The organism is Paenibacillus cineris, from assembly GCF_018333335.1.
GTDB classification, from domain to species: domain Bacteria; phylum Bacillota; class Bacilli; order Paenibacillales; family Paenibacillaceae; genus Paenibacillus_AQ; species Paenibacillus_AQ favisporus.
Window position 1 is genome coordinate 57,672 of the sequence record NZ_BORU01000003.1, and the last position, 115,343, is coordinate 173,014.

The window sequence follows — 115,343 nt, forward strand, 5'->3', positions numbered from 1 at the left end:
GTCGAGTTGACCGGACCGCCCTGCGTCATGATTGCGATCGTCTCGAACACCTGGAACGACCCGATCAAATTGATGATGACGAGGAAAAAGATCGTCGGCGACAGCATCGGCAGAATCAGCCGCGTGAACGTCGTCCACGGCCTGGAGCGGTCCAGGGAAGCCGCTTCGTATATATCCTGCGGGATGCTCTGCAGCCCCGCGATAAACACGAGCGTGTTATAGCCGAGCCCTTTCCACACGGCCACGATCACCAGGGAGATCAGCGAGGTGCTCGGATGGGACAGCCATTCCAGCTTGCCGAAGCCGAACAGGCCGATCACCCAGTTCAAGAGCCCGTATTCGGGGTCCATCAGCCAGCTCCACAAGAGCGAAATCGATACGAGCGAGATGATATGGGGGCTGAAGATCGCCCCCTGTACCAGGCCGTAGAAGAAGCCGCTGCGGTTCAGCCAGATCGCCATGAACAGGGAGAGTCCGGTCGTCAGCGTAACCGTCAGCACCGTATACAGGGTCGTGTTCGACAGCACCTGGCGGAAATCCGGCTCCGACAGCAGATCTACGAAGTTCTGGATGCCGACGAACGTTTTTGTCGGGCTGACGAAGTTCCAGTCGAACAGGCTTAAGTACATCATGTAAAAAATCGGGTAGATAAAAAACATGGCAAAGACGATAATTGCCGGCGCGACCATGCTGTACGGGCGCAGCCGTTCCCAGACGGTCATGCTACACCCCTCCTGCTATCAGCTGCCGTGAGGAGGTCTTCTCATTTGCCGCTCCCGCTGTCTGCACCCGGCTGCCGTTGAGGCTGAAATAATAGAGATGCCCGTGCGGTACGGCGATGTGTACACGCTCCGCCGTCACCAGCGGCTTCAGAAACGTTTTGACAAAGAACGCTCCCGCCTTGGAACGGATCTGATAGATATGCTCCGCTCCCAGGCTCTCCCGCGTCAAGATGTCTCCTTCGAGCACAAGCCCTTCCACCGGGGAGTCCGGATTGATCTGTGCATGCTCCGGCCGGAAACCAACATGGTAGGCTCCGGACACGGGCTGGACGCGCAGCCCCTTGATGTCGCCGACCTTCATGATGTTCATCGCCGGCGTGCCGATAAACTGGGCGGTGAACAGGTTGGCAGGCTGCTCGTACAGCTTCATCGGCGAGTCCGCCTGCTGGACCGCCCCTTCGTTCATGACGACGATCTCGTCGCCCATGGACATGGCTTCGACCTGATCATGCGTCACGTAGACGAAGGTCGTGCCAAGGCGTTCGTGCAGCTGGATCAGCTCCGTCCGCATCTGGTTCCGCAGCTTCGCGTCCAGGTTGGACAGCGGTTCGTCAAGGATAAACACCTTCGGCTGCTTCACCATCGCCCGGGCGAGCGCCACGCGCTGGCGCTGGCCGCCGGAGAGATTCTGCGGCTTCTTGTCGAGGTATGGCCCAAGTCCGACGATTTCCGAAATGTCGGAGACCAGGCGCTCCCGCTCCTTGCGGGAGACGCCGCGGTTCTTGAGACCGAACTCGATATTGCCCCGGACCGTCATGGTCGGGTACAGCGCGTAATTCTGGAACACCATCGCCACGTCCCGCAGACCAGGCGGCGTGTCGTTCACGCGCTGGCCGTCGATGAGAATATCTCCTGCTGTCTGTCTTTCCAGACCGGCCACCATGCGCAGCGTCGTCGATTTACCGCAGCCGGACGGCCCGACCAGGACGGTAAACGAACCGTCCCGGATCGTCAGGTTAAGGTCCTGAATTACGGTTTCTTCCTTGTATTTCTTGCAAATGCCGATCAGCTCGATTTGGGCCATGCCGAATGCCTCCTTGTTTGGCGGGTCTGTTTCATTGCCTGACAGGCGCTAAACTTACTTGCCAAGCAGCTTATCCGACTTGGCCGCGGCTTCGTCCAGCGCCTGCTGCGGCGTCGTCTTCGGATCGATAATCGCCTTCTGGATCGCATCGCGGACGATCTTGGCGACTTCCGGATATCCGTTCTCCATCGGGCGCGGTCTCGCGTATTTCAGCTGGTCGACGGCGACTTTATACTGCGGATACTGGGTAAAATGCTCCTTGAGCTCTTCGCTTTCCACCGCCGACGTACGGGTCGGCAGGTATCCGACATGCTTATGCTGGTAGATCGTGTTTTCCTGGGAGGTCATCCATTTCATGAATTCCCATGCCGCCGCCTTCTCCTCGGCGCTGCTCTTCGACGTCATGACAAGCTGGCATCCGCCTGTCGGCACGCCGTAATCCTTGTTGGCCGGCATGAAGGCCGTCTCCAGCTCAAAGCCGTTCCCCTTGGCGATTTCCAGGCTTTGCGATACGCCGGCGGTTGAGGCGAACTTAAACGCGGAAATTTGGTTCGCCCAATCCTTGTCCGCCGTATCCCCGGCTTCGTCGCCGACCGGCATTTTGATCAGGCCTTCGTTCACCAGCCGCTTCCAGAAGTCCACCGGTGCCACGCCGGCCGCGTTGTTGAAGGTTGCCTTTTTGCCGTCCTCGCTCAGCATCGTGCCGCCGCTTTGGGCCACCAGCGCCTCGTAGAACCAAATATCGACCGGCACGGTCATGCCGAGCTTGCCTTTCCCCTTGAGCACTTTGGAGTACTGCTCGAACTCATCCCACGTTTTGGGCCCGGACGGATCCAGCCCGGCATCCTTCAGCATCGTCACGTTCTTGTACATAATCGGAGTACTGCGCATAAAAGGCAGCCCGTACAGCTTGTCGTCCACGTAGGCGTTCCCCATCAGTCCGGGGATAAAATCGTCCAGCTTCAGCTGATCCTTGTCCTTCTCGGCGTATGAGGTCAGGTCTTCGAGCATGCCGGAATGGGCGAACACGCCCGTGGAGGCAATTTCCAGATCCGTGACCGCCGGGGCGTCCCCAGCCGCAAAAGCCGCCTGGACCTTCGCATGAAGATCATCGTAATTCCCCTGATGCTCGGCGACCACCTCGATCTTGTCCTGGGACTCATTGAACGTTTGGACCATATGCTGCTTGGCTTCCTCGATCTTGTCGCCGAAGGCGTACCAGTACTTGATGACGATTTTTTTATCCGGCTTGGCCGCTGCCGCCTCCGCTGTCTCGCTGCCGGCCGCCTTCTCGGCTCCGCCGCCGCATCCGGCCAGCATGCCCGTCATTACCGCGGACAGTGTAAGCAGTGCGATCTTTTTCTTGAACATCGATTGATTCCTCCACCCTTGAATTTGGTTTATGTCTGCTGTACAACGACGGCTGCAGCCAAAAAAATAAAGAAACCCGAATACCGCCGAGCAGGAACGCTGGCTTAGCGCTCTCTCGACAGATCAGGTTTCTCCATAACTCCAACCGTTCTATTTACTTGTCGATTTCATCATAAGGGACAACTATTAACGCGGTTTATGCGGAATATTAACGGGACATCAAATGATCTTTCTTCTCCACAGCTCGGGACGGGAAGCGGAAATGGCCGTCGCTCCCTGATCCAGGCACTCCTGTGCGTGGCTGTGCTCATACAGCAGGCCGCCGGTGATGATCGGGAGTTCCGTAAAACTCTTCACCCTGCGGATCATGTCCGGAATGCGGGCAGGCATCAGCTCGATGATGTCCGGCTCGGCCTGGGACAGGCTCTTCGCGATGTTCTCCAGCCCTTCGCTGTCGACGAGAAAGAAACGCTGCACCGTGAGCAGCCCCATTTTTTTGGCGGTTTTGATGACGCTGGTTTTGGTCGAAATGATGCCGACCGGGCGGATGCTCTTGGCCAAATAGTCCAGGCCGTAATGGTCCGTGCTGAGCCCGCCGATTTTTTCCAAATGCATAAACACCGGCAGACCGTGCTCCCGGAATACGTTCACATAGCCTTTGGCGACACCGATATGGCCCATCAAGAGAAAGACGCCGCTCAGCTCATCCCGGTGCTTCAAGGCGATTTCAATATGGCGGGGGTCTTTGATGGAGGCAATCCGTTTATGCTTGGCGAGACCTTTGAAAAAATGCTCCCGGGTCATAACGTCATTCATGCGTGTACAGCCTCCCTTTCACGAAGGTCGTGATTACTCTATATTCAGATTTGCGGCGCAATCGGCAGCGGAACGAGGAGAGCCCGGTCGTCCTCCATCCCTCTGGCATCCGGATTCGGGCTGAAATGCTTCATATGCTGGTGAAGGAGCGCCATGTGATCCGGCAGCGTCGGGTCCATCACTTCGACCGGTGTGATGCGGATCGCGTCCTCCGCGATATCGACGATCCGGAAGCCCGGCTGATCCAGGCAGGCCGACAGCTGCACGAACGACCAGTCCTGCCGGTGCGCGATCGAGTCCATATGCGTATGGCCGTTGAAATAGATGCCAATGCCCTGCTTTTGGTTCAAAATGCTCCACATGTCGATGATGGGATGAATCGAACCCTTATCCTTCTCCGAACCCGCCGTCGTATTGTACACGGGGTGATGGCCGAAGACGAGGAGCGGCTTGTCGCCTGACAGTCCTACCTGCTCCTCAAGCCAGCCCAACTGTTCGGGATCGAGCCAGCCGCCCCAGTCCTTAAAATCCATTTCCTTGGCCGTGTCGAGAAACACGAGCATCGCTTGATCCGTGTCGATGGCATGGTACCTCTCCTGGCCCGTCATCTCCAGCACCTCGGCTCTGCGCTGCGCATACAAGTCATGATTGCCCAGCACGTGTATAAACGTCTTGTCCTGGCGGCGAAGCAGGTCGTACACTTCGCGAAGCTCGGAGGCCGTGCCGAAGTTGGTGAGATCCCCCAGCGAAATATACAGGTCCGCTTCCTGCTCCAAAAACTGCTCCAGCACCGTTTGATAGAATGCACGCCGTGCTTCCTTCAGCCCCGGTACCGACTCGTCGATTTCGTGGTAATGCAAATCACCCAACAGCGCCAATCTCATTATTTCTCTCCTCCCGGCTTGTTCGAATTGGATTTTTCCTCCTTCATCTTATCGATGGATTGTTTCCGATCCGTTAATTGGGAAGGCTGATTATGTAAAATTACGGTTAATCGATTCGTGTCGTCCCCGTGTTGTTGGGGTTAGCCTCGTCCTGAGTCACCTGCTGGATGATGTTTCCGCTCTGGTCGTAGCCCGTAATTTCGAACTTCGTACCCTGTGACGCATCCAAAAACACGTAAAACAATTTGAAGTTTTGCTCGATGGGAATGATTTGCGCCTGCTTCTCATAGCCGGTAGGGTCCTTGACCACGATGCGGCTGATGTCGGGATGCAGAGCGATGCCATAATACATGGGAAAGGGAGAGCTGCCGAATTCCGTACCCTCCGTCCCGGGTAAGTACACGGCATAGAAGCCCTCCTTCCGAGCTTCGGCGTCGGAAAGTCCGGGGTGATAGTTGGAGGCTCCGAAGCTTCCCCCATAGCCCCACTTCCAGCCTTTTTCGAATTTCCTTACATATTCTGCAGCGATGGTGTACCCACCGCTGGGTGTCTTCCGCAGGAAAAATGCCACCTCCCCGTCAGCAACCGGACGCTCATCGATCATATAGGACACGTACTCCTCGCCCCGGATCTTCTCAATCGCCTCCACAACCGTCGGGCTCCCTTCCGCTTTCCTGTCTTGAAGGCCGAACAACTTTCCCTCGAAAGCGTAAATAACGACCAGGATGACCGCAGCCAGCACCAGCAGCATAATCAGCCTGTTAGCCCATTGTCTGACCATGAATTCCCTCCTTTCAAGCGTCCGTCTGCGTACACAGCGGCGCCCAGCATCCCGGCCCTGTCCCCAAGCTCGGCCTGTACGATGCGGCAGACCCCGGCGGACAGCTGCAGCGCATGGCGGGCTACCGTCTCGCGCACCGGGCGCAAGAGCCGCTCCCCGGCCGCGGCCATGCCGCCGCCTACAATGATCAGCTCGGGATTCAACAGATTGATGGCGTTCGCTAGTCCATACCCGAGCAGTTCTCCCGTCTCGTGCATGACTTCAATAGCGAGCGCGTCCTGCAGATCATAGGCGTCCGAAATGAGCTGTGCCGTCATTTGCGAGGAGTCGTTGCCCGTCCACTCCTGAATGACGCTCCTCCGTCCTTCCACTAACTTTTCCGCAAACGTTCGGACCATACCCACCGCGGACACGTAGCGGCCGAGGCAGCCCGAGCTGCCGCAGCGGCACGGCCGCCCTTCCCTGTACATGTTCATGTGGCCGATCTCGCCTGCGCTCGAAGACGTGCCGTAGACAACCTTCCCCTGATAAATTATTCCCGAGCCCAGTCCGGTTCCCAAAGTAATGAGCATCAGGTTCCTGCAGCCCCTGCCGGCGCCAAACCGCCACTCCCCGTACATGTTGACGCGCACATCATTATCGATGAAAACCGGAAAAGCGAACTCCTCCCGCATCCGGTTTACGACGTGGATATTTTCCCATTCCGGAAAGTTGGGAGACAGAATCGACAGCCCTTCCCGCGGATCCAGGAGCCCCGGAATGCCCATCCCCATGCAGCTCACGTCCATCGGCCCGATCCCCGCTTCCTTCATCAGTTCATGAACGATCCGCTTCATCCGGTTCAGCACATGCTCCGGTCCCTTGTCCGCTTCGGTGGCGTCCATTCTTGCCGCGGCAATCCTCCAACCGGCATCCGCGTCAAATACCGCCGATTTGATCCGGGTTCCGCCGAGGTCCATGCCAATGACAAATTTGCTCATGCCTTCCTTTTCCTCCTCCGGAAATCCTTGGTTACTGACATAAACCTATCATAAACGACTTCGCTCCGGATATGAATGGATCTATAGCATTCTTTTCCAGATTTCTCCTCAGCAGGTTGCCCGGTAATGGCATCAATCGCCGCGGTTCTGAATCTATCAGCACCTTCCGGGCTGCCGAGTTCATAGGCATTAAATCGTAATCTTTACGTATAGATAAAATGGGAGAAAAATTCACGCTTGGTACAGGCCATATCCCTGGGCCTGCTCTATATTCGACAACGAGGATAAAGGAGATGAATCGCGTATGAAAACGCCAGTCATCATATTAAGCGGATTTTTGGGAAGCGGAAAAACGACGCTGCTGCTGTCCGTGCTCAAGGAGTGCTCGGCCCGGGGGCTGACCCCCGGCATCCTGATGAACGAGCTGGGCAAACGGGATGTGGATGGAACGATTCTGGAGGAACAAGCGGGGGTTCAGGTGCAGAAGCTGCTGGACGGGTGCGTCTGCTGCAGCCGGAAAAGCGAGCTGCCGCAAGGTCTGTCCACCCTGCTGGAGCGGTCGCCCGACGTCATCGTCATCGAGCTCACCGGCGTCGCCGATCCGGAAGAAATCCGCCACACCCTTCAAGAGCCGGGGCTTGCCGGCCGGTTACGGCACCATTATACGGTGACGATGCTCGACGCGGAGAACGTGCTGGAGTTCAACAGCCGCTTCTCCGCCGACAAAGAGCTGGTCCGCACGCTGCGCAAGCAGATCGAAAGCGCCGATCTGGTCGCGGTCAACAAGCAGGATCTGGCCGCCCCGGGCACGATCGGTAAGATCGAAAGCATGATCCGTAAGCATAATCCCGAGGCTGCGATCGTATACACAGAATATAGCCGGATTGACCTGTCCAGACTGCTGGACGGGGTTAACCGCCGCCAAGCGTCCAAGGTCGCTGCTGTCCGGGCTGGTGCACAGACCCCGGCGCAGGAGGCGCTGAGCAGCCAGGCGCAGCACAGGTTCGGTGGAGCTGTTGACCCAGCCGCTTCGCATGCTCACCACCTTGCCCATAACGGTCACGGTGCGGGATCTACGGCCACTGCCCACGTGCATGAAGGACATGGCGGCCACGGTGGGCATGAACATCTTGACGAGGCGGTCTCTTTTTCCAAAGTCAGCACCGTCACGCTGACCTTTCCCCCGGCGGAGCAAAGCCCGGCTTCCCTGTCCAGGGAGCGGCTGGAGGCGTTCTTCCATGATTGCGGAGACGCGCTTCTTCGTGCCAAGGGGCATGTGGCGCTCGCACGCCATGAACCGGTCCAGCTCGTCCAGTATGCCGGGACACGCACGTTCTGGGAAAACTCCCGCTACCCCGGCGCACCGTACCTCGTCATGATCGGCCTGAATTTGAACGAGGCGCGGCTGAAGGAACGCTGGTCCGAACTGTTTCGTTAAGCTTCATCATTTCTGTGGAAGGAGCTGATCCCGCCTTGACCACCCTCTCCCCTTTTAAAATCGTCCCGCTGCTTCTTCCCGCCGCCTTTCTGATCATCCTGCTCGTCCTGTGGCTGCCGGAGCGCATCGAGCTGCTGGATAACGTCTATTTGGACACGTTCAAAACCAGCTTCGTCGGCATTCTGCTGGAGGCGCTGCCGTTCGTGCTGGCCGGGGCGCTGCTCTCATCGCTGCTGCAGGTGTTTGTGCCGGACGAGGTCATGTCGCGCTGGATTCCGAAGAAGCCGGTTCCGGCCATCCTGTTCGCCTGTCTCCTCGGCGTGATCTTCCCGGTGTGCGAGTGCGGCATGATCCCGCTCGTCCGCCGGCTCATTCATAAAGGCATGCCCGTGTATGTCGCGATCGTGTTCATTTTGTCCGGACCGATCATCAATCCGGTCGTCTACGGAGCCACCTTCATGGCGTTCCGCAGCCACCCGGATCTCGCATACGCCCGGATGGGACTGGCCTTCGCCGTCGCTTTCCTGATCGGGCTCATCGTCTACGTTACGGTAAAAAAATCGCCGGTGAGATGGTCGATGGAGCGGGAAACCGGCGGGAATGCTCATCTCCATGCCGCACGCGGCGGCCGGCTGGCGTCGGTATTCGTCCATACGTCGGACGAGTTTTTCGACATGGGCAAATATTTGATCATCGGCTGCCTGCTGACGGCGGGCATTCAGACGTTTATGGTCCGGGAAAGCCTCTCCGCCATCGGCGGCCATCCGCTGGGCTCGTATCTGTTCATGATGGGGCTCGCCTTTGCGCTCTCCCTGTGCTCCACGTCGGACGCTTTTGTCGCTTCCACCTTCCTGCACACCTTTCCCGCCGGCTCGCTGATCGCGTTCATGGTGCTGGGCCCGATGCTGGATTTCAAAAACGCCATGATGCTGATGGCGCTGTTCAAAACCAAGTTCGCCCTCTATCTGTTCTTCCTGATCGCCGCCTGCGTCTTTGTCGGTTCGGTTCTGATTTCGGTCTGGCTGTAAACTTTTTGGCGGATGTAACATTCGATCTGGCTGTGAACGCCCATGCCAGGAACACGCCCGCGCAAGATGCGCGAACCCAATACATAATCCGACTGGAGGTAGAGCCAAGTGAACGACTCCCGCAGCATCCGGCTGCATTACCTGTTCCGGGCGGCCGTGCTGGCGGCTTTCGCCCTCTATATTCTGCACCTGATGCAGCAGGACGCGCTGCATTATTACGTCGCGCCCGCCCTGGCGAGATGGATCCGGCTGTGCCCGGTTCCGCTGGGCCTGATGGCGCTCAGCCTGGTGATCCAGGCGCTGCTCGGACGCAGCCAGGTGCTGTGCAACTGCGATCACCGTCTGCCTGCCGGCTTCTTGAAAAGCACCGGCCTGTACGGCTTGTTCGTGCTCCCGCTGCTGCTCGGGTTCCTCCTTCCGGATAAGGCCCTCGGCAGCATCGCCGCCGCCAAGAAGGGCATTTCCCTCTCCTATTCGGCGATGGAGCCGGAGAAGGCCATCCCCAGTGCGTCCACCGTGCCGGAGAAGTCAATTACCGGTACTGCCACAGAGCCGAATAAGGCAGTCTCCTTCGAAACTTCCGATCCGTATGCCAAGGAATTCGCCGAGCTCGCCAAACTGCTGTACGCCCAGCCCGTCATCCCGGTCTACCCGGCGATTTACTCCGAAACGTTCGGGGCGATCGAGATGTTCAAGGAGCAGTTTGAAGGCAAGGAAATCGCCGTTTCCGGCTTTGTTTATCGCGATCAGACGGGCGGAGCGAGCGGCCCTTTCGCGGTCAGCCGCTTTCTGGTGCAGTGCTGCACAGCGGACGCCACCCCTTTCGGCATTATGGTCGATCCGCAGCAGAAGCTGGCCCTGCCGGCCGATTCCTGGGTCAAGGTACAGGGCAAACTGAAGATCGTGTCTCAAGGGGGCAACAATTTGATCGAGATCGAGGCTTCGCAAATCACGCCGATTGCCCAGCCCCAGACCCCTTACATCTATACGAGCGCCGACTCGGTCGCCGCCTGGAAAGAGCTGCAGAAGGACGCCTCCAAGGCAAAATAGCAGGAAATGACCGACAAAAAACCAAGAAGACTCCGGAACGATGCCCGAGTCTTCTTGGTTTGGAGCTTGCATAGGAGTATCTATTTCTAGGTCCATGCTTCTTGCGGGTACTCCCAGCTGCGTTCAGCGAAGCTTTGCAACCTCGTCGCGCCAGCGGTGCTGCGGCTGCCAGCCGAGCAGGCGCTTCGCCTTCTCGTTGCTGAGCAGGGTCTCATGCCCCGCCAGCGGCGCGCGGATGTCCGTCACGCCGGGATACCTGGCGGCCAGCAGTTCGCGGCTCGGAACCGCCATGCTGGAGTCGTCGGCGGCCACGTTAAGGGCCACCGCACCGAGCCCGTCCGCCTCGACGGCCAGCCGGATGGCCGAAGCAGCGTCGCGGGTGTCGATGTAGCTCCACAGAATGCGGTCCCGTTCTTCGGGCTTGTCGATGAATGAGGGAAAACGCTCATACCATTCCGGAGGGATGACATTCCCGAGGCGAATGGAGACGACCTGCATGCCGGTGCGCCGGTGGAACATGTCGGCGGTCATTTCATTGACCACCTTGGACAGTCCGTAGCTGTCCTCGGGCAGCTGCGGATGCGCCTCGTCCACGGGCACGTATTGCGGGCTTAAGGGACTGACTGCAAATACGATGCCGTAGGACGATTCGCTGGACGCGATCACTGCTTTGCGGATTCCGAGGCCTGCGGCGGCCTCCAGCACGTTGTACGTCGACATGACGTTGTTCCGGAACGTAACTTCCGGCGTGCGGATATGCGCCGCCGGGATCGCCGCCAAATGAACGACGGCATCAGCCCCGGCCAGCGCGCCGTAGGTCTCTCCCAAATCCTCAAGATTCGCAATCAGCGTAGGGCAGAGGTTCTCGTCGGGACGCCGGAAGTCCACGTTCAGCACCTCATACCCCTGCTCGATAAAATGACGCACGACCCACTGTCCAAGCATGCCGCTTCCGCCTGTAATGACGACTTTGGCCACAAGTAACGCCTCCTCTTCGCTTCAGTTCAAACCTTGGCCGAACCCTTGGCCGGTCCGATTATTTCAGAATGTCTTCGATCCGCTCCTGCACGTCTTCGCTCAGGACGATGCCCGAAGCCTTGGCATTCTCCGTCACCTGCTCCGGACGGCTTGCGCCGACCAGCGCGCTGGCCACGTTGTCTTTGCGCAGAATCCACGCAAGGGCCAGGTTGCCGACGGAAATGCCGAGCTCTTTGGCGACGCCTTCAAGCTGCTGCACTTTGGCGATCTTTTCTTCGGTGATGCCTTTACGCATCCAATCGAGCTTCGCCGCGCGGCTGTCCTGTGGAATGTCGGAAGCCGACGTGTATTTGCCTGTCAACAGGCCTTGAGCCAGCGGGGAGAACACCACTTGTCCGATCCCTACGCGTTCACTGAGCGGCATGACTTCCTTCTCGATGTAGCGCTCAAACATGTTGTAAATCGGCTGGTTGACCACAATGCGGTCCAGCAGATAACGGTCGGCCACGCCGATCGCTTCGGCGATCTGCGATGCCTGCCATTCGCTCACGCCGACGTACAGCACTTTGCCCTGGCGAACCAGGTCGTCGATCGCGCGCAGCGTTTCTTCCAAAGGCGTCTCCGGATCATGACGGTGGCAGTAGAAAATGTCCACATAGTCATGTCCAAGCCGCTTCAGGCTGGCATTCGCCTGCTCCGTAATATGCTTGCGCGACAAGCCGCGGTCATTCGGGCCTTCGCCCATCGGCCAGAACGCCTTGGTCGCCAGCACGTAAGATTCGCGCGGATACGCTTTCAGCGCTTTGCCGACAAGCTCTTCCGCCGCGCCTTTTTCATAGACATTCGCCGTATCGAAAAAGTTAATGCCCAAATCGTATGCCGTTTTGATCGAATTCACCGCATTTTCGCGTTCTACGTAACCGCCATATGTAAGCCAGCTGCCCAAGCTGATTTCGCTGACTTTAAGCCCGCTTCTTCCCAGTCTCCGGTATTTCATTCCATCTACCTCCTTGTTGTCTTGTTACCCTTTTCATTCTATAAAAGTTCATATATGATTTAAAGAAGTGAAATGTTTTTCACTTAATTATATCAAGGGTAGATACTATATAGAGTATAGTTATATACATATAAGGAGGAGAGTCTATGGAAACAGTCAAAAAAGCGAGCAGTTACATTCCGAAAAACCCGACGCATATCGAATGCAACATTGAGAAAACACTGGATGTGCTGGGCGGAAAATGGGCCTTTCTCGTCATCCGCGAGCTGTTCTGCGGCACTCTTCGCTTTGGTGAGCTGCAGCGCCGTATCCCCAGCGTAAGCCCCCGTGCCCTGACCAGTACGCTGCGCCATTTGGAGGAGCAGGGCGTGCTGGAGCGGGAAGTATTCCCTACCGTACCGGTGACGGTGGAATACTCGCTCACGCCTAAGGGACAGGACCTGCATGTCATCTGCCATGAAATGAAGCTGTGGGCGGCCCGCTGGACTTAAGCAGCTCACGATCCGGAAATGTCATCAAGAAAAAAGCTCAGGCACTAGGCCTGGGCTTTTTGGTGTTCCCGTAATATCGCAACCATGCAGAAGGCCTTGCGGACAAAGCCGATCACGCCAAACGCCGACAGCAGCGCCAGCCAAATCACGACGCTCGGCATCAGCAGGAAAATTTGCTCCCATTTCAGCACTCTCCCGCCGCCAACGAAGGTCAGGATCTGCGGCAGGCTGATGAAAATCGCAAGCGGGATCAAGGTGGCGAGCATCCGCAGCGAAGTCAGCCAAACGCGGCGCTGCCGGGCCTTGTGTTCCCACCGATTCCAGCGGAAAAAGAATCCACGCACCCACAGCAGAACAGTCAGCAGCGTCAGCAGCGCGATCCCCGCTTCGATCATGCCTACGGAGATCGCTGACTTTGGCGGCTCCTCCCCGTTCAAAATGTCGGCAATGCCTGAAGCAAAGGTGCCATAGTTAACCAGCGCATTCAACCCGCTGCCAAACAGGATGACGATCCCGTAGCCGCTCTCCGGCATCAGCAGCTGATCCGCCTGATACGTCCACAAAATACCGTTATGACTCAACCTTGCACCGTCTACCGTCCATCCCATACCGTAACGGCTCTCCACACCGGCGGGAACCTCGCGCATTGCCGCAATACCCTCCGGGCTGAGCAGGCGTGTTCCCCCATAAGTCCCCCCGCCAAGCTGCAGCATCAGCCACCGCGCCATATCGTTTGCGGTCGAGACATTCCCTGCCGCTCCCTCCACGAACCAATCCGGTTCCTTCAAAGCGACCGGCTGGCCATAGAGCAGCATGTGGCCCGGTTCTTTAAAGGAACTGGTCAACGCGGCGTCCGTCGTACGGTCCATGTGCAGCGGAGCAAAGATGTGCTTTTGCAAATAGTCCGGAAAAGGCTCCTTGCTCACCGTCTCCACGATCAGCGCGAGCAGCTGATAATTGGTGTTATGGTAATGAAACGCCGTTCCCGGGTCGCTGGCGAGCTTGACCCCCTTCAACCGGGCGATCGACTCGCCGAGCGAAGCGGGCTGCGCCGAAAACGCCATTTCCGGAAACACGGTATCGGCCAGACCGCTAGTCTGGTTCAGCAGCTGCCGCACCGTGATCTCCTTCCCCCTCGGATCGTCCATCCGAAAGGATGGGAGAAGGTCCACCGCCTTGTCTTCCAGCCGGATCTTCCCCGCTTCAACCAGCTGCATGACGGCCAGCGCCGTGATCGACTTGCTCAGGGAAGCGACCGGAAGCGGCGTGTCCGGCGTGACGGCTGCTCCGCTTCCGGTTTCCCCGTACCCTTTTGAATATACAATTTCGCCGTCGTGGACAATCGCGACAGACAATCCGGGAATCCGGTTCTGATGCATGCGGGTCTCGATGAACCGGTCGATCTGATCCTCCCGGCCTGTCTCAAGCTTGGGAGCCGCTGACGCCAGGCTGGTGTAAGCTCCTGAGAAGACGGCTGCCAGGAGCAGCACGAGTATCATTTTTCGGGATATGAAGGCTATGGACCTCCGCTTTTCTTTACTCTTCATCATGAATTGAATTCCTCCTCTTGTATCGTAAGCCCAGTTTAGGAGCCAAAACGAAAGAGAAGTTAAAGACAATCCTTAAGAAAGAGTTAAGTTGAACACGACGAAGCTGCATGCTGGAATACCCACAAAAAAGAGGAGCAAGCGCAAAGCTTGATCCTCTCTTGATCTATCCACGCGAACGCAGGATAGGCTACCCGTTATTCGCGGCATAATCCGCATTCGCTTGTTCCAGCATGGTTTTCCAATCCTTAAAGTCGGTCTGCCGGGACACATGCCGATCCAGCAGCTCATCCGGTATTTTATTCAACTCTTCTTGGGTTTCCGCTTGAAAATTGCCATTTTCCAAAAAATCCTGAAAGCTGGCAAACGACGAATGCTTGCGCATAAACGAGCCGTTTAAAAGCTTGTCGAGGGCAATGCGGCCGGATTCTTCCTGCGCCGACTTTTGGCCTTTCAATTCCATCAGCAGATCGTCAAAGGACATGGATTTATTCTTTCTCAGAAGATCACTCCTAAATTGAATTTGTGCTCAGTATAACATATCAGGTTTCATTCTATCTCATACCTTTAAAAATCGGGCGTTTCCCCACCCATCGATGCGGGTCTAGTTGACTAAATATTCCCAGCATGTTATGTTGTTTTTGAACTGACCAGTCAGATTAATCCCGTCCACCGACGAATGAGATGGAAAGGACCGATACACCACCGTGAGCAAAGAAAAGATTCTGCACGCAGCCACCCGCGTCTTCTCCGAATACGGCTACCACCGGGCCAGCATGGATGAGATCGCCCAGCAGGCGCAGGTCGCCAAAGGCACGTTGTACTACAACTTTCCGGGAAAGTCCCAGCTGTTCAAAGCCGTGGTAAAAGCCGGATTCGAGGACATCATGGAGCGGACGAAAACCGACCTTAGCTCCGCGCTTCCGATCAAAGAGCAGATTCTTCGGGTTCTCCGCCACCATCTGGACTTGTTCCTCGACTCCCGCCATTTTGCCCATATCGTATTCAACGAAATTTCCAACGGCATTGAGCCCGATGTGCTGGATGAACTGAAGCAGCTCCGGCGCGAGCATTTAAGCTTTCTGGCCGGCATTCTTAGAGAAGCCCAATGCGAGGGCGGCATTATGCGCGACGTTGACGCGGACCTGGCTGCAGCCAGTACGATCGGCATGCTGGAAAGCACATGCAATTATTATTTGAGCCACCAGGAGGAGTACAGCCGCGAGGACCTGGAAAACTTCGTATTCACGGTTGTCGCCGAAGGTCTGTTTAAGTCGCTTGATTAAGCAGGACCTTCTTTTGCCCACATCAAACTGACCAGTCAGTTCAAAAGACTGCAGCGTGTTAAACAGAAGAACTTTATTAGGAAACAGAGAGAGACCTAGACACAGAACCTATTTTCAGAAATTCATCCCATCTAGAAAAAGATCAGCTCTAGCAGACAAACCTCGTTTACTTGTAGACAGACCTCATGGATCGGAAGTTCTCCAGCGTAATGATCGATAAGCCGGCTTTGCCCAAAATTCAGGTTGTTCTCATCTAAAAAAGAAAGCGACGGTGTTGCTTCATGGAATGGAATGCAAATGGACTGCTGCCTTTGGAATGGTATAAAAAGATGCGCCGGGACTCCCCCGTTGTCCAGTCCAACGACGGGCAAGTTTGGGACGTATACGGATATGACGATGTAAAGACGGTATTTACGAATCACGACATTTTTTCCTCGTCGGCCTTCCCTGACTCCGAGGACCCGCTCGAGCACAGCATTCTGCGGCAGGATCCGCCCAAGCACCGGCAGCTGCGCCGGCTGGTGACCCAGGCGTTCACGCCGCGCGTCATCGAGTCGCTGGCTCCCAAAATCCAGTCGATCACCACCTCGCTATTGGACGAAGCGGAGAAAAAGGGGCGGATGGACGCCATCGCTGACTTTGCCAGCCCGCTGCCGATCGTCGTCATCGCCGAGATGCTGGGCGTGTCGCTGGACCACCGCGAACAATTCAAAGCCTGGTCCGACGCCCTGGTCGGAGACAGCGGCGAAGATTTCTATCAGTGCCAGCGCGAGATGAGCGAATACTTCTCCGAAATTGCCGAGGACCGCAGACGCCATCCGCAGGACGATCTGGTCACCAAGCTGGTCGAGGCTCGAATCGACAATGAGCATCTGACGGACCTCGAGATCATCGGCTTCTGCATCCTGCTCCTCGTGGCTGGCAACGAAACGACGACCAACCTGATCTCCTCGGCGATGCTCGGCATCGACACCCTGCCGGACGTCCGTGCGCAGCTGCTTGCCGACCGCAGCCTCATTCCCGGCGCGCTGGAGGAAGTGTTCCGCTATTTCTCGCCGGTGCAGGTCATGTTCCGCCGCGTGAAGCAGGATACCGTCCTTGGCGGCCAGGAGATGAAAGTAGGTCAATTCGTCCATATCTGGATGGCGTCGGCCAACCATGACGAGAAGGTGTTCGAACGTCCGGAGGAATTTAATATCCACCGCAATCCGAACCCGCACCTGGGACTGGGCAGCGGCATCCATTACTGCCTCGGCTCCCAGCTTGCCCGCCTTGAGTCCAAAATCGCGATCGAAACGCTGCTTGCCCGTTTTCCCGAATACCGCCGCGACCGTTCCGCTGAGCTGGCGCGAATGGACAGCATGATGATGTTCGCGCTGAAGGAACTGCCGATTATTTTGACATAGATACATTGAGCTATAAAAAAAAACAGAAAATCCTGCATCCCTGGAGAGGGTGCAGGATTTTTGTCGGCTGACGCAAAGGAAATTCACGGATCGGGAATCCGCAGCTATCGACTGAACTCCTGCTGCCCTTCGACGCCGGGCTTCCGTTAATCGAATCCCCTGCCGCAATGGATCGGATTACGATCGGTTTGTCGTTCAGCCACCCGGTTTCGTTCATCTCACCGCTTGGCTTCCATCCAGCTCACTTCCAAGTGCCACGCATACGTTCGGAAGCCCTCCACGACAGCAGCGGCATTCCGCTTCATGGCATGCGCCAAGTCGTCCAGGAAACCCGTGGCCGGCTCCAGTGCCAGATGATACTGCCCCTGGTAGCCGCCGTAATTCGCCCACACCGACAGGTAAGGCACCTTCTCCTTCGAAAAGGTAAAGGTGATTCCTTCCCGCTTGACCGGATCATAAACGGAAGCCTTTCCTTCCGGCAGCTCACCCGTAAAGTAAAATTTCTCGGCCGTCCGCTCCTCACGGCGTCCCGTGCGATCCAGGCGGCATTCCGGTTGGTTCGAAAAGGGCAGCGGCCACGCCCGCAGATCCCCCCTTTTCCCAAGCCTGTCACGTTCCGAATAGGAGATTGCAATCTCGCTCAACCTTTCCGGCACGATGATCTGCATCCCTTCCCCGACCCGCAGCAGCGGATGGGCCGCCCACAGGAACGCAAACGGGAACGGGCTGAGATTGGTCACCTGATAGTCGATCCGGAGCCGGTCCTCTGCGGCAAAAGAATACGTCTTCTCGAGCCGGTATGGCATCCTCACGCCGTGCACGATGCACGAAAGGCGATCTCCATGTCCCTCAGCCTTCCAGGGAATGGACCAGACCTCACCGTGATCCGGAAGCTCCGTCCCTCTCCAGGGATGCTCCGGATACCGGCATACGTTGATGGTCGGGAACATTTCATCCCAGCCGTTTCCGTCGCTGTCCGCGAAGGAGCTGGCGTAGCCCCGATTCCCGAGCGGTCCGTCCGCCGGCGCGAGCCATTCCCGGCCGGTCAGACGGTTGCAGAGGGAGACCATTTTGCTGCCGAGCTCCGGCAGCAGCGTGACCTCCATGGCGGAGGTCCTTCCCATCCAGGCGTTAAAGCCGTTGATTTGGTGCGGTGTCCAGCTCATCTTTCGCCCCCTTCTCACCGGCCTGAGACGTCATATTCCCGTCCGGCATAATTCAAGATGCTGCGCGGCTCCCTGATGATGCGGCTCCAGCGCCAGCGCCTGCCGGAAATGCTCCTCGGCTTCCCGGATTCGGCCCAGACCCAGCTGCCCAAGTCCCATCATGTAATGGCAGTGGATTTCGTTGCGCTGGTGCAGATCGTCCTCAAACACGAGGAAGTCGGGGAGCGACACGGCGAAATAATCGATTTGCGGCCGGTCGAACAGATGCTTTTCCCCGTAGTCGACCAGCTTGTTGAAGCGGCTCCGCGCTTCCGCTTCCCGCCCCAGCCTGCGCAGGGCCGCGCCCTGGTAGAAAATCATGTGCGGCGGCTGGTCGTTGTAGTACATGGCGCTGGCCGGCTCCTCCAGCCCTTGCGATGCCTGAAGCAGCGCATTTTGCGCTTCCTCCTGCCGGCCGAGCAGGCCGTACGCAACGCCGAGGTAATAGTCAATGTTGTTCTCCTGGGCGCCTTCCAGCTTGCCCTCGCCGATGTTCAGCGGGTACTGCTTCGCGAGCAGCAGCTGCTCGGCGGCCTCCTCCGCCCGGCCTTCGTTCAGCAGCCTTTTGGCGATTTCGACACGGGCGGTCACGTATTGTGCCGGCACTTTGCCTTCCCCGCCTTCCCATGGATGGAAGCTGCGGGCGAGAATAAGGCTGAGCGCCTCCTCATGGCGGTTCAATGTATTGTGCAGCGTTAAGTATTCGAGGTACAGGTCATCCCGAAGCTCTACCAGCTCACGGTGCGCTTCCAATGCCTGCAGCCGTTGTTCAGGCGAGCGGCCGGTTTTTTTGTACAGCTGGTCCAGCTCGTAAAAGACGCGTGCGTCCGCCGGGTTCAACCGGAACGCCGTCTCCAGCGCGGCTTGGGCGTCCTCCGGGCGGTTCAGCTTGTTGTAATAGGCGAGCGCCAAGTTGCGGTAAGGCGTCGCAAAGCTGCCGTCCAGCGCCACCGAGGCTTCCCAGCACGCGGCCGCCTCGGCATGGCGTTTTTTATCATAGAGCAGGTTGCCCAAGTAGTACCTTGCCTTTGCGTCTCCCGGATGCAGCGCCGCCGCTTCTTGGAGTACGGCGTAATCGTGCAGCGTGTTCGGGAAGCAGTACGCCGGATCCGCCGCAGCAGCCTGCTCATCATAAGCGGCTGCCTGCTCATCCTGTCCGTTCTTCCGGCTCCAGCTCGCCTGGTAATAGCGGATCATCGGATAGACGTCCGGCTGTTCCGGTGCTGCGATGCGGCCCAGGACCTCCAGCGCGTCCGCGTATTGGCCGGCTTCGGCGTAATCCTGAGCCAGGGCGATGTAATTGTGCGCATCGCCGCGCATGAGGCCCTCCAGGCTATCCAGCGCCTCCTGCGCCTCAGCCGTCCGGCCGGTATCGCGGTAGACGGCGATCAGCTCGTTACGGGCCGCGAATTCCACCGGATCGATGCGGATCGTCTCCCGTACGAGCGTCTCGGCCTCCGCGGCGCGGCCCAGCCTCCGCAGGATGACGCTTTTGAGATGACGGGCCTTGTAATGGCGGTATTGGACGTTCAGGGAACGGTCCACCAGCTCGAGCGCCTCGTCGTACTGCCCCTGCCCGCAGGCGATCTGCGCGAGGGCAAAGTATCCCGCCGCCTGCCATGCTCCCGTCCACACGCTCTTGTAGAAGGCGGCGTATGCCTCTTCGAGCCGGCCCTGCCATTTGAGCGTCTGGCCGAGATGATAGAACGGCTCGCTGTCATACGGCCTTGCGTTATGTCGCGTCAGCGTCTCGATCGCTTTTCGGAAATACACTTCGCTCTCCTCAAAGCATCCCCTCCGCAGCAGCAGCAGTCCGTAAGCGTTGTTCAGCCGGATGTCGCCGGGATCCCGCTTCAGTCCCTCCAAATAATAAGCTTCCGGCTCACGGGTTGCGTGCCGGTACTGCTCCAGATGCAGTCCCGCCAAATACAGCGCTTCGGTGTTTGGCAGCCGTTCCGGCGCCTCGATGGCTTTGGCCGGGTCGGGAACCTGCTCGATTTTCTTCGGCATCGGCCGGTAGGAGACCAGCTCCCTTCCCTCCGCGTCCAGTATGATGACCCGCAGCTCCTCTTCCCGGACTTCGGCGCCAATGTTCACCTCTGCCTGGAACACGTCGCTCGGCGACAGCTTCACCGTTTTGTCCAGAAGGATCTGTCCAGCACGCTTCAGCAGCACGCGCGCTTGGTCAAACACCGAGGTGGCGTAGACCTGAATTAATGCCTGCCCGTACGCCGTCTCCAGGTTTACGGCCGCGTCGATGGAGGCGTTCTTCACCAGACCGATCTTTTTATACGGCATAAAATACTGCTTGAAGCTCTTCTCCTCGTAAGGCGCGAGCCAGCTGAAGTCCGGCTGGTTGTCGGTGTAGACGCCGGTCATGAGCTCGATGTACGGACCATCCTCGTCCGTCAGATTGCGGTCCCATGCCTGGCCGAACTCCCCGTGTCCCCAGGTCCACTGCTTTTTTCCTGGCGACACATGCCTGTTCGCAACATGCAGCAGCCCTGCGCCGACGCCGTGGTCGTAACCGCCGACAAAATTATAGTCCGAGTGATAGGCCATGTAGGAGGTGGGCACGGGAATGTTGCTGTATTTGGAAATGTCCACACCGGCGGAGTAGTCCATTTTATAATACGTGCCCGTGGCGATCGGAAACTTGGACACGTCGCGCTTGCCGTGGTCGAACACCGCATGCACGTCCGGCGGAAACACAGACTGCGTGTGGTCGTTGACCGCGACCGCCGGGTTGGCCCACCACAGAAACGTCTGCGGCGCCGCTGTCCGGTTGTACAGCTGGGCCTGAATTTCGAGGTAAGCCTTGCCCGGATGCAGGGTGAAGCCGGTCGTCACCTTGGTGCCGTACATGCGGTCGATTTCCCCGACCCATACCGTCGCGCTCCCGTCCGGATTGCGTTCGATTGTATACTCCACCTCGCCGAACGTGTTCGGGCGGTGATGCTGCGGCCAGTTGAACTCGATCCCCCCGGAAATCCACGGTCCGGCCAGGCCCACCAGTGCCGGCTTGATCACCTGGTTATGGTAGACAAAATCATATCCGTTCGTCTTGTCGACCGCCCGGTAAATCCGTCCGCCGATCTCCGGCATGACCTGGATTTGCACGTATTCATTTTCCAAAAAGATGATACGGTACGATTTCAGAACTTTTTCGTCATAAATCTTATCGATGACCGGCAGCGGATAAACCCGTCCCGAGCTTCCTTGGTACACGCGCTTCTCCAAAAACATCGGGTTCGGATCGGGCTTGCCTGCCTCGTAAGTCGGGATTTCCACCCGCTCCTCCCATACCTTTACTTCTTCAGGCGCTTTGGCCATGCTGACTCATCCTTTCTTTCGCTTGCCGCTTGTATCATTCGCAATGGCGATGTCTGCATTCGGAACCTTTCAAAACTCTATCCTCATCTTAAAAGGAAGCGGCGACGCCCTCCATTCACGATCTCATGGGAATGATGGATTATATTATGATTTTTAGTGTTGATAGGGATTGTTGAGACGGAAGTTTCCATTGACAAAGGACACGGCCCAAACCATAGTAAATACTATGGAAAAGATACGAAAACCCGATGGATTCAAATCCGAGAAACTCATCGTCCTGCCGGATCATATTCTGATGGAGGCGTCGTCGCATCCGCTGGTCCGTCCCCTCTACGTGACCGATACCGGATACTTCCCGCGCGCGCTGCATCATTACCGGGAGCGGCCCGAAGGCAGCGAAGCGGTCATCGTCATATTTTGCATGGAAGGAGAAGGCTGGTACCGCTTGGGAAGCGGCCGGGCGCAGCCGGTCGGCCAGGGCCAGGCCATCGTGATTCCCGCGCGGACGCCCCACGCCTATGGCTCGTCAGAGGAGCATCCGTGGAGCATTTACTGGTGGCATTTCAAGGGGGAGCAGACAGAGGCGTTTTTTGAGGGATTTGGCACGGGACCCGGTCCAGGGCACGAGTCAGGGCATGAGCCAGGACACGAGTCAGGGCACGGGCCAGAGGCCGAGGAAGCCAGTACGGATGTTAGCGGGTCCGATGAATGGAATAATATCGGTGCGGGTGCGGGCACAGCAGGAGGTCTATCAGGCGTTAAGACTGCTCTAGGTGTGGGTGCATCGGGAGCCTCGGACAGCGGGGACCTCACAGAGTCGCCTTCCCGTCCGGTTAAAACCGCCGCCGCATCCCTTCCCGTCACCCTGCCTCCGGACAAAGCGCGCCAGCTGACCGAGCTGTTCCAGGAAGGATATGCGCTGCTGGAGCAGGGCTATACGCTGAACCATATCATTTATGTGTCGCAGCTGGCGCATCACCTCGCGGCGATTTTGAGACTGTGCCGGCTGCAGCCGCAGGATGGGATTTTCCGCCACAGCCAGCACGATATCACGCAAACGGTGCGGTATATGATGGACCGCCTGGAGGGCACCGTCACACTGAAGCAGCTTGCGGCTCAGGCGCGCGTGTCGGTTCCGCATTTTACCCAGCGCTTCAAGGAGGCGACCGGCTACTCGCCGATCGACTACTACCTGCGGCTGAAAATCCAACTGGCCTGCAGGCACCTGGACCTCACCGGGCAAAGCGTAAAGGAAATCAGCCATCGTCTCGGGTTCCAGGACCCGTATTACTTCTCGCGCTTGTTCAAAAAAATTATGGGCAAGTCGCCCTCCGAGTACCGGGGGACGCGGAAGGGGTAAAGTAGGGGGGCCAGGTGTCTTCTTTGTCTAAAGTAACTTGGCCGGTACTACGTCCCTCCCCTTTAAGAAAAAGACGCCCCCGGGCAATTTCCCCGGGAGCGTCCTTTTACGTCCACTCTTTTCAGTTCGTGCGGCTGAATGGGTCATCGCCTTTTGACCCGGAACCGCCTCGCAAACTACCGCCGGTGAGCTTTATCAGCTGGGGCGGCCTACAGCCTGCCGGCCATCCCGGCCACCAGCCACCATCCGCTTACTCCACCGCCGTCACCCGGTACAGCAGGCTGTCAAAATCGCCCCGCAGCGGCAGCTCAATCCCGATGTTCATCAGCGCGCGTCCGCTCCAGCTGCCGGGCAGCCCCTCGATGGCGTACGCCCGGTCCGCCTGCAGCCCCTGCAGACGCAGCCGCGGCAGCGGTTCGCCGAGGCGCTGCGAATGCAGGAAGGCAAACACGGCGCTGTCCGTGCCGGCTTCATCGACGTACTGCACGGCGGTGACGCCTTTGTGCTGGAGATCGGCCAGCCGGTACTGGCGGCCGAACTGCACAAGCGGGCGGATCGCCTTGTACTGGCGGATGAATTCGCCGGACTGCTCGATCAGCTCGTCGCTCCACTCGTTCAGGTTGGAGCCGATGCCGAGCGTGCCCATCATCGCGCTGTGGAACCGGTACTTCAGCGACACATTCCGCTTGTTCATGCCTGTCGGCGATTCTGTCACCCAGCAGGTCATCATCCGCGGCGCATACGTGTACGAGAAGCCCTCCTGGATGCTTAAGCGGTCGAACGCGTCGGTGTTGTCGCTCGGCCAGGACTGGTCGGCATACCGGAAGATGCCGAGGTCGATCCGCGCGCCGCCGCCCGCGCACGTCTCGAATTCCACATGCGGGAACCGGCGCCGCAGCTCGGCCCAAATCTCGTACAGGCTGCGGACATGGCGGATCCACAGCTCCTTCTGCCGGTGCAGCGGATGGTCCTTCATCCCCGGCTCGGTGACCGTGCGGTTCATGTCCCACTTGATGAACTTGATGCGGTGGTTCTGCAGCAGCTCGGTCATGAACTGAAGGATGTACGCCTTAACCTCCGGCTTCGAAATGTTCAGCAGCAGCTGGTTTCGCAGCTCCGTCCGCGGCCGCGTCTCAAAATGGTACACCCAATCCGGGTGGGCCCGGTACAAGTCACTGTCCGGATTGACCGCCTCCGGCTCGACCCAGATGCCGAACTCCATGCCAAGCTTGTGAACCTTGCCGATCAGCTCGCCCAAACCGTTCGGAAACTTCTCCTTATTCACGTACCAGTCGCCCAGTCCGGCCCGGTCGTTGTTCCGCTGGCCGAACCAGCCGTCGTCGACGACAAACAGCTCGACGCCCATCCGCGCCGCCCGCTCGGCCAGAGCCATCTGGTCTGCGGCGTTCACGTTGAAATATGTCGCCTCCCAGGAGTTGTACAGCACCTTGCGCGGCTCAGAGCTTGGCAGCACGTACGCGTGCTGGTACTGATGCAGATTCCGGCTCATGCCTCCGAAGCCGCCGGCCGTGTACCCGCCGACAAACCACGGCGCATCGAACGACTCGCCGGCTCCCAGCACCCACTCGCTGTCGAAATCGTTGATCCCGCCGGTCACCCGGACATGATTGAACACCGTTTTCTCCGCGGTAATCTTCCAGTTGCCGCTCCAGGCGAGCGCCCCGAACCAGACGCGGCCGTCCGTTTCCGTCGCCTGGCCTTCATCGACGGCAAACCACGGGTTGGCGTGGCTGTCGGTAAAGCCTCTGCGCGACTCCAGCACCTTTTTCCCCTCGCTCAGCACGTTGCGGCGGAGCTGGAATTCGCCCGACCATTTGCCGGTCACATGCGTCAGCCGGTAATCCCGCAGGTCCGGCAGGCTCCAGGCGGCCGACTGGACGCTCTCGAGGACGATGTCATCCCCGCCGGTATTGACGATGCGTGCGGAACGCTCAATCAGGTCATATTCCGGGATGACCCGATACAGCAGATGGGCTTCCAGCGGGTAAACCCGGTCCTTCAGCACAATGACCAGCGTCTGCCGGCCGTCCTCCTCGCGGATTTCATGACGCACATAACCGGCCAAAAGGTCCCGGACGCCGTCCGGCATGCGCACCTTCAGGGAAGGCTCGTCATAGTTGACCCCGCCCCAAAAGCTGTACTCTTCGGCCTCCATATCCACTTCGGCGTCAAAGGAGCTGTGCGACCGCCCTCGCAGCAGCGGGGCGCAGTCGTCGATCGTAACGGGCTCGCCCCAATACAGATGCTGCAGCCGGTCCCGTTCATTGATCCCGAACACGTAGGAGCTGCGCTGCGTATGAATCGCAAAGATCCTGCTTTTTTCCTCAAACTCAAACTGCATGTCTACATTTCCCATCGTCCCTCATCCTTTACCGTTTGAAAATGGATCGTTTCCCGCTAACTTCGGGCGTGCAAGCCATCACAGCCTGCGCCCCGGCAAAAAAGGGAGGCCAAAGACAAAGGCCGTCTTCTCCTCCCCCGCTTGCGTTATTTAGACTCCGTCCACAGCTGCTGGCGCTTCTTATAGTTCTCGGTGTAGATCTTCTCCAGTTTGGAGAGGCCAGCCGCCTCGACTTCCTTCATCATTTGGTTGTACTGCTCGGTCACCTGCTCTTCGGTCGGAGCCAAGGCCATCTTCAGGAAATATTTGTTGATCGTATCGTTGACCTTCGTATCCATGATCGCTTCCGGCGTACCTCCCGCAGGTCCCAGGTTGTCGTACGGCGCGGTGTCAAAGGAGGTATCGGCCAGGTTTTTGATCGCAAGGTCCGTCACCGGATCAGACTGGAAGCGGCCGATCAGGTCGTAAGGCGTGCCGTCGGAGCCCGGTCCGTTCTTGATCATCCACGTCCATTTGCGGATGCCTGTCGTCCGGGAAGCCTCATCCCAGTTTTTCTTGAACGCATCGAGCACTTCTGGACGCGGCACATGCTTGCCGTCCTTCATGTCCCAGTCCTTGCCTTCCACGCCCCACATCAGGAGGTACTGTCCCTCCTCGCTGGCCAGGAAGTCCAGCAGCTTCATCGTACGCTCCGGATCCTTGTTCGAGCGGGTGATCGCTACGCCGTCCCAGCCCAGGGAGCTTTTCGGACCGTACGTCGTCTGGTCGGCGCTCACGCCCGGAGCCAGCACTTTATATTGATAGAACTGGCGCTCGTCGGCTTTGGCCGGATCGGACGCTTCCGATTTCAGCAGCGAGTTGGGGTTGCCCACGTTCCACAGCGCTTCGGCCGTAGCGAACACGTTGCCGCCCGCCAGCTTCTGCTCGAACTGCTTCGTTTTCATCGTTGCCCATTCCTTGTCGAGCAGTCCTTTACGGTACAAGGAGTTCAGGAATTTCACCATCTCCAGGTAACGCGGATCGCGGATATCCTTCTTCAGCTCGCCGTTCGTTTCATAATACGGCATCATGCCAAACATGCCTTTGAAGGTGCCGGATACACTGCCGATATTTTCGCCGTTCAGCGTCATCGGGATCGATTCCTTGCCGTCGATCGTCGGATACTTCTCCTTGAACTTCACCAGGAGGTTCTCGAACTCTTCCGCTGTAAACGGTTCGCCGTTGTTCACTTTGTCCCCGACGCCGAGCTCCTTCATAATGTCCATGCGCATCATAAAGCCGAAGACCGGATATTTCTCCAGACCGTACCAGTTGGCAAAATAATAGTTTTTGCCGTCATCATTTTTCGTTTTGGCCAGGGTGTCGCCGTACATTTCTTTAATATGCGGACCGTACTTGTCGATCAGATCGTTCAGCGGGATAATCGCGCCCGATGAAATATATTTGTTCATGATGTCGCTGCCGCGGTCCAGCATGACGACGTCCGGCAGGTCGCCGCTCGCCAGCATCAGGTTCAGCTTCTCCACCGGGTTGCCGGTCGGCTGCTGAATTTCGACCGTGACGCCGGTCTTTTCCGTAATCGCTTTGGCCACCGGGTTGTTGAACGCATCCCCCGTATTTTTATCGAACCACGTCAGCGTGATCGGCGCATTGCTGTCCGCGGCCGCGCCCTTGTCATCGCCGGATGCCGCTTTCTCGCCTCCACCGCCGCCGCAACCGGTAAGCGCTGTCATAACGAGGGCTGCCGCGAGAATCCCTTTGATCGTTTTCATTGCCTGAACCCCTTTCTGAAGTCGTCATATTCTTGTACCCGAATACATGTCTAATTGTAAAAACGGGGAGTTCAATTAGCTATAACGCAATATTACAATTCATAATGGAAAACGTCTTTCATCGTTTCAAGGCAGCTCCTCATCCCGGTGCTTTTGCGGCAGACGGAGGCGGATCGAGCGGTATCCGGATCGTGACGGCGGTGCCGATGCCCGGTTTGCTGAACATGGACACCCCGTATTCCCTGCCATAAGTGAGCTTGATGCGGTCATCCACGTTTTTGATACCATATCCGGAAGCTCCGGAAGGACTGTCGCTCTTCTGCATCGCCTGGTCCAGCTGCTCCGCCGTCATACCGGCGCCATCGTCAATGACTTGGAGCAGCATGTCATGCCCGTCCCGCTTCAGCTTGACGTTAATGTTAACGCCCGACTCGTCCCACATCGCGTGGTTGATGCAGTTTTCGATAAAAGGCTGCAAAATCAGCTTGATCGTCGTCCGCTGGAACAGCTCTTCATCGAGGTCGTAGTGCATATGCAGCTTGTCCCGGAAGCGGATGTCCTGAATCGCCACGTAATTTTTGACGAGATTGATTTCCTGCTCCACCAGAATGATCCGCTTTCCCTTGTTCAGCGACACCCGGTAGTACTTGGCCAAATAGTTGACCATGCGATAGACCTGCCCCGCCCCCTCTTTCAAGGCCAGCGAAGAAATCGACGACAGCGTGTTATACAGAAAATGCGGATTGATCTGCGCCTGCAGCGTGTTCAGCTCCGATTCCTTCATGGCGATTTCCTTCACGTACACGTCCTGAATCAGGTTCTGGATCGTTGAGGCCATTTTATTGAAGGCAAAGGACAGCTGGCCGATCTCGTCATGCCCCATCGGTTTGATGGAGAGGCGGAAGTCGCCCCGTTCCACCTTGCGGATCTGCTGCAGCAGCACCTCGATCCGTTTGGTCAGCACTTTGGTGGTGAAATACAGCAGCAGAATGGCGATGCTGATCGTGATCGCGGAGAACCAGATGATTTTTCCCGTAGCCTTGTTCGTGTTGGACAGCAGCTCGTCATACGGCACGGTAATGACCGTACTCCAGCCGTTGCTCAGCTTGTTATAGGTGAAAAAGCGCTCCTGCCCGTTCATTTTCAAGTCAAAATGACCCGATGCCCCGCTCAGCTCCTTTTGAATGGGATAGAGGTCGTACAGCAGGGTGGAAGCCAGGTTCTGATCCCCCGTGCTGATGATCCTTCCGTTTTCGTCGATAATGTAGACGCTTTTGTTATTGTTTTCCATCTTAATGAGGGAATACAGCTCGTTGTCGCTAATATCCAATGTTAAAATCCCGTAGGGATGCTGGAGGCTGAAATAGCTCAGCGAACGGGCCAGCGTAAAATGCGCATCCGGCGCCGTGTAGTCGTCCGTATGGGTATAGACGGTGCTTCCGGCGGCTTTCAGCGCCTTTTCCTTGATTTCGGCGGGCAGCTCCTCCATATATTTCACGTACTGGCCGTCGGAGTACAGCGTTTTGTTGCCGGTAAAGATCGTGATGTTCTGAATGTTGGAATTCAGCGTCAGCAGCGAGGGCAGCGTGCGGTTGATGTATTGAAAAGCGTCCAAATAATAAAACGCCTGCTCGTAATCCGTCGATAAATAATTGCGCAGCTGGGCATCCATATACAAAATGTTCGACAGCTGATTATAGTAATCCAGCCGCTTCTCCACGTTGGTGTTGATCTGGGCCAATGTCACATTAAGCGCGGTATACGTCTGCTTCGTAATCGTGCTGCGGGTCGACGTATACGAATAGTAGATCAGAATGGAGAACGGCAGAATAATGACGATCAGAAAGATGAAGAAAAATTTGTGCCGCAGGCGCGGGCGGGCAAGCCTGCCTGTCCGGGTGAACGGAATGCGCGCGGCGATTTTATCCCAGAAGGAGATGTTTTCGGTATTCATTCGGCGTGACTCCTTGGTTTTTCACGAATAAGGAAATAAAGTAGGACGTGCTCTCGTAACCCACCATCTGGGCGATGTCCTGCACCTTCAGCGATTCGTCAGCCAAGTAAGCCTTGGCCTTGTCGAGGCGGATTTGGGTCAGGTAGTCGTGAATCGTCATCCCCGTTTTCTCTTTAAAAATGGACCGCAGGTAGTTCGGCGACAGGTACACCTGATCCGACAGGCTGTTAATCGTAATCGGCTGATGGAAGTTCTGGTCGATCATCGTCCGCACCTGATGCACCAGCTTGGCGTTCTTGTCCGCAAACCGCTGCCGGACCGAATCCGCCGCCTGCTTGGCGTAGTCCATCACCAGCGCTTCAATCTCGTAAATGGTTTGACAGCCGTACACGGTATGGTACAGCTCGGCACGCTTATGGCTTTCCGCAATCGGCTCGTGAATGTGCTCCAGCAGGTGCTCGATCCAGCCGATGGCCGCGCCGCACACCTCGTTTTTCACAACCCTCAGCGCCACCAGCTTGGCGATTTGCTCACTTAAAATCTCACCCGCCCGTTTCAGATCATGCCCGTCCAGCGCTTCGATCCACTCCTTCTCCGCAAGGGCCGGCACCTCCCCACCCTTGGACTGCTGAACGTCCTCCGGCCCGATGACTTTTCCCTTTCCCGTGTAAAATAGCTCCGCTAATATGACCCGTGTTTGCCGGTACAGCGCCTGAATTCCCGTCAACGATTCCTCCTGCGGTGCCGTGGCGACCGTTACCGTAAAATGCAGCGATTGCCGGATACGCTCCAGCAGATCGTTCCAACCATACTCACCCGGCTTGGCCGCAGCGTCCATAAATAGGCCCATCTCGCCTTCCTTGAACAGGACGATGTCGGCGTCTAGCCGTTTCTTGGCCAGCCATTCCCCGATCAGCTCCGACACCTGGTCGCGTCCGTCTTCCACGGATACGCTTTGTGCCTCAGCGCTGATCACGTCCAGCTGCAGCAGGGCCAGCGCATACTTCTGCCCCTCCGGGTGGCGCGACAGCCGGCGAAAACTGGCGGCCAGATTTCCGGTGCGCTCCGCATCGGATTCATGGACGAGCTCCTTCAAAATATGGGAGCGGGTCACGCGGATCGAACGGTTCTTCATCCGCACTTCCTCGCATTGATGCTTCACTTTTTCGATAACGCTTACAATTTCGCTGAGATCGAGCGGCTTGAGCAAATAACCGACGGCCCCTACGTTCAAGGCCGATTTGACGTAATCAAATTCGTCGTGCCCCGTCAGGAACACGAGCTGCATCAAGTCATAACGCTCCCTTATATGCCGCGCCAGGTCCAGGCCGTTCATCAGCGGCATTTGCACGTCGGTCAGCACGATGTCGGGCTGGATCGCCTCGATCTTCTCCACGGCATCCCGCCCATTGACGGCCGTGCCTGCGACATAGAGCCCCATCTCTTCCCAGCGAATATAATCCCTCATCATCTCAAGCTCCAGCTCTTCGTCGTCCACGAGAAAAATGCTGTACATGGTCTCCCCCTCCAGTCCCCTTTTGCCTAACGATTATATAGAAATGAACTAAAGAAAGTCCTTTTCTGACACGGAAATGCCCCGTGAATCAAGTGATAACGATAGAAAACTTTAGTTCATTCTATATTATAGTGGTTTCCCGTTACTTAACTAAGGGTCCTCACAAATGTAAGTCATTTTCAAGCATCTTTCGTTACAATGGCGTATCGACACTCATTTTTTGCGGGTTTTATAATTTGAGTTAACTTAAGATGCGAGGTGCCCCCTATGAAAACCGAACTGGCTTTACAGAAAAGATCGGAGCTCCCGATCCCCCGGCGCAAGCTGTGGGTGACCGTCAAACAACAGAAGTATCTGTTCCTCATGATACTGCCCGCGATCGTCTGGGCGCTCATCTTCGCTTATACGCCCATGGTGGGGCTGTACATGTCCTTTGTCAATTACCAGCCGACGCTGGGCGGCTTCTGGCATACGCTGTTTCACAGTGAATTTGTCGGATTCAAGTGGTTTCAGTACTTTTTCAACAACGGCGACTTTCTCATCGTCATGCGCAATACGCTGGCGTCAACCTTAATTACACTGCTGTTCTCGTTTCCGATGCCGATCCTCATTGCCATCGCCATCAACGAAATTCGGAGTGTTCGCTTTAAAAAGACGGTGCAGACCGCATCGTATCTGCCATACTTTATTTCCTGGGTTATCGCGGCCAATATTATCGTGACGCTGCTGTCCTCGGACGGCGCCATCAACGGTATATTGAAGTTTCTGCATATTACGCGTGAGAGCGTTTTATTCCTGCAGCACGGCTCCTACTTCTGGTGGATCGTCGCGATCGGCAACACGTGGAAGGACATGGGCTACAACTCGATCATGTATCTGGCCGCCATCTCCTCCATTAACCAGGAGCTGTACGAAGCCGCCAAAGTCGACGGTGCCAGCCGCTTCAAGCAGATCCGTTACATCACGCTGCCGCACCTGAAGCCGACGATCGTCATTTTGCTGATCCTTGCCCTCGGCGGCATTCTAAATGCCGGCTTTGACCAGCACTTCCTGCTCGGCAACGATTTGACGCGCGACTACTCCGATGTGCTGTCGACCTATTCGTTCCGCTACGGTATTCAGAACGGCATGTTCTCTTACGCCTCCGCCGTCGGTATGTTCAGCTCCGTCGTCGCTTTTATCATCGTCATCATCGTCAACGGCATCGCCAAGCGGCTCAACGGCCAGTCTTTATTCTAATCGACCCGGGAGGTTTACGATATGAAAAACAGCAAAACGGTCCCCGAGCATCTGTTCGATGCCTCACTGTACGTCTTTTTGGCCATCATCTTCCTGGCGACGTTCTATCCGTTCTGGAACATCTTCGTCATTTCCCTGAACGACGCGACGGACACGTTAAAAGGAGGGCTGTATTTCTGGCCGCGCGTGCCGACCTTTGAGAGCTACATGACCATCTTCCGTAACCCGGAAATTTGGAGCGCCATCAAAATCACCGTGCTGCGGACGGTCGTCGGCACCGCCGTGTCCATCTTCTGCATCTCCATGCTGGCCTACGCGCTCAGCAAACGGAACCTGATCGGCTGGAAGTACTTCTCCTTCTTTTTCGTGTTCACGATGTATTTCGGCGGCGGCCTGATTCCGACCTATATGGTCATCAAATCCGTCGGGCTGATCGATTCGTTTTGGGTGTATATTTTCCCCGGCCTGATCGGCGTGTTTCTGATGATTCTGGTCCGGACCTTTATCGAGCAAATCCCCGGCGAAATCGAGGAATCGTCCAAAATCGACGGTGCGAACGACCTGCAAATCTTTTTCCGCATCATCATGCCGCTCTGCGTTCCCGTGCTGGCCACCATCGGCCTGTTTCTGGCCATCGGCCACTGGAACTCGTGGTACGATTCCTACGTGTACACCTACAAGCCCGAGCTGAAGACGCTGCAGGCCGTGCTGGTCAAAATCCTGAACCAGTTCCAGACGGCCAGCATGATGTCCGACGCCCAGCAACTGGCCCAAAGCTCCAAGCGCATCCCGGTATCGAGCGAGAGCATCCGGATGGCGGTGACCATGGTCGCCACCCTGCCGATCATTCTCGTATATCCCTTCGTGCAGCGGTATTTTGTGAAGGGGATCATGATGGGGGCGATCAAGAGCTGAGGAAGGACTGGGTGTGTGCGGGGATGACAAAACGGAATGTGGTGTGTCGACGAAGCGTGTATTTGTGAGTGGCTTGGCTATGGCCAAGCTGTCCAGATGACTGGCGAAATCCAGACGTTTGGTGCGTGGGGTAAGTGCGAGGGGTGATTGGAGGAAACCCAGACGTATGCGCGTGGGAGGGGCGGGATTGGGGTTTCAGCCGCTGTTGAGACCGGGTTTCTTGGAATCGAAAAGGCTGTTGGAACCCGGTCTCAAAGGCGGCACGTAGACTTTCCACCCCAATTCCCGCCTCCTCTTGGTGCCACTTTTCCGTTGACTTCGACGTTTGTGAGGCCCTTCCCCATCTCTTGATGGGAAGTAATAGGCTCGTTCAGGACGGCTTTGACCGTGAACTCGCCTGAGATTAATCAGCGCCTGGCCTTTGCCCAGGCTGCTTTGTGTTTGGTACGGCGAACTTGGCTGGACTCGGAAACCACAAGTCCGGAGGTTGATTGGCGAAACCCAGACGTTGGCGAGTGGGATGGCCCCCTCCCCCCAACTCTTAATAGGGAAGGAATAGGCTCGTTCCGGGCGGCTTTGGCCGCCGTGAACGAGCCTCAGACTGATCAGCGCCTGGCCTTTGGCTAGGCTGCTTTGATTTGCTTAAAGCCATTGTTTTATTGCATCCATGTATAAAGCCAAGTTTGAAAGATATCATGTCATCTTGGATTCGCTCCCTTTGGTTTAAAATCACCGGCCCGTTAGGCTTGCCACCTGGAACATGCGTATCATATCGATCACCTTCTCGATCATGCTTCCCCTGTTAGTTCAACTGGAGGCTCCGCCAGGCGCACCGCGCCGCCGGAGTAGTTGAACTATCCGAACAAGGAGGAACGCGCAGCGGCAAATCCTTGTTCGGATATCAGGGTATGGTAGGCTTGTGTAGGGGGGCATGTTCAACCCCAAGGCCGGAATTTCGGAGGAGCCGAAATCAACCAAGCCTTTAAAAAAAGGCCGACGGCTGCAGGCTTTTCTTATTGAGTATTTCCCTGAAACAGATCTGACTCGATTGGTCGTTTCTTAAGTTGCCGTAGGCAACCTGATTTAATAGAAACAAATTATCGCTTGATTTATGCCTCTCATTATTTATAGAATTGGGAGTAAAAGTAAATTTTCTAATCCGCAGCATACTTTACATGAGTTAGTCAGAACGAAGGGGGATGAAGTGATGAAACGACTAATATACCTTGCGGCCGCCGTCCTCATCGTGATCGGCTTGGGGATTTTCTACTTTTCACCAAAAAACTTTACTTTCAAAGAAGCTGTACTGGATAAGCTCGATACCAACAATGTTGCATCCATTGAAATCATCAAACGCGATCAGCAAGGCGAGCACACCAAAAATGTAACGGATTCGGAAGAAATCAATGAAATATTGAACTCACTTTCTGCGGCGAATTTAAAAAAGTCCGGATCATCAGACATTCAATTTACCGAATCCTACTGGATAACTGTGAAGACAAACGACGAAGGGAGAGCGTACGGAATCACTCTCTATGATAGCGACTATATGCATACCTTTGAATACAATGCAGCAGCACCTAAAAATGCATCCAGGTCATACAAAATTACGAACGACTTCGATGCTGCGGCTATTCGGAATGTATTTAAATAACTGTTGTTTGCAAGTCTGGTTTCTTTTGTGAAAAGCATTCGCCTACTGGCCACCTCACAGTCAGCACAAAACCTGTCCTTCCACAACGGACAATTTCATACTTTGTCTTACAAAAGAAGGACACGATACACTATACTCCCCTGCTGGCGGATCGACTCTAAATTCCTGTATCTAGTACTAATTCCACATTTTTTTACTATATATAGAACTCAACAGTTAGGAAAAGATATGTATTTCTGTCCACCATTTAAAAGACAAAGTCCCAATTTGTTCATCATAAGTAGACAGTCTAAAATCACTGTGAACTCGCTTGATCACAGACCATCAGCTATCCCCTGTATAATCCAGATTGATTTTTGAACCATCCGTTGACCACCCCGACGGTCCGGTCATCCAACGGAATGTTACCGATATTGGCTTCAAGAAAATTCACCTAAGTTGAGCAGCACGCTTTCCCGCCCTCCCCCAACTTGTGGTAAGATGTCAGTAATTATGGTATGGGCGGTATACCGCCTGTCATGATCCTTACAATTCCGTTCTGCAGATGATGCACCCACCACTAAAAAGGAGGACAATCATCATGAAGAAGCTGCTTGACCACTTGTAACGTGAACTCGTCGTTCGCTGGAGTATCCGAATTCGTGGACCGCCTCTTGTAAGCATGACCCAACTCCAAATGAATATAAAACAGGGAGGCTGTACCCGGGATGAGAAGCGAACGAGAAATGTTGGATTTGATATTAAATGTAGCCAAAAGCGACGAGCGTATCCGGGCCGTTGGGATGAACGGCTCGCGGACGAATCCGAATGCCCCGAAGGATGTTTTTCAGGATTACGATATTGTGTATGTCGTGACTGACGTGGGGTCTTTTATCCAGGATCCCGACTGGGTTAACGTATTCGGCGATCGGATCGTCATGCAAAAACCGGAGGAGATGAAGCTCGTTCCTCCGGCTATGGACGGATTTTATCCGTATCTCATGCTGTTCACGGATGGCAATCGGATTGACCTGACCCTTTGCCCGATCGATAAAAAGGATGACTGGAACGGCGGTGACCGCTTGGCCGTGGTGCTGCTGGACAAAGACCAAAGCCTGCCACAGCTGGCAGAGCCTACGGATCAGGGGTATTGGGTACAGCAGCCGACCGCTAAATTATTTGCCGACTGCTGCAACGAGTTTTGGTGGGTCTCGCCTTACGTCGCCAAAGGCTTGTGGAGACAGGAGATCCTGTACGCGCTCGACCATTTGAACATCATCCGGGAGATGCTGGTCAAGATGCTCGAATGGCAGGCCGGCGTCCTTACCGGGTTCTCGGTGAGCACCGGCAAAAACGGGAAGTACTTAAAGGGATACATTCCGGAATCGAGCTGGGAACAGCTTTTGGCCACCTATCCAAAAGGCCAATACGAAGATGCTTGGAACGCGCTGTTTACGATGACCAACTTATTCCGCAGCACGGCGCAAGAAGTGGCGGCGAAATTCGGCTTTGCCTATCCTAATCAAGATGACCGCCGAGTGACGGCTTACCTGGAGCGTGTCCGAACACTAGAACCCGGGGCCGCTGAAATATTCCCGCCAGGTCGTGAGCCAGGTAATGAAGCGTAGGTACAGCACATACTAACGTTTTCCCGTAACGGTCGTGAATAACACCAAAACCAGCCGGAACCCTGAAGGGGGCCTGGCTGGTTTTTCTTAGTGAATAGTGGTCTTTGGCCCAAGTGTTACGATTGTTACGACCAGAGCGAGACATGCTATCCCCTTTTTAATGGCTCAGGATTCGCAGCACCTGCAGTCGCGTTCCCAGACTCTCCATGTCTTTTCGTCCGGTGTTTCTGACCTCCACCTGCATTTCGGCCGGTTCGGAACCACTGGCCAACATGATGATCACGGGTCTGTAAGCCAGCTTGCACCAATCGTCGAAAAGGTTCACCTCTTGAAAAGGGCCTCCGTTCACGGCGTATTCCAGAATGCCGGAGTCGGGGCCCATGAACAGGCAGAGTCCCGTTCCGCGGCCGGTCACGATATAACTGAGGCTTGCTCCTTCGTTCAGCGCCTCCAAGTGACCGTCATCGTACCGCCAGTTCATAACAGGCTTATGCTGAAGCCCGTTGTAGTCAAATCCTCTTTGGCTTAAAATGCTGTCCGCCCGGGTCATCCGTCCGTACTCGTAATTTCCCGCCTCCAAAGGCGGGAGGGAAAGGACATCCCTTCCCATGCTGGTGACATGAGTGGTTTCAGCTATCGCATCCAGTCCTGTCTCAAAGAAAGGCTCCAGGAAATCCCGGGCAAAGCCGGCATACAGCGCGTGGCCCTCGTCATTCGGATGGACGCCATCCGGCGCGAGTTCCCTCCATGTCCAGCGCCCCTCATCAATGCCCTGCTGAATGGCGGAGGCGTAGTTGACGGAAGGGATACCATAATACGCAGCGACCTCCTCGTGTACGGCGATGTTGAACGGGACGCCCGGTCCCAAATTTTTGTCCGCTGCGGTATAGACAAAGCAAAGGTCCGTCTGCGGCGAGCGCCGCTTGCAGCCGCGGATGATCCCCTCCATGCCGCGGATCGACTCGCTGCGGTCCGTCCCATCGTTGACGCTGAATTCGACGAACAGAAGATCGACCGGCCCGTGCTCCAGGACATGCTCCTGCAGCCGGTGCGCGCCGAAGGTCGAGTCGGTGCCGCCGACACCGGCGTTGATGCAGGCCACCCGGTCGCCGCCGTGGCGATCCTTAAGCCAGGTCTGTGTCAGCCCACGCCAGCTGGTCTTATCCGCGTCCGAAGCTCCCGCTCCCTCCGTGATGGACCCACCAAGAAAAGCAACGTTTACGGGCAGTCCCTTACGTATCTTATCCTGAAATGCGGGTAGACCGCTCCGGGTATGGATGATGGGTTTGGGATACGCATGCGCATGAATCGGCTTAGAATGCGGCATGATCCCCGGCCCCCTTTGCTTGGCGTTCCTGCCACTCCTGCCGCTCCTGCCGCTCTTGCCGTACTTTCTGGGGTTCGGAGCTTTCTCCTTCCGTTTCCGCTGCCCCAAGCTCCATTTCCAGCCGGTTGACAAGTTCAATGAGCTGCATCGGTTCGCTGATCGTATAAGCGGGCTGCTCGGACTCGTCTGCCGGCGTATGGTGGTACCTTGGCGTCCAGCATTGAAAAACGCTGATGATGCCGAGGGCGTTCGCGCCTTTAATATCCCTGCTCAAATTGTTGCCGACCATGATGGTGCGGGCAAAATCCGCTTCGGACCCGTTCAGCGCGCCGATCGCCGCTTTAAACATCCGCGGGCTCGGCTTGGTGGCCTTGATCAGCTCGGAAATGATGAGCGCATCGAAATAATCGTGCAGGCGGTGCTGACTCAGCACGTTTTTGAAGGATTGTGCATCTCCGTCGGCCACGAGCGCAAGCGTAAAGCCAAGCGAATGCAGCGTCTTCACCATCTCCGCGGCCCCTGGAATCAGGTCGGCGCTGACCACGATTCCGTCTTCGTCACGAACCTCGGTAGACTCGTCCACGAGCGTATCCCCGCTGTCCAAAAATACGATCAGTCTTTTTTTGTCGATGACGTCCATCTCCTTTATTCCTCGTTCTATTCGTCTGTCGGAGCCACCATGAAGCCGACCGAATTGTCGGCCATTGTAACTCCGCTGCAGCGTTCCAGCTTAAAAAGTCCGTCAGGGTATTGCCTATGAAAGACCCCGCCCGAATACAGGCCATCTTTGCTGCCAGCCTTCACTGCAAGCAAAATATCGTTTCGGCAAAAGGCCAGCCCTTCCGTGCTTCGCGCCGACAGCAGCATGGCATGAGCCGTTCTGAACCGGTTATCCTCGATCCGGATGTTGCGGTGGACCGGTACGTCCGGCACGTCCGGCACGGAAGGCTCATTCTCGGGAGCGATCCGGATCACGGGATGCTCCTCTCCGCCACAGTCGATAAATTGGTTGCCCGCAATGCGCACATCCGCGACTGCACCTGATTCGTACCAGGAATTCGCGTCGCTCGCAACCAGAACGGCACTCATGTTCATGCGTTCAAACCTGTTGCCCTCTATGACTGTCTTCCGCGGCGACGACACCAGTATGCCCCGAGTCGGTATTCTGGCAAAATGGTTCCTTTCGATCACGATCTCCGGTGTCCACGTCACGTTCTCGATGACATCGTAATCCCCTATCGATGCTGGGGCCGGCTGCTCCAATGTCAGAAGCAGCTCGCGGGGATCAAGCATCTTCACCGCGGCGATCCGCCCGAAAGCATAGGACGCAAGACCGCGGGCATCGACAAAAGCTATTTCGTCCCCCGGAAAGAAAGCGCGGAATCCATACGTTTGCGGATGCATGAATCGAACCCGCACTTGATCGGGCGCCGGCTGGCCGACGATGCGGAGGTACGTGCCGTGAACGTTGACCGCATCGTCATGGGCTCCGGCAAACCGGCTGTCCGTGATCGAGACACGGCCCCGGCACCCTGAACAATGGATAAAATCGGCGAAGCCCGCCACCGTTCTCCCCGTCTCAGGGCGCGGCGTCACATCCAGATCGGCGAAGGTCAAATCCGCGCTAAACTGGCCGACGATGCCCAGCCCATGCATAAAATGAAGCCCCATGCCGATCAGACGGATCCTCTCGCATTCCAGGATCAGCACGCCGACCTGGTCACGAATACCGTCTCTCATTTGTACGGTCATTCCAGGCGAAACATGCGGAACGGGTTCCTCCCCAAAATGAAACCGCAGCCGCCGGCTGCCGATTTCCTCAATGCGTTTAGCCCGTGACGGCCAATCTTCCATACGCCAGGTGGCATTTTGGACCAAGTCGCAGTGCTGTACCGGCCCTTCCCGGAACCTCCATCCTTCGCCGACCCAAGTGAGACGTCCGTCTTCCAGTTCATAATGTGAATCCGGATGCACGCAAACGTCGAGCTCATGCTCTCCGCGCCGCTCCACGGTCATCTCGGTCACAGTCGGCACCGCATAGTCGAAGCGCAGGTTGCGGATTTCGATATCCGCGCAGCCATCCAGCAGCAGCATCGTTTGCTTGCCGTGGATCACAAAAAGGGAACCGTTCCCCTCCAGCGTCAGCCGGCAAAGCCCCTTCATCAGCAGCGCGACCGTTTTCGTGACGTCCGGGTTTTCCACCTCGCTGGCCGTATTGGTAATATGGTAAGCCGCCCGGACGGCATGCTCCGGATAAAAATGATATGTTCCAAGTGGGATGTCCAATACGACAGGGCCATCATGCGAACCGGCTGCCTCTAGCGCAAGCCGCATGGCCGCCCCTGCATTGGCCTGTAAGCCCTCAGCGTCGCCAAAGTCCGCCAATGATATCAATTTGAACAGCGCCGGACCCGGATTTCCAGAATCAGTCATGCCTTGCTCCTTTCGATGCGTTGTCTGCTCCGTTCACTGATTAACTGATTTTACAAATCGGCCCTTGTTCTCAAAATGAACGGAAATGCGGAAGATGCCAGTCTGTTATAGAACCGGCATCCCGCAAAGGAACCAGCAGGCTTTGCCGGCCGCCGGTTCCTTGTGATATCGTATTATTTTGCTAACTTATCATAAGCCGTCTGCAAAATTTCCAGGTAACGGTCCAGCTGCAGGTCCTTCAAGCCTTTCACGTAAGCGTCCCAATCTTTGTCCAGGTCTTTGTTGCCGGTCACGAACTGCAGTTCATTTTGCTCAATGTAATTTTTCAGGTTGGTCTGCAGCATGCTGGCTTCGTCGATTTCGGTTGGATCGATCCAGACGGACCAAATCGGGAAGATTTCTTTAGGCTCATGTCCTTGGTACAGAAGCGTAGCGTTGTACAATCTGCGCTCATAGCCGTCCGAAGCATAAATATCGGTGCCCTGTACCCAGGTGTCGCGGTATTCTTTCGGCATATAGAAATGCCCCATTCCGCTCCATCCCGCATTGTGCGGCTGCTCGCCTTCCTTCGTCGGAATCGTTTTGACCATCGGCTTGACGCCTTCACCAAGCGCTTTGTCTCCCGGCTCCGGATCCGTCCAATCGATGCCCTTCATACCGGTTCCGGCATTGGTTTGCCCTTCGGGCGTGAACATATAATCCACCATTTTAATTAATGCGATCTGCGCTTCTTTGCTTGCTTTATTCGTAATAACAAATTTAGCTCCGGAAGTGACGCCCCCGGCATCATGCGTGGCATACGAGATGCCGTTCGGACCGGTCAATGGCGGCAGCGGGTTATAGTGTGCGGAACGGGTGTTGCCCGGGTCGATATTGACAAAGATGGCCGGGTGCATGCCTGCTCCTGCGCCAAGAATTTCAGCACCGGCATTTTCGCCGACTTTTTTGAAGGCCTCAGCATTTTGCGTAAATGCGCCCGGGTCGATCAGTCCCTCATCATAGAGGGACTTAACGTATTTCAATCCTTCCTTCCACTCCGGCGTAATGGCGGCGGACTGCACTTTGCCGCTGCTCATCGTCAAATAGTTCCGGTCATCGTCATAGATAAAGCTGTTCATCAGATAAGGAATGATGCGGACGCCGAAGTCCTCTGTCGAACCGCTGAGCGGAACTTCGTCGGCTTTGCCGTTGCCGTTGGGATCCTTCGTTTTAAAAGCCTTCAGAACCTCTCTGAATTCCTCCGTGGTCTTCGGCTCTTGAAGATTGAGCTTTTTCAGCCATTCGGTATTGAGCCACATTTTGTTCGGATAGGAACAGTGGAAGCATTCGGTGTAGGCTCCAAGCCCATAGATATTGCCGTCAGGGGCCGTGACAAGAGCTTTCATTTCAGGACTCTCTTCCATCGCCTTCTTGATGTTGGGCCCATACTGGTCGATCAGATCGTTCAGAGGAATCAGCACCCCCTGCTGCCCGTATTTCAGGACGTCGGCCTGTGAAAATTCATCGATGTAGGCTGTCAGCAGATAAGCATCGGGGTAATCGCCGCTTGCCAGCGAAATCTGGCGTTTCTCCTTAGCTCCGTCGGAAGGGTTAATCTGCCATTTAAACTGAATGTTAAATTTGTCCTCGACGAATTTGGTAAACTTGTTCGTCGGAATGTCGATTCCCGATTCCTGGACAGCGAACACGCTGACCTGTACAGGCTTCGACGCTCCCCCATCGGCTGCGGTACCGCCTCCCTGTGCGCTGTCCGGGCTATCTGTCTTTTTGCCGGAGCAGCCGCTGATGACGACGAAGGTGGCCATCAGCAGGATAAACATTCGTATTAGGCTTTTTTTCAATCGAATCGCTCCCTTTTTAATAGTTCTGCAGCAAGCTTCTTATGCCTTCCTCTTCTCAAAAAAGGGCACCACCTCCATTTGAAATGGAATAAGAATCAGGATGGCGTGCCGAAATCAGCACCTCAAGGTTATCCTTTGACCGATCCGACCAGCATCCCCTGCACGAAATAGCGCTGCACGAACGGGTAAATGACAAGCACCGGAAGGGTCGCCACCACGATCAGCGCATATTTTAACAATTCGGCCAGTTGTTGCTTCTGCACCATCGCCATGGCGTCCATCGTTCCGCCCGAGCTGTTGTTCTGGATAATAATGCTCCGGAGGACTAACTGCAGCGGGAACAGGTCTGCGCTTCTGAGATAGATCAACGCATCGAAATAGGCATTCCACTGCCCAACGGCGTACATCAGCACCAGAACGGCAATGATCGGCTTGGACAGCGGCAGCACGACGCTGCGGATAAACCGGATATCGCTGCAGCCGTCGATTTCGCTGGCCTCCAGCAATTCCCCCGGAATCGACGATTGAAAAAAGGAGCGTGCGATAATCACCTGCCATACCCAGATGGCGTTAGGAATGAGCAGCGCCCACCTTGTGTCGATCAAGTGCAGCTCTTTCACCACCATATAGGTGGGAATTAACCCGCCGCTGAAAATCATCGTAAACGTGATGATCATCATGAATACGTTTCGCCCAAAGAGGGACCTCCGGGACAAAGGGTAGGCAATCATGACCGTCAGCGTGACGCTGATCAGGGTGCCTGCCGCCGTATAAATAATTGAGTTTAAATAGCCCGTCATAATTTCCTGCCTGCTGAAAAGCACGCGGAAACCCTCAAACGAAATGTCGACCGGCCACAGCCATACCTTTCCGGAGGTAACCGCCGCCGGACTGCTGATGGAGCTGCTTAAAATGTAGACGAGCGGATACAGAACCGCCAGGACGACCAAGATCAAAATGGTGTAGACGATACCTAAAAACAGGCGGTCGCCCTTCGACTCCTTGATTGCTTTTCTTCCTGCGAGTTGAATGGTCATACCTTTGCTCCTTCCTTACCAAATGCTGTTGTTCGTCAGCCGCTTCGCCAATCCATTTACGGTCAGCAGCAGGATGAGATTGATGACGGAATTAAACAGGCCGACGGCTGTGGCAAAGCTGTAGTTTGCGTTCAGCAATCCGATCCGGTACACATAGGTTGCGATAATTTCCGAATTCACCTGATTCAGCGGATTTTGCAAAAGATATACTTTTTCAAAACCGATCGCCATGACGTTGCCGACATTCAAAATCAGAATGATGACGATGGTCGGAATGATGCCCGGCAAATCGACGTGCCAGATTTTCTGGAACCGCGAAGCCCCGTCCACCTTGGCTGCTTCGTACAAGGTCGGGTCGATGCCCGCCAGGGCCGCTAAATAGATGACCGCACTGTAGCCGGCCGTCTGCCAAATATCGGACCAGACATAGATGGAGCGGAACATGCCCGGGTCGCCCAAAAAATTCACCGATTCAAGCCCGAAATAATTCAGGACGACGTTGGCGAAGCCCAGCCTTGGGGACAGGAACAGCATGACGATCGACACCATAACTACCGTGGAAATAAAATAAGGAGCGAAAGTGACCATCTGCACGAATTTCTTAAATCTCTTCCCGCGCAATTCGTTAATCATCAGCGCCAGAATAATCGGAATCGGAAATCCGGCAAGGATCAAATAACCGCTCAGCAGCAGCGTGTTTTTGAGCAATGTCCAAAACAGCGGATTTTTAAAGAACAGCTCAAAATGCTTGAAGCCTACCCATGGACTGCCCCAAATCCCCTTAATGACGTTATAATCCTTGAATGCAAGGACTGCGTTAAACATCGGGTAGTATTTGAAAATAAGGAAAAATAACAGCGGAGGAATCACGAGCAGATAGAGCTGCCAATGCTTCTTCATGCTTTTACCGGCAATTTGCCAGTAACTGACCTTGCGCGTACTGCTTTTGCGCTTCATTGGAATTGCGGCTTGCTTGTTCAGAATAATAATCCCCCCTATGCCATCAGCGTGGATGCGTGATGAAATGACAGCGTTTTCTTTCTTGCTTGAGCATAGTGGATCAAACGGGCGCTTGAACAGGTACACTTCGGTCGTTTTGCATCCAATTTCCCTTTTTTCGGGGGTCCATCGCTCTAAGCGCTGTACATATTTCCGTTTCGGCTTCCGCACGCACAAAAGCCGCATCGTCCTCAAACGGATCCTGCGGCTTACAAGAACTGGTGCTATTCGTCGAGCGTTTGCCTGTAAACGCTCGGCGTCACGCCGATCAATCGCTTGAACGCCCTGCGGAACGAATGGGAGCTGTTGTACCCCACCTGGGCGGCGATATCGTCGACCGTATGATTGCTTTCTTTAAGCAGTTCAGCAGCTTTCTCCATGCGCACCTTAATCAGATGGTCCGAGTAATTGACCCCGGTCACTTCTTTAAATAACTGGGAAATGTATTTTTCCGGCCGTTCCACATATTCGGCCACCCGGTACAGGGTCAGATCGGGATTGGCGTACATCTCCTCCGTGTACTGGTACATCCGCTGAACCAGTTTGGCATGGGAGTCCTTTTTCTTGTTGGCGATATAGCCGCACAGCGTGGCGGTAATGCTCTTGATTTCGGCCTGAACGGAATCCAGCGGCTCGGCGGGGCCGATGTCGATGACCCTCCGCTTCACAGTTTCCAGCATGTTCGACTCTTGGAAAACCTTCTGATCGAGCAGCTTGAGGAAAGTTCCTTTGATCTCACCGACGAGCTGATGCTTCATCTCGACAGACAACTCGCGCCTTGCGATATTTTGCTCAAAAATGCTGTCGATGATCTTGCCGGCCTCCTCCTCTTCCCCGGCCCGGATCGTACTTGCGAGGCGCTGCTCCGCGTCGAGCGGGTAATAATACGTCGTGTTTTCGATGCGGGCTTCATGATTCCACAGCATGCCCTTGGAGTTCACAAACACGGCATATTCCAGCGCCTGCTTGGCCTGCTCGAACGATTGGCTCACATCCATCAGCGTCTCAAAGCCCTCGCCGAAACCAGCTTGGATGGAAACCTTGTATTCCTGGAACAGATGCTGGATCAGCTCTTCCATCAGCGCGGTTATCCGCTCCTCCTCGTCCTGCCCGGGTTCCCGGTTCTCGTGCGAGAAAAACAAGACGACAAGCTTATCGGATCCAAGGTCGGATACCGGCAGCGGACCCGCGATTTCCAGCAGCGCTTGTTTCACAAGGAGGCGTGTGGCACTGAGCTCATTCAAAATTTCCACGCTGTCCATACCCGAGTATCCGTTAATGCAGAGAATGCCTGCATAACCGCTCTCCTTGTCGAGCGAAATGTTGGCCTGTTTGGCCGCCGCCACGATGACATCGTGCGATTCGAATTCGCCTGCAATGAGGCGCTTAATGAAAGCGTCGCGGACCAGCGGAAGCTGAAGGGTCAGCTCGCCTTCGAGCTGTTTGTTGGTCTTGATCATATTGGCGATATTGCCGCTAAGAAAATCATACGCATTCCTTTTCTCCAGCTCGTCCCGGCCGAATTGTTCTTTGATAATACCGATCATGCTTTGGATCGGAACGCTGTGACGACGCGCCAGCAGCAGCCCGACCAGCAGGCCGATCAGCATCGTCCCTCCGGTAAGGATAAAGGTTGCGCGCTTGATCTTGTTGGCGTTCTCCATGAGGGTTGTCCGCGGAATGCCGGCCTGGTACACCCAACCGTTCTTGTCCGAACGGGTTGTGATGACCAGGTCATCCTTATAAAATTGGCTCGTTTTATTGGCATCAAAAGCCGGGTCATCCTTCAATCTGTCCACATACGACGGAACGCTCCCTTGGAGCGCAAGCGTATTTCCTTGACTGTCATAGATATGCACCCATCCGCCAAATCCTTTGGTCAGACCTGACAGCAAACCGGTAATGGTTTTTTCGTCGATCATGACCACCACGCTCGCCGGCGAGGAATCGTTGAAGCTGTCGAGCGGCAAGGACTGCATAAACGTAATGACGGAAGTACCCATTCCCCTCTCCGTATAGGCCGTCAACGGCTTGATTTCGCTGCGGTGGGTCTTTAGCAGCACTTGGGTCTTCCATTCGTCAAACGACATATCGTCATAATGAAAATATTCATAATAATGCTCCGGCCGGAAAGTGGAGCCTGAAGTCAGGATCAAATCGTAATTGGCCAAATAAATGAAATAGTTTTGAAGAAAATCGTTGGTTTGTCCAAAGGTCAGCACGTTCCGCATCGCCTTCCACAAACCGTACACATCCTGCACTTGATGGCGGTCGTTCATCAGCATATTCACTTCCTGGCTGATGGCGATTTGCCGGGTCATGCCTTCCACCTCCGCCATCCGGTGCTCCAGCAGCTCCTGGCTCTTTTCCAGCTGAATTAAGCTGTTGTCGATCGAGATGGACTGTGTAACGGATATCGAGGTGAGGTAAGAAATGTAACCGCCCACACAGGGGATCAGAAGAATGACGATATAAGAAATCAGAAAATTTCGAAAAACGCTGGAACGTTTCAGCATGATATCCCCCTTATTTTGATAGCGCTATCATTTTGTGGGTTGAAAGATGTATTGCCTGCTCATGCAGCGTACATTCCATAATAAAGCCTTGATCGCAAATTTGTATAGGTACACTCCAGCCAAAAGGTACATTTTTCCCTGTTTTGCGGTTAGAATGCAGCATCACCGGGACTGAGGAGGCCGTAAATCATGATTTGTATATAGAAAAGGCAACCGCAGCCCGAACGGCTGCAATTGCCTTTATGCCTAAAGTTCACCGAAGCTCGGCGCGGCTCAGCTTGTTCGTCCGGCAGCCGTATTCGCGGCGAGCGCTCCGTCCAGCGTATGCACCTCGCCGGCGGTTAAATTCAGCGTCACGCTCCGATCCCCGCAATATACCTGAACGGTTCCACCCGACAAGGCCTGTATCCGGGCGTGGACAAGCTTGCCATGCTTCCATGTCAAGTCCACTTCCATGTTTCCTTTGGCCCGAAGCCCACGAACTTCCCCGTCCGGCCAGCTGTCCGGCAGCGCCGGCAGCAGATGAATTTCCCCAGCATGGCTCTGCAGCAACATCTCCGCGATCGCGGCCGTCCCGCCGAAGTTGCCGTCGATTACGAAAATATTCGTCTCCGCCCCGGCGATCCCCGACTTGGAGTAGGTCAGCATGTTGTCCAGGCACAGCTCGCCGATCAAATGGGCGATGTGATGCTCAGCCCGGTCCGCGTCGTGCAGTCTGGCGAAGAAGAGACCGAATAAGGCGGCGGTAAATTCCACGTCCTCAAGGTCGATGCGCTCCATGCGGTTTTGCAGTGTTACCCGCGCCGCCTCGGCCAATGCCGGCGTATGATGCGGCGTAATCTGGCTGCCGGGATACAGGGCAAACAGATGGGCCAAATGGCGGTGCTCCGGCTGCGCTTCGCCGTAGTCCTTCAGCCACTCCTGCAGCTGGCCGCGCCGGCCGACCTGCAATGGAGGCAGCAGTGAGATGGCGTGCTCCCACTTCCGCTGCAGCTCGGCGTCCACGTCCAGTTTTCGGGCTGCATTCAGGCAGAACGTGAAGAGATCCCGCACCAATACCTGGTCCATCGTCGGACCCATGGAGAGCTGCTGCGCTCCTTCCTCCGGAGACCCGGGATAGAAGCTGTTCTCCGGCGAGTTGGAAGGCCCGGTCACCAGCCAGCCGAATTCCGGATGCACGGTCATGTAGTCCAGGAAAAAGGCCGCGGCTGCTTTGAGCACCGGGTACGCCTCTTCCGCCAAGAACTTGTCGTTAATGCCGTATTCGTAGTGCTCCATCATATGGGTCGCAAGCCAGAGGCCGCCCGTCACGTTCAGGCCCCACGACGTCTCCCATCCGGGCGAACAGAAGCCCCAGACGTTGGAGAACACGTGGGCCACCCAGCCTTCTGCGCCGTAATACTGCCGCGCGGCCGACCGGCCGGCCTGGGCCAGCTTCCGGACGTAGCGCATCAGCGGCTCGTGGGAATCGCCAAGATTGGCAATTTCCGCCGGAAAATAGTTCATCTGCGTGTTAATGTCCAGATGATAGTCGCAGCTCCAGCCCATCCGGCACGCTTCACCGTCATTCCAGATGCCCTGCAGGTGCAGCGGCAGCGGTGAGTCTTGGCGTGATCCGGCGATCATCAGATAGCGGCCGTACTGGAAGAAGAGCGCGAACAGCGCCGGATCATCCGTCTGGCCCGCGCGGAATCGGCGCATCCGCTCATCGGTCGGCAGGCCGGCCGCCGCTGACGTGCCGAGATCCAGCCGCACCCGCTCCAGCAGCGGCCGGTAATCGGCGGCATGGTCCGCCTTGAGCCGGTCATAGCCTTTGCCCAGCGCCTGCTCCAGCTGGCGGAAGCCCGCTTCCTTCCATGCATAGTCCTGCTGGCGGTAATCCGTGTGCACTGCGGTGTATACCCACACTTCTTCCGCCTGCTCCACCCGGATCGTTCCGGACGAGGCCAGCACGCTGCCACCGCGGGCCTGGACACGTACCGCTCCGCTGCAGGACACCCCGCATGTTCCGTCGCTGTGCACGGTTTCGACCGCTTTGCCGGTAAAGGCCAGCATGTCCGGCTCCCGGGCTTCGCTGCCGAACTCTTCCGTGCGGCCCTCGAGCCGGAGCGTGAACGTTAGCCCCGCCGGGTCCTCGGTCCACAGCCGGGACACCATCAGATCGTCCGCATGGGAAATGAACGTCTCCCGTTCAAACCGGTATCCGTTCATTGTACCGGCGGAGCGCGCCTCGGCCTGCTGCAAATCCAGCTCCCGGCGCATTTCCGCTCCCCCTTCCGAGGCTGCCGCAGGCCACTCCAGGATGATGTCGCACAGGCTCAAATTCGTGCCGAAGTTGCGCTTAGGCGGCTGCAAATGCTCCTTCGCCAGCTTGTCGCCAGCGGCATAATCACCCGCAAAAAAGCGCTCACGCATCCGCTCCAGATCCTGCTTCGTATTGGAGCGGCCGTGGCAGGGCTCCGCTTGTCCCGACCAATATGTGACCTCGGTCAGGCTCCAAACTTCCTTGTACGGAGCCGATGTAATCACGCCGCCCATTCTGCCGTTTCCGAGCGGCAGCCCCTGTGCCCAGCTTGCCGCAGGGCCTTCGTACCAGAGCTTCAAGTCATTCATCCGATATCCTCCACCATAATTTATTTGCGAATTCATCCGCTTTTCTTACTGAATTCTATTCCGGTACCGTTGATTTTATCGTATCATTTTGATGTATAATCCGTCTTTGTTAACGCATCCATTGATTTATCAATTCATCCGCCAATCTATCGTTTTGAATCAGCAGACATACACCTTCTAAATGCGGGGGAGACATGATATGAACAAAAGCTTATCCGAGATAACTCCATTCGTAGGCGACTCCATGAGTTATCTGTACGACGGCAGCAGCAACGAGCATCTGCGCGCAGGCAGCGTGTATGCCCTCCACTTGTTTAATGAAGGCCCTGGAGAAATGGAGGTCGAAGGGGTCAAATATCCGATCGAGCGGGGAACGCTCATTTTTTTGCGCCCGGGCCAGCCGCATGCTTTTCACATCCGCCCGTCCCAGCCGCTGCCTTCGTATAATCTGTATTTCGATTTATGGGATGACGCCAACCCGCTCTCTCCGAGCCGGTCTTTCATCCATGCGCCCGAGCCTTTCGTTTTTGACCGATTGTCTGTTCAGCAGCCCTGCGATGAACTGGACCGGCTTCCGAGCGTCTTCTCCCTGCGCGCCCATCCCCATTTGTATGATGGAATCGCCATGATCGCCAGGATGTACAGCGAATCCAAGTTTTACCGCAGCGAAACGGTGAACAGCTTTCTGTACGGCTGGATGCTGTCCTGGCACAACGCCGTGAACGTGCAGCATCCGAGCGATTACCGCATCGTCCGCCTGCTGGAGTATTTGAACAGCCGTCCGGAGCATGGACAGTCGGTGGAAGCCTGGTCTCGGTTCTGCGGTCTGAAACGCACCTATTTCCATGAACTGTTTCTGCGCGAAACGGGGATGACCCCGAAGGCCTACCATCATCAGCTCGTGATGAAGCGGGCGGCCCATATGCTGGTCGAAACCGACCTTAGCATTACGGCGATTGCGGAAAAGCTGGGGTACCCGTCCATCCACCCGTTTTCCCGGCACTTCAGCAGCTTTCACGGCACGACTCCCAGCCAGTACCGGCTGAATCCGCTGCACCGGATATGAATCCAGGGAACAATAAAAAATCGCGCATCCGCTTGTCAGCCGGAATACGCGATTGGGTTGGTCATACTTGCTCTGATAGATGCCGCTTAGAAATTAAAATTATCCGGGTCCCCGCCGGTCCGTTGATTCCGGTTCAACCCGTCGATCTGCTGCATTTCGTCCGCCGTCAATTCGAAGTCGAACACATCGGCATTTTCGATGATCCGGTGCTCCTTGACCGATTTCGGAATCGTCACGATCTCGTGCTGAAGATCCCAGCGGATGATGACCTGCGCGGTGGATTTACCATATTTGGCGCCGATGCCTGCCAGCACTTCATTGTCCAGCAGCTGGCCCGCAGCCAGCGGCGACCAGGCTTCAATCTGAATGCCCTGCGATTTGCAGTAGCTGCGCAGTTCCGTTTGGGAGAGCAGCGGGTGCAGCTCCACCTGATTGACGGCCGGTTTCACCTCGGCATCCTGCATCAGATCTTCCAAATGATGAACGTGGAAGTTGGATACGCCGATCGTACGGACCCTGCCGTCCTTTTGCAGCTTTTCCAGCGCACGCCATGTATCCTTGTATTTGCCTTTGACCGGCCAGTGAATCAAGTAAAGATCCACATAGTCCAGGCCTAGCTTGCTTATACTTTGTTCAAACGCCTTCAGGGTAGAGTCATAACCATGATCCGAATTCCAAACTTTGGTGGTAATGAACAGCTCCTCACGCGGAACGCCGGATTCCCGGACCGCCTTGCCGACACCTTCTTCGTTACCGTACAGCGCAGCCGTGTCAATACTGCGGTAGCCGTGCGCAATGGCCGCTTTCACCGCGCCAACGACCTCATTGCCTTCCTGTGCCTTGTAGACGCCCAGCCCGAGCCATGGCATGGCATATCCGCTGGACAAGGTTGTGGTGGACTGCAGATTGTTCATGAGTAAGACGCCTCCTTCGAATCAGGTAAATGTCGTGGATGACTGAAAACCACCCATCCTGTCCCACGATAAACCAGCCTATGGGCAAAGTCAAATTCAAGGACTAATTTGGTACAGCTTGGATTCGGCGCTTTTCAGCGTAACGTCCAGCGTTGCACCTGCCGTTACCTTTTCCCCGGTCCACAAATCGGTCACTTGAACGGAAGCCCCCGCTTGGACAGGAATGCCGGCACGCTTCAGGTCGATCTGACGCTGCTCCGGATTTTGCGTGTAATTGAACACGGCCAAGTAATACGTGCCTTGGTCTTCAAGCACAAACAGGTCCGCTGCTTTCGTTCCGGTATTTCCTTCCACCGGCTTAAATGCTTTGCCCTTCACCGCCAGCGCGTTCACTTCCGGGTTGGTGAGCAGGCTCTCCATGTATTGGCGCGCCGCCGGGTCGTTCACATCGTCGGAGTTCAGGAAGACCGTACCCGAAATGGCCGCCGCATTGACATGGGTCTGCGCTCCTTCATACGAGCCGCCCTTCACCAGCGTCATATAGTCCGGGTCGGTGTAATGATAAATCGTCCCGTTCTGCCACCAGCCGTAAGTCAAGTTGTTCAGCTGGTATTCCGTGCTGCCCAGGCTGCCGTCCACGTCGCAGGAAATGCGGCGGCTGTGCGCATATTGGCTCGGGAACAGCGGAGCGATCGATTCGCTGATGAACATCGTGCCGCCGATGGCCTGATCGAGGTAAGCCATTCCCTGATTGTACGCCTGAATGCCGGTTTGCACTTTCGAATCGTAATGCCGGCCTTCCAAAGAGCCATGGGACAGGAAGTCTACCTTAATATACTCAAAACCTTCCTTTTTGAAACGGTTCATATAGTAGTCGATCCGGGCTTTCACGGCCGGATGGGTCGGGTCCACGGCATAAGCGCCGTCCAGCTTCGGCAGAACGCTGCCGGATGCATCTCTCAGCACGATATCCCCGTACTTGTACTTGCCGTCCGTCCCTTCGACCACCTGGTCCATGTTGTCCCCCCAATAAACGAACGGGGAGTAGTAGATGCCCGCCTTCTGTCCGTTGCCGTGAATCAGCTTCACGAGATCGGTCAGCTGCTGGTCGGTCATGTTATCCCAATACGAATCGAGGTTAATATACACGTTCCCGTTGTTCTCGAAAGAGTTGTTCTGCAGATGCTCCTTCACATAATTGGAGACGGCTGCCGCGTTGTCGTAGCTGAGATGATCGGCATAAGCGCCCCAGCTGTTCCAGCCGACCGGTACGCCTTCAGGGATGTTTTGGCCAAAAGCAAGCGGCGGCGCAATCGCGGCATTCACCTGGCCGTAACCCTCCATGCCTTTGCGGTAGTCGTCGTACAAACCGATGAACACCTTCGGCGAAGTCACGCTCTTTCCGGACACGCTTCCGTGCGGAAGGCTGTCATGCGTGGAAGCCTGGGAAGTAAAGCCCCCGTACACGCGCAGCTCGTTCAGCTTATTGTCTGTGCCGCTCCAGTGGATTCCGGTTTTCCATGTGTCATGCGTAACGGAACCGACCACCAGACCTTTTCGGCTTGTATTGTCATAAATGGCTGTTAGTTCGGAACTGACATAGTTATCCGTATTTAAGCGAGTATTGATACTTTTCGCCTGATACCGGGACCAGCTGTCGTTATCAAAAGGCGTCACGAGCACCCGGTTGTCGCCGTAGCTGCCGATATCGATTCCGCCCCGGGCCTCCACAGCCAGCGGCGTAATTTGGTTCGTCGTCAGCCCGGCGGCTTGGGAAGCCGTAACTTCCGCCAACACGTACGGTCCATTGTTATAAATGTAAAAGACCTGGCTCAGATCCGGCAGTCCTTTTTGCTCGCTGCGGACCGTAACCTTGATGCCTTCGCCCGTGGCGTCACGGAAGGGAGTCACACCGTTCTTGGCTTTAAACGTATGCTTGCCGTAATCCTTGCTCGCCACGGTTTTGTCGAGCTGGATTTCGCTATAGGCACCCTTGATCACCGGCTTATGGTTCCAGTTGTACTGGGACAGGCCGGTTGAAGTGTTGTACAGCAGTTCATACGACGGATTGGCTACACTAAATCCGCGCTGATACTCAGTCAGCGTAATGGGGCCGTACTTCGTGACATAGAGCTGTTTGCCCAGTTCGCCAATGCTGCCGTCATGGTCCGGCACGCCGTCGCCGGCCGATGCCAGCCGCAGCTCGATCAGGTCGATATCCGGCGAGTATCCGCCGCCGTCGTCGAAGAGGATCGTATTGCTGCCCTGCTTCAAGTCGATCTGGATATCGTAGGTGCCGACCGTATTCCAGTCCGCCGTTTTGGGAAAGTTGAAATTTTCCCCTTCCGCCCCGTTGACCGAAATGACGGCGGCGCGGGGGTCGCCGGAAATGTAGTGCACCGTCATCGTATAGACGCCGGCCTGATCCGCGGTGACGCCGTTAAACTGCAGGGTGGAGCCGCCGTACAGGTTGCCGGCTTTTTTGCCGCCCGAGCAGGTTCCGCAGTCCGCAGGACCCGCATTACCCGTAAACGTGTTCGCGCCAGCTTCCGCCTCGTACGAAGCTGCTGCTGCATTGACTCCCGTTCCGGCAGCCGTTTCAGAAGTTGCGGCCCAGGAAGCCCCGGGCCAGGACAGGGCCAGCAGCCCCGCCCATACCATCAGCAATATTTTCGGGATAAACCGGGTTCGTGTACTCATCGGCAATCCTCAATCCTCCTTGAAATTTGAATTAGGGTTGGATGCATAACTTTAAAATGGTGGACGCCGCCGGTTCAAGACTTAAGCAGACTTCCCCGCTGGCCTCAATCTCGGTCCCTTCCCACAGGTCGGTTACGCGGTAAGCTGCGAGCGGGTCGAGTCCCAAGCGGTCCAGAGGGACTGTCTTGTCCGCCGCCTGTTTGCCGTCGAAGTTGAATACAGCCAGGTAGACCGTCCCCTCCTCGTCCGGATCAGCCAGCATAAAGACGTCCGCCGCACGGCCGCCCTGGGCGCTTTCCACCGGAACGAACGTTGTGCCCTTCCGTGCAAGCCCCATGATGCTGCCGTTCCGCAGCCAAGCCTTGGCGCGGGAGGCTGCTTCTTCCTGCCTGAAATCGTCTCCGAGCAGCAGCACCGTCCCCGCGATCACGGATGCCGACAGCCGGCTCCGCCCCTCATGGCGTGTGGTGGCCTCCTGGTTAAAGCTCTTGTACAGCACGGAGTGGTCGGGGTCGTTGAACCGGTACAGCGTATTGTTCATCCACCAGCCGTAAGTAAGCGAATTGAGCAGGTACTCGGTATCCCCGATCATGCCGAACACGTCGCAGGAAATTCTCCGGCTGTGTGCAAAGGCATACGGGAACAGCGGCGCGATCGACAGGTTGATGAAGATCGGCTTTCCGGCGGCTTCCGGAGACAGCTTTTTCGCCAAATAAGACAGCCCATAATGATAGGCAGCAATACCTGTCGTGATTTCAGGGCGGTAATGCTGCCCCTCCAGCGCACCGTGCGCCATAAAATCGAGCTTGATGTACTCGAAGCCCTCCCGGATGATTTTGTCCGTAAACCAATCGATGCGCTTCAGCGCCCCCGGATGGGTCGGATCGATCGCCAGGCCGCCGGCGATGTCCGGCAGGATTTCGCCTTCAGCGTCCCGCAGCAAAATGTCGCTGTACGTGAACTCGCCATCCGTTCCCTCCACGGGCTTGTCGAATTGGGACGGACTGCCCCAGAAGGCAAACGGCGTCCAGTACGTCCCCGGCTTATGGCCGTTTTGCCGCACCCGGTTCAGCGCATCCTCCATCTCTTCATCCGTCAGACGGTCCCAGAACGCGTCGAAGTTGATGTACAGCGTGTCGTTATTTTGAAAACCATCCGCCTGGACTTCGCGCTTCAAAAAATCACTCGTCGATGTGTACAGATCGTAATCCAGCGTACTCATGGCGGCAGACCAGCTGTTCCAGCCAACGGGGACCCCGCCTTCCCATGGAAGCGCCGGCGACAGGGCAGCATTAGCCCGTCCGTAAGCCTCCAGGCCGCGGCGGTAATCGTCGTACCCGCCGACGAATACGACCGGCGACGCCACGCGCGTCCCATGGACGTAACCGTGCGGCTGAAAATCCCGGGTCATTTCCCCGGCAGCGCCGGCGTACAGCTCCAGCTCATCCAGTGTTCCCGGGTGTTCGCCCTGGATTTTGATGCCGGTTTTCCAGACGTCATGACTCAGTGAACCGGCAACGATCCCTTGCCGGCTGTGCGGCCGGAACAAGGCCGTAACCTCGTAGCTCTCGGTGCGCAGCGGCGCCGTCTGTGTCTCATAGCGCACCCACTTGTCGTTGTCGTAGGGAACGCGGAGCACCGTAAGCTCGTCTTCCTTGTCCATGGTCGGCCCAAAGGACAGCTGCCCGCACCGCAGCACCGTCATCCGGTTCAGCCGGATGCGCGTCTTATGGACGGCCACCAGCTGCGTTAGGTAAAACGGCGCACCTTCATAAATCCAGAAATGCTGCTCCAGCGTCGGGAGCATGTCGGATTCATGCACCAGCGTTAAGTGAACGCCGGACCCGAAGGCATCCTCGATGCTCTCCGGCTCCCCACTCATGCTGTGGCGGTCGTAGCTGCCCGTATGGTATTCGCGCCCGTTCCACCGGATAGCGCTGCGGATTTCTTTCCAGTCCCACAGCGTGCCGCCGGCAGCGCTGTAATGGCCCTGTTCCAGGTCGATCTCCAGCGTCATCCGATCCGTGGATACGCGGATCAGGGAGCCGGTTTGCCGGACCTGGACCGCGTCCGTTTGGCTGTTAGTGATCATTCGCCTCATTTTCCTCCTGTCTCTGCAAGTCTCTGGCTGCACGGGCAAAAGTCAGGAATGCTTGGCATTCGCTTCCGCCCCAGCCGTATGACTTCATTATAGAAAGCGCTTTATCGGCTTGCTATAGAGCGATCTACCGATTGATAGCGGGAATTAACGCTTCTGGATGATGGGCGGGCTGTTAAAATGCGGCATGGGGGTGGCCGATATTGAACGTTGTGCTGCGATGGACGCTCCGTGTACGAAACATTCCTCCGATCGCTGTTGCCCCCGAATTTTCGCGGATTAGATAGAAGGATAAAATTCGGGGACAGCCTGGGCTTCCGAAGTGAGCTTTCCTGCGGAAAGCTTTCAGGCGACCGCTCCGCTTCTCCGGAATTGTTTCGTCCCCTCCGCTGCGTTGTGCTGGGAGGGCATACGGTGCGGGGCTAAACGATCGAAATACCTGGATCCGATATCAAAAACACCAACAGACATAGCAGCTATTAACCATGCTCCTATAGCGCATTGCATCGCTCGCAAACCTCGCCATACCAATCGATTGTCAAGCAAAAAAGGCAGACGCATCCGCCTGCCTTTCCTGAATTCATTCCATCTGCTTATTCATCTTGCTTGACCTCATCATCTTTGTCAGATTCCTCTTGCATGTGAATCCTCAACCACTCAGGTATCCACGCCTCTTCCGGCCTTGATCCCTGACAATACAGGCCCAAACTTACGCCTTATTCCCTGCCTCTTCTGCATTTCACACCCCAGTGTCCGGCAGCATGACAATCCCTATAAACCTTTATCCATGCAAACTCCAAGCCTGCTCCTCATAAGCGACTTCCTTACTTACGCATCCACCGGCTCGAGTTCTAGGCTCCATGCAATCACCCGCTGCATCAGCCGGATGAACCCTTCGTTCAGCAATCCCTCAGGCAGATGTGCCGGCGTCACGCAGGCTACCCGTCCCTCGCCGTAAGGATGCAGCCAGCCGGCAATGGATTCGCCGTCCCGCGAAGAGGACCGCAGGAACACCTCGGTCTCCTGCTCGGAGCAGGCGACAAAGTAATGTTCATCCTTGAACCGGAACGTACAGTCCAGCTCGCCTAAGGCTGATCCGCCGACCGGTGTATAAGTCACGTTACTGTGCTCTTTCGGATGGGATAAAAAATATCCCCGCATCATGTTCACATACGCGCCGTCCTCGGGATACGACGCCAGCCCGGAATGCCATGCCAGCCAGGCACCGCCGTCACTTACGTAAGCTTCGATCTGCCGGTCGATGTCCTCCGTCATCCAGGCTGCCTCCGGGTCCCTTTGCGGCTCCAGGCGGTTCTCCGCAAATAAAATAACGAGGTCCGGCTTCTGCCCGAGCTGCCCGGCGGCGAGATCGGAAACTTCCTTGTACAGCAGCCCAGTTTGTCCATTCACCAAGAAGGGCTCCAAAACTTGTTCAAGTGACTTTTTCGCCGGCTCGGCTTCATGATAAAAGTCGCCGACAACCGCCCAAATCGTTTTCATGTAGCATCCTCCTTATTGATCGAATGCAATACGGTGGTCCAAAGATCGCGACCGTTAAAAGGGCATCGCTTCCCCGCGATGATTCACCATCCAGGCATTCGGGTCAGGAATGACGGTTCGTTCCACGATGCGCAGCAAGCCCTGCGCGGTATCCGCCGGGTCGCCCGGCGCTTGGTCGCCGCCCATTGGGGTCCGGATCCAGCCGGGGTGCACCGCATAAATCGCAAAATTCTGAGGAGTCAGCTCCTTGCGGAGCTGCGCGGTAAAGTAGTTCAGCCCGCTTTTGGATATCGCGTAGGGATAATCCCCGCCGTAGGCCCCGGTAAAGCTTCCGGCCTCCGAGCTGATGTTGATGATGCACGGCTGGGCGCTCCTGCGCAGCAGCGGAAGGAAATGCTTCACGGCCTTCATCGGTCCGTACAGGTTCGCCAGCATGGATCGTTCCATATCGGCAAAATCCAGCTCCTCCAGCTTATGCTCGCGGCCGATCAGCACGCCTGCGTTGTTAATCAAGGCATCGAGCACATCCGTATGCTCCAGCACGGCCGATTTGGCGTTTTTCACGCTCTCTTCGTCAGTGACATCCATTGCGATCAGCGTAAGCCGGTCCGGATGGACTGCACGCAGCGCACGAAGCGGCTCGGTATGCCGCTCCATATCCCGCACGCCTGCAAACACGGTATGCCCAAGCGCAAGCGCCGCTTTGACCGTTTCAAAGCCAAGCCCCCGGGCTGATCCCGTAATCAAAATATTCATAACTTTAGCACCTCGCCCTGCTTATCGGATTAATCGTTTTCCAGCAGCTCGATCAGAACTTTCAGCTCGTTGCTGCTGTCGATGTATGCGTAGCGCCCGCCGGTGTATTCGCCTTTTTGAATCAGCGGCATATGGCGGCCTTCCAGAACGGCGATCTTGTCCTTCATTCCTTGAATCCCAAACGCAATATGATGCACGCCTTCACCGCGCTCATCCAAAAATTCGCGCCAGGTCGACGGATGCTCATCCGGCTCGATCAGCTCGATCTGCAGCTGCCCGCAGTCAAAAAAGGCCAGCTTCGCACGCGCCTCCGAAGGCTGCCCGTTAAACTCCGTCTGGGCGACATCCACGGTGTCGGTCCAGGACCATTTCGGCCGCTCCACCCCCAGAAAATCCGCATAGCTCTGCGAAACGGTATCGATGTCTTTCACGACAATCCCGATTTGTGTAACCAGCTTGGTTCCTAATGCGCCTGCCGTCATATAAAAATCCTCCTTAACAGTGCTGAATTGGAAAAGCATTTTTCACTTCGAACCCCAAGCAGTCAATAGATTCCCTCTTCTGTTCCCGCCAAACACCAAATCCTACGCACATTTCATCCTTACTGTTTACATCACACTTTCCGGCACGAGTCCCGGATGACCAGCTCCGCGGTCCCTACGTATTTTTTGAACATCTGTGTCTCGTCCTCAACGGTCTCGATGACCTGCCGCGTCAGCATGTCGATCATTTCGGAAAAGTTCACGCGTATGGTGGTTAGCGCCGGCTGTATGCGGGAGCTTAAGAGATGATCGTCAAACCCCATCAGGGAGATGTCATCGGGTACCCGCAATCCAGCCTCGTTCAAGGCCCGAAGCGCCCCGAATGCCACGCTGTCGTTGCAGGCGAAGATGGCTGTCGGCAGGTCTGAGATGCTTTGAAGCCAGCGCGCGGTCGACTGGTATCCGCTTCGTTCGGAGAAATCCGATGGCAGGACCCAGTCCGGGTTCACCTTTAGGGCGTGAGCCGCCATTGCATCCTGAAAAGCCTCCATTCTCTCGGGACCGGAGCAGCGAAGCGGATCCCCTGCAATGAACGCAATGTTCCGGTGTCCCAGGCCTACCAGGTAATCGACTCCCTGCTTCATGCCCAGCTTGTTGTCAAAATTGCAGATCACCCGGTTCGGCTCTATCCGCCCCTCCAGATGCTGGTCCACGATTCCCGCCACAAATCCTTTGGCAATGAGCTCCTCGATAAACGGCTCATGATTCGCCGCGCCGATAAATATGCCGCCGTCAATCCGCCGCTGATAAAACGTATCCTTCACCTTGCGGACAGTCTCCGTGTCCCCTGTGCTCCGGATAATGTGGGTCAGGACGTAGTAGCCGCGACTGGACGCGCTCTCGATCACATCGCCGATCAGCGCGTGGGTCAGCGTGTCGTGAATCGCCTCCGGCGAAATCAGGAACAGACCAATGGTAAGCGTTTTCATACCGGTCATGATGCGTGCCGAGAAATTAGGAGAATAGCCGTACCTCTCGATGACCTGCATGACCTTTTCCCGCGTAGCCTGCGGCACGTTTGGGTAATTGTTGATCACCCGGCTGACGGTGCTTCGCGAGACACCTGCGATTCTGGCGATTTCGATGCTGTTGATGTCGTTCTTCCTCATCCTGCACACTCCAAATTCATTAACACGTGTTCACAAAAGGCGGCGCAGCTGCAGTATCCGTGAGCTCCGCTTCACCATGCCCTGTATGTATAATCGCGAATCCGGCATTCGCCATTCAAAAAAATAACACCTTTAGGCATAAACACGTGTTTATGAGTTCAATCTATCCCCTCTGCCACATGTTGTCAATACATTTTCAAGGAGGCGGAGGGCCATGCTTTAATCGTGCTCGCTATTTGAGCCGTTTGGGAAAAAGAGTTGAAGTATGCTCGTAACAATCTCTCAGTTTCTTTACCATAAAAAAAGGCCAGAACCGGTTGAGACCGGACTGGCTGGCTTTCTATCATAAAAAAATTATACTTCGGCCATCGCGTTTCTCCAGCCACCGGACACGGTGATGTCCAGCGCCCCTTCTGCGGCGTACGCCTCGCAGACAAAACCCGGGACGCTCCGCCCGTCCGCTAGCTCCACCCGACCGATCCCGAGCGGCGCGGGAATCGAGGCTGTGAACCTGCCGAAAGACTCCACCGGCATATCCCACAGCTCCACCGCGATCGGCGCCCCGCCTAGAGGCGTCCGTACCAGCCCAGGCTTCGGCGGATCGGTCTCCAGTTTGTACAGCCGGTACACCGGGGCGGTTTGCGCCTCTTCCGCAAATACCGCGCCGAGCCCGGTCATCTGCGGTTCCAGCGGCATGCCGCGCATATGCAGCCCGCAGACGCCGACGCGGATGGTGTCCTGCACCCGAAGCAGGAAGCGCGCGGCTTCAGTCAGGTTCGCTTCTTCTTCAGGAAGCGCAAACAGCGTCACGCCGAAGGGGAGCTCCGGCCCCGCCTGCCCGGCCGGAATCGCCAGCGCACTGAGATCCAGCAGGTTGCAGTGGTTCGTGTAGAGGCCCATCTTGCTGTTCGTTCCGATGGGATCCGCGCCGACCTGCTCTCTTGTCCACGTGCCGCCGCAGGTCGGCAGCACCAGCACGGCTTGCCGCAGCCAGGAACGGACCGCCCTGCGAATCTCAGCCAAACGATGCTGGGCGCGGAAAAGGGCTGCCGCCGTATGCTCGGCCTGGGCACCCGAGCGCAGAATCGTTTCCGTCACCGGAAACGTCGACCCGGGATGCGCCTCGATGAAGCCGGCGAGCGCGCTCCAGCGCTCGGCCACGAGCGGCCCCTCGTACAGCAGGGCCGCCGCTTCCTGCAGCAGGGACACATCCACCTGCTGCACGCGGACCCCGGAACGGGCAATCGTCTCCTTCGCCCGGTTCCAGGCCGCCTCGTATTCGGCCGCGAACGGGCCGAAAAACTCGGGGCGGCCCTGCGGGAGCAGCCACGTCTTCGGCTGCTCGCCGCGGTGCAGCGGACGGTCCGCGGAGTACGGATCGTCCGCGCACCACCCGCGTGCGGCCGCATCCACAGCGGCCGCGTCGTCCATGTGACGGGCGAACACCGTCACGCAGTCGATGCTGCGGCAGGCGGGAACGACGCCCGCCGCAGGCCAGGCGCCGACGGCCGGCTTGTAGCCGACCAGGCCGTTCAGCGCCGCGGGCACCCTCCCCGAGCCGGCCGTGTCGGTGCCGAGGGCGAACGCAGTCTGCCCGCGGGCGACGCTGACGGCAGAACCGGAGCTCGAGCCGCCGCTGATCAACTCCGGACGGAGCGCATTATGCGTCTCGCCGTAGGGGCTGCGCGTGCCGACAAGGCCGGTGGCGAACTGGTCCAGGTTCGTCTTGCCCACCGGAATCGCACCGGCCTGGATGAGCCGCTCCACCACCGGCGCGTGCCGTTCCGGCACATACGCATAGTCGGGGCAAGCCGCGGTGACCGGCCAGCCGGCCACGCCGATGTTGTCCTTCACCGCAAACGGGATGCCCCATAACGGACAGACCGCCGGATCCAGCCACTTCAGCCCTTCGAGGTAAGGGGCGATCCGCTCCATCTCCGGCGGCAGGATCCAAATATTCATCCCGCTATCCCGTTCCGCACGCCCGATAATGGCCGCGATCACCTCTTGCGGCGTAAAGCTGCCGCTCCGGTAACCCTGCTGGAGGGCATGGATGCTCAGTTCAAAAGGAACCGCCTGAATGCTCATGACGCCGCCTCCTTTTCCAACGGAAAGATCGCTGCGATGTAGTCGCCTGCCCGCACCTGATCGCCGGACGCCACAAAGACGGAGGCAATGATGCCATCGAACGGGGCAGGCTGGGAAAACTCCATTTTCATACTTTCTTCTATTATAATAGTCTCGCCCTTACGGACCTCCTGGCCCGGCTCTACGAGCACCTTCCAGACGCTGCCCGACATCGAGCTGTTCACGCCGAGGCTTCCTTCCGGGAGCGCCCCCTGCTCTTGGGTCGCGGCTGCCTCCGGTTCGGATACATGCTCCGCGATGCCAAGCTCCTTCCAGTACGCCCGCTCCTGCTGAAACGCTGCCTGCCGGGACGTCCGGAACACTGCTGATTCCTCCTGGATCGTGCCCAGCCAGGCCAGATACTCGCCGAGATTAAACGTCGTTTCTTCGATGTCCACGGTAAACTCCCCGCGCGGGAAGTCCTCCCGCATTCGCAGCAGTTCCTCCTCCGACACCGGATAGAAGCGGATCTGGTCAAAAAAGCGCAGCAGCCACGGCTTCCCCTGCTCAAAGTTAACCGTCCGGCGGAATTTGTTCCACATCTGTACCGTTCGCCCCACGAACTGGTAGCCCCCTGGGCCTTCCATGCCATATACGCACAAGTAGGCTCCGCCGATGCCGACGGCATTCTCCGGCGTCCAGGTGCGGGCCGGATTGTATTTGGTCGTCACCAGCCGATGGCGGGGGTCCAGCGGAACCGCAACCGGCGCTCCCAGGTATACATCCCCGAGCCCCATGACCAGATAGGAAGCGTTAAAAACGATTTCCGCCACCTCCTCGATCGAGCCCAGCCCGTTCATGCGGCGGATAAACTCCAGGTTGCTCGGGCACCAAGGCGCATCCGGACGCACGTTTTGCTGATAGCGCTCGATCGCCAGCCTTGTGGCCGGATCGTCCCATGATAAAGGCAGCTTGACGATCCTGGAAGGGACCTCGATGGAATCAAGCGGCGGCAGCGTCCGGTCGATCTCCATCACTTTCGCCGCCGCCTCCTTTACAGACATGCGGGAGGCATCGATATGAATTTGCAGGGAACGGATGCCCGGCGTCATTTCGATATACGGGATGCTTCCGCTGTCCGTGACCGCCTGCATCAGGACATACACCTGAAAGCGGTACAACAGGTCGAGTTCGCGTTCCCCGTATTCCACCAAAATATTTTCGTCCCCGGAGCAGCGCACCGCAATCGGAAAGCGCCGCCCTTCTTCCTCGTATGCGAGCAGCGGCATGTAGTCGCCGCGGGATGTATGTGGAAGCTCAGGCAGCTTCGGCACGGACGCTCCGCCGGAGAGCTCACGCAGAAATGCTTCCTGGGCTGCTCTCAGCTCTTCGGCTTCCTCTACGGTGATCAGCCGGAAACGGACCTGATCACCCGGGCGGAGCTGCCCGATCTTCCAGAGCTCCGCCGTCGCAGTCGTGACCGGGCACACGAACCCGCCGAGACTCGGCCCGTCCGGTCCAAGCAGAATCGGCATGTCACCCGTCAGGTCCAGGGCGCCGACGGCATAGGCATTGTCGTGGATGTTCGACGGATGCAGCCCGGCGTCGCCTCCATCCTCCCGGGCCCACAGCGGCGCAGGGCCGATCAGGCGAACGCCGGTGCGCGAGCTGTTGAAATGCACCTCCCACACCGTGGAGGTTAGCTGGTCCAAATACGCCGGAAGCAGGTATTCGGCGGTACAATGCGGTCCGGGAATGACGCCGAGGGTCCATTCCCGCGTTAGTGCCGGCTGCGATGCCGGTGGGAGAAAGCTTAGAGGCTCGGACTGGCGGTCCGGCGAGTCGCTGCGGACCCGGAGCACCGCCCCCGGACGCAGCGCACTGCCGGTATGGCCGCCGAAGCCGCCGAGCGTAAACGTCGAGGCGCTGCCCAGCGTCAGCGGCATATCCAGGCCGCCGGCGACGAGCAGGTAAGCGCGCATCCCGACGGCGGCTTCGCCCAGGGTCAGCACCGAGCCGGCAGACGCCGTCACCGGGGTATACGCCGGCACCGGTTCGCCGTCCAGCTCCGCCTGCATATCGGCCCCGGTCAGGCAGAACCGCATAGCGCCGCGGAAGCGGTAGCTTCCTCCGCGCAGCGTCATTTCCAGGCCCGGCGCTTCCTCCGGATTGCCGAGCAGCCGGTTGCCGATGGCAAAAGCCAGCCGGTCCATCGGCCCTGATGGAGGTACGCCGATATCCCAGTACCCCGTTCGGCCCGGAAGGTCCTGTACGGTGGTTTGAACGCCGCCGTCCAGCACCTCGATCGCCGGCTCGGCCGGCTCAAAACCGACCAGCATGTTCGTATAGATCCGCCCTTCGCGGAACGCTTCGGTATCCAGAAAAGCTTCGATATAAGACTGATTTGTCGTAACACCATACACGCGCAGCGCCTGCAGCGCCTCGATCATCCGGGAGACGGCTTCCTGCCGCGTCTTGGCGTGGACGATAATTTTGGCCAACATCGGGTCATAGAGCGTGGTCACTTCAAGGCCCGGCTGAATCCACGTCTCGATCCTTGTGCGTTCCGGCCAGACCACCGCGTCGATCCGGCCGTCCGCCGGACGGAAAGCATTGACGCAGTCCTCCGCGTACAGACGCACCTGCAAGCTGTGCCCCTCCGGTTCACGCACCCGCTGCGCGAGTCCCGGCAAATCGCCGGCCGCCTCGCGGACCATCCATTCCACGAGGTCGATGCCGAGCACCTCCTCCGTGACGCCGTGCTCCACCTGCAGCCGGGTGTTCACCTCCAGGAAGTAGTACCTCTCCTCCTGCGGATCGTACAAAAACTCGACCGTGCCGGCGCTGCGGTAACCTGCGGCTGCGGCAAGGCGCCTGGCGCTTTCGTGCATTTCCCGGCGCACCGGTTCCGCCAGCAGCGGCGCCGGCGTTTCTTCGATGATCTTCTGGTTCCGGCGCTGCACGGAACAGTCGCGCTCGCCCAGAGCGACCGCTTCGCCGTCGCCGTTGCCGAAGATCTGCACCTCAACGTGGCGCGCCCGCGCAATATACTTCTCCAGAAAAACGCCCCCGTCATTGAAATTCGCCGCTGCCAGCCGGGTCACGGATTCGAATGCATCCCGCAGCGCCGCTTCGTCGCCGCAAATACGCATCCCGATGCCTCCGCCGCCGGCCGTGCTCTTGAGCATGACGGGGTAGCCGATCGTTTCAGCTTGCCCGGCGGCTTCGTCCACCGACGAAATAAGCCCTGTGCCCGGCAGCAGAGGCACCCCCGCCTGCTCAGCCATCGAGCGCGCGGTATGTTTCAGGCCGAACAGCTCGATATGCCCGGGGGACGGCCCGATGAACGTGATGCCGTGCTCGGCGCATGCTCTGGCGAACCCGGCGTTTTCGCTTAAGAAGCCGTATCCGGGATGCACCGCGTCCGCCCCGCTTTCCAGAGCCGTACGCAGGATCAGCTCGGCATTCACGTAGCTCTCCTTCGCCGGTCCATCTCCAATGAGCACCGCTTCATCTGCCTGCTCCACGTGCAGGCTGTCCCGGTCCGCTTTTGTGTACACGGCCACCGACGCAATGCCCATCGTGCGCAGCGTCCGGATAATCCGTACCGCGATCGTTCCGCGGTTGGCAATCAGCACCTTTTTAAACATTGCCTTCGCCTCCTTCCGCATTCCAGACCAGCACCTGCGCCGGCGTCGGGTTATAGGCATTGCAAGGATTGTTCAGCTGCGGGCAGTTGCTGATCAGGACGGTGACCGGCGCCAGCGCCGTCAGCTCGACGTAACGTCCCGGTCCGGATACACCGTCCGCAAAGGTGAGCTCCCCTTCCGGCGTCACCGGCACATTCATGAAAAAATTGACGTTCGGGGCCAAATCCCGCTTCGTAAATTCATCCCGGCCCGCTAGCATCAGCATGAAGGTATCCCGGCAGTTATGCATCGGGAGCGTGTCGTGGGAATACCGCACTGTATTGCTCTGGGCCGAGCAGGCACCGCCAAGCGTGTCATGCCGGCCGCAGGTGTCGGCCGTAATCTGCAGCAGCTCCCGCCCCGATTCGGCTACGAGCACCGAGCCTGTGGTCAGATAAATGTTATTTTGACGGGTAATCGTACGGACCGCACTGTAATGATCGCCCGGATCTTCCTTGGAATAAAACAGGGTGTCCACCGCCTGATTGCCCTCCACATCGACGATGCGCAGCACCTGCCCGGGGAACAGGTCATAAATCCAGCCCTCTCCTGCAGCTATGATGTGGTTGTACACGGCATCCGCCGCGTTTCGTTCGCTTGCCACCGCTTGAAATGTGCTCATTTTCAATTCGCCCCTTTCATGAGTGCATAGGCATTCCATGTGTTTTCAAAAGCTCGCCGGTTCTCACCGCAGTGGTTCACGCACAGATCGTCTTCCGTCATTGGCGCGGCATCCGTTATACGGATCTCCACCGCTGCCCCCGGATACACCGCCGAGGGGTTGAGTGGATGCGGCGTGTTCGACACGACCAGCAGCACATCCATTTCCGTCCGGAGGGTGACGGAGCGCCCATCGGTTGGCTGGGGAACATACCTCATCGTCCCGTCCAGCTCGCATACCACTTTCGAAAAGAAATTCACCGGCGCGCTCAAATCCCGCGGCGTCAAGTTATGGCGGTACAGCTCCACCGTCAGGTTTTCCTCGCCGCTTCGCAGCCAGGCGTTGCGCTCCTGCTGGTACGAAGTCGGACCATACTTGCCGTCCGTTCCTTTACGGGTCGTGTATCCGCCCAGGGGATCATGCCAGCCGGCAGTGTCTTCAATGATGGATGCAAGGACACGGCCCTGATCGCTCATCAGCACGTGACCGGCCGTATAAAAAGCGGTATGCTGCGCCTTGAGCGAATCCGGCATGTTGTACCTCTCCGACGGATACGCCGCATGATACAGCAGCGCAGACACATTCGCTGAATCGCCCGCGGCCGTCAAGGTGACCGACTTACCTTTGCCAATATAGGCGGACCATTTACCGCCGGGACCCATCGTTATCGAAAAGCTTGCTGTCATTTTCATTCCTCCTATGGAGCAGGCCTGCTGCTGGCCGGACGTAAACCGCCAGTGAGCCCCAAGCCCGCCAATTAAAAATAAAAAAAGCCCGGGAGAAACATCAAAGCGTGCTTTGATAGATTCTCCCGGGCTTTTTTCCCGCCGTGTACACCAGGCTGCCCCGGTGCGCCTTCTCTCGGACCAGCCAGCCGATGACTTTCATCGACCCGGAACCCTAGAAGACAATTCGTATGCGGTTGTTTATGTTATGAATACTAACACGGTTTCTTGGCGGCATGCAATAAAAACTTACAAAAAAAATTTAGAAATGCGAATATTTAGCTGTAAAAGGCGGTTTAATGTGAGGTTATAGGCCATGATAAAACATATGTTTGCATGTAAACTCAGAAAAAAGACTTGATTTTTCGGAAATAGCCTGCAAAAATGTGAGATGTCATGACATATCGAATCGCCGTCAGTTGCTTTACCTTTGGAGGAGGAATGTCATATGTTAAATAACATAACATTAAAAAGAGATTTATCCTTGTCCCATGTCGTGACCATGGGCCTGGCCTGGATGTCGCCCATGATCTTCTTCACCAGCTTCGGCGTGCTTCACGAGGGCTCGGGAGGCATGCTCCTGGCCGCTTACATGCTGGCGTTTATAGCCATCGTCTTCACGGCGGCAAGCTACGGGCAAATGGCGAAGGCTTTCCCCGTCTCGGGTTCGGCGTACACCTACGTGACCAAAGCGATGAACCCCTTTCTCGGCTTTGTGGTGGGCTGGGCCGTCCTGCTCGACTATTTATTTTCGTGCATTATCGCCGTGCTTATGTTCGGGATTAATTTGAACGCGCAGTTCCCGTCCGTACCTCCGGCGGTCTGGATCATCCTCCTGACGGCTGTCGTCATGGCGATCAATATCATTGGCATCAAAACATCGGCCAATGTCAGCAAAATCTTCGTCCTGATGCAAATTTTGTTTATCGCCGGCTTCTGTGCGCTCCTGGTATACAAAGCGCTGCAAGGCGGGATTACCGCAGGACTCGACCCGTTTGCCGCAGGAAAAGGCGTCTCGTTCTCTTCCATTCTGGCCGGAGCCTCGCTGGTCTGCTTCTCCTTCCTCGGATTCGACTCCATTACGACGATGGCCGAAGAAACGAAAGACCCGAAGAAGACGATCCCCCGCGCCATTATGGTCATTGTCGTCCTGGCCGGGCTGATGTATTTTGCCACCGCTTATTTGATCCAGCAAATGTACCCTTCCTTTTCGTTTGCGAGCGCCGACTCCGCCGGCTTTGAGCTGATGCAGTCCATCGGAGGCAGCGTGCTGGCCTCGGTGTTTACGTTCGTCATCATTTTCTCCATTCTGTCCCAGGGCATGTCCTCCATGACGACCGTCACCCGGCTGCTGTTCGTCATGGGTAGAACCTCTCTCCTGCCCAAGACATTCGCTTCCATCCATCCCAAGTTCCGTACGCCCGTGTTCAATATCGTGCTGGCCAGCGTTATTTCCTTGTCCGCCCTGTTCATCAGCCTCGAAACGGCGATCAAATTCGTGAATTTCGGCGCGCTGACGGCATTCCTGTTCGTCAACCTGTCCGTGATTTTCCACTACATCGTCCGTGAAAAGGGCCGCACTCCCAAAGACATCATTTTCCGTCTTTTGTGCCCGCTACTCGGTGCCGGCTTCGTGCTGTACCTCGTCACCCTTCTGGACGTTTCCTCACTGCTGCTTGGCGGCGGCTGGCTCGTATTCGGACTGCTGTTCTATGCGCTGCGGCGGGCCAAACCGGCGGTACATGAAGCGCCGGGTGCGGAAGTGGAGAGCGCAGTTTAAGGGAAAATGACTGCTCGCCATCCTGCCGTTCACGCAAGAGCAGCGGATATTTCGAAAAAAAAAGAAAAAGGACACGGCCCGCCTGAACCGCTTAGGCGCTGCTGTTGTCCTTTTTTAAATAAAGCATAGAACTATCCCAAATCCAACATAGCGTCCGCAATGATTCCGTTTTGCACATACCGGACCAGCTTGCCGGCTTCATTCGAAGCCCGGTTGAACCCTTCCGGCGTCAACCACCAATTGTCCTCCCGGGTCGACGCATCCTCTGCGGCACACATCGAGTATTCGATCCAGGAGGGCATGTACGTCTTTAAGGTCAAGTACGCCCGCCGCATATGGTATGCGGAAGTAACGATCAGAATCCGGCGGATACCGTGCAGCGGAATGGCCCGGTCCAGAACAAGCAGCGAAGCGAGCACATTCTCCTTCGTATGCCGTGACTCCTGCTCCACCAGAATTTGTCCGGCAGGCACCCCCAGTTCCACCGCTCTTTCCTTCATCATCAGCGCCTCGGGCAGAGGCTGCCCTTTCCAGATCGTACCTCCCGAAAAAAGAATCATTGGTGCCCGGCCATCCTTGTATAATTGAACCGCTGCGGGCACGCGGTACCTCGTGCCCTTGTTGCTTCCGAACACGAAAATGCAGTCGCCTGGCCGACCGTCGTCGGAAATTCCCTTGTACAGCAGTGCGGTAATTTGCTCGTGCGATAATTGGCCGGGATTGCATTCTGAAATCATCATCTCCGGCACCCCCGTTTTCCTATGGATTTCTTAGCAAATCTTGCAATAAATGATAGAACCACTTCAATTGTATGAAATAACAACTGAAATGGTTCTCAATTACGCCGTATATGATGACGATGCCCAGGCATCGCCGCTCTGGCAAAGGGAAATATCGGAGTAGCGGGATTCGAACCCACGGCCTCACCCACCCCAAGGGTGCGCGCTACCAGACTGCGCCATACCCCGATATATGAACCGCATAAGGCGGTAAATCAACCGCCTAACAACACGGCTTCAAACGTTCAATGTGCTTAGTCCATGGAAATGGTTGCGTTTTCCATCACCGTATTTAACGTTATTATAGCGTATTGGAGCGCACACCCGCAATACTATAGGTACGCAGCTTTGCGGATAAATTTTTGATCTCAGCAATCGGTCAGAGGTAATCTTCGCTTAATCGCCGTGACCACGATCAGATGCAGATGATGACTTTTCCTATATTGCAGGATGAAGCACGAACTTTGCAGACGGCTTGATCACGGGTACAAGAAGAAAGAACCGCAGCAAAGCGGTTCTTTCTAAATGAAGTAAAGTATGCTATTTAAACGTATAGCCGTGTTTTGGAAAACGTAATTTATGCCCTTATTTGAACCAGCGTCTGCCCTGGCACAGCCTTTTCCCGATTGCCCAGCAGCGAGGAAATTTCGTCCACGGTATAGTATCCGGCGAACCGCTTTTTCCTTACTGCCTTCGTCAGCCAGCTGAAAAAATCCCACACCGGATCGTCGACCCATCTTCCGCCATGGTTGATCAGAACGGGCGTATACGAGATTTTTAACGCACAAGCGCCCTGCCATTCGAAAAAGAAAATGTTCTCCGTATTTTTTTTCTGCAGTAAAAAGGAGTAGCTGCCCTCCTGAAGAAGATATTTGTCCTGGTTGTGAAAGAAAACCGGTCCTTCCGCCGTCGCCACGATCCCAATCAAGTCGCCGTTGTGATGAACGTAAAAACCCCGGGTGTATTCGATGTTCATATCGGGTGTGAGCCGAACTTCCTGAAGCGAGTAGGGTTCGACTCCCCGGTGTCTGGTTTGCGCTGCGTCCTGAAAATGACTAATGATTTTCATGATTACACATAACCTCCCTCTTCGTACAACGCTTCAATGAGTATACCGCTTGATTCTATACCAATTCTGAACATTGCGGGGCATCCCTATCCTTTATCCTCATAAAAAATATGCCGGGGGAAGACTTGGCCACCTTTGATTTCAAGCAGTCCAAACGAATACAGCTTCTCCCTGCGCTTGTCCGTAGGAGAACCGGGGTTAAACATCAGCACGCCGTCGTCCATCTGCAGGTGAGGCTGGTGAGAATGGCCGAACAGGATGCAGGAAACCAGCTCGCCCTCAAAGGCCTTCCTGGCCTTCTGCGGAGTGGTTATTCTTGATGAATAAGGCTCATGTCCGTGAACAAGCCCAATCTGTACCCCTTCAAAGGAGAGTATCTTTTTTTCGCCAAAACGCTCCATAATCTCGTACCCGTCATTATTTCCGGCAATGCCGTCCACAGGAGCTAATTTTGACAGCTGATCGTACACCTCCAGGGTCATCCAATCGCCCAAATGAAGAATATGGTCAACCTCCCGGAACGCTTCCGTCAGCTTTGCGGGGAGCTTTACTCTGCCTTCTCTTAAATGCGTATCCGAAACAACACCGATAATCATGGTCGCTCCTCCTTTTTTTTAAATAGGATCACTTTTCCGCAGATCACAATTCACACGAAAATTGCATTTTTGCAGTTACTCCATCTATGCCCTGCCTGACTGATGATCATAAGTGCAATTGTACAGCTTTTTTCCCTAGTCCAACTATTATAGCAACGCCACTGTCTGTGGTCCCGCACAAAAAAACTGCCCCGCGGCCTCCAATGGACAGTTCAACGTCCAAAAGGTGCCGAGAGGCAGTCTAGGAACAGCCTTTGTGATGGCAGTCATGGTACTTCATGGTACTAATACTTGGCCTCGCTTAACTTCGTCTAAACGAACCTGAAGCAGCGACCGTCGTGCCGTCAATTAATACTTGATCAAGTCGGCACGCAGCGGCGTGAAGCAGTCCAGCAATGCGCTGGCTTCCAGCGCCTTCGCCCCATGCCTGGCGCCCATCGGAATGACGATGTGCTCGCCCTTCGCGATGACCGTCTTCTTGCCTTCGATCGTGAACTCGACGCGCCCCCGCAGGCAGTAAGACATCTGCTCATGCGGGTGGGCATGCTCATATCCTTCCGCACCGGCTTCAAAATGTACTTCCATCATCATCAGCGACGCCCCCGGCTGCAAAATTTTGCGCTTTACGCCGGGCTCCGCATCCTCCCAAACACCGATATTGCTCATGCTTTTGCTCCGCCTCCTTATGCTTGTCATTTCATAAACTAAAACGCCTTCGCGATTTCGATCTTCTGCGTTTGCCCGTTGTCCGTCAAATACAAATTATAACTGAATCCTTGATCGTCCATAAAATAAGAAATGTATTTGCCGCCCTCATCCAGCCGCTTTGGAAGGAGCAGCGTAGCGATCCGGTGCGAGGACGCGTCCTTCGTCTCCGCCGACAGATGCCAGTGTGTATCGAGCCCGGCGATTTCCTCGGGATCCACACCCTCGAATCCGCTCGTCTGCGACAGCGTAAACTCTCCGGACGTGCTGAAGATGAAGCGCCCTTCCATCAGGGCTTTCTTGCCGTTCACATGGAAGGATTGTCCCTTCAACTCCATCTCGTACAGCGTGTGAAAGAGCCACTGCACCCGTCCCGGCTGCTCCAGGTCGATTGAATCAACAATAACGAAGTAGCTGTTTTGCACAAAATAAATCTCGCGCTTATACTGCTTCAAATACGGTACATGCTCCCGGTAAGCGGAGGTTGGATTCAAACGAGTGTAGGATACGCGCTTGTCATGCCAGGCGTCCTCGACCTCCCCTTTAGCCGCCAGGTTCAGCGCCTTGTTCATGCCGGCGAACTGCCCCTGCCCGTCGATAAGGACGGCGTTTTTCGACTTGGTCTGCCTGCGCCAATTCAAATGCATTGAGCTGTTAAACGCGACATAATACCCGCTCTCAATGGCCAGCGGCTCCCCGTAAGCGTGCAGCAGGAATGCGCCCTGATCGCCGTGGCTGTGGCTGACCGATCCATACCGGCTGCTCTTGGCGATGAGGGAAATCTGCTCCGCAGGATCGTGCAGGCGGTGATGCATCGCCACCCAGCCGATGTCGCGGAACCATTTGACGGGCTCGATGCCGGAAGGCTCTACCGGTTCAACCTGCGGATAATTGTGCCGGTACACGAGGTCATCGAAGGCAAAATCCCACCAGCCGTAGTTGTAAAACATGCGGTCGGCCTCCGGATTGGCGTCCTTCAGCTGGTCGAAGTACCATTGGTACCATCCGTTTCCGGTCACGCCGGCAAACTCGCGCATGTTGTAGCCGACCTTTTTGATGATATCGTCCCCGAGTGTCGAGTTGTCGCCAAAGGCCGTGCGCGTCGACGTGGTGGGGCTGTAGCAGTAGAGGGGAAAATCGCCAGTACGCTGAAAAAAAGGCCGCCGGAACACGTCGAGCTCCGAAAAGTTTTTGAGCAGGTTCAGGCCTTCCGTCAGGTAAGCCATGCCCGTCGTCCAGTAGTGGGGCCCTTCGGCCCAGCCGCCGTCCTTGCCTCCCCATGGAGAAAACAGCGTGTAATAGTACTCCACTGTGTAGTTCAGCCATTCCCTGGCCTCCGGCTCCTCGTCGAACAAGGCGATGCAGCAGGGCACGAGCACCGAAGATAAGGAGCGGACCGCGTGGCTGTCATAAGGGACGTGATGGATCTTCGAGCGCTGGATCACATGGTACGCCACCTGCCGGGTCCGGGCGAGCAGCGGCTCCCGCACCGCTTCCCGCTCATCCTCCGTCAGCTCGCCGTGGAGCCAGTCGTAGCCCCAGGCCAGCGCCGCGGCGATCCGAAACGCCGCCTCGTCGTTATAGTCGCGGCTGGTCGGGCCGTCCGGGTCCCAGGACGCGGCGTGCAGCAGCCAGGCTTTCGCCTTCGCGAGTAGCCCGGCGTCCTGCAGCACGGCACCGGCAACGCTCAAATGCCGGATCGCGTACAGCACCTCCTGGCAGGCCAAATAGCTTCCTCGCCACAGCGCCGCCGTCCGGCGGTTGTCCGGATAGGGCTTCGGCTCTTCTATCAGCTCCCGGGTCAGCCAAGGCTTGACCGATTGCTCGAAGAAGGCCTGCCATCCGCTGCCTGCCGCATCCTCTCTTACTGTACCGCGGTACACTTCCAGCTCATCCGGCTGCAGCCACAGCCGGGGATGACCGGTGCGTACGCTGCTGTAGCGCTCGCTCCGGGACGGGAGCGCCGTCTCCGGCAGTCCCTCCGGCACCCGGAATTCTCTTACGGTGCTCCATTCGGACTGCTGCTCCCCCGGCCCTTCCCCTTCGAGCAGCGCGTACCGCCAATAATACGTTCCCGGCCTCAAGGCCTCGGAAGGCGTAAAGAAATTGTAGGGGATCGGCCCGTAGGTCCGGGTCGTCTCCCTGGTAAAATCCGGCGCGGATGACACCTCCAGCACGTACCGGTCATCTTCCAGCTTCGCCGGGATCCAGGTAAACCTCGGCGGGTTCTCAATCAGCTCCGTTTGCGCCGAAGGTGCATACTGCACCGTTAAATCGCCGCTTTGCGGCTGATACAATCCGTTTGCCGTTGCCATTGTCCGTATCCCTCCAGTTTGGGTGACACTGTAGCGAGCTTGTTGCCTTGATATCCTTATCTCGCTGTGCTCCTAGATCAACGTTCTTTGTCCGTCGTCAGTTATTCATCGTTAGTATCATTTCAGCTTCAGCTGTCCGTTTCCGTTTTCAAAAGTATTTTCTGGGCGCTGTCCTTTGACCCTTACTGCCTTGGACGAAACCCTTACCGCATGAACAATCCGCCGTTCACTTCAATAGTCTCGCCCGTAAGATAGCGGGACAGGTCCGAAGCCAGATACAGCACCGTATCGGCAACATCCTGCGGCGTCCCTTCCCGGCCGAGCGGGATTTTGGACACCGTGGCGGCCCGGCCTTCATCCGAGGTGAAGGTGGCGTGGAAGGCCGTCCGGCCGATAAAGCCCGGTGAAACGCAGTTAACCCGGATGCCCTGCGGGGCAACTTCCTTGGCCAAACCCTTGGAGAAGGAAATGACCGCCGCTTTGCTGGCCGCATATACCGATGCTCCCGGCCCTCCGCCGTCATGGGCGGCGACCGAAGTCATGTTGATGATGGACCCGCCGCCGCGGGTTGCCATGCCTGGAATGACCAGCTTGCTCAAAAACACGCAGGACTTGAAATTGACGTCCATGACATGCGTATAATGCTCCTCGGTCATTTCGGCATTCGGTACCCGCTTCACCAGGTGGCCCGCATTGTTCACCAAAATATTCACCGGGCCGCCCAGCTCCCGCTGGACCGTGTCCAGCATCACCGCTAGTTCCTCGGTGCGGGTGACGTCCGCCTGGACGACGGCGGCCCTGCCGCCCGACGCGGCGATTTCCGCCGCAAGCGCTTCCGCCTCCTCCCGGCCCCGGTTATAATGAACCGCCACCGCGGCTCCCGTGGCCGCGAGCGACCTGGCCGCTTCCCGGCCGATGCCTGAGCTGGCACCGGTCACCAGCGCCATTTTCCCCTGCAAATCGATCTTCATCCCACGTTCTCCTCCTCATACATGCAAGTGATGCTGCCGTCAAACGGCAGCGACATCCGAATCGTCGTTCCGTGATGCAAAGCGCTGTCAATCGTCAATCCGTACGCTTCACCGTAGACCATCTGGATCCGCCGGTGCACGTTCATGAGGCCCAACCCGCCTTTGTGGTACAGGGAGCCCGAATCGGACTCCGCGAGCCGGTTCAGCTCCAGCTTTTGGCGCAGCGAATGAAGCTTCTCCTCCGTCATGCCGGCGCCGTTATCCTGCACGGTCAGCCGGAACCCTCCTTCGCGGACCTCCGCGCCGATCCGAATCCGGTGATGATCCTGAATCCCGTCGGGGAACGCATGCTGGAACATGTTTTCGATCAGCGGCTGCAGCGTCAGCCGGACCATCTTGTGCAGCAGCAGATCCGGAGGAACGTCAACGTCCAGCTCAAACTGCCGCTGGGTCCGGTACTGCAGGATGGTCATGTAATTCAGCACATGCTTCAGCTCGTCGACGACCGTAATCTCCGACAGGTTCGTCTGAATCGCATATCTCAGCATGGCCGCCATCGCTTCGACCATTTCCATGATTTCTTCGGAATCCTGGACGACGGCGTAGCATTTGATGGTCTCGAGCGTGTTGTACAGAAAGTGCGGATTGATCTGCAGCTGCAGCGCCTGGAATTCGGCCTTATGCTGCTCCAGCGCGATTTTCTGCAGATTCAGCTCCGTCTTGTGCGAGCGGATTTCCGCCTCGTAGACTCGCTCGATCATCTCCGACAGCCGCGTCAGCATCAGGTTGTAGCTCGAGATCAGGAACCCGAACTCATCCTGGCGCTGCTCCTCACCCTCAATCGTCTTCCACTCGCCTTTTTCCATCATGCGCATGTTGCGGACGAGCTTCTTGAGCGGCTGCACGAGAGACCGGCCGAACCGGCCTGCAATCCACATCGCGACCATTAACGTGATGAAGCCGGCAATGACCGTCGTATAGCGGATGTTCATGATCGGTCTCCGAAGCTCCTTCACCGGGACCGAAATGACCATCTGCCAATCGGCGGCGCTGAGCCGCTGCGACACATACATCCGCTTTTCCCCGTTGACGACGGCCGTGAAGGTGCCCTGCCCGCTGAGCAGGTTCTTCTTGACCTCATCGTCCATGAACTCCGGGATGACGGCGTCCTCCGGCTTATCGACGAAATTGCCCTTGCTGTCCACGATGAAGGAGTAGCCTTTGTCCCCCAGGTCCATTTGTCCCCACAGCTTGGATATCTCCCTGGTGTTAAGCTTCATGCCGAGGATGCCCCGCGGCTGGTGCGACAGAAGCCCGCGCACGCGGCGGATGAACGTAATGTACTGCTCTTCCCCCGGATCCACCGTTGCCGAGTTGATGATCGCGCCTAGACCGTTCTTCGGAATATTTTGCTCGATTAAACGATAATACGATTTATAATCCTTGACCTCATCCTGGATGATGTCCTTCGTCGTGATCGCCTTGCCGTCCTGATTAATGACGTAAATCAGTTCGATCTGCGGATAAATGATAAAGGCCGAATCGAACACCTTGCTCTGAATCCGCCGCGACAGCTCGTAATACTGAAAACTGTTGTCCGGGTCCATCTCCATGAACTTCAGGACGTCCGGGTCGGACAGAATGATTTTGCTGGCATTGTCGAACGTCTGGAGGTACAAGTCCGTATGATAGGCCGCGTGGGTGATCATTTGGGACAGGTAGCGTTCCAGCTGACGGTCCAGAAGTTTGGACGACTGCACGTAAGTGATGGTGCCGACCACCGATAAGGAAATGACGATTAATACCATGAAGTAGCCGAATATGCGGTGGGAGATGCTTCTGCGGAACATGTCAGATCCCCAGCCGCTGCCGGTATTCCGAAGGCGAGATGCCTTCGTATTTCTTGAAGGTTTTCGTGAAGTTGGAATGGTCGGCATATCCAACCGCGTATGAAATGTCGGTGATCCGGTGCGATTCCTCGCCGAGCATCCGCTTGGCGTATTCCATGCGCCGCTTCGTGCGGTACTGGACGAAGGTTTCTCCCGTCGCCTGCTTGAACATGACGCTGAAATAGTTGGGATGCAGCCCCAGCTGATCCGCTACTTCCTCCAGCGACACCTCGCTGGCCAAATTGCGCTCGATGTAATGCTTGGCTTCCTCGATCGGGTCTTTCCATTTCCCTTTCCGCTTCCGGTACAGGCGGTCCATCGTCTGGCCGATCCGCTCGGCGAACCGCCCGAAGGCCTCTTCCCCGGTGGAGTCCGGGCTGAGCTCCAGGCTGTCGTCCAGTTCGATGTTCATCTCCCTGGCTCTTAGCTTCTTAACGAGCAGGCCGTGGAATTCCTCCAGCATTTCGGCCTTTTGCCGCTCCTGAAGCTGAAAAGCGGAAGTCTCCCGCCGCCACTCCTCCAGCAGTTCCTGAACCTGGCTGCGGTTCATATAGTAGATGGCCTGGTCAAACCGCTCCAGCCATGCATCCATCTTGGCGACGGAAAGGTAGGCGGAGGCCGGCTTCTGCTTCTCAGCCCGCTGCACCAGGCGCCGCAGCGTATCCGCCAGCTCCCGTTTGGCCACCGGCTTCAGCAGGTATTCCCTGACGCCGAAAGCCATACAGGCCTGGGCATAGGAGAAATCGCCATAACCGGATACGACCACCGTCTGCACCGGGTACTCCTGCTTGGCGATGGCCTCACACAGGGACAGGCCGTCCATGACCGGCATCCGGATATCCGTAAACACGAAATCGGGGAGCTCCTCCCCGATCGCCTGCAGCGCCTCGCGCCCGTTGGCGGCGAGCCGGATGGATGAAATCCGGATCCCGGACTGCTGAATGAATACGCTTAGTCCTTTCAGAATCATAGGTTCATCGTCAACGAGCAAAATCCGATACATCCTCAAGAGCTCCTTTCGATTTCGTATTCAGGATTCATTTTTGGGCGGCGGGAACCGGTGCGGGTCGCCGCCCCAACATCTCTAGCAGGTGAAGAACCGTCAATTCCTACTTCCGCGGCAGGAAGATGCCCTCTTTTTTCTGGTAGCGTTCATTGGCTTCTTTCAGTACGGCATTGCCGCCCTTGGACTTCCATTCCTCGATTACCTTCGGCCAATTTTCGATCGGCTCCTGGCCGTAGACCATTTTGACCATGTGGGTCACAAGCACCGGTGGCGGCGTATCCGAAAGCGGGGTGATGTCCGGGTTCTTTTTAAGCGCTTCCAATCTGGGGTCGAATTCGATGCCGTCACGGCCCTCGTTCGCCAGAATGTTATCGAACACGCCCATCAGCTTGCGCCCGTCTTCCGTCAGGCTGAGCGATCCCTTGTTGTAGGTCGTGTCCTGCACGAGCCACAGGAAGGATTGGCGGTAGCGCTCCTCGTCAACCGCTTTGGAGTCGGTCGGCTGCTTGTAGCTGATTTTGTCCCCGTCCATCGTGTACGTTTCGCCTTCGACACCGAAGGTGAAAAACTTCTCGGCTTCATCCGATACCATCCAATCGAGGAATTGAATGATTTTCTCCGGATGTTCGTATTTGGCATTAATGAAATAGGAACGGTTTACGTCGCCATACAAATAATATCCGCCCTTGCCGTCCGGTCCTGTCGGGGAGGGGATCACTTCGAGCTTCGCGTCCGGAACCGTATCCTGAAGCTGGGTCTGCCATTGGAGCAGCTCGTTGGCGTTCATCGACCAGATGCCGGCTTTTCCGGACAGGATCGTGTTCTTGAACGTCGTCGGGTTGATCGTGGCAAATTCCTTGTTGATCAGCCCTTCGTCATACATCGTTTTGTAGGTGGACAGCGCTTTCATCATATTATCTGCGTCGAAAAATTTGGGCTGCACCTGGCCGTCCACTTCCTCAAACTGGCTTAAATAAGGAAAAACATCGTACGCTCCGAAGACCGTATCCGAATATTTGAAGTCCTGACGGCCCATGTAGGGATTTTCGACGCCCATCTTTTTAAAAGCGCGCAGCACTTCCATAAAATCGTCGATCGTCTTCGGCGCCGGCAGACCAGCTTTGTCCAACAGATCCTTGCGGATCCAGGTCGCGCGGCGGGAAGGGTTGCCGAGCCACTCCGGAATACCATAGATTTTACCTTCATAGGTCATGCGATTCCAGGCTTCTTTCGGGATTTTTTGCAGCAGGTTCTGCCCGTACTTCTGCAGCAGGTCGTCCAGCGGCATAAAGACCCCCGCCTCCACCGATCCCGCCATCTCTTTCCCGGTTACTCCGCCCTGGCCCTGCACCACGTCCGGAATGTCGCCCGTAGCAAACATTTGCGCCATCTTCTGGTCGTATTCGCTGTGCGGAACCAAGCGGATGTCCATGTCGGTATTCGTCAGCTCCTCCAGCTTCTTCACCCACTTATCCGCGTTGATGTCCGGCGATTTTTCCACGTGGCCAAAATTCAGCGTCCGCAGCGAAATCGAAAACTTGGTGACCCCGTTATCCTCCGTGCTCGTCCCCGCATCCTTGCCGCTGGCGGATGAATCATTGTCCTTGCCGCCGCACCCGGCGAGCAGAGATGCCGTCACTACGGTGGCCAGCATCAGGCTTACCCATTTTTTCATCGTATCCCCTCTTTCCCCGCTTTGATTGCTCTTGTGTATGCTCTTTGTTGGAGTTGGCAAGTTGATTGTATCGTTAACGTTTGCCCGACTGTGAGGTGGCAACTTCAGTTCGGGTAGTTCATTTTTAAGATTTGACCGCGCCGAGTGTAAGCCCTTTCACAAAATGCTTCTGCAGGAACGGATACAGCAAAATGATCGGCAGCGTCGCAATGACAATGGTCGCCATCTTGATCCCCTCCGGGGAGGTAAACGCCAGCTCGCTGAACTGCGAGGCGCCGGGGTCGATGCTGAGATCGTCGGTCTCGAACATTTTTTTCAGCAGCACCTGCAGCGGCCACCACTTCGGCTGATCGATGTAATACAGCGCGTTCATATAGGCGTTCCAATGTCCTACCGCGTAAAAAATACCGAGCGAGGCCATCACCGGCTTGGAGAGCGGCACCACCATCTTCATCAGGATACGTACCTCCCCGCAGCCGTCGATGCGGGCGGAATCGATGACCTCCGCGGGCAGCTGCTTGAAGAACGAATGCATCACGAAAAAGTTAAACGCGCTGATCGCACCGGGCAAAATCATGGCCCACGGGGTATTCATCAAATGCAGATTTTTCATCAGCAAAAAGTTTGGAATCAGCGGCGCGCTGAAAATCATCGTGATCAGCACCATCAGCATGATCAGCTTGCGCCCGACATACTCCTCGCGGGACACCGGGTAAGCCAATGTTGCCGTCGCCACCAGGTTGATCAATGTTCCGGCCACCGTAATGAAGACGGATACCGCGAACGCGCGCCATATTGACGTGTCGCTGAACACGTACCGGTAATTGATCGTCGTAGCGTCCACCGGCCAGAACGTTACCTTGCCCGACGTGACCGCTTCCGACGAACTGAAGGACTGGGCGATGACGTTCAGAAACGGCAGGAACATGGCGAGCCCGAGCAGGCACATGAACAGGATGTTGAACGCGTTGAATAGTTGATAGCTCTTAGACATCATTCGGTGCAACCGTCGTTCCTCCCTTCTAGTACAGGCCTTCGCCTGTCGTTTTCTTGCTGAGTAGGTTGCCGATCAGGACCAGCACCAGTCCCACCACCGATTTAAACAGGCCCACCGCCGTTGTGTAGCTGTACTGCTGCGACAGGAGGCCGGAGCGGTAAATGTACGTGTCGAGAATCTCCCCGTTTTCCGTATTGAGCGCGTTCAGGAACACCCACACCCGCTCAAAGCCGAAGTCGAGGAACTTGCCGATGTGCAGCAGGAACAAAATCATGATCGTCGGCAGCAGCGCCGGCAGCGTGATCCGGAGCGTCTGCTTCCACCGGTTCGCCCCGTCGATCTCGGCCGCTTCGTACAGGTCGGGATTGATTCCCGCCAGGGCGGCCAGGTACAGGATCGTGCCGTACCCCATGTCCCGCCAAATGCCCGAGCCGACCAGCACGCTGCGGATGTAGGCGTTGTCGCCGAGGAAGTACACCGGCTCGATGCCGAACAGACCGAGCAGTTGGTTCAAGATGCCTGTGGACGGGGACAAAATGGCCACCGACATGCCGGCGATGACGACCCAGGACAGAAAGTGCGGCATATACACCACGGTTTGGATGACCCTTTTGAACACGACCAGCCTCAGCTCGTTGAGCAGCAGGGCCAGAATGATCGGGGCTGGAAACGCAATGATCAGGTCGTAGAGCCCGATGAGCAGCGTATTTTTCAAAATCCGCAAAAAGTCGTAATGCTGGAACATCATCGTAAAGTTGGCGAAGCCCACCCACTTGCTGCCCGTGAAGCCCTTAAAAATGTTGTAATCCTGAAACGCGATGATTGAGCCGCCCAGCGGAATGTACTTGAAGATGAGAAAATACACGATCCCGGGAAGGGAAATCACGTACAGCGCCTTGTACTTCCACATGAGGTGGATCAGTCCGCCGCCCCTTCCCGGCCTTCGGACCACGCTTGAGGGCGTCAGCTCGGCCGCTTCCGTTTTGATCGTCGACATATCGGTCCTCCTTTTCGCGCACGTCGTATAGCTGTGCTTATTTTTCATAGTAACGGTGGAGGGGCGGGGGATGCTTGGCATGAACAGGGGTGGGCTGGTTATTTTTTAAGGTTGGGGGCGTGTGGGTGTCGTTGGAAAAAAGACTCATGCTGCATCTGCCATGGGAGCATTGGGTCGATTCGAAGGAGCAGCAACGAAACCCAGACTTTTGCGCTCGGGGAGGGACGCATTTGGGGTTCCAGCCGCTGTTGAAGCCGTGTTCCTTGATGAGATAAGGAGGTGGGAACACGGCTTCAAAGGCGGCACGTGAACTTTCCACCCCATATGCTTTCCCTCTTTGGAGTTCAGGTCGCGGGGACTGCTGCTCTTGGGGTAGCTGCTAGAACGCCCCTATCTGCTTCTTACTGCTGCTTAGCCAATTGTTTCTCCTTCGGTTACCGCATCAGCACAACGCCTTCGCTCGTGACCTTAAAAAATAATCAGCTTGTGGGGAGGATGCAAAAAAGAGGCGTGTGGCCTTACGGCACGCCTCTTTTAGGTTGGCCATTGGTCGATTCGAAGGAGCAGCAACGAAACCCAGACGGCGGTGCATCTTCTTTGGGACCGAGGCGCCTCGAAGAAGCAGCAACGAAACCCAGACTTTTGTGCTCGGGGAGGGACGCATTTGGGGCTCCAGCCGCTGTTGAAGCCGTGTTCCTTGATGAGATAAGGAGGTGGGAACATGGCTTCAAAGGCGGCACGTAGACTTTCCACCCCATATGCTTTCCCTCTTTGGAGTTCAGGTGGTGGGGACTGCTGCCTCTGAGGGGCTTGAGGAGACTGACCTCGTCTCCTCACTTTAACTGCTGGCCATTGTTTCGCGATCGCCGCCACCAGCACTACTCCCCCCCGCTCGTGACCTTTAAAAATACCCAGCTTGTGTGGAGGAAACAAAAAAAGAGGCGTGCCGCCTTACGGCACGCCTCTTTTGGTTATCTAGCTGATTCAAAGGAGCAGCAGCGCCCCCCCTACACCGGCGCTCGGGGGTGAGCCCCCTATCACCGGAACTGCTGAGCAATACCGGCCATAAATTCCTCCTCCGGCACCCTGCTGCGCAAGTCCAGCAGGAACTCGGCGTCCGGACCGGCGATATACCGGAACCGGGGAGAAGGATCGGCCGCCGCCTCGTAAATCGTCTTTGCGATGTGCTCCGGTGTGGACGACTGGGTTTCGAAGCTCTCCAGCTGCTTTTTCATAACGGTGCCGGTATAGGCTGCGTACGCCTCCAGCGAATCGTCCTTCAGCACATCCAGCGAACGTCCGGTAAAATCCGTCGCCACGTTGCCCGGCTCTACGAGCTTCACCCGGATGTTGTGTTCAGCCAGCTCATAGTAGAGCGATTCGGAGAAGCCTTCCACCGCCCACTTACTCGCGTGGTACAACGACAGCAGCGGGAAAGCCACCCTGCCGCCGGCCGACGAGACGTTGATCACCGTTCCGCCGCCCTGGGCCCGGAAATGTGGAAGAAGCGCCCGGGTCGTCTGCATCACGCCATGGACGTTGACATCAAACTGTTTACGTACCTGGGCGTCGGTCGCCGCTTCAAAAGCGCCGAATGCCGCATAACCCGCGTTATTCAGCAGGACATCGATCCGCCCAAACCGGTCAATCCCCTCTGCTACCGCCGCCTCGATGGTATCCTTCCGCTCCACATCCAAACGGGTCACCAGCACCCGCTCCAAGGACCGCAGTCCGGTTTCCTGTTCCGGCGAACGCATCGTCGCAATGACATTCCACCCCTGCTGCTGAAAAAACTGTGCCGCCGCTTTTCCAATACCCGACGAAGCACCCGTAATCAAAATCGATTTCACGCCAATTCCTCCTCGTTTCTCATTTACAAGGAGATTATAGCGCGTAGAATGAACTATGTAAACTGATATTAACCATTTTAGTTAAGTTTATATAAAACAATTTATATCGTTTGTCTTCACAGCAGACTAAGACGAGCACGGATGCGGGACGGACAAAATTACCTCGGAATGAGATTTAGTGTATTCCCTCGGAATGAACGAAATGGTGCAGACAACAAAAAGAGGCCAGCGCGGCCTCTTTTTGCTCATTTCCCAGACGGCACGTTGGGTGGCACCGCCTGGTTTTGTTCTTTTTCCATCCCTTTGTAATGATCGATCTTATCGTCAATACTTCGCAAATGATCCCGGAGCACCCGCATTTGCTCATGAATGTGCGCCTGGTGGGCCTCCAGCATTTCCCGCCTTTCCGTTATCGTGGAATCGCCTTCGCTCCGCAGGTCCGAAAACCGCTTCATCTCGCTGATCGGCATTCCCGTTCCCCTTAACCGCATCAAAAATTCAACCCATAACAAATCGAACTCCCGGTACAGGCGGTAACCGTGCTCATCCCGGGGTACCCCTTCCAACAAGCCAATCCGCTCGTAGTAACGCAGCGTATGCACGGACAGACCGGTTTTTTGGGAAATCTGCTGAATCGTGTATTGGTTCTCCATGGCTGCATTATATCACTAAATCCCCTGCACAGCGGGGCCTTTTGCTTCGATCTTCTTTAATTCCTTGCGTCTCCTTGAAATGGCAAAATTCCATGCAAAAAAAGCCTTGCTTTAGAGCGCGCTCAAAGCTGTAGCATATAACTCACGAAGCGGTTAAAACATCATTTCAGGAGGTCAAAAAACAATGACAAACGAACGTTACGAACGCGGATGGGAAAAGCTGCTGGAAGTCGATGGCGACGGCGGGCAGCGTGTTATAGACTCGCTCAGCGATATCGCCCCGGACCTGGGGAAATACGTCATCGAATTTGCCTTTGGCGACATTTATTCACGGGAGGGGCTGGACCTGAGGCAGCGCGAACTGATTACGATCGCTTCCCTGACGACGCAAGGGGGATGCGAAGCGCAGCTGAACGTGCACATCAACGCCGGGCTGAATGTCGGGCTGACCGCCGGCGAAATTGTGGAAGCCATCATCCAATGCGCGCCGTACATCGGCTTTCCCCGGGTGCTGAACGCGGTATTCGAGGCAAAACGGATTTTTAAAGAACGCCATTTCATATAATGGGCGAAGGGGCGGCGGATGAGCCGCCTTTTTTGATCTGCTAGCGGATAGAACTTTAACTTTTTCCGTTCTTATCGCCACTATAGACAGATATCGTTGCAAGCACATCTCTGCATTCATATGTTAGGTCAGGAAGGTGGTGGTATGTATGGCTAAGTACAAAAGCAGCTCGATCAGCGATAAATGGAAGAAAACAAATTGGTTATTAGAGCAGGGCGATTTACGGAAACATGTCCCCCACACGGCAACTTTTGATAGAAAAAACCTGTTCTCCATGCTTTCCAAATATTCAACCGTTTACTTCAAACCAACGCATGGGTCCGGCGGGGCGGGCATTATTCGGATCAATAAAAAGAACAATGGGTACCAAACCCAATTCAAGAAAGAAAAATCCTTCTTCGCAACAGCTGACGAGCTATATCATATGCTTTCCCGCTTTTCTAATAAAAGGCCGTATTTGTTACAGAAGGGGATCCCATTAGCTAAAACGAACGGAAAGCTGTTCGATATTCGCGTGATGGTGCAGAAAACGAAAAAAGGGGAGTGGATCAGTACGGCCGTCTTCGCAAAGATCGGGAGTCCTGGGAAGATTGCAACGAACTATAACCAGGGAGGAAGCCTCGGTTTATTTCAGCCAACGCTGACAGGCGCGGGATTTCATTCGGCCTCCATTCAAAGTACGGAAGAAGCGCTGAAGCAGTTAGGAGTTTCAGTAGCAAAAAATTTTGACCGCCATCTCAAAGGATTTCAGGAACTGGGTTTGGATGTAGCGGTGGACAACAAGGAGAAGCTGTGGATATTGGAGGTCAATACACGGCCCCAAATTTATCCGCTAAAATTTTTAAAAGACAAAAAGTTATACCATCGAACCCTATCTTATGCAAAGCAATATGGGAGGCTCCAATAACCGCCATCAAGACGCCATGAGCAAACATGGCTTTTTTTGTTTATACATCATTCGTTTGAGGAGATCCTTAACTCGACTAACAACAAAATGATAATCTTATTCATTAATTATTTATTGTAAAACGATAAATGATATGCTAAATTCGAGGAACAATAATGATTAAGAGGTGTTTTTATGAAACGGGTGTCGACTCTCTTCTTAAAGGTGGCTGTGTTTCTGATCGGACTGCCGATCCTTGCTTTGTGCATCTTTGTGGTGCCCGGGATCGCGAATTTCGCAGCAGAATTGTATCCGGATCATGCCTATCTCAAATATCTCGTGTTTGTTGACTTGTATGCATCGGCAGTCCCTTTTTACCTCGCTCTGTATCAATCCTTTAGACTGTTGATTTATATCGACAGAAATGAAGCCTTCTCGGAGTTGTCCGTAAGTGCGCTAAAGAATATCAAATACTGTGCCGTCGCTATCAGTATTTTGTATGTGGCCGGCTTGCCCCTCCTGTATCTGATTGCGGAGGCAGACGACGCTCCGGGTGTCATTTTAATCGGACTAGTCATTATTTTTGCATCCATGGTGATCGCTTTCTTTGCCGCCGTTCTTCAGAGGCTCCTGAAGGAAGCAATCGATATCAAATCGGAAAATGACTTAACGGTCTGAGGTGAAAACAATGGCTATCGTAATCAATATCGATGTAATGCTGGCGAAAAGGAAAATGAGCGTAACCGAGCTGTCGGAACGGGTAGGAATCACCATGGCTAACCTGTCTATATTGAAGAACGGGAAGGCGAAAGCGATTCGATTATCGACGTTAGAGGCGATTTGTAAGGCGTTGGATTGTCAACCCGGAGACATTTTAGAGTATCGGAGTGATGAAGAACATGATGGATCATAGCCGAATGATGGAGTCACCGGTCATCAGAGCGTTCAAGCAGCTCGTTCGATTCGGTTGGGAGCAGGCTTTATCCTGTTTGTTCCCGGTCGTGATTTTTGCCTCCTTGGCTTTGACAAAAATCATCCCCCTCCCCTTTCTGCCCAGGTATGATTGGCTGCTGATCATTTGCCTCCTGATGCAGTGGTGGATGGTTCGCTCCGGACTCGAAACACGCGACGAACTCAAGGTGATCACGATGTTCCATCTGATCGGGCTGGCTCTTGAACTTTTCAAGGTACATATGGGCTCTTGGTCATACCCGGGAGAAGGATATTTCAAAATATTCGGCGTCCCTTTATACAGCGGGTTCATGTATGCCAGCGTAGCGAGTTATCTTTGCCAGGCGTGGAGAAGACTCAAGGTTGAACTGATGAATTGGCCGCCGTTTGCGGTCGTTGTCCCCCTTGCCGCTGCGATCTACTTGAATTTTTTCATACACCATTTCTGGATTGATGTCCGTTGGTGGTTATCCGGACTTGTCATCCTTGTCTTTTGGCGGTCCTGGGTTCAATATGAGGTGAACGGAACGCGTTACCGTATGCCGCTTGCCCTGTCCTTTGTGCTTATCGGATTTTTTATTTGGGTCGCAGAAAATATCGCCACGTTCTTTGGCGCCTGGCAATACCCGAATCAGGCCGAGGCCTGGAGTCTCGTTCATCTTGGAAAAGTAAGTTCATGGCTCTTATTGGTAATCGTCAGTTTTTTGATCGTAGCGACGTTAAAGCAGGTAAAAGGAAAAATCCCATCAGAGTAGGCCGGGGGCATTTAAGCGATGATTATCACAAGCCCGAAAGTGAGTTTAAAAAAGAAAGGCGGCCGGATGGGCCGCTTTTATTATTCCAGCGTATGTTTTTCGGATAGTCCAGTCGTTCCCCCGTTAGGTTCCGGGCCTTGATCCCCGCTCAGCCTCCCGCAGTTTATACAAAATGCTCAGGAAAATGCCTTCCCGGATCGCCTTCTCCCATAACCCGTCGCAAAAGCGTTCCTGCCGGACGAAATAGGTCAGCACCGCCCGCAGCAATTCCATATCACGGGGCATCTCCAGCCCGCTGATCGCTTCCGGCGCAAGAGCATCCCCCTTCTCGAGCTGCTGCAAATAATCCTTCATCATCAGTCCGCTGCCGCTGACGGCTGCGATGAAGCGCTGAACCCCGGCGTCGTATACCGGATAAGGCATCGTTATCACGCCTTCCTCGCTTTGGGTGCCTCCGGTCCATGTGCAGAAGGAAGTATTTTTATTTTCAAAATAACGGATCCAATCCTGCAGCTCCTGCTCCTGAAAACCCACCATCGCCGATCCCTCCTTGGTTCTAACATATCACAGCTGCCGCAAGCTGCGCTCCCCAAAAAGGACATCGATTGGGCGATCATACAATCTGGTCATTGGGCGCGCCTATATCGGTCGGGAGGTGAGGTATACCTGTACGGCTAGTCTGTTTGTTGGCGATAAAAAAGGCCTGGCCCCCACTTTGGGGGACCAGTCCTTCTAGTGTGCTAAATTACTGTACTTCCTTGGCATCCGCATCCTCGATACGGACACTGCCGTCTTTCAAGACTTGAATGTCGTTTGAGGCCGATTCGATATCCGCCGCAGCCCAATTGGACGCTGGAACGTCAGGCCAGACGGATAGCTTCTGACCTTTCAGCAGAGGGCGTCCGAACAGCCGGTTCACGACCGACACCGCCTCCGCCCGGGTGAGCTGCTGGGCGGGACGGAACGTGCCGTCCTCAAACCCGGCCATCAATCCGGCCTGCTGCATGGCGGTAATCGCCTGACTGGCCCAATGGCCCCTTGCGACATCCTTAAACCCGCTTCCTACGGCCGATGGTTCGAGCCCTTTCAAACGGGCGGCGATCGTCGCCATTTCGGCTCTGGTCACGCCCTGCTCCGGTTTGAAGCGGCCTTGATCATCGCCGGACACGATGCCCGCCGCGGTCAACTCCAGCACCGCTTTGGCCGCCCAATGCGTCGCCGCCAGATCCGGGTAGGCGTCCGCCGACGCCGAATCGCTCAGCTGCATTTGGCGCGCGATCAGGGCCGCCATTTCGGCGCGGGTGATCGGAGCCGCCGGACGGAACGTGCCGTCCGGGTAACCGGAAATATAGTGGACGTAAGTTTGGTAGTCCGCGTCCGTCGAGATAAACGTGAACGTGCTGAATTTTTCCACACGGATCTCGAGTCCGATCGGCTTGCCGTTTTCATACACCAGCTCCCCGGTCTTCACTTCCTTCTGCCCGTCACTGTGCTCCACGAAGATCGCTAAGCCGTTCAGAAAAGCAGCCTGCTGCTGAGGATCCGCCGAAATATCGATACCGGTGAGCGGAAACATGACTTTGGTCTGCCGGTCGGCATAGTTCGTTTCGATCGTCATCGGCTGTCCCACCGCACGTGTGCCGCTATTGCGAACATACTGCTGGAGTTCCTTGGCATCGATGACACGGTCCTTGATCTCTTGAGCCGCCCCTGACTGACGGACAGGCACGACGCGGAAGTACAAATCTTTGCCGTCCGAGTTCAGCTGGTTCACCGTCCCTGCTGGCAATGTAATCCGTGCGCCTTCCGCTTCGATGACAAGGCTCAGCCCCGCCTTGTTCAGCTTGCCTACTGCCTCAGCCGACACGCTCACGGCGACTTCGTCCGCCGGTTGGCCCGGAATATCGTCGATGACGATGCGGGCAACCTTCGACTTGTCCCCGGCTGCATTGGCGACAACCTCGTCGACCTTCGTCCCTTTCAGGGCCACCGAATCAACGACTTTCCCGCTTGCGTTGGTGGCTCGGGTAATGTCGACCTGGACGATGCCATTCGCATTATCCTGGTCAGTGATGACCTTGGCTTGGCGGGTTCCATTACCATGACCATTACCATTGCCGCCGCCATTTCCGCTCCCGTTACTGCTGCCGTTACCATTGCCATTGCTGTTCCCATTTCCATTATTACCGCTGCCATTGCCGTTGTCGTTGCCATTGCCGCTCGCTTGGCGGTTAATTTGCAGCGTATACGTTCGCGTCGACCCGCCTTGTGCCGTCACGACGATGGTCACTTCGTTGCTGCCGACCTTGAGGTTGACCGTTTGCGATCCGCTGCTGCCTTGTGGAAACCCGTTCATGACAAGAGTAGCACTTGGATCGGCTGCAATGGCAGCAACCGTAACCGTCTTTTCGCTGCTCGGCACGTTTAGAGTGTATTCCCGCTTGTCCGGATCAAACGCCGGAGAGATGGAATACCCGCCAACCGTCAACGACGAAAGATTGCTGGAAACGACCTGAACGGTGCGTGTCTCCTCAGGCGCCGGATTTCCGCTGCTGTCTGCGACGTTGTAATGAAGGATATACGTTCCAAGGGTGTCGGAGTCGACCGAACCGGTTACCACAACCCCATCCGTCAGATCCTTATCCACTTCATCGTAAGCGGAGTAGCCCGGTTCGTCATATGTTTGACCCTTCGGCAAATAAATCGTCGAGTCGCCATTCAGCGTAATGACCGGCTGGTCTTCATCCAGAATGTCAAAGCTCGCTTGGGCGGAGGCGGTTTGAAAGTCATCGGAACCGTCCGTTTGGCCGTTGTCTACCACGACGTACGTGAAGGATGCCTTACCGGAGAACGCAGGATCCGGAATAAATTTCACATGATCGTCCACGATCGATACATCACCTCCGACCGGATCTGCGACGTCGACTACGGACAGCGTCTGGTGCTGGCTTTCATCCAGCGGACCTGCCGAATCGTTGCCGGTCAGATCGGGAAATGGAATGATGACCTTTCCCGTCCCTTTTTTCACCTTTGGCATGTTGTCATCCTGAGCCACAGGCGCGTCATTTACTTCAGTAACCGCAACGGTAGCTGTAACCGCATCGCTCAGCAGCGACCCGTTGGTATCCAGTGCGGCCTGTATCAGGAAGCCAAAGCCGGTCGTACCGTGCGCATCCGGATTCGGTGTGAATTTCAAACCGGCTCCCCCCTCGGACACGGTGATGAAGTCACCGTCGAGAATCGGAGTCTGGCCATTTTGCTGGTACAGGGTGCCTCCCGTAATGCCGCTGATTTTAAAATAATTAGTTACGGCTCCGCCAGCCGAAGTCGGAGTGATCACCAGCCCATTTTTTGTTTGTGTATCTTCGGCAGTTGAGGCCGGCGTAACCGTCGGCTTGTCAGCCCGGGCATTGACGGTAAGATTCACGGTCGCTGTTGCGGACTGCGGATCCAAAGCTCCGTCCGTTTTGCCGTCATCCGTAACCGTGTATTCAAAACTGGCCGCTCCGCGGTAATTGATGGCCGGCGTAAAGATAATCGCCGACTTGTCATCATTGAAACGAACCGTACCGCCGGTCGGATGACCTACATCCGTAATCTTCAGCGTCTGGCCGAATTCATTGTCGGCTCCCTTTGTGTCATTAACCAACAGGGACTCAAAGGAGATGACCTTCTCACCCGAGTTCTCTTCAATGGAACCCAAGTCGTCGTCCTTGAGATTCGGCTGGTCATTCACTTCCGTTACTGTGATATTTGCCTGAGCAGCCTCGCTGAGTCCGGTCCCTTGGTCATCCAGCGCTGCTTGGACCCGGATCGAAAACGTATCGGCCGCAGCCGAGTTGGCATCCTTGGCAGGCGTAAACTTTAAGCCCGCTTCTCCCGCGCTCACCGGAATAAAGCTGCCATCCTCAATCGAGGTAACGCCGTCATTCCGATATAACGTTCCGCCGTTGATGCTGGAAATTTTGAAAAATCGGACATCGGTCCCGTCCGCAGCATTGGGTCTGATCTCCAGACCGTTATCCGTCTGTTTGTCTTCCGTTGTGGAAGCATCCGTCACAATCGGTTGATCGGCAACCGATTTGACGTTGAAAGATACGTTAGCCTCGGCTGATTTGTAATCAGGAGCGCCTGCCTTGGTTCCGTTATCGGTTATTTTGTAAGTAAACCCTGCGCTTCCGGAGTAATCCTTGGTCGGCTTAAAGACGACAACTTTGCCTTCTAGAGTAACCGTCCCGCCTACAGCAGTGTTGACGATCGGTTCGAGCGACAGCTCCTGATCGTCCTCATTCGATGCACCCTTACTGTCGTTGGCAAGCAATTCGTCGATCGGAATCCGAACCTCGCCCGCATCCTCATTGATATCCGGCCGCACATCATCAACGGCAACCGGGTCATCGTTCTCCTCGGACACGGTAATGTTAGCCGATACCGCTTCGCTCAGCCCCGCATCACTTTTGTCCACCGCGGCCTGTACCATGAACGAGAACTTGTCTCCGTACGGTGAGTTGGCATTTTCTCCAGGGGTGAATTTCAAGCCGGCCTGCCCTTCACTTGCCGTAATAAAGTCGCCATTCGAGATGGGGACCGTGCCGTCGTTTTTGTACAGCGTCCCGCCCTGAATGCCGGTGATCTTAAAGTAATTCACTTCGGCGCCATCCAAGGAATTGCCCGAGATGACCAAACCGTTGGAAGTCTGGTTATCCTCTGTTGTCTCAGCGTCTGTCACTGACGGTTCATCCGCTACAGGTTGAATTGTGAAGGATACCTTGGCTGGAGCCGTCTTCGGATCAGGCGAGCCGTCTGTGGTTCCGTTATCCGTCACCGTATAACTGATCTCTGCCGGACCGAAATAGTTCGGTGCAGGGGTAAAGACGATGGAGTCGCCGTCCAAAACGGCTGTGCCATGAGCAGCCGTCAAGCTGTCCGGCACAATGGACAACGTTTGTCCGCTCTCATTTGATGCGCCTTTGCTGTCATTGGAAAGCAGTTCGCTAATCGGAATCTTGACAACCTTGTCCTCCTCTGCAATGTCCTGCTCCAGTACATCATTAACAGCTACCGGCGGGTCGTTCACCTCGGATACCGGTATGGACACCGTCACCGGATCGCTTAATTTGTTGCCATCACTAAATGGAGCGGCTTGGACCGTAAAACCAAAACCGGTCGTCCCGCTGGCATCGGCATCCGGTTTAAATTTCAATCCGGCCGCCCCCTCAGCAGTGGTAATGAACCCATCATCATTGGAAATGAGGGTTGTACCGTTGGCTTTATATAGCGTCCCGCCCGTAATGCTTGTGATTTTATAAAAATTCGCCGTCGCGCCGCCGTCATTCCCCGGCGTAATCACCAGGCCCGTCGATGTCATCGTATCTTCCTGGGTGCTGGATCCGATGACTGAAGGCTTGTCCGCACGTGCCTCAATGTTAAAAGAAACGGTCGCTTCACCGGATTCCTTAGGGTCCTCAATAGATCCGGTTTTTCCATGATCCGTCACCTTGTATCTAAAGGAAGCCTCCCCACGGAACCCCGGAGTAGGTGTAAAAATCACATTGCTGTCGGATAAAACTGCCGTTCCGCCAACTTCGCTGTCCGGTATTAGGCTGAGGCTCAATTTTTGATCGGATTCATTGTCCGGGCCCACCGAATCGTTACCGGTTAAAGCGCCTACCGGAATCGTGATCGGACCGGAACCTTCCTCAAAAGGTGAAAGGGTGTCGTCACTAGCTGTTGGAGCATCATTGACCTGGTTAACGGTGATGTTGACCGACGTGGCTGGACTTAGCCCAGTGCCGTTAATATCCTGGGAAGAGTAGGCGTTGAAAGAGAACGTGCCGTTGCTGCTGTTCGCATTCGGGTCTGGAAGAAATCTCAAGCCAGCCTCACCCTGTTCCCTGGTAATAAAACTGTTGTTTGGAATTTCTGTTGTACCATCCTGCAGGTACAGTTTACCGCCTGTAATGCCGCCAATTTTGAAGTGCGTAACTGGAGTTTCAGCCGGTTCGCTTGGATCAGGCGTCAAGACCAGCCCGCCTGTCAACATTGTATCTTCATCAACGGTAAGTGAAGGGTTCGATACGACCGGCGGCTTTGAATTCGAAGATAGCTCAAGTGTCAGCTGGGGCTTATTTAAAGAAGCCTCCATGGTTAGAAACGTAAACTCCATTCTCGATTTCCCGTTACCCTCTAGCAAAAATGTCAGACTCGGATGATTCTCCCGCATCTGTTCTTGAACGAACGGAGTCACGTCTATTTCCAACGGTCCAGTATCTTTTTGAGGATCCAAAACTTTGGTGAAAATCTGAACTTTATCATTGTCCTTATTAAGGCCAGGGTAGTCGGTACCCCATGAATCTGGTTTTGTAGAATCCTTCAATCCATAAAGATTGATACTTGGAACGGAAAGGGTATCCGCATCCGTATCAATGACCTGATTAATGTAAATCATTAATTTCGCCGAGCCTACATTCATTCCCGCATAACTTGATAAATCAAAAGCGATTGCCGCCCTTTCATCACCAAACTCCTGATCGCTATTTCCAACGAAAAGTTCAGCCAAGTCCGGATAGTAACCAGTTTGATCCCAGAGCGCATCTGCACTAGGAGTAAGTGAAACAGGCCCTGCATCTGCGCTTACACTATGAGGGAGCGCCATTTGTGGCGAAAGTAAAAGCATGGTGGATACGGCGAGCATCGTGGCTCTTTTTTTCATCGGTTTTCCTCTTCCTGAGTCACTTTTTTCTTGTAAATACAATTTAATTACCAGCTTATTGTTGCTTTGGAGGAAAAACCCCTTCTAATGCGATGATGAAGTTGAGCATAACATACGGCTGCATATTGTTATGCGGCTGGTTTTCACCTTGAGCCCCTACTGCAACCGAATTCATTTGTACGGAAGGTGTAGCTGAATAGATAGAACTTCCTCCCCGGCCTCCCGTATAAGCAGGCACAGCCCCTGTTGGATCCTGCGTCGTTAGAGTCGCTGTAGAAACGCTTTTGGCGGTATGCGTATGATTCGGCATCTGTGTCATGTCCAGGGTTACGGTAGCATCCCCGCCCTTCCCGGTGAAGCTTCTTGGCGTTAGGCCTGGGCCCTCTCCTTGGTGCATTGGTGCGCATCCGCGCATATCCGGCAAAGCGAAATTGGTTGTCCCATTCCCGCCGAATTGGGCGCCAAGGACAGAGAACAATAAGGTATTGCTTTGAATGGGCAGCAGACTGCCGTCACAGATAGCCCAGCCGCGCGGGGCGTAATTGCCGGCGAACAATCGAATTTCTCCTACATAGGGATCCATGTAACGTACCTCTCTCTCATAAAATGCTAATTTCGGGGTGGGAAGGTTCCTATTATTGCAATACAGTAGTTGACTACGGTGTAAGGCTGCATGTTGCTGTGTGGCTGGTTCTGCCCGCTGGCGGCAAGTGCATTCGGGCTCATCTGTACATTGGGCTGAACTTCGAAGTCCAGTGTAGCCCCGCCTCCCCATACATTACCTGCAGGGGTTGCTGAAGTGGCGTTCGCTCCAGCCGTCGCCAGATGCGTATGCTGCGGCATCTCGTTTACGGTCAGCGTATGCGTTTCTTCTCCTCCGGTTTGTCCAACCCTTGTCCCTGCCGCATTTTGAACCGGTACCTTTCCTTGCAGATTCGGCAGGGCAAAATTTTTGACCCCATCGCCCCCAAATGAAGTTCCTAATATGGCATATAAAGCTTGGTTCTGTTGGATCGGAAGCAGCTGCCCATTGCATAGAGCCCAACCTTCCGGGGCGTAATTCATTGCAAACATCCGAATTTCACCGATAAACGGTTCAGCCATGATTGTTACCTCCGTTGTAGATATATGACTTACATTAACCCTGTGATGGATACAACCCTTCGGTTGCGATGATGAATGAAACCGTCAGGAACGGCATCATATTGTTATGAGGCTGTCCGCCCCCCTCAGAGCTTATCGCTGCCGCATTCATAGCGCTGTCCGGCTCTGCTGTGGAATATTGTTTTAAGGAGCCCTTTGCCCAAAACGCATTGCTCGGATTGCTCAACGTCCCTGGCGCCGATTGCGCGTTCAGCATATGGGTATGCTGCGGCAGCTGCCCCTCGGTTAAGGTCACCTTTTCCGTGCCTCCCTGCTGCCCAAGGTTGTATGTTGTTTGTGTCTGCGGGTTTTTGCCCATATGAACGGGAAGGCGCCCTCGGAGGTCCGGAAGCTTAAAATTAGTTTGACCGTCGCCCCCGTACGTGGTTCCAATCAGGCTGTACAGCGCTTCGTAACCATTGATCGGCAGCGTCGTACCGTCACAAAATGCCCAGCCTACAGGTGGATAGTTTCCGGCAAACATCCGGATTTCGCCTACGTACTGATCACTCATTTGTCATTGCTCCTTTGAATATGGTAACTTGATTCAGCATGCCGCCACTCCATCGTGATATAGGGAAACGACTCGCCAATCAAACGAAAACCAAGCCTGTCATATAACTGCCGCGCGGGGCTATGCTCCAGCACATGAAGGCGCACCTTCTTGTGCTCCCGCTCTACTGAATTCTGAAGGTTCCGGATTAGGAACGTTCCGATTCCTTGATTTTGGAAATCGGAGTGAAGCGACACGTCGACAAGTAAATACGCATCCTCCGTCATGTCCGTAATCATTCGCCCCACAGGAGTCTCGTTATACATAACGATCTGGTGCACAGCCCTGGGGTACTGATGAAGATAGGAATGCTTTTGCGCTGCATACTGCATCTTTAAGAAAACATTCCGCTCCGCTTCTCCCCAGCCGAAAGTCGAGATTTCTTCTGCCCGCGTGTCCGCGTAAACCTCGAACAAAAACGGCCCGTCTTTTTCGGTGACCTCTCTTAATCGAATCATTTCATGTACGACCTCAGTCCCAAAATGTAATAGAACACTCAGAATTCCTTGGAATCGTCTTAATTACCCAACACATGCCGACATGATAATTGCATCATATTGCCGAAACGGCGAATTATTTTTAGCAGGAATATTTTTTTGTCGTTTATACAAATGTTTTATCGAATTTTGTCATTTCACTCCCGAATATTTTCCTTTATTCCTCTGAACCGATTCTGAACAAAAAACTTCGGCCTGATTAGCCACCACCTCCTCTCATCCAATCCGAAAATACTTCTCCGCCAGCATCATCGTCTCCATCTCCGGCTCGGCGTCCAGCTCCTCGGACAAGACCCGTACAAACGCATCATAATGCCTCTGTGCCTCGCCTGTTTCGCCGGCCTGAAGGTAACTGAGCAGAACCTTCCGGCAAACCTCATCCGAAAAAGGCTCAACGCTCTGCAGGCCCAGCAGCCGGTCCAGCGCCTTGCGCGCCTGTCCGACGGCTTGTTCATATTCGGCGGCCAGCAGGCTGGAGCGCACGAATTGGCGCCGAAGCTCCTCGCGGGCCGACATCGCCCAGCCGTAATCATGCTCCTCAAGATAGTCGCCCTGATATTGGGCCAGTCCGCTCTGCAGGCGCTGCAAGTCGCGCAGGTCACGGATTTCTTCCATGGCGGTATCCCTCAGGAACCGGTCCACGTCCACCTCGACTTCCCGCTGTACCAGACAATAGCTCTCATGGGAGTAATCCACGGTGGAGCCCAGTCCCCAGGCTTTCAGCATTTTGCGGACCTGGTACACGGAAGTATGCAGCTGGGTCACCGCTTTATCGGCGGAGAGTTCCGGCCACAGGGTCATTAAAATCTGGTCCTTCGCGACCCACCGGTTGCGGTGATGCACCAGCAGGGCGAACAGCTCCTGCGCTTTCTGCGTCCGCCATTTGAGCCGGCTGCCGCTCCCCGTGCCATCCAATACCTCAATCCGCTTAAAGCAAATGACTTGGGGATCCTGCCGGACAAGGACAGGTGCCGCCGTCTCCTGCTGAGGCGCCAAACGCGCCTCGAGCCGGCTTACGGTTTTGGCAAACCGCTCGGGATCAACCGGCTTCAGCAGATAGTCGATCGCGTTTACCTCGAACGCTTCAATCGCGTACTGATTGTACGCCGTCACGAACACCACCTGAATACCGGGATGTATAGCGTGCAGGCGTTCCGCCGCCTCCAGCCCGTTCAGGCCGGGCATCTCGATATCCAGAAACGCGATGTCCACCGGAATTCCCTCGGCATGCTCCAGTGCCGCCCGGACCTGCGTAAATTTGCCGGCGATCTCGATTCGCCCGTCCCCTTGAATCAGCCGATCCAACTGAAGCAGCGCCGGATTTTCGTCATCGACCAATATCGCTCTCATGCTTGTCCTCCTCTTGTGTCACCTGAGAGTCACCCTGCTTCTGCTTCGGCACATGGAACCGGACCACGGTTCCCCGCTCCGGATCGCTGTCGATCATAAGCTCCGTACCAAAAAGCGTCAGCAGGCGGGCGTTAATATTTTTCAGCCCTACGCCGTTCCCGGCTCTGCCTTCCCGCACAGCTTCCATCCGTTCCGGCGTCATGCCAATCCCATTGTCCTCGACGGCAATTTCCACTCGCTCTTCCAGCTCTCGCACCGATATCCGAACCCTGCCGCCCTCTTCCTTGCGCATGATTCCGTGCCTGACCGCATTTTCAACGATCGGTTGGATCGTGAGCGGGGGCACCAGACGATTCATATCCGCCTGAATGTCGTAGTCGACCTGCAGCCGGTCCTCAAACCGGGCCTTCTCCAGGTTTAAGTAGGACGTAACCAAGGCCATCTCCTGACGAAGGACGGTCAGCTGGTCCCGGTTGCGGAAATCGAAGCTCCCCCGCAAGTACCGGCTGAGCTCGTGAAGCAAGCCCGCCGTCTTCTCCGGGTCGATAGGCAGCAGGGCGATCATCGTATTCAGCGCATTATACAGAAAATGCGGCTTAATTTGGGCCTGCAGAAAGGCCATTTCCGCAGAAATGGCGTTCCGGACCGACCTGCGCAGCTCCAGCAGGGTTCTGACCCTGGCCCGCAGCTCTTCGGCATCAACCGGCTTGCGGAGAAAATCGTTCGCCCCGGCCGACAGCCCGATGCGGACATCCTCCGGCAGGCTTCTGGCCGTCAGAAGAAGAATCGGAAGGGCCGACAGGGAAAACTGCCGGCGCACGCTTCGGCACAGGTCCAGGCCCGACATGCCCGGCATCATCCAATCGGCAATGACCAGATCGATCGACTGCCCGGATTGGATCTTTTCCAGCGCTTCCTGACCGTTGCTGGCCGTCATCAACCGGTAGCCCTCGAGTGCCAGCAGATTGCGCAGCACCTGAAGATTAACGGGATCGTCGTCCACCATCAGGACGGTTGCGCGTTCCGCCCCGTGATCAGGCATCTGCGGATCGGTAAGCGCCAGCGCCGCAGCCGTTTCCTCGCGGATGGGCTCCGAAGAGATGCCGGCTGCTGCGCGATCTGCCGTTTTCGGTCTTGGACCGGCGGCAGGAACGGTGAAATGAAAGGTTGAGCCCCGTCCCAGCTGTGATTCGACCCAAATGCGGCCGCCGCTCAGCTCAACGAGCCTTTTGGTAATGCTGAGCCCAAGGCCGGTGCCGGAAGCTTCGTGCCCCTCCGGCATGTCCAGCTGATCAAACGGAGTAAAAATAGCCTCCAGCCGATCCGCCGCAATGCCAATCCCGGTGTCGGCCACTGAGATATGCACGGCGTCGCCCCGTTGGCCGGCCGCAATCCGGATACTTCCGCTGGAAGTATTCTTCACCGCATTGCCAAGGAGATTAAACAAAATCTGCTGAAGACGGTCCTCGTCCGTCAGCAGGAAAGGCAGATCCTCCGGCAGGCTTTCCTCCAGCATGATTCGTTTGCTCCCTGCGAGATTACGGATGATCTCCAGCACGGAACCGGTCACCGAAGCCAAATCAACGGACTGCCGCCTCATGACGATCTCCCCGTTCTTCAGCTTGGCAAAATCCAAAATATCGTTGATGAGGAGCGTCAGCCGCTTCCCTGTCGTCATGATCAGCTTGAGATTGCCGCGCTGCTCCCGGTTCAGTTCCCCGGAGGCCCCTTCCAGCAAAGATTGGGCCATGTTGACCATGCCGTGCACGGGTGTCCGCAGCTCATGGGAGGTGTTCGCCATAAACTCATCCTTCAAACCATCCAAGGTCAGGAGCCTGCGGGACAGCTGCTCCACTTCATTAAACGTCCGGTCGTAGCGCCGGGCGAGCAGGGCCGACTGAGTCACGACGAAGATCAACATTTCTGCGGGAGTAAAAACCATGCCTTCGTAGACCCCGATCAACGGGAGCAGGTTGGTGATAATAACCATGAGGATGCTGATGATGCCGAGAATCGTCAGCAGGTATTCTCCCGAATTTCGCCGCCGACGGAGGTCCCGCAGCATGATGCCGATAATGTAGGCGATGCATAACGCTGAGAAGGCGACCAGCAGAGGTTCAATTTTTGAGAACAAAATACTTGGAAAAATAATCGCAACCGCGATGGATGCCCCGCCGAGAAACGCGTAAGAACGCATGACGATGGGATGAACACCGCCGCGTACCGAAGCGGACACAAACTTTAATAAAAAATAGTAAATCAGCGCGGATATCATCAGCTGGCTCTTCAGGACCCACTCATAGGATAGGCCCGGCAAAATGCCGGCAATCAGCTTCTCCCCATGCAGCAGGACATAACCAATCGCCGTCAGGCAAAACAACCCCAGATGCAGGGAGGCCGGCTCCTTCTTGCGGATTTGCTGAAATCCGAGAAAATATATGGCGGCGGTAAAAAATCCGGCGATCGTCATCCAGTCGGCGAACAAATACATCTCTTTGCTCTGCATAATCGCGTGCTGCTCCCCGAACAGGATCGGCGTAAATACGCCGCCGGTGGTATACAAGTAATTGGCGACCTGAACGATAATTTCGATCCGTCCGCCTGAAAGGGTGGCAAAACCCAAGAAGGGAACGTTATTCTGAACGCCGTCATCGGCGGTACGCCCAGGATTTCCGCTGGCTCCAATCTCGTAACCGCCCATGAACACCCGGCTGGCGGAACGGATATTGTTGGTCTGCAGGCCGTACGTCAGCGCTTGCCCCGGCTTGACCTGAACGATCAGGCGAAACGTCCCGTAGCCCGCGGCCATTCGCTGCCCGTCCTCCGCAATATAATCGTTCCAGGCGCCCGGCAGGCGTGCCATCCCGGACAGCCTTGGACGCTCGTCTTCCTTCACGGTGACGCTGCGGTCAAAATCCTTTGGAGTCAGCAGCTGGCTCCGGTAAAATTCCCACTCCCCGTTCAAGCTGATCGCTCCGTGATGCCCGAGATCTAGCTTGCTGAGGTCAAGCACCCCTTCCACCGCCGTAGGCTGCCTGTCCATCACGAACTGCTGCCAAACGGCGTACACCGGCAGAAACAGCACCAGCAGCATGCCAATGATAAAAATAATCCATTGCCTTTTCATCCCAACGCTCCCCGGGCTTTACGCAGGGTAAAGCCTATATTCAAGCCGCTTTTCGCGCGCTTTATTCTATCAAAGCAACCGCTATACTTTATGTCGGCGCCGTGAGCCCAAAACGTAATAAAAAGCCCCCTCCAAAAAACATTTATTTTTAACCATCAAAATAAAAAAACATCTATCGGCGTCATTCAAGGAAGCCAAACCGTTGTACTATGGCAGCTTTTCTTGCGCTATAAGGAATCCGGGTATTCGAAGCATCCACATCCTTGGACAAAAAAAGAGACCTTTCGGTCTCTTGATTCCGGCCCCAACTTGATCCGTCTCGTGGCCAATGGAGCTCCATAATTCCCTAACTTCGCCGGGACTGAAGCTCACGCCAAACCTTCTTGTTGCTGTATTCCTTATCTGTGCTGATGTCCTTCCCGAACCATTCTGGTGGAACGAAGCTTTCGGCCTCCTCCTCGGAGCCGAACTCCACTTCCAGCACCATCAGCTGGATTTGATCGTACTCATCGATCTCCACCTGCAGGTTATCCCACAGCGCGGTAGAACGCTTTTTGATCAAAGGGACGGCTCCATGGGCCTGAATCATCTGGTCATACAAACCGCCGGCGATAGATACCTCCACCTCTTCCCGGGCGATGCCGAACCCCCTCTTGAACGTATGCGTATACTCTACGTCTCCGCTGACGGCATCGGTTATTTTCCGAACCCTCAGTTCCTGATCTTCATACAGCGCAAGATACGTCTGCTCGATCAGCTGCTCCTTGACGATCCGCAGTTTTCCTTCCTTAACCTGAGCCGCCGGGAATTCCGGCAGCAAAAATTTGCGTTCAATTTCTAGCGGCACCCGCTGTTCCCCCTTGAAAATGGTTAAGCCGATACCCGGCTCTATCCATCCATTCATTTTGACTTAAGACTTGCCCCTTACATTTCATCCACAACATAGCATTACCCATTATACGAACGAAACCATAGGAGGACAATCATTGGATTGCCGTTTGCCCTTGTATTCCGGGATTAAGGCCTTTTATAATGTAACTATTCTTTCAAAGGGGTGAAGCGAATCGTGGCACTGCATTTCGTTCGAGGTATGTAATTTCCGGGCTGGGTCAAAACGCGTACCAGCTATCAAGGGACACGTCTGTCCTTTGATCCATTTGGAAACGAACCGGCAACGTCTGCATGCGTCACTATTCTCTTACTTTTTGAAAGGTGGAATCATCTATGGATTCTTTTGATTATAAAAAATTTTACAATGAAGTCGGCCAAATGAACGGCTGGGATTTCAGCCGATTGAGCGTGATCGTTGAAGATGCCCTGTGGAATTTTTGGAGCGAAGTTTCCTCCCGCTGTAAGGCCGGAGATATTTTACTGGATATCGGCACCGGAGGCGGCGAGGCTCTGCTGCGCATGACGGATGCGGCCCTGCTTCTGATCGGCATCGACCATTCGGAAGCCATGATTCACACCGCCAACCGGAACCGGGAACGGTCCGGCAGGTCCAACATCCGCTTCTTGCCGATGGAAGCTTCCAAGCTCGGTTTTCCTGACCGATTCTTTCAGGTGATCAGCTGCAGGCATTCGGAGTTCAATGCGGCCGAAGTGGCCCGGGTGCTGGCGGATGATGGGGTGTTCCTCACCCAGCAGGTCGGCGAAAGCGACAAACGCAATCTGGCGCAAGCTTTCGGCAGAGGCCAATCCGGGAATACCAAGCGGGGAACGCTTATGGAGCGGTATGCCGCCGAACTGAAGGAAGCCGGATTCCGGCAGATCGATTGCCGGCAATACGATGCGGTGGAGTATTATGCGACGGCCGAAGACTTGATCTTTTTGCTGAAGCACACCCCGATCATCCCCGGCTTTGGACAGACGGAGTCGGATTTTCAGACGCTGCACCGCTTTATTGCCGAACATCAGACGCCGAAAGGAATCCAGACGAATGCTGACCGGTTTATGATCATCGCTTATAAATGACTATTATTACTCAACCTTTTCAACACTCAACACCTTGATATGTTTCGGATCATACACGTCCTGACTGGTATAGCTGCTCTCCAGCCTGAGGATCACGAGGTCATGGACTTTGAATTTATCAATATTCTTCGATACTGGAACACAGGTACCCTTAACGCAGATCTCTTTAAGATCTGAATTTATGGTATCGATCTCTCCTTCAACAGTAAAAATATTATGCTTTGCCGTGCAGCCAACCATAAACCCAAGCGTCAGCATGGCTAGAATCCGTTTCTTCATCTTCATAGCCTCCTTAGCGCACAGACAGCAGCTGATCTTTATGGTCGGCTGCTGTCTTTTAACATCGTATTCATCCCTTCCGTTAACGATCATCCTTTTAAGATTGTTCCAAAACGGGAGCCAATCCCGCTGCCACGACCACCAGCATCTCCTGCACCATCTCCTCTGCCGGGCGATGCTCAGGGTCTCGGCTCCACTGAATGGCTGTCCCCAATATGCCCCAGCTTATGAGGAGAGCCGTGGATTCCACCGCTTTTTTTGCCTCCGGCGCCTTCGCTTCTTCGCTCAGCCATGTGAACAGGAGTTGATAGAGTTCTTTATGAATGGCGCTTTCAAACAGCGGCTCATACGGACTGTTCTCCGGAGTACGAATCATATATTGCCGGGTAAGGGCAAGAAAATCAAAAACGATTTGAATCAAAGACCGCAAGCTGCTCATATTGGATATGGAATGATTAGGTAATTCCCTCTCCAGTTTCTTTTGGAATTTTTGCCTCATCCAACACTCCAGGAAAGCATACTTATCTTCGAAATGCGCATAAAATGTGGCCCGATTAACCGTCGCGCGATCGGTAATGTCCTGCACGGAAATGGAGTAAATATTTTTCTTTTGCTCGATCAGCTCCATAAAGGATTGCAGTAATAATTGACGCGTGCGCTTGACGCGGGGATCGTTTGGGTTTACTGGCATGCTATCACTCCTTGGACTTATAACCTAATAAACAACAAAATCGTGCAGATGTTGCCTACACAACGAAAACGGCTTGCTGCTGATTGCCTGCATGGCTGAACCAAACTAATATCATGTATACAGTATAGTTTAGCCGAAAATGACGCTTAAACAACACTGTTAATTAGCTGCTCTCTCTACTAAGTTGGGCCAGCCATAACCTATGAAAGGATGAATTGTTCATGATCGTTATTACGACTCCCACCGGTCAAATCGGCCAGCAAGTCCTTGAACGCATCGTTGATAGCGGGAAGCCGATCCGTGTCATTGCCCGGGACCCTTCCCGGCTGCCGCAGCGGGTGCGCGACCGTGTCGAAGTCTTTCAGGGATCACACGATGACATGGATGTCGTCTCGAAAGCATTCGCAGGTGCAGAGAGTGTTCTTTGGCTGGTGCCTCCGAACCCTCAATCGGGGAACTCCACGGAATACTATTTGAACTTCACCAGACCGGCTTGCCAAGCCATCCGGAGCCTTGGAGTGAAAAGAGTGGTGGGCGTGTCCAGCTTGGGGCGTGGCTTCAGCAGAAATGCCGGGATATTAACCGCAGCGTTTGAGATGGACGCGCTCATCGAAAGCACAGGTGTAAGCTATCGTTCACTGCGTATGCCGTACTTTATGGAAAATATGTTTCATGATCTGGAATCCATCAAAAGCCACGGAACGTTCTATATGCCTACGGCTGGAGATCAGGTGCTCCCGCTCTGCGCAACCCGGGATATCGCCTCGACAGCAGCAGCACTCCTGCTCGATGAATCCTGGAGCGGTCAAGACAGTGTCCCGGTCGTCAGCCCCGATTCTTTAACACCCAATGAAATGGCGCATGTCTTGTCTGAAGTGCTCGAGCGTCCGATTCGCTTTCAGCAGGTTTCCATTGCTGAGTATAAAGCTACCCTATCTCGCTTTGGATCGGAGGCTTGGGTCAAGGATTACATGGATATGGTCATTGCCCAAAATGAAGGCATCTACGACGACGATTTACAAAAGGCACAGCCTTCTGACACCAGCTTCCGCACATGGTGTGAAGAAGTGTTCAAGCTGGCTGTACTAGCCCCCTGATGTCCCTTGAAAAATGACCAAAAGGAATCTATGCCTGTGAAACCCGGTGTCCAGCGATACCGGGTTTTTATTTTGGGTTCCGGTGGACGATTAGTTCAGGCCCCATACTTTATCCCGATAATTTGCCATAAATCTCTAGGTTTTTGCCGATGGATCGCCATATGTTTGACACATCGGAAACAACGTGCTATATTTGTCTTAAATTAAAGATTCTTTATAACAAGGAATTGGCGCAAGCCATTTCATTCATGGAAAAACAGTTTTAAGGGAAGCTTAATTATAAGGAGGAATTATGATGAACGGATTAAAAGGAATTCACCACGTGACTGCGATTACGAGCAGCGCGGAAAAAAACTATCAGTTTTTCACCTATGTGCTGGGCATGCGCCTGGTCAAAAAAACGGTAAACCAGGACGACATCCAGACTTATCATTTGTTCTTTGCCGATGACAAAGGAAGCGCGGGAACCGACATGACATTCTTTGATTTTCCCGGCATTCCCAAAGGCGTTCACGGCACCAACGAAATCGCCAAAACGTCGTTCCGCGTTCCGAGCGATGCGGCACTGAGCTACTGGGTGAAACGCTTTGACCGCCTGAACGTTCAGCATTACGGTATTAAAGAGATGTTTGGTAAAAAGACGCTCTCCTTCGTCGACTTCGACGACCAGCAGTACCAGCTCATTTCCGACGAGCATAACGAGGGTGTTCCTTCCGGAACGCCGTGGGAAAAAGGGCCAATTCCGCTGGAGTACGCCATCACGGGCCTGGGCCCGGTCTTTGTGAGAATCGCCAATTTTGATTATTTCAAAGAAATGCTGGAGAAAGTATTCGAGTTCAAAGAAATCGGCCAGGAAGGCTCCTACCACCTCTTTGAAGTCGGCGAAGGCGGCAACGGGGCTCAGGTCGTCGTGGAATATAATGCCGTGCTGCCGCCAGCCCGCCAAGGCTTTGGTACGGTGCATCACGCGGCGTTCCGTGTTGAGGACCGCGCCGTGCTGGAACAATGGATCACCCGCCTGGACGAATTCGGGTTCTCGACTTCGGGTTACGTGAATCGTCACTTCTTTGAGTCGCTGTATGCGCGGGTGGCGCCGCAAATTCTGTTCGAGCTGGCGACCGACGGACCTGGCTTTATGGGCGACGAGCCTTACGAAACGCTGGGCGAAAAGCTGTCCCTGCCTCCATTCCTGGAGCCGAAACGCGAGCAGATCGAAAAGATGGTGCGTCCGATTGACACCGTGCGCAGCACGATTGAATTTACAAAAGAATAAGGCGTTAGTTTATACAAAAGCAGCTCCTGATTTCGGTCAGGAGCTGCTTTTGTAATAGGACAGCAAGGGCTGGAGCAGGCCGAGAAAGCCTTGCTCGTACAGCTTCCGGTACATCTGATGGCGTTCCGGATCAGGTTCGTACACCTTCGCCTCGGGGTAGGTTACGGCAGCAGCCGCTTCGCGGAAGGACGGGTACAGGCCGGCCCCGACGGCGGCGGCCAGGGCAGCCCCGAGCAGCGAGGCCTCCGCTGCGCCGGTCATGGTCAGGCGGACGCCTGAGACGTCGGCCTTGATCTGCAGCCAGTGGCTGTTCCGGGCTCCGCCGCCGACCACGTGCATCCGCCGGATCGGACTGCCGCCGACCCGTTCGGCGCACTCCCGCAGCAGCTCCAGCTGATAGGCGTTTCCTTCCAGCACCGCCCGGATCAGGTGCCCCTTCTTATGCTTGGCGTCCAAGCCGATGAATGCGGCCCGGGCACCGGGCTCGGGATGCGGGGCGCCGCTTCCGGTCAAATACGGATAATACAAAATGCCGGTGGGCTGCCCGCCCGCCTCATCTAGCAGCCGCATCATATCCGGGTAGGACATGCCGGCATCCGATAAGGCTTCGCGGGCCCACTCTACCGAACCGCCGGACGAAGAATGTCCTCCCATCCAGTACATGCGGCCCGGCACCGGATGAATGCCGAAAGACAAGCCCGATGCATCGTCGGCATCCCCCAGGGGACGCAGGGGGAACGTCCCGACCAGCGTTTCGGCGGTCCCCATCGAGTTGTACGTGCTGTCCGGGCCGTCCGGGCAGGCCAGCGAGGCGCACACATGGTCATGTCCGGCCAGGATGACCGGCGCTTTGCCGAGGCCGAGGCCGTCCATGGCCGGCAGTACCGTGCCCACTGGCGTTCCCGCCGGGTGAATGGGCGGAAACAGCTGCGGATCCAGCCCGAAGCTGCGGATCAGCGGCTCATTCCAGGCGCGGTTGTCAATCCGGTATGCGTAAGTTCTGGCCGCCAGCGTCTCATCCTCGGCGATCCTGCCGGTCAGCCGGTAAGCGATATATGACGCGGCGGACAACCATACGCTGCCGTCAAAGGCGTCCGGGTACGCTTCCCGCAGCCACAGCAGCTTCGGCAGGCCGTGTTTGAACGACGGGCGCAGTCCGGTCATGCGGAAGAGCTCCCGTTCATCCACCTCCTGCCTGATCCGCTCCGCCTGCGGTGCCGAGCAGGTTTCGAACCAGGGCAGCATCGGAGTGCGCGCTCTCCCATCCGCTGGATTCAGCAGCAGGCCGCTCTCCGCCATGCTCGTAATCCCGACGGCATCGATCGCTTCGTCCCGCTCTCCAAGACGCTCTACCGCCTGCTGGATCAAACCGGCCGCGGTCTCCCACAGCACATCCGGGTCATAGACAGTGGTGCCGGAGGGGCCTTGCGCCTTCAGGTTCGGTGCCGAGACGACGGCCATTTCCGAGCCATCGTTCCCGAACACCCCTGCTTTGATATGAGTCGTGCCGATATCCAACGAAAGCAGCATCCCGATTCCTCCTCTCCAAAAAGGGCTCCTCTACGGGAGCCTTATGTATATTTTTATATCCCAATCGTAGCATGTATAACACCCTCCAAGCCCGGGACATGCATCACACTGCCCCACCGCCCCCAACAGCATACGCTGCCGGGGTATCCAGCATCCGCCGGGGAGAGCGGTCCTTACCAGGACGAGAGTTCCGTCCGCTTCCAGTTGTCTTGGGCAACGCACACATATACGTACTGGTCGTCCCAGGCCATTTGTCCCTGACTGCAGGGCTCGGTGGATGATTTCGGCGTATGCTTCTCACGGATGCGGAGCTTGTCTCCGTTCACATCTAGCTTGGTGTCCGGTTCGTCGGTGCCGATTCCGACATTGCCGTCGCTCCGCTGCATGGTCAGCGGGGAATCGACCACTTCGCCGTCGTCGCCATAGCGGACGAATTGGAGGTCGGACCCTGTGTTGCCGCCCTTCTCTTTCGTGCTGTCCGCCCGAACGGCCCATCTCGGCGTCGTTTTGTTGTCTTCGCCGGCAACGCTGAACTGGAGGTCCCGGTTCGACCCGGTTTCGCCCGCAACCCGCAGGATGCCGTTCATCACATTAAAATTGGATGATTGGGTACGGATTTCGCTGACGTCCATGTCATAGGGGATTTCCAGCCGCGTGAACAGCTGGTCCGCATATTGACCGTCCGGCGACATCGTCGTCTCAAACGAGAGGTGTTTATGGTCGTGCTGCTCGGGATTATTCGCTTTGTCGTGGGAGATGATGGCGGTCTTATCCTTCCCGTTTTCGTCGGCCCAGGCAATCGCGGGTTTGGCGCGATCGGCCGTCCACTGCAGCCGGATCAGGTCGGACTGATGCCCTTCCTCATTAATCCACTTCTTGTCGGTGGACAAAAACAAGCGCTCATTATGCGGAACGACGATTTCGCTGCCGTTCTGTTTCGTTTGATCCAACACGCCATCTGCCGAGCTCAATGTTCGGTCGGTGCATCCGATGCCTACCAAGCAGACGCCCCCAAGTATTATCTTTGCGATCATCGACTTCGATATTTTCATTGCTATCCCTCCGTTATCATTTCATTCGACTTTATTTATGGAATCAGCCAAAAGCTCCGTTTGATCGTATACTAGACCGCACACTGCGTACATCCATTTCATCAAATTTCCCGGAAAAATGATTCTTTTCGTCTATAAAATTTTAAATCCGATGTGCCGACAGCGGTTTTCAAAATAGGTCTTGCTGGTAATATTTTTCTAAAAGTTACCAATACACTGCAAATTACCGCAGCTCCTCCTATTTATATGAATATGTACCTATGCGGCAGTCAACGAGTCCAGCGGAGGGTGATCCATAAATCCGGAAGATAAGGAGGCAAGGAATATACCTATATATTGGCATCAACTTAAAATCGCCATATTCATCGTCCAATCGTTCTCCGCCGAGAACACTACGGCAAATCCAAAAACGGATGTCGTAGGCCCCGTGTCGTTCAGCGGGTTGGCCATCACAACAAGATCTTGATATTGCAGCGAAAATAGTTAAAGCAGCTCGTTTGTCATCAGATGAACGAGCTGCTTTTGCTATTTTTTTCATCAAAGCCTTCATGCGGCTTTTACGCCGAGACGATTTCGATCTGCACCGGTTGGCCGGGCTCCCCGCAGATAACCTCATAAAAATCGCCGGTGCCGCCCCCGATCGGAGATGCCTCTGCCGTCAGGCCGTTTGCGGTAACGCTTAAAGGCGCTGTTCTGGAAGCAAACACGAACCGGCCGCCTTCCCGCAAGCGGACGTTTGTCACCTCGCCTACCTCAGTACACCCGACAACCGCCGCCGGCGAATTGTATTTGTCGGCCAGCCCAACCGGGGTAACGCTGCCCGTAACCGGGACGACCGCATAGAGGGCGCAGCCTCCTTCCTCCAGACGGATCGGGGTCTGCTCGTCGGCGCGCATCAGCCAGCCCTTGCCGGCAAAATGGTCGTACACGGCGAATTCCCCGCCGCCGAGTCCCGGCACATCGGCCGGTCCGATCGAACCCATAACCTGAGCAGAATCCCCTCTGATATGAAAAGCCGCCACAACCCCTGCGCTGCCCGCCCGGTTCCACAGTTTAAGAGGAACATGCTCCTCGGCCGGATTCAGCAGCAGGCAGTCCGGGGTCGGATTGGCCGTCTCGTCGCAGCGGATGACGGTGCCGTCTGCATAGATCAAAGGCCAAATGCGCGACGGATCGGTATTTCCCGGAGCGTCGCTGATATAGACCGGACCTCCGCTCACCGCGCGCAGCACCGCACTCTGCACGTCGTCGTGGTTTTTGGACCAGTACATATCCCAGTCTCCCCAGTAAAAAGCCCCATGGTAAAAGGAATTGTAGCTGTTCTGCAGCGCATGCTCCGGAAAGCCGCGCTTCTCCTGCGGCACAAAATCGTCGCTGTTGCGCGAAACGGCCGACTTCGGCCGGTGCCATATATTTTCGGACGCCATGCCCATGCAGTTGATGATCGTCCCGTCAAAATGCAGTGCAACCGAAGCCTCCAGCGCCTCGTGCGCAGCCGCGGCAGCTTGGCCGATAGGCATACGTCCCTGCAGGTAGTTCAGAACCGCGCTTTGGCTGTCCACCTTGACAAAATCGACGCCCTGACGGCGCAAAAATCCGTGCCAGGCATGCCAGAAGGCAAAGCCTTTGCCGGCTTCCGGATAAGGGATAAGATTGCCCCGGGGCACCCGGTACAGATGGTCCGCATACGTTCTGGCGATCGGGCTGTCCTCCAGAATGCCGCCCCAGTAACCGGCGATGGTGTGCCATACCCCGACGTGGCGGATGCCGTACCGCTCCTTCAGTGCATGCACGGCACGCTTCAAACCGCCGGGAAATTTGACGGGATCCGCTTCAAAGGAAGACAGCTTGCCTGCCGAAATATCGGACCAGCCGTCGTCGATCATCACCCAGCCGACCGGCAGCCCAAGCTGCTGCAGCTCGGCGGCTTTGGCCAGCAGCCCTTCTTCGCTGACCTGATGGTAAAAAGCGTCCCAGCTGCACCAGCCGAGCTTGTCCAGCATCGCGGGAAACGGCTTCTGTTCCCTCGGCAGCGTCGGATAATCCAGCTCTTTCAGCGCGGTGGCCACATTGCGCTTGACGAGATCGTACGGATCGCTCCCGGCCGCAAAGGCAAACACAAGCGCTTCACAGCGGGTATGCCCTTCCTCATAAGCGGATAATCGAAGCGTAATCCCTTCCTCGGCTCCGGCGGCATCCGCACGCCACATCGGCCCCGTCACCGGAAGCAGGTGGCAATATTCGCCTGCTGTCTTCCACAGCAACGACTGCATTTTCTCCGGCAAACCGGCCAGATCGGTGCCAAAATGTGGGCGGGTCCACCAGTCCTTATGCTGGTAGTTGGCCATCAGCCCCTCGATCTGCCCAGCGGGCCGCAGCGTCAGCATGACCGCATGCTCCCCTGCGAACGAGCGCTGCTTGCCGAAATCATTTTCATTGGCGATGCCGGCTTCCACGGAGACCAGCATCGTGCCGCCTGCCTTCTCGCGCACAAAAATCCGGGCCTGAATGGACTCATCTTCGCTTCGGTAGTGAAATGAGGTCTCTTCAAAAATCCCCTGTTCCGTCGAACCTTTCTCTGTTTCTGACCCTGTCAGCTGCAGCCGAACCGCTTCCGTCCCCGACTGAAGCCGAACGGAAAGGCCAAACGGCCGGAGCAGAGCTTTCTCCACGCCGTCCGCCCCAAGGTTTTCACTGGAATGAAACGCACCTTGCCCTTCGATACTCATCAACGATTCCCCCTGCTGCTCCCAAAATGACGAACATGCCAATTTCCAACCATCCATACGACAAAGGCCTGAGGGCTCTGCACTTCCATGCCTTCAGGCCGCGAATCTTGTATCACAAACGTTATAATGAACCTGTTATCATCTGTTAAAAGTTCGCCGATCCACCTTCGGTTTCCCGGATCAATTATTCCCTCGTTCATGCTCCCCCAGCGCGTGAAGCGCAACGGACAAGCTGGCCGCATCCCCGACATGCTCGCCGAGCTCCGACGGCAGAATCCGGCAGGCCGCAAGCGTCCCCGGCAGCGCTTCACGCCGCAGCTCCTCCAGCACGATCGGCCGGAGCACCTGTTCCTGGCGCGCATAAATGCTGCCGATTACGATCCGCTCCGGATTGAGCGTATCGACGAGGACGGCCAGGCCCCGGCCGAGCTTGCGGCCGATGATGCCCACCGCTTCGCGCGCCAGCGCGTCCCCGGCGGCAGCCGCCTCAAACACGTCCTTCGCCGTCCATGCAGCCTCCCCGCTCCCTCCGGAATGCGGGGCCATCCCTCCGGCGCCGGCGGAGAATCGCGCGGCAGTCTCTGCCGCCGCTCCCTTCAAACCGGCAAACAGGCGGGCGATGCCCCCGCCGCTGCAAAAGCCCTCAAAAGAGCCGGCCTTGCCGTAGCCGACCGGTCCCTCCTCCGCCAGGCGGATATGGCCGACCTCACCGGCCATGTCACTTGCGCCGGCATACAGGGCTCCGTTCAGGATCAGACCCGCGCCCATTCCTGTCCCGAAGGTCAGGAAGATCATGCTGGACGCCCCGCGCCCGGCCCCCCACCGCCATTCGGCGAGGGCGCAGGCGTTGGCGTCATTCTGGAGCGCGGCGGGTACGCCGAAGCGCTCCCGGAGCGGCGTGAGGACGTCGATGCCGTCCCAGCCGGGCAGGTTCGGCGGGGAGAGAATCCGTCCCCGCCGGCTGTCAAGCGGGCCGCCGCAGCTGACGCCGACGGCAGCAAGCGGCTCGCCCCCGCCGGCCGAAGCGGCCAGGCCGGCCAGCTCACCGCACAGCGACGCCATCGCTTCCTCCGGCGTGTCCGGCGTCGGGAAGCTGCGCTTGCCCACGATTTCGATCCGGTCGCCTTCCGCCCTGCCAAGCACGGCCGCGCATTTCGTTCCGCCGATATCGAGGCCTCCCAGCAGTGTGCTCATGCGAAAAATGCCTCCTCCAGCATCATGCACAGCGTATGGTAAATCGGCAGATGCCTTTCCTGGATATCCGGCGTGCCGTCGTAAGGAACGCAGACGGCAATGTCGCACAGCTCCTTCAGGCGTCCGCCGGTGCGGCCGGTCAGGCCGATCGTGGTCATCCCGAGGGATTTGGCCACCTGAACGGCACGAACCACATTCGCCGAGTTGCCGGACGTACTGAACACGACCAGCGTATCCTCCGGCCGGCCATAGCCGTACACCTGCTGGGCCACCGCCATATCGGCGGCAACGTCGTTGATGAACGCGGTCGACAGGCCGCTCTGGCTGACGAGGGAGATGGCCGGCAGCGCACCCTGCAGCCGGTCGGCGATATAAGCGCCTTCCTCGCCGTGAATGAGCATCTTATCGCGTTCGGCCGGCGGCAAAGTCCGCTTCAGCATAAAGCCCTTCATCAGCTCGCCCACGACATGCTCGCAGTCGGCGGCGCTGCCGCCGTTGCCGGCGAGAAGCATTTTGCCTCCCCGGCGAAAAGAAGCCTCCATCGCCTCATACGCCTGCCAAACCGCGTCCCGGCACGGCTGAAGATCCGGATATTTCGCAAACAGCTGCTCAAAGATCGCGCTCATCGCAGTCACTCTCCCCATGGATGTTCATTCCCTTCAAATGTTCGATGGCTTTGACGATAAACTCCGGGCTGCCAAAGCTGCCCGATTTCAATACCAGCAGACGCGCCTTGCCGTCCAGCGACATACAGGAGGGCAGCCCCGGCTCAATCTCTTCCAGCACCCGCAGCCCGGTGATGCCCAGCCGGTCGCAAACGGCAGCAGAGGTTTCGCCGCCGGCGATGACGATTCGGCGCTGCCTGGCACGCTCCGCGACATCGGCTACAGCGCCGGCCAGCTCATCCGAGACGATGCGCGAGAGCACCGTCCCCGACAGGCCGAGCTCCTCCGCCCGCTTGCGGGTCGCTGCCCGCTTGCCGGCATCGTTCGATGCATGGATCAGCACATCGCGTTCGGATGCCAGCTCCGCGCCGGACCGCCGTACGACATCGGCGATGTGCCCCCCTTTGAGTGCTGGTTCCAGCAGCAGCAAGGAATCGAGCTCGATGATCGTAACGCCCGCCTCCCGGGCGCAAGCAATCTGCGCTGCGGTTTGCGGCATCAGGCTGCCTGCCGCGAGCAGCACCCCTTCGCCCCTGGTGGCATGACCGGCTGAGCCTGCGTTGTCCTGCGGGGCGTCTGCATCTTTGCTCAGTAACCCGCTATTTTCAATAAGGTCAGCAGCCGCCCTATCAACTTGCCCGCCATGCGGCCCGGTCCCGGCAGAGGCCAAGTTTTTCCCTGCTCGTTCTCCTTCATCTGCTCCCAAGTCAGCCCTAAGGGCCGCATTCTCCTCAGGCCCGGCAGTAGATCGATCTGAGCTTTCCCGGTCCGCATCCGCATGCTTCAACAGCGGCGCGAGCTCCTCATAGAGGCCGGAACTGCCGCACAGCAGCGGCTCATCCAGTACCGCCTCGGCGATGATCCGCAGCGACTGCTGATCGCGGACGTCGAGAATCAGGTAGGTACATTCGCCCCGCATCCGGTTGATTTCCCCGCGTAGAACCTCGGCGCCCTGCTCCACCACGCCGATCGGGAGCATCGCCACCTTCCGCTCTGTCTGCGCCTGCAGGATCGCCGTCAGCTCCGACTCCTGCATCGGATGCACCGGATCATGCCGGAATTCGGACTCGGCCAGCGGCTTGCCGTGCACGTAATGGATGCCGTCCAGCGTGACGCGGCCGTTCTTCGGAAAACCGAGCACGACAACCGCGAACGAAGCATGCATCGCATCCAGCATGGCGTCGAATTCCGCTCCGATGTTGCCGCGGAAGACCGAGCACGTTTTGTTGACCAGCCGCGTGCATCCGGCGGCGCGCAGGGCGACCGTCGCTGCATACACCTTGGCATAAGCTTCATCCGCGGTATCGAGCCGCGAGTTTGTGTCCACTACGAGCACGTCCGGCTGCGGATCCGGCAGACCATGCCGGAGCTCATCCGCCGGATACACATGCGTCGTCAAGCCCACTTTGGCGAACATGATACCGATGTCGTTCGCGCCGGTAATGTCGTCGGCAATGACGCCGATCATCCGTCCCACCTCCTCCGCGGACGGTAGCCGGAGCGCTCCAGGAAGTCCTGCCGGACCGGATCCGGCAGCTCATGCAGACGTACGCCTGCGCTCCCGGATTCAATCACCATCCGGCAGGCCATTTCGAGCGTCTGCAGCGCCATCCGCGCTTCCTTGATGCTGGTGTCATAGACCAGCACCCCGTGGTGCTCCAGCAGCAGTACGTTGGCCTGCTTCGCCTTCTCCCTGACCGCTTCCCCCAGATCCAGCGAGCCGGGATGGGCGTACCGGACGCGTTCCACACGCTCCAGGTAGTACATCGTCTCCACGAACAAGCCGGAGGGAAGCGGAATATCGGCACAGGCGAACAGCGTGCTGTAAAAAGGCGACGTATGCAGCACGGCCCCCACGTCAGGCCGCAGGTCATATACGGCCTGGTGCATCGGCACTTCCTTGGACGGCTTAGGCCCGGCTGCTGCCGGCGCCTCTCTGCCGTCCAGAACGCACTCGGCGAAATCTCCTTCGCCCAGCTCTCCCAGAAACGTCCCCGTGGCCGTGATCAGGAAGCTTGAATCATCCAGCCTGGCGCTGATGTTGCCCGCATTGCCCCAGGCGAGCCCCGTGTCCATCATGAATTTCCCGGCCGCCCGCAGCTCGGCGGCCGTCTCTTCGCGGCGGCCCATATTACAGGTCCCACTCCAGAAGGCTGGTTTCCGTCACGGGAAGGCTTTTGTCCGCCGGCACGCGGAACGTTTTGATTTCCGACGGCTTGAAATCGGCACGGATGCTGCGCTCCCATTTCGGGAGACTGATTTCGGCCGTCGTCGCCTTTTTGTCCGTCTCATAAACGCGCAGGATCAGATCGTCGTTATCCTCCGCTTTTTTCACCGCGCTGACGATGATGTTGTCCCGGTCCACCGACAGGTACGAATCCGTCTGCGGCAGCTTTCCTTCGTGATACGTTTCGATGATGGCTACCGGCTTGCAGTTCAGCTCCGCGGCCCGGCGCACAGTGCCGGCCTTCTCCCAGCCCTCTTCATGAGGAAGAAGCGAATAGTTGAACTGCTGAATGCCCTGGTCGGTAAAGGCATACTCACCGTCCGCCTCCGGCACGTATGGATCGTGATGGGCATAAATCGGGCTGCGCAGCACGGTCAGGGCCAGCTCCTTGTTGTGGATGCTGTAGCTGTACTTGGCGTCATTCATCAGGCTCAGCCCATAC

Annotated in this window: 89 protein-coding genes, 1 tRNA gene, 1 pseudogene and 1 riboswitch (2 of these 92 cut by a window edge); of the genes and pseudogenes, 21 read left to right on the forward strand and 70 right to left on the reverse strand. The window is 56.0% G+C overall.

Translation table 11 applies throughout. The features are described 5' to 3' along the window. From KI379_RS24530 to KI379_RS24560, 7 genes are all read right to left on the reverse strand, one after another. Nucleotides 1–722, reverse strand: the 5' portion of a protein-coding gene (locus KI379_RS24530; RefSeq protein ID WP_076175638.1) for a carbohydrate ABC transporter permease. The gene continues 151 nt to the left of window position 1, outside the view; 722 of the gene's 873 nt are visible here — the first part of the coding sequence; the start codon lies at nucleotides 720–722; its stop codon lies beyond the left edge, outside the window. Nucleotide 723: 1 nt separating this feature from the next. Beyond that, the gene (locus KI379_RS24535; RefSeq protein ID WP_212985194.1) at nucleotides 724–1,806 is read right to left on the reverse strand and encodes an ABC transporter ATP-binding protein; all 1,083 of its coding nucleotides are present in this window, start codon (nucleotides 1,804–1,806) and stop codon (nucleotides 724–726) included. Between the two features lie 54 nt (nucleotides 1,807–1,860). Next, complete coding sequence (locus tag KI379_RS24540) at nucleotides 1,861–3,177, reverse strand: ABC transporter substrate-binding protein (RefSeq protein WP_089548646.1); 1,317 nt, start codon at nucleotides 3,175–3,177, stop codon at nucleotides 1,861–1,863. 219 nt (nucleotides 3,178–3,396) lie between these two features. Continuing rightward, nucleotides 3,397–3,993: a glycerol-3-phosphate responsive antiterminator gene (locus tag KI379_RS24545; protein WP_084204193.1), complete on the reverse strand. Its 597-nt coding sequence runs from the start codon at nucleotides 3,991–3,993 to the stop codon at nucleotides 3,397–3,399. 44 nt (nucleotides 3,994–4,037) lie between these two features. Next, a complete protein-coding gene (locus tag KI379_RS24550) occupies nucleotides 4,038–4,877 on the reverse strand; it encodes a metallophosphoesterase family protein (RefSeq protein ID WP_076175630.1) in 840 nt (279 codons plus the stop codon). Nucleotides 4,878–4,983: 106 nt separating this feature from the next. Next, the gene (locus KI379_RS24555) at nucleotides 4,984–5,658 is read right to left on the reverse strand and encodes a hypothetical protein (RefSeq protein ID WP_212985195.1); all 675 of its coding nucleotides are present in this window, start codon (nucleotides 5,656–5,658) and stop codon (nucleotides 4,984–4,986) included. After that, nucleotides 5,631–6,638 carry an ROK family protein gene (locus KI379_RS24560; protein WP_212985196.1) on the reverse strand — a complete coding sequence of 336 codons (1,008 nt, stop codon included), beginning with the start codon at nucleotides 6,636–6,638 and terminating at the stop codon, nucleotides 5,631–5,633. Before KI379_RS24560 ends, KI379_RS24555 begins: the two co-directional genes overlap by 28 nt. A 304-nt stretch (nucleotides 6,639–6,942) precedes the next feature. On the opposite strand from KI379_RS24560, the gene KI379_RS24565 reads away from it, so the two are divergent. The 3 genes from KI379_RS24565 to KI379_RS24575 all read left to right on the forward strand — a co-directional run bounded on the left by KI379_RS24565 (nucleotide 6,943) and on the right by KI379_RS24575 (nucleotide 10,154). Beyond that, nucleotides 6,943–8,076 (forward strand): CobW family GTP-binding protein, encoded by a 1,134-nt coding sequence (locus tag KI379_RS24565; protein ID WP_212985197.1) that lies wholly within the window; start codon nucleotides 6,943–6,945, stop codon nucleotides 8,074–8,076. A gap of 35 nt (nucleotides 8,077–8,111) precedes the next feature. Further along, on the forward strand, nucleotides 8,112–9,104 hold the full coding sequence (locus tag KI379_RS24570; protein WP_212985198.1) for a permease: 993 nt from the start codon (nucleotides 8,112–8,114) through the stop codon (nucleotides 9,102–9,104). 108 nt (nucleotides 9,105–9,212) lie between these two features. Further along, complete coding sequence (locus tag KI379_RS24575) at nucleotides 9,213–10,154, forward strand: TIGR03943 family putative permease subunit (RefSeq protein WP_212985199.1); 942 nt, start codon at nucleotides 9,213–9,215, stop codon at nucleotides 10,152–10,154. Between the two features lie 123 nt (nucleotides 10,155–10,277). Here KI379_RS24575 and KI379_RS24580 read toward each other — a convergent pair whose 3' ends face one another. Continuing rightward, the gene (locus tag KI379_RS24580) at nucleotides 10,278–11,132 is read right to left on the reverse strand and encodes an NAD-dependent epimerase/dehydratase family protein (RefSeq protein ID WP_089548651.1); all 855 of its coding nucleotides are present in this window, start codon (nucleotides 11,130–11,132) and stop codon (nucleotides 10,278–10,280) included. A 58-nt stretch (nucleotides 11,133–11,190) separates the two neighbouring features. Next, nucleotides 11,191–12,129 carry an aldo/keto reductase family protein gene (locus KI379_RS24585; RefSeq protein WP_089548652.1) on the reverse strand — a complete coding sequence of 313 codons (939 nt, stop codon included), beginning with the start codon at nucleotides 12,127–12,129 and terminating at the stop codon, nucleotides 11,191–11,193. A 146-nt stretch (nucleotides 12,130–12,275) separates the two neighbouring features. Between KI379_RS24585 and KI379_RS24590 the strand changes: the two genes are divergently transcribed. Continuing rightward, a complete protein-coding gene (locus tag KI379_RS24590) occupies nucleotides 12,276–12,620 on the forward strand; it encodes a winged helix-turn-helix transcriptional regulator (protein ID WP_076175611.1) in 345 nt (114 codons plus the stop codon). 44 nt (nucleotides 12,621–12,664) lie between these two features. Here the strand turns inward: KI379_RS24590 and KI379_RS24595 are convergent, their stop codons facing one another. Continuing rightward, nucleotides 12,665–14,170: a serine hydrolase domain-containing protein gene (locus KI379_RS24595; protein ID WP_212985200.1), complete on the reverse strand. Its 1,506-nt coding sequence runs from the start codon at nucleotides 14,168–14,170 to the stop codon at nucleotides 12,665–12,667. Between the two features lie 187 nt (nucleotides 14,171–14,357). Further along, a complete protein-coding gene (locus tag KI379_RS24600; protein ID WP_076175606.1) occupies nucleotides 14,358–14,651 on the reverse strand; it encodes a hypothetical protein in 294 nt (97 codons plus the stop codon). Nucleotides 14,652–14,874: 223 nt separating this feature from the next. On the opposite strand from KI379_RS24600, the gene KI379_RS24605 reads away from it, so the two are divergent. Both KI379_RS24605 and KI379_RS24610 read left to right on the forward strand, forming a co-directional pair. Beyond that, nucleotides 14,875–15,453, forward strand: a complete 579-nt coding sequence (locus KI379_RS24605) for a TetR/AcrR family transcriptional regulator (RefSeq protein ID WP_212985201.1) — start codon at nucleotides 14,875–14,877, stop codon at nucleotides 15,451–15,453. A 281-nt stretch (nucleotides 15,454–15,734) separates the two neighbouring features. Then, nucleotides 15,735–16,859, forward strand: a complete 1,125-nt coding sequence (locus KI379_RS24610; RefSeq protein WP_212985202.1) for a cytochrome P450 — start codon at nucleotides 15,735–15,737, stop codon at nucleotides 16,857–16,859. A 218-nt stretch (nucleotides 16,860–17,077) separates the two neighbouring features. Here the strand turns inward: KI379_RS24610 and KI379_RS24615 are convergent, their stop codons facing one another. Further along, nucleotides 17,078–18,025, reverse strand: coding sequence for an aldose epimerase family protein (locus tag KI379_RS24615; protein WP_212985203.1), 948 nt, complete (start codon nucleotides 18,023–18,025; stop codon nucleotides 17,078–17,080). Nucleotides 18,026–18,055: 30 nt separating this feature from the next. Then, complete coding sequence (locus tag KI379_RS24620; protein ID WP_212985204.1) at nucleotides 18,056–21,397, reverse strand: DUF5107 domain-containing protein; 3,342 nt, start codon at nucleotides 21,395–21,397, stop codon at nucleotides 18,056–18,058. A 226-nt stretch (nucleotides 21,398–21,623) separates the two neighbouring features. Here KI379_RS24620 and KI379_RS24625 point away from each other — a divergent pair, with 226 nt between their 5' ends. Beyond that, complete coding sequence (locus KI379_RS24625) at nucleotides 21,624–22,757, forward strand: AraC family transcriptional regulator (protein ID WP_244879426.1); 1,134 nt, start codon at nucleotides 21,624–21,626, stop codon at nucleotides 22,755–22,757. A 250-nt stretch (nucleotides 22,758–23,007) separates the two neighbouring features. Here the strand turns inward: KI379_RS24625 and KI379_RS24630 are convergent, their stop codons facing one another. The 4 genes from KI379_RS24630 to KI379_RS24645 form a co-directional block, all read right to left on the reverse strand. After that, complete coding sequence (locus KI379_RS24630) at nucleotides 23,008–25,134, reverse strand: alpha-galactosidase (protein WP_373309613.1); 2,127 nt, start codon at nucleotides 25,132–25,134, stop codon at nucleotides 23,008–23,010. A gap of 131 nt (nucleotides 25,135–25,265) precedes the next feature. After that, nucleotides 25,266–26,891: an ABC transporter substrate-binding protein gene (locus tag KI379_RS24635; protein WP_076175592.1), complete on the reverse strand. Its 1,626-nt coding sequence runs from the start codon at nucleotides 26,889–26,891 to the stop codon at nucleotides 25,266–25,268. A 139-nt stretch (nucleotides 26,892–27,030) separates the two neighbouring features. Then, nucleotides 27,031–28,845, reverse strand: coding sequence for a cache domain-containing sensor histidine kinase (locus KI379_RS24640; protein WP_212985205.1), 1,815 nt, complete (start codon nucleotides 28,843–28,845; stop codon nucleotides 27,031–27,033). Continuing rightward, complete coding sequence (locus KI379_RS24645; RefSeq protein ID WP_212985206.1) at nucleotides 28,814–30,361, reverse strand: response regulator; 1,548 nt, start codon at nucleotides 30,359–30,361, stop codon at nucleotides 28,814–28,816. Before KI379_RS24645 ends, KI379_RS24640 begins: the two co-directional genes overlap by 32 nt. Before the next feature lie 267 nt (nucleotides 30,362–30,628). On the opposite strand from KI379_RS24645, the gene KI379_RS24650 reads away from it, so the two are divergent. The 4 genes from KI379_RS24650 to KI379_RS24665 all read left to right on the forward strand — a co-directional run bounded on the left by KI379_RS24650 (nucleotide 30,629) and on the right by KI379_RS24665 (nucleotide 35,776). Then, nucleotides 30,629–31,600: an ABC transporter permease gene (locus tag KI379_RS24650; RefSeq protein ID WP_212985207.1), complete on the forward strand. Its 972-nt coding sequence runs from the start codon at nucleotides 30,629–30,631 to the stop codon at nucleotides 31,598–31,600. Nucleotides 31,601–31,621: 21 nt separating this feature from the next. Then, nucleotides 31,622–32,515, forward strand: coding sequence for a carbohydrate ABC transporter permease (locus KI379_RS24655; RefSeq protein ID WP_076175584.1), 894 nt, complete (start codon nucleotides 31,622–31,624; stop codon nucleotides 32,513–32,515). Between the two features lie 1,207 nt (nucleotides 32,516–33,722). Then, nucleotides 33,723–34,169: an ATP-dependent metallopeptidase FtsH/Yme1/Tma family protein gene (locus KI379_RS24660; RefSeq protein WP_212985208.1), complete on the forward strand. Its 447-nt coding sequence runs from the start codon at nucleotides 33,723–33,725 to the stop codon at nucleotides 34,167–34,169. A gap of 707 nt (nucleotides 34,170–34,876) precedes the next feature. Then, entirely contained in the window at nucleotides 34,877–35,776 is a 900-nt protein-coding gene (locus tag KI379_RS24665) for an aminoglycoside 6-adenylyltransferase (protein ID WP_212985209.1), read from the forward strand. Between the two features lie 157 nt (nucleotides 35,777–35,933). Here KI379_RS24665 and KI379_RS24670 read toward each other — a convergent pair whose 3' ends face one another. From KI379_RS24670 to KI379_RS24705, 8 genes are all read right to left on the reverse strand, one after another. Then, nucleotides 35,934–37,103, reverse strand: a complete 1,170-nt coding sequence (locus tag KI379_RS24670) for an SGNH/GDSL hydrolase family protein (protein WP_212985210.1) — start codon at nucleotides 37,101–37,103, stop codon at nucleotides 35,934–35,936. Continuing rightward, a complete protein-coding gene (locus KI379_RS24675; protein ID WP_212985211.1) occupies nucleotides 37,090–37,743 on the reverse strand; it encodes an HAD family hydrolase in 654 nt (217 codons plus the stop codon). Before KI379_RS24675 ends, KI379_RS24670 begins: the two co-directional genes overlap by 14 nt. A 17-nt stretch (nucleotides 37,744–37,760) precedes the next feature. Continuing rightward, nucleotides 37,761–39,536 carry an alpha-1,3-galactosidase-related protein gene (locus KI379_RS24680; protein WP_212985212.1) on the reverse strand — a complete coding sequence of 592 codons (1,776 nt, stop codon included), beginning with the start codon at nucleotides 39,534–39,536 and terminating at the stop codon, nucleotides 37,761–37,763. A 173-nt stretch (nucleotides 39,537–39,709) separates the two neighbouring features. Continuing rightward, the gene (locus KI379_RS24685; protein WP_244879427.1) at nucleotides 39,710–41,377 is read right to left on the reverse strand and encodes an extracellular solute-binding protein; all 1,668 of its coding nucleotides are present in this window, start codon (nucleotides 41,375–41,377) and stop codon (nucleotides 39,710–39,712) included. 128 nt (nucleotides 41,378–41,505) lie between these two features. Beyond that, nucleotides 41,506–42,414 carry a carbohydrate ABC transporter permease gene (locus KI379_RS24690; protein WP_076175564.1) on the reverse strand — a complete coding sequence of 303 codons (909 nt, stop codon included), beginning with the start codon at nucleotides 42,412–42,414 and terminating at the stop codon, nucleotides 41,506–41,508. 15 nt (nucleotides 42,415–42,429) lie between these two features. Further along, nucleotides 42,430–43,371: an ABC transporter permease gene (locus KI379_RS24695; protein ID WP_244879428.1), complete on the reverse strand. Its 942-nt coding sequence runs from the start codon at nucleotides 43,369–43,371 to the stop codon at nucleotides 42,430–42,432. 266 nt (nucleotides 43,372–43,637) lie between these two features. Then, complete coding sequence (locus tag KI379_RS24700) at nucleotides 43,638–45,929, reverse strand: helix-turn-helix domain-containing protein (RefSeq protein ID WP_212985213.1); 2,292 nt, start codon at nucleotides 45,927–45,929, stop codon at nucleotides 43,638–43,640. A 273-nt stretch (nucleotides 45,930–46,202) separates the two neighbouring features. Continuing rightward, nucleotides 46,203–48,542 carry a glycoside hydrolase family 95 protein gene (locus KI379_RS24705; RefSeq protein WP_212985214.1) on the reverse strand — a complete coding sequence of 780 codons (2,340 nt, stop codon included), beginning with the start codon at nucleotides 48,540–48,542 and terminating at the stop codon, nucleotides 46,203–46,205. A 199-nt stretch (nucleotides 48,543–48,741) separates the two neighbouring features. Here KI379_RS24705 and KI379_RS24710 point away from each other — a divergent pair, with 199 nt between their 5' ends. Then, the gene (locus tag KI379_RS24710; protein ID WP_212985215.1) at nucleotides 48,742–49,608 is read left to right on the forward strand and encodes a helix-turn-helix domain-containing protein; all 867 of its coding nucleotides are present in this window, start codon (nucleotides 48,742–48,744) and stop codon (nucleotides 49,606–49,608) included. An 86-nt stretch (nucleotides 49,609–49,694) separates the two neighbouring features. On the opposite strand, the gene KI379_RS24715 is transcribed toward KI379_RS24710, so the two are convergent. The 11 genes from KI379_RS24715 to KI379_RS24765 form a co-directional block, all read right to left on the reverse strand. Beyond that, nucleotides 49,695–50,522: an aldo/keto reductase gene (locus tag KI379_RS24715; RefSeq protein WP_212985216.1), complete on the reverse strand. Its 828-nt coding sequence runs from the start codon at nucleotides 50,520–50,522 to the stop codon at nucleotides 49,695–49,697. Nucleotides 50,523–50,618: 96 nt separating this feature from the next. Continuing rightward, nucleotides 50,619–53,222: a carbohydrate-binding protein gene (locus tag KI379_RS24720; protein WP_212985217.1), complete on the reverse strand. Its 2,604-nt coding sequence runs from the start codon at nucleotides 53,220–53,222 to the stop codon at nucleotides 50,619–50,621. Nucleotides 53,223–53,253: 31 nt separating this feature from the next. Next, complete coding sequence (locus KI379_RS24725; protein WP_212985218.1) at nucleotides 53,254–55,314, reverse strand: alpha-galactosidase; 2,061 nt, start codon at nucleotides 55,312–55,314, stop codon at nucleotides 53,254–53,256. A gap of 834 nt (nucleotides 55,315–56,148) precedes the next feature. Further along, entirely contained in the window at nucleotides 56,149–56,820 is a 672-nt protein-coding gene (locus tag KI379_RS24730) for a ThuA domain-containing protein (protein ID WP_212985219.1), read from the reverse strand. Between the two features lie 54 nt (nucleotides 56,821–56,874). Further along, entirely contained in the window at nucleotides 56,875–57,576 is a 702-nt protein-coding gene (locus KI379_RS24735) for an SDR family oxidoreductase (RefSeq protein WP_212985220.1), read from the reverse strand. 29 nt (nucleotides 57,577–57,605) lie between these two features. Further along, entirely contained in the window at nucleotides 57,606–58,058 is a 453-nt protein-coding gene (locus KI379_RS24740; protein ID WP_212985221.1) for a VOC family protein, read from the reverse strand. Nucleotides 58,059–58,189: 131 nt separating this feature from the next. Next, a complete protein-coding gene (locus KI379_RS24745) occupies nucleotides 58,190–59,227 on the reverse strand; it encodes a LacI family DNA-binding transcriptional regulator (protein ID WP_212985222.1) in 1,038 nt (345 codons plus the stop codon). A gap of 354 nt (nucleotides 59,228–59,581) precedes the next feature. After that, nucleotides 59,582–61,315, reverse strand: a complete 1,734-nt coding sequence (gene atzF, locus KI379_RS24750) for an allophanate hydrolase (RefSeq protein WP_212985223.1) — start codon at nucleotides 61,313–61,315, stop codon at nucleotides 59,582–59,584. Further along, nucleotides 61,312–64,944, reverse strand: coding sequence for an urea carboxylase (gene uca / locus KI379_RS24755; protein ID WP_212985224.1), 3,633 nt, complete (start codon nucleotides 64,942–64,944; stop codon nucleotides 61,312–61,314). The genes atzF and uca overlap by 4 nt, the downstream gene beginning before the upstream one ends. Then, nucleotides 64,937–65,605, reverse strand: coding sequence for an urea amidolyase associated protein UAAP2 (locus KI379_RS24760; RefSeq protein WP_212985225.1), 669 nt, complete (start codon nucleotides 65,603–65,605; stop codon nucleotides 64,937–64,939). Before KI379_RS24760 ends, uca begins: the two co-directional genes overlap by 8 nt. Before the next feature lie 2 nt (nucleotides 65,606–65,607). Further along, on the reverse strand, nucleotides 65,608–66,330 hold the full coding sequence (locus KI379_RS24765) for an urea amidolyase associated protein UAAP1 (protein WP_116233856.1): 723 nt from the start codon (nucleotides 66,328–66,330) through the stop codon (nucleotides 65,608–65,610). Between the two features lie 120 nt (nucleotides 66,331–66,450). Beyond that, a riboswitch (guanidine-I (ykkC/yxkD leader) is annotated at nucleotides 66,451–66,559 on the reverse strand. Between the two features lie 258 nt (nucleotides 66,560–66,817). On the opposite strand from KI379_RS24765, the gene KI379_RS24770 reads away from it, so the two are divergent. After that, nucleotides 66,818–68,149, forward strand: a complete 1,332-nt coding sequence (locus KI379_RS24770) for an APC family permease (protein ID WP_212985226.1) — start codon at nucleotides 66,818–66,820, stop codon at nucleotides 68,147–68,149. Nucleotides 68,150–68,280: 131 nt separating this feature from the next. On the opposite strand, the gene KI379_RS24775 is transcribed toward KI379_RS24770, so the two are convergent. From KI379_RS24775 to KI379_RS24840, 14 genes are all read right to left on the reverse strand, one after another. Next, nucleotides 68,281–68,889, reverse strand: coding sequence for a YdcF family protein (locus KI379_RS24775; protein ID WP_212985227.1), 609 nt, complete (start codon nucleotides 68,887–68,889; stop codon nucleotides 68,281–68,283). A 154-nt stretch (nucleotides 68,890–69,043) separates the two neighbouring features. Further along, nucleotides 69,044–69,117: transfer RNA gene (locus tag KI379_RS24780), tRNA-Pro, on the reverse strand. Nucleotides 69,118–69,505: 388 nt separating this feature from the next. Further along, nucleotides 69,506–69,997: a hypothetical protein gene (locus KI379_RS24785; RefSeq protein WP_212985228.1), complete on the reverse strand. Its 492-nt coding sequence runs from the start codon at nucleotides 69,995–69,997 to the stop codon at nucleotides 69,506–69,508. Between the two features lie 86 nt (nucleotides 69,998–70,083). Further along, nucleotides 70,084–70,593, reverse strand: a complete 510-nt coding sequence (locus tag KI379_RS24790; protein ID WP_212985229.1) for a metallophosphoesterase family protein — start codon at nucleotides 70,591–70,593, stop codon at nucleotides 70,084–70,086. Between the two features lie 348 nt (nucleotides 70,594–70,941). Continuing rightward, a complete protein-coding gene (locus tag KI379_RS24795) occupies nucleotides 70,942–71,259 on the reverse strand; it encodes a cupin domain-containing protein (RefSeq protein ID WP_212985230.1) in 318 nt (105 codons plus the stop codon). A 38-nt stretch (nucleotides 71,260–71,297) separates the two neighbouring features. Further along, nucleotides 71,298–73,613, reverse strand: a complete 2,316-nt coding sequence (locus KI379_RS24800; protein WP_212985231.1) for a DUF4962 domain-containing protein — start codon at nucleotides 73,611–73,613, stop codon at nucleotides 71,298–71,300. A 203-nt stretch (nucleotides 73,614–73,816) separates the two neighbouring features. Continuing rightward, a complete protein-coding gene (locus KI379_RS24805; protein WP_212985232.1) occupies nucleotides 73,817–74,584 on the reverse strand; it encodes an SDR family NAD(P)-dependent oxidoreductase in 768 nt (255 codons plus the stop codon). Continuing rightward, on the reverse strand, nucleotides 74,581–76,434 hold the full coding sequence (locus KI379_RS24810) for a sensor histidine kinase (protein WP_212985233.1): 1,854 nt from the start codon (nucleotides 76,432–76,434) through the stop codon (nucleotides 74,581–74,583). The genes KI379_RS24805 and KI379_RS24810 overlap by 4 nt, the downstream gene beginning before the upstream one ends. A gap of 1 nt (nucleotide 76,435) precedes the next feature. Next, nucleotides 76,436–77,476, reverse strand: coding sequence for a response regulator (locus tag KI379_RS24815; RefSeq protein WP_212985234.1), 1,041 nt, complete (start codon nucleotides 77,474–77,476; stop codon nucleotides 76,436–76,438). A gap of 106 nt (nucleotides 77,477–77,582) precedes the next feature. Further along, nucleotides 77,583–79,154, reverse strand: a complete 1,572-nt coding sequence (locus tag KI379_RS24820; RefSeq protein ID WP_212985235.1) for an extracellular solute-binding protein — start codon at nucleotides 79,152–79,154, stop codon at nucleotides 77,583–77,585. 124 nt (nucleotides 79,155–79,278) lie between these two features. After that, nucleotides 79,279–80,151 (reverse strand): carbohydrate ABC transporter permease, encoded by an 873-nt coding sequence (locus tag KI379_RS24825; RefSeq protein WP_076175502.1) that lies wholly within the window; start codon nucleotides 80,149–80,151, stop codon nucleotides 79,279–79,281. 25 nt (nucleotides 80,152–80,176) lie between these two features. Next, nucleotides 80,177–81,148, reverse strand: a complete 972-nt coding sequence (locus KI379_RS24830) for an ABC transporter permease (protein ID WP_076175499.1) — start codon at nucleotides 81,146–81,148, stop codon at nucleotides 80,177–80,179. Nucleotides 81,149–82,185: 1,037 nt separating this feature from the next. Next, nucleotides 82,186–82,998 carry an SDR family oxidoreductase gene (locus tag KI379_RS24835; RefSeq protein WP_212985236.1) on the reverse strand — a complete coding sequence of 271 codons (813 nt, stop codon included), beginning with the start codon at nucleotides 82,996–82,998 and terminating at the stop codon, nucleotides 82,186–82,188. Nucleotides 82,999–83,243: 245 nt separating this feature from the next. Further along, nucleotides 83,244–83,651: a MerR family transcriptional regulator gene (locus KI379_RS24840; protein ID WP_076173763.1), complete on the reverse strand. Its 408-nt coding sequence runs from the start codon at nucleotides 83,649–83,651 to the stop codon at nucleotides 83,244–83,246. A 184-nt stretch (nucleotides 83,652–83,835) separates the two neighbouring features. Here KI379_RS24840 and KI379_RS24845 point away from each other — a divergent pair, with 184 nt between their 5' ends. From KI379_RS24845 to KI379_RS24865, 5 genes are all read left to right on the forward strand, one after another. Then, on the forward strand, nucleotides 83,836–84,216 hold the full coding sequence (locus tag KI379_RS24845) for a carboxymuconolactone decarboxylase family protein (RefSeq protein ID WP_212985237.1): 381 nt from the start codon (nucleotides 83,836–83,838) through the stop codon (nucleotides 84,214–84,216). 148 nt (nucleotides 84,217–84,364) lie between these two features. Continuing rightward, a complete protein-coding gene (locus KI379_RS24850) occupies nucleotides 84,365–85,123 on the forward strand; it encodes a YheC/YheD family protein (RefSeq protein ID WP_212985238.1) in 759 nt (252 codons plus the stop codon). 174 nt (nucleotides 85,124–85,297) lie between these two features. Further along, nucleotides 85,298–85,780 (forward strand): DUF2975 domain-containing protein, encoded by a 483-nt coding sequence (locus tag KI379_RS24855; RefSeq protein WP_212985239.1) that lies wholly within the window; start codon nucleotides 85,298–85,300, stop codon nucleotides 85,778–85,780. A 10-nt stretch (nucleotides 85,781–85,790) separates the two neighbouring features. Next, nucleotides 85,791–86,015 carry a helix-turn-helix domain-containing protein gene (locus tag KI379_RS24860; protein WP_105441995.1) on the forward strand — a complete coding sequence of 75 codons (225 nt, stop codon included), beginning with the start codon at nucleotides 85,791–85,793 and terminating at the stop codon, nucleotides 86,013–86,015. Nucleotides 86,016–86,037: 22 nt separating this feature from the next. Further along, nucleotides 86,038–86,808 (forward strand): DUF817 domain-containing protein, encoded by a 771-nt coding sequence (locus KI379_RS24865; protein ID WP_076173978.1) that lies wholly within the window; start codon nucleotides 86,038–86,040, stop codon nucleotides 86,806–86,808. A gap of 123 nt (nucleotides 86,809–86,931) precedes the next feature. Here KI379_RS24865 and KI379_RS24870 read toward each other — a convergent pair whose 3' ends face one another. From KI379_RS24870 to KI379_RS24910, 10 genes and pseudogenes are all read right to left on the reverse strand, one after another. After that, nucleotides 86,932–87,345 (reverse strand): DUF6508 domain-containing protein, encoded by a 414-nt coding sequence (locus KI379_RS24870; RefSeq protein ID WP_212985240.1) that lies wholly within the window; start codon nucleotides 87,343–87,345, stop codon nucleotides 86,932–86,934. A 208-nt stretch (nucleotides 87,346–87,553) separates the two neighbouring features. Continuing rightward, entirely contained in the window at nucleotides 87,554–92,830 is a 5,277-nt protein-coding gene (locus KI379_RS24875) for a tandem-95 repeat protein (RefSeq protein WP_244879429.1), read from the reverse strand. Between the two features lie 99 nt (nucleotides 92,831–92,929). Beyond that, nucleotides 92,930–93,520, reverse strand: a pseudogene (locus tag KI379_RS34365) (DNRLRE domain-containing protein); the annotation flags it as partial. 55 nt (nucleotides 93,521–93,575) lie between these two features. Beyond that, entirely contained in the window at nucleotides 93,576–94,103 is a 528-nt protein-coding gene (locus KI379_RS24880; RefSeq protein ID WP_212985242.1) for a phage tail protein, read from the reverse strand. Between the two features lie 26 nt (nucleotides 94,104–94,129). Continuing rightward, entirely contained in the window at nucleotides 94,130–94,624 is a 495-nt protein-coding gene (locus KI379_RS24885) for a phage tail protein (RefSeq protein WP_212985243.1), read from the reverse strand. Nucleotides 94,625–94,658: 34 nt separating this feature from the next. After that, entirely contained in the window at nucleotides 94,659–95,177 is a 519-nt protein-coding gene (locus tag KI379_RS24890; protein ID WP_145140817.1) for a phage tail protein, read from the reverse strand. Then, on the reverse strand, nucleotides 95,174–95,674 hold the full coding sequence (locus KI379_RS24895; protein WP_212985244.1) for a GNAT family N-acetyltransferase: 501 nt from the start codon (nucleotides 95,672–95,674) through the stop codon (nucleotides 95,174–95,176). Before KI379_RS24895 ends, KI379_RS24890 begins: the two co-directional genes overlap by 4 nt. A gap of 255 nt (nucleotides 95,675–95,929) precedes the next feature. After that, a complete protein-coding gene (locus tag KI379_RS24900) occupies nucleotides 95,930–97,063 on the reverse strand; it encodes a response regulator (protein WP_212985245.1) in 1,134 nt (377 codons plus the stop codon). Further along, nucleotides 97,041–100,190: a hybrid sensor histidine kinase/response regulator gene (locus tag KI379_RS24905; protein ID WP_212985246.1), complete on the reverse strand. Its 3,150-nt coding sequence runs from the start codon at nucleotides 100,188–100,190 to the stop codon at nucleotides 97,041–97,043. The genes KI379_RS24900 and KI379_RS24905 overlap by 23 nt, the downstream gene beginning before the upstream one ends. A gap of 346 nt (nucleotides 100,191–100,536) precedes the next feature. Further along, nucleotides 100,537–101,037, reverse strand: coding sequence for a CYTH domain-containing protein (locus tag KI379_RS24910; RefSeq protein ID WP_212985247.1), 501 nt, complete (start codon nucleotides 101,035–101,037; stop codon nucleotides 100,537–100,539). 377 nt (nucleotides 101,038–101,414) lie between these two features. Here KI379_RS24910 and KI379_RS24915 point away from each other — a divergent pair, with 377 nt between their 5' ends. Next, nucleotides 101,415–102,164, forward strand: coding sequence for a class I SAM-dependent methyltransferase (locus KI379_RS24915; protein WP_212985248.1), 750 nt, complete (start codon nucleotides 101,415–101,417; stop codon nucleotides 102,162–102,164). Nucleotides 102,165–102,170: 6 nt separating this feature from the next. On the opposite strand, the gene KI379_RS24920 is transcribed toward KI379_RS24915, so the two are convergent. Beyond that, complete coding sequence (locus KI379_RS24920) at nucleotides 102,171–102,443, reverse strand: hypothetical protein (RefSeq protein ID WP_212985249.1); 273 nt, start codon at nucleotides 102,441–102,443, stop codon at nucleotides 102,171–102,173. Nucleotides 102,444–102,540: 97 nt separating this feature from the next. Further along, entirely contained in the window at nucleotides 102,541–103,134 is a 594-nt protein-coding gene (locus KI379_RS24925) for a TetR/AcrR family transcriptional regulator (RefSeq protein WP_076173772.1), read from the reverse strand. Nucleotides 103,135–103,355: 221 nt separating this feature from the next. Here KI379_RS24925 and KI379_RS24930 point away from each other — a divergent pair, with 221 nt between their 5' ends. Both KI379_RS24930 and KI379_RS24935 read left to right on the forward strand, forming a co-directional pair. Further along, a complete protein-coding gene (locus KI379_RS24930; RefSeq protein WP_212985250.1) occupies nucleotides 103,356–104,231 on the forward strand; it encodes an NmrA family NAD(P)-binding protein in 876 nt (291 codons plus the stop codon). 295 nt (nucleotides 104,232–104,526) lie between these two features. Continuing rightward, nucleotides 104,527–105,504, forward strand: a complete 978-nt coding sequence (locus KI379_RS24935; RefSeq protein ID WP_076173774.1) for a ring-cleaving dioxygenase — start codon at nucleotides 104,527–104,529, stop codon at nucleotides 105,502–105,504. 36 nt (nucleotides 105,505–105,540) lie between these two features. Here the strand turns inward: KI379_RS24935 and KI379_RS24940 are convergent, their stop codons facing one another. The 8 genes from KI379_RS24940 to KI379_RS24975 all read right to left on the reverse strand — a co-directional run. Beyond that, the gene (locus KI379_RS24940; RefSeq protein ID WP_212985251.1) at nucleotides 105,541–107,034 is read right to left on the reverse strand and encodes an FGGY-family carbohydrate kinase; all 1,494 of its coding nucleotides are present in this window, start codon (nucleotides 107,032–107,034) and stop codon (nucleotides 105,541–105,543) included. Between the two features lie 173 nt (nucleotides 107,035–107,207). Then, a complete protein-coding gene (locus KI379_RS24945) occupies nucleotides 107,208–108,086 on the reverse strand; it encodes a hypothetical protein (RefSeq protein WP_076173776.1) in 879 nt (292 codons plus the stop codon). A gap of 557 nt (nucleotides 108,087–108,643) precedes the next feature. Further along, complete coding sequence (locus KI379_RS24950; protein ID WP_212985252.1) at nucleotides 108,644–110,815, reverse strand: Sip1-related alpha-galactosidase; 2,172 nt, start codon at nucleotides 110,813–110,815, stop codon at nucleotides 108,644–108,646. Between the two features lie 180 nt (nucleotides 110,816–110,995). Then, a complete protein-coding gene (locus KI379_RS24955) occupies nucleotides 110,996–112,009 on the reverse strand; it encodes an ROK family protein (protein ID WP_212985253.1) in 1,014 nt (337 codons plus the stop codon). Beyond that, on the reverse strand, nucleotides 112,006–112,635 hold the full coding sequence (locus tag KI379_RS24960) for a D-sedoheptulose-7-phosphate isomerase (RefSeq protein ID WP_105444281.1): 630 nt from the start codon (nucleotides 112,633–112,635) through the stop codon (nucleotides 112,006–112,008). The genes KI379_RS24955 and KI379_RS24960 overlap by 4 nt, the downstream gene beginning before the upstream one ends. After that, complete coding sequence (locus KI379_RS24965; RefSeq protein ID WP_212985254.1) at nucleotides 112,619–114,142, reverse strand: four-carbon acid sugar kinase family protein; 1,524 nt, start codon at nucleotides 114,140–114,142, stop codon at nucleotides 112,619–112,621. Before KI379_RS24965 ends, KI379_RS24960 begins: the two co-directional genes overlap by 17 nt. Then, nucleotides 114,139–114,804: a class II aldolase/adducin family protein gene (locus KI379_RS24970; RefSeq protein ID WP_212985255.1), complete on the reverse strand. Its 666-nt coding sequence runs from the start codon at nucleotides 114,802–114,804 to the stop codon at nucleotides 114,139–114,141. The genes KI379_RS24965 and KI379_RS24970 overlap by 4 nt, the downstream gene beginning before the upstream one ends. A gap of 1 nt (nucleotide 114,805) precedes the next feature. Then, a protein-coding gene (locus KI379_RS24975; RefSeq protein ID WP_212985256.1) for an alpha-mannosidase crosses the window boundary here: on the reverse strand, nucleotides 114,806–115,343 show its end. 1,892 nt of this gene lie beyond the right edge of the window; the window shows 538 of its 2,430 coding nt (coding positions 1,893–2,430); its start codon lies beyond the right edge, outside the window; its stop codon occupies nucleotides 114,806–114,808.

Bases quoted from the DNA above. Each gene is read 5' to 3' on its own strand.
- KI379_RS24535 (WP_212985194.1), bottom strand. From the start codon at position 1,806: ATGGCCCAAATCGAGCTGATCGGCATTTGCAAGAAATACAAGGAAGAA.
- KI379_RS24540 (WP_089548646.1), bottom strand. From the start codon at position 3,177: ATGTTCAAGAAAAAGATCGCACTGCTTACACTGTCCGCGGTAATGACG.
- KI379_RS24545 (WP_084204193.1), bottom strand. From the start codon at position 3,993: ATGAATGACGTTATGACCCGGGAGCATTTTTTCAAAGGTCTCGCCAAG.
- KI379_RS24550 (WP_076175630.1), bottom strand. From the start codon at position 4,877: ATGAGATTGGCGCTGTTGGGTGATTTGCATTACCACGAAATCGACGAG.
- KI379_RS24555 (WP_212985195.1), bottom strand. From the start codon at position 5,658: ATGGTCAGACAATGGGCTAACAGGCTGATTATGCTGCTGGTGCTGGCT.
- KI379_RS24560 (WP_212985196.1), bottom strand. From the start codon at position 6,638: ATGAGCAAATTTGTCATTGGCATGGACCTCGGCGGAACCCGGATCAAA.
- KI379_RS24565 (WP_212985197.1), top strand. From the start codon at position 6,943: ATGAAAACGCCAGTCATCATATTAAGCGGATTTTTGGGAAGCGGAAAA.
- KI379_RS24585 (WP_089548652.1), bottom strand. From the start codon at position 12,129: ATGAAATACCGGAGACTGGGAAGAAGCGGGCTTAAAGTCAGCGAAATC.
- KI379_RS24590 (WP_076175611.1), top strand. From the start codon at position 12,276: ATGGAAACAGTCAAAAAAGCGAGCAGTTACATTCCGAAAAACCCGACG.
- KI379_RS24595 (WP_212985200.1), bottom strand. From the start codon at position 14,170: ATGATGAAGAGTAAAGAAAAGCGGAGGTCCATAGCCTTCATATCCCGA.
- KI379_RS24600 (WP_076175606.1), bottom strand. From the start codon at position 14,651: ATGTCCTTTGACGATCTGCTGATGGAATTGAAAGGCCAAAAGTCGGCG.
- KI379_RS24610 (WP_212985202.1), top strand. From the start codon at position 15,735: ATGGAATGGAATGCAAATGGACTGCTGCCTTTGGAATGGTATAAAAAG.
- KI379_RS24615 (WP_212985203.1), bottom strand. From the start codon at position 18,025: ATGAGCTGGACACCGCACCAAATCAACGGCTTTAACGCCTGGATGGGA.
- KI379_RS24620 (WP_212985204.1), bottom strand. From the start codon at position 21,397: ATGGCCAAAGCGCCTGAAGAAGTAAAGGTATGGGAGGAGCGGGTGGAA.
- KI379_RS24625 (WP_244879426.1), top strand. From the start codon at position 21,624: ATGGAAAAGATACGAAAACCCGATGGATTCAAATCCGAGAAACTCATC.
- KI379_RS24630 (WP_373309613.1), bottom strand. From the start codon at position 25,134: ATGGGAAATGTAGACATGCAGTTTGAGTTTGAGGAAAAAAGCAGGATC.
- KI379_RS24635 (WP_076175592.1), bottom strand. From the start codon at position 26,891: ATGAAAACGATCAAAGGGATTCTCGCGGCAGCCCTCGTTATGACAGCG.
- KI379_RS24640 (WP_212985205.1), bottom strand. From the start codon at position 28,845: ATGAATACCGAAAACATCTCCTTCTGGGATAAAATCGCCGCGCGCATT.
- KI379_RS24645 (WP_212985206.1), bottom strand. From the start codon at position 30,361: ATGTACAGCATTTTTCTCGTGGACGACGAAGAGCTGGAGCTTGAGATG.
- KI379_RS24650 (WP_212985207.1), top strand. From the start codon at position 30,629: ATGAAAACCGAACTGGCTTTACAGAAAAGATCGGAGCTCCCGATCCCC.
- KI379_RS24655 (WP_076175584.1), top strand. From the start codon at position 31,622: ATGAAAAACAGCAAAACGGTCCCCGAGCATCTGTTCGATGCCTCACTG.
- KI379_RS24660 (WP_212985208.1), top strand. From the start codon at position 33,723: ATGAAACGACTAATATACCTTGCGGCCGCCGTCCTCATCGTGATCGGC.
- KI379_RS24665 (WP_212985209.1), top strand. From the start codon at position 34,877: ATGAGAAGCGAACGAGAAATGTTGGATTTGATATTAAATGTAGCCAAA.
- KI379_RS24670 (WP_212985210.1), bottom strand. From the start codon at position 37,103: ATGCCGCATTCTAAGCCGATTCATGCGCATGCGTATCCCAAACCCATC.
- KI379_RS24675 (WP_212985211.1), bottom strand. From the start codon at position 37,743: ATGGACGTCATCGACAAAAAAAGACTGATCGTATTTTTGGACAGCGGG.
- KI379_RS24680 (WP_212985212.1), bottom strand. From the start codon at position 39,536: ATGACTGATTCTGGAAATCCGGGTCCGGCGCTGTTCAAATTGATATCA.
- KI379_RS24690 (WP_076175564.1), bottom strand. From the start codon at position 42,414: ATGACCATTCAACTCGCAGGAAGAAAAGCAATCAAGGAGTCGAAGGGC.
- KI379_RS24695 (WP_244879428.1), bottom strand. From the start codon at position 43,371: ATGAAGCGCAAAAGCAGTACGCGCAAGGTCAGTTACTGGCAAATTGCC.
- KI379_RS24700 (WP_212985213.1), bottom strand. From the start codon at position 45,929: ATGCTGAAACGTTCCAGCGTTTTTCGAAATTTTCTGATTTCTTATATC.
- KI379_RS24705 (WP_212985214.1), bottom strand. From the start codon at position 48,542: ATGAATGACTTGAAGCTCTGGTACGAAGGCCCTGCGGCAAGCTGGGCA.
- KI379_RS24710 (WP_212985215.1), top strand. From the start codon at position 48,742: ATGAACAAAAGCTTATCCGAGATAACTCCATTCGTAGGCGACTCCATG.
- KI379_RS24715 (WP_212985216.1), bottom strand. From the start codon at position 50,522: ATGAACAATCTGCAGTCCACCACAACCTTGTCCAGCGGATATGCCATG.
- KI379_RS24720 (WP_212985217.1), bottom strand. From the start codon at position 53,222: ATGAGTACACGAACCCGGTTTATCCCGAAAATATTGCTGATGGTATGG.
- KI379_RS24725 (WP_212985218.1), bottom strand. From the start codon at position 55,314: ATGATCACTAACAGCCAAACGGACGCGGTCCAGGTCCGGCAAACCGGC.
- KI379_RS24730 (WP_212985219.1), bottom strand. From the start codon at position 56,820: ATGAAAACGATTTGGGCGGTTGTCGGCGACTTTTATCATGAAGCCGAG.
- KI379_RS24735 (WP_212985220.1), bottom strand. From the start codon at position 57,576: ATGAATATTTTGATTACGGGATCAGCCCGGGGGCTTGGCTTTGAAACG.
- KI379_RS24740 (WP_212985221.1), bottom strand. From the start codon at position 58,058: ATGACGGCAGGCGCATTAGGAACCAAGCTGGTTACACAAATCGGGATT.
- KI379_RS24745 (WP_212985222.1), bottom strand. From the start codon at position 59,227: ATGAGGAAGAACGACATCAACAGCATCGAAATCGCCAGAATCGCAGGT.
- atzF (WP_212985223.1), bottom strand. From the start codon at position 61,315: ATGAGCATTCAGGCGGTTCCTTTTGAACTGAGCATCCATGCCCTCCAG.
- uca (WP_212985224.1), bottom strand. From the start codon at position 64,944: ATGTTTAAAAAGGTGCTGATTGCCAACCGCGGAACGATCGCGGTACGG.
- KI379_RS24760 (WP_212985225.1), bottom strand. From the start codon at position 65,605: ATGAGCACATTTCAAGCGGTGGCAAGCGAACGAAACGCGGCGGATGCC.
- KI379_RS24765 (WP_116233856.1), bottom strand. From the start codon at position 66,330: ATGACAGCAAGCTTTTCGATAACGATGGGTCCCGGCGGTAAATGGTCC.
- KI379_RS24770 (WP_212985226.1), top strand. From the start codon at position 66,818: ATGTTAAATAACATAACATTAAAAAGAGATTTATCCTTGTCCCATGTC.
- KI379_RS24775 (WP_212985227.1), bottom strand. From the start codon at position 68,889: ATGATGATTTCAGAATGCAATCCCGGCCAATTATCGCACGAGCAAATT.
- KI379_RS24785 (WP_212985228.1), bottom strand. From the start codon at position 69,997: ATGAAAATCATTAGTCATTTTCAGGACGCAGCGCAAACCAGACACCGG.
- KI379_RS24790 (WP_212985229.1), bottom strand. From the start codon at position 70,593: ATGATTATCGGTGTTGTTTCGGATACGCATTTAAGAGAAGGCAGAGTA.
- KI379_RS24795 (WP_212985230.1), bottom strand. From the start codon at position 71,259: ATGAGCAATATCGGTGTTTGGGAGGATGCGGAGCCCGGCGTAAAGCGC.
- KI379_RS24800 (WP_212985231.1), bottom strand. From the start codon at position 73,613: ATGGCAACGGCAAACGGATTGTATCAGCCGCAAAGCGGCGATTTAACG.
- KI379_RS24805 (WP_212985232.1), bottom strand. From the start codon at position 74,584: ATGAAGATCGATTTGCAGGGGAAAATGGCGCTGGTGACCGGTGCCAGC.
- KI379_RS24810 (WP_212985233.1), bottom strand. From the start codon at position 76,434: ATGTTCCGCAGAAGCATCTCCCACCGCATATTCGGCTACTTCATGGTA.
- KI379_RS24815 (WP_212985234.1), bottom strand. From the start codon at position 77,476: ATGTATCGGATTTTGCTCGTTGACGATGAACCTATGATTCTGAAAGGA.
- KI379_RS24820 (WP_212985235.1), bottom strand. From the start codon at position 79,154: ATGAAAAAATGGGTAAGCCTGATGCTGGCCACCGTAGTGACGGCATCT.
- KI379_RS24825 (WP_076175502.1), bottom strand. From the start codon at position 80,151: ATGATGTCTAAGAGCTATCAACTATTCAACGCGTTCAACATCCTGTTC.
- KI379_RS24830 (WP_076175499.1), bottom strand. From the start codon at position 81,148: ATGTCGACGATCAAAACGGAAGCGGCCGAGCTGACGCCCTCAAGCGTG.
- KI379_RS24840 (WP_076173763.1), bottom strand. From the start codon at position 83,651: ATGGAGAACCAATACACGATTCAGCAGATTTCCCAAAAAACCGGTCTG.
- KI379_RS24845 (WP_212985237.1), top strand. From the start codon at position 83,836: ATGACAAACGAACGTTACGAACGCGGATGGGAAAAGCTGCTGGAAGTC.
- KI379_RS24850 (WP_212985238.1), top strand. From the start codon at position 84,365: ATGGCTAAGTACAAAAGCAGCTCGATCAGCGATAAATGGAAGAAAACA.
- KI379_RS24855 (WP_212985239.1), top strand. From the start codon at position 85,298: ATGAAACGGGTGTCGACTCTCTTCTTAAAGGTGGCTGTGTTTCTGATC.
- KI379_RS24860 (WP_105441995.1), top strand. From the start codon at position 85,791: ATGGCTATCGTAATCAATATCGATGTAATGCTGGCGAAAAGGAAAATG.
- KI379_RS24870 (WP_212985240.1), bottom strand. From the start codon at position 87,345: ATGGTGGGTTTTCAGGAGCAGGAGCTGCAGGATTGGATCCGTTATTTT.
- KI379_RS24880 (WP_212985242.1), bottom strand. From the start codon at position 94,103: ATGGATCCCTATGTAGGAGAAATTCGATTGTTCGCCGGCAATTACGCC.
- KI379_RS24885 (WP_212985243.1), bottom strand. From the start codon at position 94,624: ATGGCTGAACCGTTTATCGGTGAAATTCGGATGTTTGCAATGAATTAC.
- KI379_RS24890 (WP_145140817.1), bottom strand. From the start codon at position 95,177: ATGAGTGATCAGTACGTAGGCGAAATCCGGATGTTTGCCGGAAACTAT.
- KI379_RS24895 (WP_212985244.1), bottom strand. From the start codon at position 95,674: ATGATTCGATTAAGAGAGGTCACCGAAAAAGACGGGCCGTTTTTGTTC.
- KI379_RS24900 (WP_212985245.1), bottom strand. From the start codon at position 97,063: ATGAGAGCGATATTGGTCGATGACGAAAATCCGGCGCTGCTTCAGTTG.
- KI379_RS24905 (WP_212985246.1), bottom strand. From the start codon at position 100,190: ATGAAAAGGCAATGGATTATTTTTATCATTGGCATGCTGCTGGTGCTG.
- KI379_RS24915 (WP_212985248.1), top strand. From the start codon at position 101,415: ATGGATTCTTTTGATTATAAAAAATTTTACAATGAAGTCGGCCAAATG.
- KI379_RS24920 (WP_212985249.1), bottom strand. From the start codon at position 102,443: ATGAAGAAACGGATTCTAGCCATGCTGACGCTTGGGTTTATGGTTGGC.
- KI379_RS24925 (WP_076173772.1), bottom strand. From the start codon at position 103,134: ATGCCAGTAAACCCAAACGATCCCCGCGTCAAGCGCACGCGTCAATTA.
- KI379_RS24930 (WP_212985250.1), top strand. From the start codon at position 103,356: ATGATCGTTATTACGACTCCCACCGGTCAAATCGGCCAGCAAGTCCTT.
- KI379_RS24935 (WP_076173774.1), top strand. From the start codon at position 104,527: ATGAACGGATTAAAAGGAATTCACCACGTGACTGCGATTACGAGCAGC.
- KI379_RS24940 (WP_212985251.1), bottom strand. From the start codon at position 107,034: ATGCTGCTTTCGTTGGATATCGGCACGACTCATATCAAAGCAGGGGTG.
- KI379_RS24945 (WP_076173776.1), bottom strand. From the start codon at position 108,086: ATGAAAATATCGAAGTCGATGATCGCAAAGATAATACTTGGGGGCGTC.
- KI379_RS24950 (WP_212985252.1), bottom strand. From the start codon at position 110,815: ATGAGTATCGAAGGGCAAGGTGCGTTTCATTCCAGTGAAAACCTTGGG.
- KI379_RS24955 (WP_212985253.1), bottom strand. From the start codon at position 112,009: ATGAGCACACTGCTGGGAGGCCTCGATATCGGCGGAACGAAATGCGCG.
- KI379_RS24960 (WP_105444281.1), bottom strand. From the start codon at position 112,635: ATGAGCGCGATCTTTGAGCAGCTGTTTGCGAAATATCCGGATCTTCAG.
- KI379_RS24965 (WP_212985254.1), bottom strand. From the start codon at position 114,142: ATGATCGGCGTCATTGCCGACGACATTACCGGCGCGAACGACATCGGT.
- KI379_RS24970 (WP_212985255.1), bottom strand. From the start codon at position 114,804: ATGGGCCGCCGCGAAGAGACGGCCGCCGAGCTGCGGGCGGCCGGGAAA.